This window comes from Alkalibaculum sporogenes (assembly GCF_009362815.1).
GTDB lineage: Bacteria > Bacillota > Clostridia > Eubacteriales > Alkalibacteraceae > Alkalibaculum_A > Alkalibaculum_A sporogenes.
On sequence record NZ_WHNX01000005.1, the window covers coordinates 1 to 115,343 of the forward strand.

125 protein-coding genes, 2 tRNA genes, 3 riboswitches and 1 other annotated feature (1 of these 131 running past the window's edge) are annotated in these 115,343 nt (G+C 33.2%); of the genes, 16 read left to right on the forward strand and 111 right to left on the reverse strand.

Annotation, left to right across the window (positions count from 1 at the left end; genetic code table 11):
- The coding region (locus tag GC105_RS17020; protein WP_207706935.1) for a hypothetical protein at window positions 1-214 on the forward strand (214 nt) is incomplete at its 5' end.
- On the opposite strand, the gene GC105_RS03895 is transcribed toward GC105_RS17020, so the two are convergent.
- The 5 genes from GC105_RS03895 to GC105_RS03915 form a co-directional block, all read right to left on the reverse strand.
- The gene (locus GC105_RS03895; RefSeq protein WP_152801926.1) at window positions 204-608 is read right to left on the reverse strand and encodes a S1 RNA-binding domain-containing protein; all 405 of its coding nucleotides are present in this window, start codon (window positions 606-608) and stop codon (window positions 204-206) included. The genes GC105_RS17020 and GC105_RS03895 overlap by 11 nt on opposite strands.
- A 29-nt stretch (window positions 609-637) precedes the next feature.
- On the reverse strand, window positions 638-937 hold the full coding sequence (locus GC105_RS03900; protein ID WP_152801929.1) for an FtsB family cell division protein: 300 nt from the start codon (window positions 935-937) through the stop codon (window positions 638-640).
- Between the two features lie 66 nt (window positions 938-1,003).
- On the reverse strand, window positions 1,004-1,471 hold the full coding sequence (gene yabQ, locus GC105_RS03905) for a spore cortex biosynthesis protein YabQ (RefSeq protein WP_152801931.1): 468 nt from the start codon (window positions 1,469-1,471) through the stop codon (window positions 1,004-1,006).
- A gap of 16 nt (window positions 1,472-1,487) precedes the next feature.
- Window positions 1,488-1,772: a sporulation protein YabP gene (yabP, locus tag GC105_RS03910; protein ID WP_152801933.1), complete on the reverse strand. Its 285-nt coding sequence runs from the start codon at window positions 1,770-1,772 to the stop codon at window positions 1,488-1,490.
- A gap of 65 nt (window positions 1,773-1,837) precedes the next feature.
- Window positions 1,838-2,662 carry a polysaccharide deacetylase family protein gene (locus tag GC105_RS03915; RefSeq protein WP_152801935.1) on the reverse strand — a complete coding sequence of 275 codons (825 nt, stop codon included), beginning with the start codon at window positions 2,660-2,662 and terminating at the stop codon, window positions 1,838-1,840.
- A gap of 89 nt (window positions 2,663-2,751) precedes the next feature.
- Here GC105_RS03915 and GC105_RS03920 point away from each other — a divergent pair, with 89 nt between their 5' ends.
- The 4 genes from GC105_RS03920 (at window position 2,752) to GC105_RS03935 (ending at window position 6,846) form a co-directional block, all read left to right on the forward strand.
- The gene (locus GC105_RS03920; RefSeq protein ID WP_152801937.1) at window positions 2,752-3,345 is read left to right on the forward strand and encodes a M23 family metallopeptidase; all 594 of its coding nucleotides are present in this window, start codon (window positions 2,752-2,754) and stop codon (window positions 3,343-3,345) included.
- A 265-nt stretch (window positions 3,346-3,610) separates the two neighbouring features.
- Entirely contained in the window at window positions 3,611-5,008 is a 1,398-nt protein-coding gene (locus tag GC105_RS03925) for a sensor histidine kinase (RefSeq protein ID WP_152801939.1), read from the forward strand.
- Window positions 4,998-5,636, forward strand: coding sequence for a response regulator (locus GC105_RS03930; RefSeq protein WP_152801941.1), 639 nt, complete (start codon window positions 4,998-5,000; stop codon window positions 5,634-5,636). Before GC105_RS03925 ends, GC105_RS03930 begins: the two co-directional genes overlap by 11 nt.
- A 157-nt stretch (window positions 5,637-5,793) precedes the next feature.
- Window positions 5,794-6,846 carry a hypothetical protein gene (locus GC105_RS03935; protein ID WP_152801943.1) on the forward strand — a complete coding sequence of 351 codons (1,053 nt, stop codon included), beginning with the start codon at window positions 5,794-5,796 and terminating at the stop codon, window positions 6,844-6,846.
- Between the two features lie 341 nt (window positions 6,847-7,187).
- On the opposite strand, the gene GC105_RS03940 is transcribed toward GC105_RS03935, so the two are convergent.
- From GC105_RS03940 to GC105_RS04000, 13 genes are all read right to left on the reverse strand, one after another.
- Window positions 7,188-9,134 carry a magnesium chelatase subunit D family protein gene (locus GC105_RS03940; RefSeq protein ID WP_152801945.1) on the reverse strand — a complete coding sequence of 649 codons (1,947 nt, stop codon included), beginning with the start codon at window positions 9,132-9,134 and terminating at the stop codon, window positions 7,188-7,190.
- Between the two features lies 1 nt (window position 9,135).
- Window positions 9,136-10,176: a magnesium chelatase ATPase subunit I gene (locus GC105_RS03945; protein WP_152801947.1), complete on the reverse strand. Its 1,041-nt coding sequence runs from the start codon at window positions 10,174-10,176 to the stop codon at window positions 9,136-9,138.
- 22 nt (window positions 10,177-10,198) lie between these two features.
- Entirely contained in the window at window positions 10,199-10,810 is a 612-nt protein-coding gene (locus GC105_RS03950) for an NEAT domain-containing protein (protein ID WP_152801949.1), read from the reverse strand.
- 167 nt (window positions 10,811-10,977) lie between these two features.
- Complete coding sequence (srtB, locus tag GC105_RS03955) at window positions 10,978-11,730, reverse strand: class B sortase (RefSeq protein WP_193708275.1); 753 nt, start codon at window positions 11,728-11,730, stop codon at window positions 10,978-10,980.
- A gap of 18 nt (window positions 11,731-11,748) precedes the next feature.
- A complete protein-coding gene (locus GC105_RS03960) occupies window positions 11,749-12,291 on the reverse strand; it encodes a hypothetical protein (protein ID WP_246169710.1) in 543 nt (180 codons plus the stop codon).
- Window positions 12,288-16,001: a cobaltochelatase subunit CobN gene (locus GC105_RS03965; RefSeq protein ID WP_343029944.1), complete on the reverse strand. Its 3,714-nt coding sequence runs from the start codon at window positions 15,999-16,001 to the stop codon at window positions 12,288-12,290. The genes GC105_RS03960 and GC105_RS03965 overlap by 4 nt, the downstream gene beginning before the upstream one ends.
- The gene (locus GC105_RS03970) at window positions 15,998-16,813 is read right to left on the reverse strand and encodes an ABC transporter ATP-binding protein (protein WP_152801953.1); all 816 of its coding nucleotides are present in this window, start codon (window positions 16,811-16,813) and stop codon (window positions 15,998-16,000) included. Before GC105_RS03970 ends, GC105_RS03965 begins: the two co-directional genes overlap by 4 nt.
- Window positions 16,814-16,818: 5 nt before the next feature.
- The gene (locus tag GC105_RS03975) at window positions 16,819-17,814 is read right to left on the reverse strand and encodes a FecCD family ABC transporter permease (RefSeq protein WP_152801955.1); all 996 of its coding nucleotides are present in this window, start codon (window positions 17,812-17,814) and stop codon (window positions 16,819-16,821) included.
- On the reverse strand, window positions 17,804-18,856 hold the full coding sequence (locus GC105_RS03980) for an ABC transporter substrate-binding protein (RefSeq protein ID WP_193708276.1): 1,053 nt from the start codon (window positions 18,854-18,856) through the stop codon (window positions 17,804-17,806). Before GC105_RS03980 ends, GC105_RS03975 begins: the two co-directional genes overlap by 11 nt.
- 356 nt (window positions 18,857-19,212) lie before the next feature.
- On the reverse strand, window positions 19,213-19,908 hold the full coding sequence (locus tag GC105_RS03985) for an NEAT domain-containing protein (protein WP_193708277.1): 696 nt from the start codon (window positions 19,906-19,908) through the stop codon (window positions 19,213-19,215).
- A 284-nt stretch (window positions 19,909-20,192) separates the two neighbouring features.
- A riboswitch (cobalamin riboswitch) is annotated at window positions 20,193-20,389 on the reverse strand.
- Between the two features lie 28 nt (window positions 20,390-20,417).
- Entirely contained in the window at window positions 20,418-21,215 is a 798-nt protein-coding gene (gene cobK, locus GC105_RS03990; RefSeq protein WP_152801959.1) for a precorrin-6A reductase, read from the reverse strand.
- Between the two features lie 622 nt (window positions 21,216-21,837).
- Window positions 21,838-22,037: riboswitch (cobalamin riboswitch) on the reverse strand.
- 120 nt (window positions 22,038-22,157) lie between these two features.
- Window positions 22,158-22,400, reverse strand: coding sequence for a TIGR03943 family putative permease subunit (locus GC105_RS03995; RefSeq protein ID WP_152801961.1), 243 nt, complete (start codon window positions 22,398-22,400; stop codon window positions 22,158-22,160).
- 83 nt (window positions 22,401-22,483) lie between these two features.
- On the reverse strand, window positions 22,484-22,702 hold the full coding sequence (locus GC105_RS04000; protein ID WP_152801963.1) for a hypothetical protein: 219 nt from the start codon (window positions 22,700-22,702) through the stop codon (window positions 22,484-22,486).
- A gap of 204 nt (window positions 22,703-22,906) precedes the next feature.
- Here GC105_RS04000 and GC105_RS04005 point away from each other — a divergent pair, with 204 nt between their 5' ends.
- From GC105_RS04005 to GC105_RS04025, 5 genes are all read left to right on the forward strand, one after another.
- Entirely contained in the window at window positions 22,907-23,362 is a 456-nt protein-coding gene (locus GC105_RS04005) for a MarR family winged helix-turn-helix transcriptional regulator (RefSeq protein ID WP_152801965.1), read from the forward strand.
- Window positions 23,363-23,369: 7 nt separating this feature from the next.
- Window positions 23,370-23,777, forward strand: a complete 408-nt coding sequence (gene tsaA, locus GC105_RS04010; RefSeq protein ID WP_152801967.1) for a tRNA (N6-threonylcarbamoyladenosine(37)-N6)-methyltransferase TrmO — start codon at window positions 23,370-23,372, stop codon at window positions 23,775-23,777.
- Between the two features lie 12 nt (window positions 23,778-23,789).
- A riboswitch (cobalamin riboswitch) is annotated at window positions 23,790-23,986 on the forward strand.
- Between the two features lie 350 nt (window positions 23,987-24,336).
- On the forward strand, window positions 24,337-25,833 hold the full coding sequence (locus tag GC105_RS04015; RefSeq protein ID WP_152801969.1) for an ABC transporter substrate-binding protein: 1,497 nt from the start codon (window positions 24,337-24,339) through the stop codon (window positions 25,831-25,833).
- A 235-nt stretch (window positions 25,834-26,068) separates the two neighbouring features.
- Window positions 26,069-27,022, forward strand: a complete 954-nt coding sequence (locus GC105_RS04020; protein ID WP_246169711.1) for a FecCD family ABC transporter permease — start codon at window positions 26,069-26,071, stop codon at window positions 27,020-27,022.
- Window positions 27,022-27,807 carry an ABC transporter ATP-binding protein gene (locus tag GC105_RS04025; protein WP_152801973.1) on the forward strand — a complete coding sequence of 262 codons (786 nt, stop codon included), beginning with the start codon at window positions 27,022-27,024 and terminating at the stop codon, window positions 27,805-27,807. The genes GC105_RS04020 and GC105_RS04025 overlap by 1 nt, the downstream gene beginning before the upstream one ends.
- 138 nt (window positions 27,808-27,945) lie before the next feature.
- Here the strand turns inward: GC105_RS04025 and purD are convergent, their stop codons facing one another.
- The 8 genes from purD to GC105_RS04065 all read right to left on the reverse strand — a co-directional run bounded on the left by purD (window position 27,946) and on the right by GC105_RS04065 (window position 39,236).
- Entirely contained in the window at window positions 27,946-29,193 is a 1,248-nt protein-coding gene (gene purD, locus GC105_RS04030; protein ID WP_343029945.1) for a phosphoribosylamine--glycine ligase, read from the reverse strand.
- A gap of 95 nt (window positions 29,194-29,288) precedes the next feature.
- Entirely contained in the window at window positions 29,289-30,821 is a 1,533-nt protein-coding gene (gene purH / locus GC105_RS04035; protein ID WP_152801976.1) for a bifunctional phosphoribosylaminoimidazolecarboxamide formyltransferase/IMP cyclohydrolase, read from the reverse strand.
- Window positions 30,822-30,840: 19 nt separating this feature from the next.
- Window positions 30,841-31,446, reverse strand: coding sequence for a phosphoribosylglycinamide formyltransferase (purN, locus tag GC105_RS04040; RefSeq protein ID WP_152801978.1), 606 nt, complete (start codon window positions 31,444-31,446; stop codon window positions 30,841-30,843).
- Window positions 31,437-32,468 carry a phosphoribosylformylglycinamidine cyclo-ligase gene (gene purM, locus GC105_RS04045; RefSeq protein WP_152801980.1) on the reverse strand — a complete coding sequence of 344 codons (1,032 nt, stop codon included), beginning with the start codon at window positions 32,466-32,468 and terminating at the stop codon, window positions 31,437-31,439. The genes purN and purM overlap by 10 nt, the downstream gene beginning before the upstream one ends.
- 126 nt (window positions 32,469-32,594) lie before the next feature.
- On the reverse strand, window positions 32,595-33,989 hold the full coding sequence (gene purF / locus GC105_RS04050; protein WP_152801983.1) for an amidophosphoribosyltransferase: 1,395 nt from the start codon (window positions 33,987-33,989) through the stop codon (window positions 32,595-32,597).
- A 12-nt stretch (window positions 33,990-34,001) separates the two neighbouring features.
- Entirely contained in the window at window positions 34,002-34,706 is a 705-nt protein-coding gene (purC, locus tag GC105_RS04055) for a phosphoribosylaminoimidazolesuccinocarboxamide synthase (RefSeq protein WP_152801985.1), read from the reverse strand.
- Between the two features lie 70 nt (window positions 34,707-34,776).
- Window positions 34,777-35,271, reverse strand: a complete 495-nt coding sequence (purE, locus tag GC105_RS04060) for a 5-(carboxyamino)imidazole ribonucleotide mutase (RefSeq protein WP_152801987.1) — start codon at window positions 35,269-35,271, stop codon at window positions 34,777-34,779.
- A gap of 230 nt (window positions 35,272-35,501) precedes the next feature.
- The gene (locus GC105_RS04065; RefSeq protein WP_152801989.1) at window positions 35,502-39,236 is read right to left on the reverse strand and encodes a phosphoribosylformylglycinamidine synthase; all 3,735 of its coding nucleotides are present in this window, start codon (window positions 39,234-39,236) and stop codon (window positions 35,502-35,504) included.
- Between the two features lie 206 nt (window positions 39,237-39,442).
- Here GC105_RS04065 and GC105_RS04070 point away from each other — a divergent pair, with 206 nt between their 5' ends.
- Window positions 39,443-40,132: an MBL fold metallo-hydrolase gene (locus GC105_RS04070; RefSeq protein WP_152801991.1), complete on the forward strand. Its 690-nt coding sequence runs from the start codon at window positions 39,443-39,445 to the stop codon at window positions 40,130-40,132.
- 400 nt (window positions 40,133-40,532) lie between these two features.
- Here the strand turns inward: GC105_RS04070 and GC105_RS04075 are convergent, their stop codons facing one another.
- The 14 genes from GC105_RS04075 to purR form a co-directional block, all read right to left on the reverse strand.
- Complete coding sequence (locus tag GC105_RS04075; protein ID WP_152801993.1) at window positions 40,533-40,772, reverse strand: RNA-binding S4 domain-containing protein; 240 nt, start codon at window positions 40,770-40,772, stop codon at window positions 40,533-40,535.
- 92 nt (window positions 40,773-40,864) lie between these two features.
- The gene (locus tag GC105_RS04080; RefSeq protein ID WP_152801995.1) at window positions 40,865-41,140 is read right to left on the reverse strand and encodes an HU family DNA-binding protein; all 276 of its coding nucleotides are present in this window, start codon (window positions 41,138-41,140) and stop codon (window positions 40,865-40,867) included.
- A gap of 65 nt (window positions 41,141-41,205) precedes the next feature.
- Window positions 41,206-42,663 (reverse strand): bifunctional methyltransferase/pyrophosphohydrolase YabN, encoded by a 1,458-nt coding sequence (gene yabN / locus GC105_RS04085; protein WP_152801997.1) that lies wholly within the window; start codon window positions 42,661-42,663, stop codon window positions 41,206-41,208.
- Between the two features lie 44 nt (window positions 42,664-42,707).
- Window positions 42,708-44,285, reverse strand: a complete 1,578-nt coding sequence (locus GC105_RS04090) for a putative polysaccharide biosynthesis protein (protein WP_193708278.1) — start codon at window positions 44,283-44,285, stop codon at window positions 42,708-42,710.
- Between the two features lie 115 nt (window positions 44,286-44,400).
- Window positions 44,401-45,984 carry a putative polysaccharide biosynthesis protein gene (locus tag GC105_RS04095; RefSeq protein ID WP_152802001.1) on the reverse strand — a complete coding sequence of 528 codons (1,584 nt, stop codon included), beginning with the start codon at window positions 45,982-45,984 and terminating at the stop codon, window positions 44,401-44,403.
- Window positions 45,985-46,207: 223 nt separating this feature from the next.
- Entirely contained in the window at window positions 46,208-46,759 is a 552-nt protein-coding gene (spoVT, locus tag GC105_RS04100) for a stage V sporulation protein T (RefSeq protein ID WP_152802003.1), read from the reverse strand.
- Window positions 46,760-46,923: 164 nt separating this feature from the next.
- Window positions 46,924-47,862: a peptidyl-prolyl cis-trans isomerase gene (locus tag GC105_RS04105; protein ID WP_152802005.1), complete on the reverse strand. Its 939-nt coding sequence runs from the start codon at window positions 47,860-47,862 to the stop codon at window positions 46,924-46,926.
- 37 nt (window positions 47,863-47,899) lie between these two features.
- Window positions 47,900-49,366 (reverse strand): peptidylprolyl isomerase, encoded by a 1,467-nt coding sequence (locus GC105_RS04110; RefSeq protein WP_246169718.1) that lies wholly within the window; start codon window positions 49,364-49,366, stop codon window positions 47,900-47,902.
- Window positions 49,367-49,440: 74 nt separating this feature from the next.
- Entirely contained in the window at window positions 49,441-52,917 is a 3,477-nt protein-coding gene (gene mfd, locus GC105_RS04115) for a transcription-repair coupling factor (protein ID WP_152802009.1), read from the reverse strand.
- A gap of 165 nt (window positions 52,918-53,082) precedes the next feature.
- Window positions 53,083-53,652 carry an aminoacyl-tRNA hydrolase gene (gene pth / locus GC105_RS04120; protein WP_152802011.1) on the reverse strand — a complete coding sequence of 190 codons (570 nt, stop codon included), beginning with the start codon at window positions 53,650-53,652 and terminating at the stop codon, window positions 53,083-53,085.
- 85 nt (window positions 53,653-53,737) lie between these two features.
- Window positions 53,738-54,688, reverse strand: coding sequence for a ribose-phosphate diphosphokinase (locus GC105_RS04125; RefSeq protein ID WP_152802014.1), 951 nt, complete (start codon window positions 54,686-54,688; stop codon window positions 53,738-53,740).
- A 29-nt stretch (window positions 54,689-54,717) separates the two neighbouring features.
- A complete protein-coding gene (glmU, locus tag GC105_RS04130; RefSeq protein ID WP_152802016.1) occupies window positions 54,718-56,085 on the reverse strand; it encodes a bifunctional UDP-N-acetylglucosamine diphosphorylase/glucosamine-1-phosphate N-acetyltransferase GlmU in 1,368 nt (455 codons plus the stop codon).
- A gap of 126 nt (window positions 56,086-56,211) precedes the next feature.
- On the reverse strand, window positions 56,212-56,505 hold the full coding sequence (gene spoVG, locus GC105_RS04135; RefSeq protein WP_152802018.1) for a septation regulator SpoVG: 294 nt from the start codon (window positions 56,503-56,505) through the stop codon (window positions 56,212-56,214).
- Window positions 56,506-56,617: 112 nt separating this feature from the next.
- On the reverse strand, window positions 56,618-57,442 hold the full coding sequence (gene purR, locus GC105_RS04140; RefSeq protein ID WP_152802020.1) for a pur operon repressor: 825 nt from the start codon (window positions 57,440-57,442) through the stop codon (window positions 56,618-56,620).
- Between the two features lie 339 nt (window positions 57,443-57,781).
- Between purR and murC (GC105_RS04145) the strand changes: the two genes are divergently transcribed.
- Window positions 57,782-59,233 carry a UDP-N-acetylmuramate--L-alanine ligase gene (gene murC, locus GC105_RS04145; RefSeq protein WP_152802022.1) on the forward strand — a complete coding sequence of 484 codons (1,452 nt, stop codon included), beginning with the start codon at window positions 57,782-57,784 and terminating at the stop codon, window positions 59,231-59,233.
- Between the two features lie 255 nt (window positions 59,234-59,488).
- Window positions 59,489-60,904, forward strand: coding sequence for a UDP-N-acetylmuramate--L-alanine ligase (gene murC, locus GC105_RS04150; RefSeq protein ID WP_152802246.1), 1,416 nt, complete (start codon window positions 59,489-59,491; stop codon window positions 60,902-60,904).
- 17 nt (window positions 60,905-60,921) lie between these two features.
- Here murC (GC105_RS04150) and GC105_RS04155 read toward each other — a convergent pair whose 3' ends face one another.
- Window positions 60,922-61,404, reverse strand: coding sequence for a QueT transporter family protein (locus tag GC105_RS04155; protein ID WP_152802024.1), 483 nt, complete (start codon window positions 61,402-61,404; stop codon window positions 60,922-60,924).
- A 167-nt stretch (window positions 61,405-61,571) separates the two neighbouring features.
- On the opposite strand from GC105_RS04155, the gene GC105_RS04160 reads away from it, so the two are divergent.
- Window positions 61,572-62,891: a patatin-like phospholipase family protein gene (locus GC105_RS04160; protein WP_152802025.1), complete on the forward strand. Its 1,320-nt coding sequence runs from the start codon at window positions 61,572-61,574 to the stop codon at window positions 62,889-62,891.
- A gap of 100 nt (window positions 62,892-62,991) precedes the next feature.
- Here the strand turns inward: GC105_RS04160 and GC105_RS04165 are convergent, their stop codons facing one another.
- Window positions 62,992-63,495: an SEC-C metal-binding domain-containing protein gene (locus tag GC105_RS04165; RefSeq protein WP_152802027.1), complete on the reverse strand. Its 504-nt coding sequence runs from the start codon at window positions 63,493-63,495 to the stop codon at window positions 62,992-62,994.
- Window positions 63,496-63,664: 169 nt separating this feature from the next.
- Between GC105_RS04165 and GC105_RS04170 the strand changes: the two genes are divergently transcribed.
- Window positions 63,665-64,042, forward strand: coding sequence for a class II SORL domain-containing protein (locus tag GC105_RS04170; RefSeq protein WP_152802029.1), 378 nt, complete (start codon window positions 63,665-63,667; stop codon window positions 64,040-64,042).
- Between the two features lie 103 nt (window positions 64,043-64,145).
- Here the strand turns inward: GC105_RS04170 and GC105_RS04175 are convergent, their stop codons facing one another.
- A complete protein-coding gene (locus tag GC105_RS04175) occupies window positions 64,146-64,442 on the reverse strand; it encodes a DUF503 domain-containing protein (RefSeq protein WP_152802031.1) in 297 nt (98 codons plus the stop codon).
- Between the two features lie 269 nt (window positions 64,443-64,711).
- Here GC105_RS04175 and GC105_RS04180 point away from each other — a divergent pair, with 269 nt between their 5' ends.
- Window positions 64,712-65,701: a zinc dependent phospholipase C family protein gene (locus tag GC105_RS04180; RefSeq protein WP_152802033.1), complete on the forward strand. Its 990-nt coding sequence runs from the start codon at window positions 64,712-64,714 to the stop codon at window positions 65,699-65,701.
- 92 nt (window positions 65,702-65,793) lie between these two features.
- On the opposite strand, the gene GC105_RS04185 is transcribed toward GC105_RS04180, so the two are convergent.
- The 68 genes from GC105_RS04185 to hisS form a co-directional block, all read right to left on the reverse strand.
- Window positions 65,794-67,722, reverse strand: coding sequence for an aconitate hydratase (locus tag GC105_RS04185; RefSeq protein ID WP_152802035.1), 1,929 nt, complete (start codon window positions 67,720-67,722; stop codon window positions 65,794-65,796).
- A gap of 112 nt (window positions 67,723-67,834) precedes the next feature.
- Window positions 67,835-68,839, reverse strand: coding sequence for a tryptophan--tRNA ligase (gene trpS, locus GC105_RS04190; RefSeq protein WP_152802037.1), 1,005 nt, complete (start codon window positions 68,837-68,839; stop codon window positions 67,835-67,837).
- A 36-nt stretch (window positions 68,840-68,875) separates the two neighbouring features.
- Window positions 68,876-69,676 carry a glutamate racemase gene (gene murI / locus GC105_RS04195; RefSeq protein ID WP_193708279.1) on the reverse strand — a complete coding sequence of 267 codons (801 nt, stop codon included), beginning with the start codon at window positions 69,674-69,676 and terminating at the stop codon, window positions 68,876-68,878.
- A 113-nt stretch (window positions 69,677-69,789) separates the two neighbouring features.
- Window positions 69,790-70,494 (reverse strand): N-acetylmuramoyl-L-alanine amidase, encoded by a 705-nt coding sequence (locus GC105_RS04200; RefSeq protein ID WP_152802041.1) that lies wholly within the window; start codon window positions 70,492-70,494, stop codon window positions 69,790-69,792.
- A 300-nt stretch (window positions 70,495-70,794) separates the two neighbouring features.
- Window positions 70,795-71,181, reverse strand: coding sequence for a 30S ribosomal protein S9 (gene rpsI / locus GC105_RS04205; RefSeq protein WP_152802043.1), 387 nt, complete (start codon window positions 71,179-71,181; stop codon window positions 70,795-70,797).
- Window positions 71,182-71,201: 20 nt separating this feature from the next.
- On the reverse strand, window positions 71,202-71,645 hold the full coding sequence (rplM, locus tag GC105_RS04210; protein WP_152802045.1) for a 50S ribosomal protein L13: 444 nt from the start codon (window positions 71,643-71,645) through the stop codon (window positions 71,202-71,204).
- A gap of 130 nt (window positions 71,646-71,775) precedes the next feature.
- The gene (truA, locus tag GC105_RS04215) at window positions 71,776-72,510 is read right to left on the reverse strand and encodes a tRNA pseudouridine(38-40) synthase TruA (RefSeq protein WP_152802048.1); all 735 of its coding nucleotides are present in this window, start codon (window positions 72,508-72,510) and stop codon (window positions 71,776-71,778) included.
- 3 nt (window positions 72,511-72,513) lie between these two features.
- Entirely contained in the window at window positions 72,514-73,320 is an 807-nt protein-coding gene (locus GC105_RS04220; RefSeq protein ID WP_152802051.1) for an energy-coupling factor transporter transmembrane component T family protein, read from the reverse strand.
- Window positions 73,313-74,176: an energy-coupling factor transporter ATPase gene (locus tag GC105_RS04225; RefSeq protein ID WP_152802053.1), complete on the reverse strand. Its 864-nt coding sequence runs from the start codon at window positions 74,174-74,176 to the stop codon at window positions 73,313-73,315. The genes GC105_RS04220 and GC105_RS04225 overlap by 8 nt, the downstream gene beginning before the upstream one ends.
- Entirely contained in the window at window positions 74,167-75,000 is an 834-nt protein-coding gene (locus tag GC105_RS04230) for an energy-coupling factor transporter ATPase (RefSeq protein WP_343029954.1), read from the reverse strand. The genes GC105_RS04225 and GC105_RS04230 overlap by 10 nt, the downstream gene beginning before the upstream one ends.
- A 61-nt stretch (window positions 75,001-75,061) precedes the next feature.
- Entirely contained in the window at window positions 75,062-75,403 is a 342-nt protein-coding gene (gene rplQ, locus GC105_RS04235; RefSeq protein WP_152802055.1) for a 50S ribosomal protein L17, read from the reverse strand.
- Between the two features lie 15 nt (window positions 75,404-75,418).
- Window positions 75,419-76,366, reverse strand: a complete 948-nt coding sequence (locus GC105_RS04240) for a DNA-directed RNA polymerase subunit alpha (protein ID WP_152802057.1) — start codon at window positions 76,364-76,366, stop codon at window positions 75,419-75,421.
- A gap of 69 nt (window positions 76,367-76,435) precedes the next feature.
- Window positions 76,436-77,062, reverse strand: a complete 627-nt coding sequence (gene rpsD / locus GC105_RS04245; RefSeq protein ID WP_152802059.1) for a 30S ribosomal protein S4 — start codon at window positions 77,060-77,062, stop codon at window positions 76,436-76,438.
- 24 nt (window positions 77,063-77,086) lie between these two features.
- Window positions 77,087-77,482: a 30S ribosomal protein S11 gene (gene rpsK / locus GC105_RS04250; protein WP_343029946.1), complete on the reverse strand. Its 396-nt coding sequence runs from the start codon at window positions 77,480-77,482 to the stop codon at window positions 77,087-77,089.
- A gap of 19 nt (window positions 77,483-77,501) precedes the next feature.
- Entirely contained in the window at window positions 77,502-77,870 is a 369-nt protein-coding gene (rpsM, locus tag GC105_RS04255; RefSeq protein ID WP_152802061.1) for a 30S ribosomal protein S13, read from the reverse strand.
- A gap of 78 nt (window positions 77,871-77,948) precedes the next feature.
- On the reverse strand, window positions 77,949-78,062 hold the full coding sequence (gene rpmJ / locus GC105_RS04260; protein WP_025434559.1) for a 50S ribosomal protein L36: 114 nt from the start codon (window positions 78,060-78,062) through the stop codon (window positions 77,949-77,951).
- 14 nt (window positions 78,063-78,076) lie between these two features.
- Window positions 78,077-78,307, reverse strand: a complete 231-nt coding sequence (gene infA / locus GC105_RS04265) for a translation initiation factor IF-1 (protein WP_152802063.1) — start codon at window positions 78,305-78,307, stop codon at window positions 78,077-78,079.
- 4 nt (window positions 78,308-78,311) lie between these two features.
- Complete coding sequence (locus tag GC105_RS04270; RefSeq protein WP_152802248.1) at window positions 78,312-78,605, reverse strand: KOW domain-containing RNA-binding protein; 294 nt, start codon at window positions 78,603-78,605, stop codon at window positions 78,312-78,314.
- Between the two features lie 24 nt (window positions 78,606-78,629).
- Entirely contained in the window at window positions 78,630-79,379 is a 750-nt protein-coding gene (gene map / locus GC105_RS04275; protein WP_152802065.1) for a type I methionyl aminopeptidase, read from the reverse strand.
- Window positions 79,379-80,029, reverse strand: a complete 651-nt coding sequence (locus GC105_RS04280; RefSeq protein WP_152802067.1) for an adenylate kinase — start codon at window positions 80,027-80,029, stop codon at window positions 79,379-79,381. Before GC105_RS04280 ends, map begins: the two co-directional genes overlap by 1 nt.
- 27 nt (window positions 80,030-80,056) lie before the next feature.
- The gene (gene secY, locus GC105_RS04285; RefSeq protein WP_152802069.1) at window positions 80,057-81,313 is read right to left on the reverse strand and encodes a preprotein translocase subunit SecY; all 1,257 of its coding nucleotides are present in this window, start codon (window positions 81,311-81,313) and stop codon (window positions 80,057-80,059) included.
- A gap of 1 nt (window position 81,314) precedes the next feature.
- Window positions 81,315-81,758 carry a 50S ribosomal protein L15 gene (gene rplO, locus GC105_RS04290; protein ID WP_152802070.1) on the reverse strand — a complete coding sequence of 148 codons (444 nt, stop codon included), beginning with the start codon at window positions 81,756-81,758 and terminating at the stop codon, window positions 81,315-81,317.
- A gap of 13 nt (window positions 81,759-81,771) precedes the next feature.
- A complete protein-coding gene (gene rpmD, locus GC105_RS04295) occupies window positions 81,772-81,951 on the reverse strand; it encodes a 50S ribosomal protein L30 (protein ID WP_152802072.1) in 180 nt (59 codons plus the stop codon).
- 12 nt (window positions 81,952-81,963) lie between these two features.
- Window positions 81,964-82,470, reverse strand: coding sequence for a 30S ribosomal protein S5 (gene rpsE, locus GC105_RS04300; RefSeq protein WP_152802074.1), 507 nt, complete (start codon window positions 82,468-82,470; stop codon window positions 81,964-81,966).
- A 17-nt stretch (window positions 82,471-82,487) separates the two neighbouring features.
- A complete protein-coding gene (rplR, locus tag GC105_RS04305; protein ID WP_152802076.1) occupies window positions 82,488-82,856 on the reverse strand; it encodes a 50S ribosomal protein L18 in 369 nt (122 codons plus the stop codon).
- 17 nt (window positions 82,857-82,873) lie between these two features.
- A complete protein-coding gene (gene rplF, locus GC105_RS04310) occupies window positions 82,874-83,410 on the reverse strand; it encodes a 50S ribosomal protein L6 (RefSeq protein WP_152802078.1) in 537 nt (178 codons plus the stop codon).
- Between the two features lie 28 nt (window positions 83,411-83,438).
- The gene (gene rpsH / locus GC105_RS04315) at window positions 83,439-83,837 is read right to left on the reverse strand and encodes a 30S ribosomal protein S8 (RefSeq protein ID WP_152802080.1); all 399 of its coding nucleotides are present in this window, start codon (window positions 83,835-83,837) and stop codon (window positions 83,439-83,441) included.
- A 33-nt stretch (window positions 83,838-83,870) separates the two neighbouring features.
- Window positions 83,871-84,056, reverse strand: a complete 186-nt coding sequence (locus tag GC105_RS04320; RefSeq protein WP_152802082.1) for a type Z 30S ribosomal protein S14 — start codon at window positions 84,054-84,056, stop codon at window positions 83,871-83,873.
- 15 nt (window positions 84,057-84,071) lie between these two features.
- A complete protein-coding gene (gene rplE, locus GC105_RS04325; protein WP_152802084.1) occupies window positions 84,072-84,611 on the reverse strand; it encodes a 50S ribosomal protein L5 in 540 nt (179 codons plus the stop codon).
- Between the two features lie 20 nt (window positions 84,612-84,631).
- Window positions 84,632-84,958 (reverse strand): 50S ribosomal protein L24, encoded by a 327-nt coding sequence (rplX, locus tag GC105_RS04330; protein WP_152802086.1) that lies wholly within the window; start codon window positions 84,956-84,958, stop codon window positions 84,632-84,634.
- 15 nt (window positions 84,959-84,973) lie between these two features.
- Entirely contained in the window at window positions 84,974-85,342 is a 369-nt protein-coding gene (gene rplN, locus GC105_RS04335) for a 50S ribosomal protein L14 (protein ID WP_152802088.1), read from the reverse strand.
- Between the two features lie 30 nt (window positions 85,343-85,372).
- Window positions 85,373-85,627 carry a 30S ribosomal protein S17 gene (gene rpsQ / locus GC105_RS04340; RefSeq protein ID WP_425481517.1) on the reverse strand — a complete coding sequence of 85 codons (255 nt, stop codon included), beginning with the start codon at window positions 85,625-85,627 and terminating at the stop codon, window positions 85,373-85,375.
- A gap of 22 nt (window positions 85,628-85,649) precedes the next feature.
- Window positions 85,650-85,853, reverse strand: a complete 204-nt coding sequence (gene rpmC / locus GC105_RS04345) for a 50S ribosomal protein L29 (protein ID WP_152802090.1) — start codon at window positions 85,851-85,853, stop codon at window positions 85,650-85,652.
- A complete protein-coding gene (rplP, locus tag GC105_RS04350) occupies window positions 85,843-86,289 on the reverse strand; it encodes a 50S ribosomal protein L16 (protein WP_152802092.1) in 447 nt (148 codons plus the stop codon). Before rplP ends, rpmC begins: the two co-directional genes overlap by 11 nt.
- A gap of 26 nt (window positions 86,290-86,315) precedes the next feature.
- Window positions 86,316-86,960 (reverse strand): 30S ribosomal protein S3, encoded by a 645-nt coding sequence (gene rpsC / locus GC105_RS04355; RefSeq protein ID WP_343029947.1) that lies wholly within the window; start codon window positions 86,958-86,960, stop codon window positions 86,316-86,318.
- Between the two features lie 14 nt (window positions 86,961-86,974).
- Window positions 86,975-87,310 (reverse strand): 50S ribosomal protein L22, encoded by a 336-nt coding sequence (gene rplV, locus GC105_RS04360; RefSeq protein WP_152802094.1) that lies wholly within the window; start codon window positions 87,308-87,310, stop codon window positions 86,975-86,977.
- A 22-nt stretch (window positions 87,311-87,332) separates the two neighbouring features.
- On the reverse strand, window positions 87,333-87,614 hold the full coding sequence (gene rpsS, locus GC105_RS04365) for a 30S ribosomal protein S19 (RefSeq protein WP_152802096.1): 282 nt from the start codon (window positions 87,612-87,614) through the stop codon (window positions 87,333-87,335).
- A 24-nt stretch (window positions 87,615-87,638) separates the two neighbouring features.
- Window positions 87,639-88,469: a 50S ribosomal protein L2 gene (rplB, locus tag GC105_RS04370; RefSeq protein WP_152802098.1), complete on the reverse strand. Its 831-nt coding sequence runs from the start codon at window positions 88,467-88,469 to the stop codon at window positions 87,639-87,641.
- Between the two features lie 38 nt (window positions 88,470-88,507).
- Window positions 88,508-88,798, reverse strand: coding sequence for a 50S ribosomal protein L23 (rplW, locus tag GC105_RS04375; RefSeq protein ID WP_152802100.1), 291 nt, complete (start codon window positions 88,796-88,798; stop codon window positions 88,508-88,510).
- Window positions 88,798-89,418, reverse strand: a complete 621-nt coding sequence (rplD, locus tag GC105_RS04380) for a 50S ribosomal protein L4 (RefSeq protein ID WP_152802102.1) — start codon at window positions 89,416-89,418, stop codon at window positions 88,798-88,800. The genes rplW and rplD overlap by 1 nt, the downstream gene beginning before the upstream one ends.
- A gap of 21 nt (window positions 89,419-89,439) precedes the next feature.
- Complete coding sequence (gene rplC, locus GC105_RS04385) at window positions 89,440-90,075, reverse strand: 50S ribosomal protein L3 (protein WP_152802104.1); 636 nt, start codon at window positions 90,073-90,075, stop codon at window positions 89,440-89,442.
- A gap of 51 nt (window positions 90,076-90,126) precedes the next feature.
- Window positions 90,127-90,435 carry a 30S ribosomal protein S10 gene (rpsJ, locus tag GC105_RS04390; RefSeq protein WP_152802106.1) on the reverse strand — a complete coding sequence of 103 codons (309 nt, stop codon included), beginning with the start codon at window positions 90,433-90,435 and terminating at the stop codon, window positions 90,127-90,129.
- A gap of 83 nt (window positions 90,436-90,518) precedes the next feature.
- Window positions 90,519-90,650 (reverse strand): hypothetical protein, encoded by a 132-nt coding sequence (locus GC105_RS17430; protein ID WP_281350073.1) that lies wholly within the window; start codon window positions 90,648-90,650, stop codon window positions 90,519-90,521.
- A 98-nt stretch (window positions 90,651-90,748) separates the two neighbouring features.
- Window positions 90,749-91,942: an elongation factor Tu gene (gene tuf, locus GC105_RS04395; protein WP_152802107.1), complete on the reverse strand. Its 1,194-nt coding sequence runs from the start codon at window positions 91,940-91,942 to the stop codon at window positions 90,749-90,751.
- 25 nt (window positions 91,943-91,967) lie between these two features.
- A complete protein-coding gene (fusA, locus tag GC105_RS04400; protein ID WP_343029948.1) occupies window positions 91,968-94,040 on the reverse strand; it encodes an elongation factor G in 2,073 nt (690 codons plus the stop codon).
- Between the two features lie 36 nt (window positions 94,041-94,076).
- Window positions 94,077-94,547, reverse strand: a complete 471-nt coding sequence (gene rpsG, locus GC105_RS04405; RefSeq protein ID WP_343029949.1) for a 30S ribosomal protein S7 — start codon at window positions 94,545-94,547, stop codon at window positions 94,077-94,079.
- Between the two features lie 115 nt (window positions 94,548-94,662).
- Entirely contained in the window at window positions 94,663-95,037 is a 375-nt protein-coding gene (rpsL, locus tag GC105_RS04410) for a 30S ribosomal protein S12 (RefSeq protein WP_152802111.1), read from the reverse strand.
- A gap of 88 nt (window positions 95,038-95,125) precedes the next feature.
- Entirely contained in the window at window positions 95,126-95,371 is a 246-nt protein-coding gene (locus GC105_RS04415) for a L7Ae/L30e/S12e/Gadd45 family ribosomal protein (RefSeq protein WP_152802113.1), read from the reverse strand.
- A 41-nt stretch (window positions 95,372-95,412) separates the two neighbouring features.
- The gene (rpoC, locus tag GC105_RS04420; protein ID WP_425481519.1) at window positions 95,413-98,979 is read right to left on the reverse strand and encodes a DNA-directed RNA polymerase subunit beta'; all 3,567 of its coding nucleotides are present in this window, start codon (window positions 98,977-98,979) and stop codon (window positions 95,413-95,415) included.
- Between the two features lie 144 nt (window positions 98,980-99,123).
- Window positions 99,124-102,792 (reverse strand): DNA-directed RNA polymerase subunit beta, encoded by a 3,669-nt coding sequence (gene rpoB / locus GC105_RS04425; RefSeq protein WP_152802117.1) that lies wholly within the window; start codon window positions 102,790-102,792, stop codon window positions 99,124-99,126.
- 367 nt (window positions 102,793-103,159) lie between these two features.
- A complete protein-coding gene (rplL, locus tag GC105_RS04430) occupies window positions 103,160-103,537 on the reverse strand; it encodes a 50S ribosomal protein L7/L12 (protein ID WP_152802119.1) in 378 nt (125 codons plus the stop codon).
- Between the two features lie 26 nt (window positions 103,538-103,563).
- A complete protein-coding gene (rplJ, locus tag GC105_RS04435) occupies window positions 103,564-104,091 on the reverse strand; it encodes a 50S ribosomal protein L10 (RefSeq protein ID WP_152802121.1) in 528 nt (175 codons plus the stop codon).
- Window positions 104,092-104,215: 124 nt separating this feature from the next.
- Window positions 104,216-104,342, reverse strand: a sequence feature (ribosomal protein L10 leader region).
- Window positions 104,343-104,390: 48 nt separating this feature from the next.
- The gene (gene rplA, locus GC105_RS04440; protein ID WP_152802122.1) at window positions 104,391-105,122 is read right to left on the reverse strand and encodes a 50S ribosomal protein L1; all 732 of its coding nucleotides are present in this window, start codon (window positions 105,120-105,122) and stop codon (window positions 104,391-104,393) included.
- A gap of 7 nt (window positions 105,123-105,129) precedes the next feature.
- Window positions 105,130-105,555, reverse strand: coding sequence for a 50S ribosomal protein L11 (gene rplK, locus GC105_RS04445; protein ID WP_152802124.1), 426 nt, complete (start codon window positions 105,553-105,555; stop codon window positions 105,130-105,132).
- A 65-nt stretch (window positions 105,556-105,620) separates the two neighbouring features.
- A complete protein-coding gene (gene nusG, locus GC105_RS04450; protein ID WP_152802126.1) occupies window positions 105,621-106,145 on the reverse strand; it encodes a transcription termination/antitermination protein NusG in 525 nt (174 codons plus the stop codon).
- Window positions 106,146-106,163: 18 nt separating this feature from the next.
- A complete protein-coding gene (gene secE, locus GC105_RS04455) occupies window positions 106,164-106,412 on the reverse strand; it encodes a preprotein translocase subunit SecE (RefSeq protein ID WP_152802128.1) in 249 nt (82 codons plus the stop codon).
- Window positions 106,413-106,447: 35 nt separating this feature from the next.
- The gene (gene rpmG / locus GC105_RS04460; RefSeq protein ID WP_152802130.1) at window positions 106,448-106,597 is read right to left on the reverse strand and encodes a 50S ribosomal protein L33; all 150 of its coding nucleotides are present in this window, start codon (window positions 106,595-106,597) and stop codon (window positions 106,448-106,450) included.
- A 283-nt stretch (window positions 106,598-106,880) separates the two neighbouring features.
- Entirely contained in the window at window positions 106,881-108,074 is a 1,194-nt protein-coding gene (gene tuf, locus GC105_RS04465) for an elongation factor Tu (protein ID WP_152802107.1), read from the reverse strand.
- 59 nt (window positions 108,075-108,133) lie between these two features.
- Window positions 108,134-108,209 (reverse strand) — tRNA-Thr (locus GC105_RS04470).
- Window positions 108,210-108,402: 193 nt separating this feature from the next.
- A tRNA-Tyr gene (locus tag GC105_RS04475) sits at window positions 108,403-108,487 on the reverse strand.
- A gap of 53 nt (window positions 108,488-108,540) precedes the next feature.
- Window positions 108,541-109,170, reverse strand: coding sequence for an RNA polymerase sporulation sigma factor SigH (gene sigH, locus GC105_RS04480; RefSeq protein ID WP_152802255.1), 630 nt, complete (start codon window positions 109,168-109,170; stop codon window positions 108,541-108,543).
- Between the two features lie 54 nt (window positions 109,171-109,224).
- The gene (locus tag GC105_RS04485) at window positions 109,225-109,737 is read right to left on the reverse strand and encodes an NYN domain-containing protein (protein WP_152802132.1); all 513 of its coding nucleotides are present in this window, start codon (window positions 109,735-109,737) and stop codon (window positions 109,225-109,227) included.
- 223 nt (window positions 109,738-109,960) lie between these two features.
- Entirely contained in the window at window positions 109,961-110,725 is a 765-nt protein-coding gene (gene rlmB, locus GC105_RS04490) for a 23S rRNA (guanosine(2251)-2'-O)-methyltransferase RlmB (protein WP_343029950.1), read from the reverse strand.
- A 4-nt stretch (window positions 110,726-110,729) separates the two neighbouring features.
- Window positions 110,730-111,509, reverse strand: a complete 780-nt coding sequence (thyX, locus tag GC105_RS04495; RefSeq protein ID WP_152802136.1) for an FAD-dependent thymidylate synthase — start codon at window positions 111,507-111,509, stop codon at window positions 110,730-110,732.
- Between the two features lie 156 nt (window positions 111,510-111,665).
- Window positions 111,666-112,358, reverse strand: coding sequence for a stage II sporulation protein R (gene spoIIR, locus GC105_RS04500; protein WP_152802138.1), 693 nt, complete (start codon window positions 112,356-112,358; stop codon window positions 111,666-111,668).
- Window positions 112,359-112,514: 156 nt separating this feature from the next.
- The gene (locus GC105_RS04505; RefSeq protein WP_152802140.1) at window positions 112,515-113,090 is read right to left on the reverse strand and encodes a GNAT family N-acetyltransferase; all 576 of its coding nucleotides are present in this window, start codon (window positions 113,088-113,090) and stop codon (window positions 112,515-112,517) included.
- A gap of 125 nt (window positions 113,091-113,215) precedes the next feature.
- Complete coding sequence (locus tag GC105_RS04510) at window positions 113,216-114,391, reverse strand: THUMP domain-containing class I SAM-dependent RNA methyltransferase (protein WP_152802142.1); 1,176 nt, start codon at window positions 114,389-114,391, stop codon at window positions 113,216-113,218.
- A 98-nt stretch (window positions 114,392-114,489) separates the two neighbouring features.
- Window positions 114,490-115,343, reverse strand: the 3' portion of a protein-coding gene (gene hisS, locus GC105_RS04515) for a histidine--tRNA ligase (RefSeq protein WP_152802144.1). It continues 388 nt past the right edge of the window; only the last 854 of its 1,242 coding nucleotides appear in the window; the start codon falls outside the window, past its right edge; the stop codon is at window positions 114,490-114,492.

Sequence of the window (115,343 nt, forward strand, 5' to 3'; positions counted from 1 at the left end):
TAGCGAAATAGACGAGGGAAGCGAGTATGTTTCGCTACGCGGACATTCGCCAAATGTCTGCAAGCAGACATTTATTCCTCTTCAAAGACAGCCAAACACGCTTCGCCTGTTTCTCTTTCTTTTCATCGTCCTTTCGCGTCTGCTTGCAGACGCTTGGCTCATTGTTTTCGCGATAATAAAAAAGCATCCATTAGGATGCATCATTATCTATTAAAACATCTATTTTTAGTTTTTTTTGCACTTTTTTTTAGAGCTTGCTGTCTTTCGTCACTATCCTTTAGAAACTGAGAAACTCGATCGTCAAAAGTAGGGGCGTGGTTAGTTACATTGCTCTTTTTAAAATTATTATTATTTCTTGGTCTTTGTTGTTCTACTTTTTTAGGTTGGGCTTGTCTTATAGATAAACCTATCTTCCCTTCAGCAACAGATATTATTTTTACTTTTATAGTATCGTTTTCTTTTAAATGATCAGAAACTTCTTTAACATATCCATCTGCGACTTCAGAAATATGGACTAAACCAACTTTTCCTCCTATATCTATAAATGCTCCAAACTTTGTTATGCTCTTTACTACACCTTCTACTATTTGATTAACCTCAAATGGCATTGACAAAAATCCTCCTCGTTAAATTAAACCTATTTTTTTTCTGTATCAACTTCTATAATAACTTTTTCTTGGGGATAAACTAGTCCAAAATATTTTCTTGCTAACATTTCAACGTAATTATCAGAACCTATTTGCTCTAATTCATTGTCAAGTTGTTCCAGTTTGTCCTTTTCTTGGGATAGCTGGATTTCAAGATTATTCTTTTGATTTTCAAGTTTATAGTACTGAATTTCGACTGAGATTATATTGATAAGAAAATAACCTGTTAATACTACTAGTAATAATAGCATCCTTTTGCTTAGTTTTTTCTTCTTCTTTTTCTTTCTCACCGACTGCCTTCCCCTTTATGAATAATAAGTACATTATTTCATAAATCGGTCAAAAATACAAGTAATTCAACTTTTAAAAAGATATGTTTTGTATTTTTGAAAATCATTATATATCTTAGTGTAAATTTTTTTAAGGCATAAATCAACTCTTCTTTTCTTTCCTAATAGTTTTTTGAAAGGAAAAAATATAATGTTTAAAACAGCTACTACTTTTCCAATAACTAGTTTCAATATATTTTTTATGATAATAAAAATCTTTCTAAATAGTTTGCTTAATGTCAGAAAATAAAGAAACCACCCTAGTGCAAATCCAATCAATACATAGCTTCTAAATGTTATATTGTTTACATAAAATAATAATCCAATAACAATAGTAAAGGCAACAGCCCAGAATAATAGATCAGTAATTGATCTTCTTTTAATTATATTTCCACTTATTAATACATCCACTACATCATAAACAATCCCTATTATAATTCCACCATATAGAGTGTACAGGAAAACATATAATTGCAAATAGATATTTTCGTACATATTAGTCACCTATATTCTATTTAAAGAGTTTACTGAAAATACCTTCTCCCTTTGAAAATAGCTTGGATTCATCGTTGTATACAAATGAATTAATGAGCCCTTTAACCTCTAATTCACCTTCTTCTAAATTCAATTTTACTATATGTAGATCCTCCCCACCTATAGTAAGCAAGCCTAAATCTGTCTCTAGTATCACTGCTTCTTCATTGAAACTATGCACATCTTTTACCCCTGTAAGTCGAAGTTCCTCTCTTGACAAAAGCTCTATCTTCCCACTTCCTTCAATTCTCTTTGCATCCATTAGTTGCACCTCCTTAGATATATACTATATATATGTAGTATATATCTAAGATATTCCTTGCTTGTTTAATCATTATTAGGAAATTCATCAAGGGTTTTAAATATATAACCATTAGATTTTAATTCAACTATTACATCTTTTAAAGCTTCCACATTACTTTTAGAAACAGTATGAAGCATAAATATACTACCATCATGATAATATTTCATAATTGTGCTATAAGCAGCATCTCTTCCTGGTTGATTATCTATTTCCCAATCCATATAAGACAAAGACCAGAATACAGATGTATAACCAAGATCATACGCTATTTCTAAAACTTGTTCTGTGTAGATTCCAGAAGCTGGTCTGAAATACTTTTTATCAAAACTTAGTCCAGTGACTTCACTGTAACTATTTTCAAAATCTACGATTTCCTTTTTAATCTCTTGTATCTCTAATTTTGATAAATCAGCATGAGTATTTCCATGATTAGCTACTATATGACCTTCTTCCACCATTCTCTTTATTATTTCTGTATTACTACGCAAATAGCCACCTGTAACAAAAAAAGCTGCTTTAACGTCTTCTTCTTTTAAAATATCTAAGATATCCATAGTATAATTATTATGTTCATATCCACAGTTAAATGTTAGATATATTTCATTATCTTTACCCCCAACTACAAAGATTTTATATTTATCAATATATTGATCAACATAAGTCGGAAAAGTTGGTCTCTCATTGTTTTCTTCTTTTTGTATGAACCAATCCTTCTGTTCATTATCTGAATTGTTTATCTCCACGCTAATTTCTTGACTCGACATTAAGAAATTATTTACTAGAGAAATAACTATCATACAAATAATGAAAATTAGGATAAATGGTAAATAAGTGTACTTAAGTTTCATAGACTCTCCTTTAATATATACTTATATAATTTTATTAAAGATAAGAGCGATTAATTACTAAATTATGAATATTGAACATAGTAATTATAATGAATAATTATAGAAGAAATTTGAAAATAAAAAGAAGATTTAATAACTTTGTGACTTTTAATAAAAAGCTTTTACTACTTATAGCGCTTTTTACCTTGTCTCTATATTTACACTCTCTAGGAACAAAGTCAGAAACCGGTCAGTACAAAGAGTATATAGTAAGCGACACTTTACTCTTCTTATTTCCGACCGAAGGACTTATTACAGCTCTAGATAAACCTGGAACTCATGAAAATAGCAAAGCAGTAGATATCGCAAATGAAGAAGATACTCCGATCTTTGCAGCTATGGATGGTGAGGTGATATTTTCAGGCCCTAAGGATGGATACGGTAATTGCATTATTATAAGCCACGACGACAATTACAGCACTTTATATGCCCATCTAAATAGTTGTTTAATAGAAAAATTCAAGAGAGTAAAAAGAGGAGATAAAATTGGACTAATGGGTAGCACTGGCAATAGCACTGGCCCACATCTTCACTTTGAAATAAGGTTCAATGATAAAAGAGAAGTTATTTTAGAATATTTCCCATTTTTAGAAACAAAATTGTATGTAACACAAAAAACAAGTACGGCTAACATAGTCAAGTAATAAAAATTTCAATGAAATTATAATAAGTGTTAGACAAACTAATAGAGACTTATTAGAAATTTGAGAAATTGAGAAATATGAACTATAATTGCTATGAGAATTTACAATATAACCACTTAAATTTTTTATTACATTTAATCAATGCTTTATTCTGTTATAATCATTGCTAAGTTGGGTAATTACTATGTAATAACTATTTACATTGTAAAAGTTACGCTTTGTTAGGGACTATATGATTTAAAAAGATACAAAAGGAGATTACAAATTGTATACAGGTAACACATATATGTTATTGTTTTTCATTTACGGATTAGCTTTTTTTTGTATGGGTATATCAGCCTTTCAACAAAGGACATTAAAAGACAGTAATCTTCCTTTATTAAGGGCTATTAAACAACTAGGTTATTTCGGTATTATTCACGGGCTAGTTGAGTGGATATTGATGGTACTCATATGGAATGAATATCCTCAATACAGTATTCAATTATTTATAGTCAGTACTTTTTTAAATACCCTTTCCTTTGTCTTCTTATGGATGTTTGGTATTAACCTTTTTGAAGATGAAGTGATTATAAAAAAATATTTTATGAAAATACCACTATTAATATTCACATTTTGGATTGCCGCATTTTTATTATTACTTTCTAGTATGGATAATTACATTGAAACCTTAAAAACTCTTAATGTTACAAGTAGATATTTTATAGCATTACCAGGTTGTGTTATTGCATGTATAGGATTATATAAAAGTGGGAAGACAATTTATGCTCTAAAATTAAAAAGAATATCAATTAAATTTAAAGTTCTCGCAGTTTTATTTGGATTATATGGTATATTTGCTGGACTCATTGTTAGTAAGCATCATTTCTTCCCTGCTAATATAATAAATGAAGAGAGTTTTATTCAACTTTTGGGTTTTCCAGTTGAAATAGCAAGGACAGTAGTCGCAATTGCTATTACTATCTTATTTATTAATGTAATCAATATATTTATGTGGGAAGCAGAGTACAAAATAGAAAAGTTAAGTAAACAGCAATTAATCTGGCAAGAAAGAAGAAACTTAGGGCATGAATTACATGACCGAGTTATTCAAAATATTTTTGCAGCAGGATTAGCTATTGAAAATTTAATAGAAGATAAAGATGATAAAGAGTTAGATAAATTAATAAATATAAAAAATCTTCTTAATCTAGTAATAGACGAAATAAGAGGCTTCATCAGTAAATCCTCAATTGAAAAATTTAATATCAATGAGTTCAAAAATAAATTAATTGAACTGATTGATAAACTAGAAAATGTCAGCAACCTAACTATTGTCTTGGATTATAAGGTTCCTGAAATGACTTTGGGACATATATCCTCGGAGAGATTGGTACAAATATATTACATTATTCAAGAAGCAGTAAGTAACTCGATTAAACATTCTCAGGGCAGTGAAGTTAAAATAGATATTAAGTCCAATCTAAAATCATTAATAGTATCAATTTCTGATAATGGCCAAGGTATATATATGAAAGACATTGATGTCTTTAAACATTATGGTTTAGCTGCTATGAAAGAAAGAGCAATTTCAATTAATGGCGACTTTAATATAAATAGCAGCAGCGCTGGAGTATTAGTAATACTTGTAGTACCTTGGGAGGGGATAAATTATGAAGAATGATATAATTAAAATATTGTTAATAGATGATCATTCTGTTGTCAGGTTAGGCATAAGATCCTTAATCGAAAAAAACTCAGATATGATGGTTTGTGGAGAGTATGGTACATTAACTGCAGCATATGAAAACATTAAAGGACTTGAACCAGATGTTGTTTTATTAGATATTAAATTACCTGATGGAGATGGCGTTACAGGTTGTATGACTATAAAAACCATGTGTCCACAAACTAAAGTAATTATATTAACAGCTTATGGAGAAGACTCTTTAATAGTAGACGTTATTAAAGCTGGTGCAGATGGATATTTACTTAAAAATATTGATAGTAAAACAATTATATCTTCAATTAGAGGTGTAACAAAAGGGGATTCCATACTAGATCCTAATGTTATAAGCAAAGTATTAGGTCTGTTAAAGAACAAAGATACTGATGATGTAAATTTAACACAACAGGAGCAAGAAATATTAAATTTGATAAGCGAAGGTAAAACTAATAAAAAGATATCTAAAGAGATGTTTATAACCGAGAAAACCGTTCGAAACTACGTGAGTATAATATTAAAAAAAATAAATGTTAGTAATCGTACTGAAGCAGCACTCTATTGGATAAGGCAAAAATCCCTTAAATAAAGGACTTTTGTCTTGTATAAAGGACATTTGACAAGTATCAAAATATATACAAGCAATGATAATATATAAGCAAGTTATCAAAAAGTATATTTTCGTTTGTCTACAAATTAACAATTAATTCCAAACAAGTTTAAAAATATAAAATGGAGGTTTTACTATGAAGAAATTATTAGTACTTATGTTGTTAGGGATATTTATATTTGCACTTGCAGCATGTAATAAACCCGATTACTCTGGTGCATATACAGGTTATTCATGGAAAGACGAAGCAAATGGAGTGTCTTTAGAAGATACTACTGAAAAAATCGAAACTACTTTAACACTTGACAGTGATGGTATAATCACAGCTGTGGATATGGACTTTTTAGTTCTTAAAGATGATCAATGGATTAAAAGAAATGATCCAACAGCGGTTGTTTCCTTTGATACTTCTATTGAGCCACAAGCAGTAGTTCTAGGGGATAATGACATTGAGCAAGGGATTTCAATGTTTGATATTAAAGTTAATGACACAATGTCATTATTTGTAGTAGGTGTTGATGATAATGGTACTGTCGCTTATGGTGTTGTAGATCCAATGATTCGTTATATTTTAGAGTCTAAATTTGATTCTAATTATGATTTTAGCACGCCAATCGGAGATTTGACAATCAACAATGGATTTGTACCAACAATTAGAACCTCAAGTGGAGGAGCAATTAAACCAGAAACATGGGAAGATATTGAAAATACATCAATTTTAGATATAAGCGATTATTCTCATGTTTACAGTGTACGCGGTACTTATGAAGGCATTACTAATGATACAACAGTTCAAGAATTACTAGAGTTATCAGGAGTATCTTTTGTAGACGGCACTCCACAACCTATGGCTGCAACTTATGGTTATCATTCAGCAGGTGGTTGGTATGGAAACTATAAAAATATTGAAGAAACACTAATTGGGAAAAACGCTACTGATATGAAAGGACTTGTAAGTTATACAGGCAAAGCATATAATGGCAATGACTATGCTATCAGTGTCAACGAAGAAAATTTCTTTGGTCTTAATAAAGACACAGTAAGTGGTGCGACAAACTCAATTCAGAAATCTTATGACACTATTTCGGGTGCAACCGTTAGAATGTCTCGTGAAAATACTTCCTTCCAAAGAGCATTAGTCGAAGCAGGTATTATAGAAGAAGATGATGTTATTAAAGGAAGATTTTAAGTTTTGTCTCTCGTGATTGTGCAATAATCTTTGTGAATTAGCTTTAAATAGATAATAAATTTTTAAGTAAGGTAGTCCCAAAGGGCTATCTTACCTTTATTTTTATCTTTCAAAAGTTGTCTTTCCTGAAACTGACCCCCCTAATAATAAGTACGATCTAGACTCTATTATATATAACATCTAGTTTAATAATGTTTTATTCCACATTAACAGGCAATAAGACTCCCGTCGTAGTTTGCAGGCTTCTACTGACTGATAAAGTCCAAGGATCGAAGAATTACCATTATCCTTTTTCTTAAAAAAATTATAAAATATCTTTGGTGGTAAATTCTCCTCTCCTATTAGATACTGTACTCTCTGACGGCATCTGCAAGACCGTCTCCTTCTAACTCTTCTACCTTAAAATATTTCGCTCCCATGGCCTGTGCAATCTCTTGGGCAAGCCCCAGTTTAATAAAATCATTTTCTGTATCCACAACTATTGATTGTATCCCTACCTCTTTCAGTTTCTTTGCCATCTTGAGCGCATCCTCAAAAGCATCTTCTTCTTGGAGAGATACATTTGTCCGACCATCGGAAACTAATACTATAATAGGAAGGATATCAGGATTTTTCTTTGTGGCATTTTTAATAATCTCATAACCTTTTAACAAGCCCGCTGCCAAAGGGGTTCTCCCACCTGTAGGCAAGGACTGTAGACACTTCTGTGCTAAATCTACACTTCTAGTTATCTGCAATACGGTTTCTGCTTCATTTTTCCGAAAAGCAATAAGTCCCACTTGGTCTCTCTTTTGATAAGCATCGTTTAGCAATGATACGATAGCTCCTTTTACTGCTGACATTCTTTTTTTTGCTCCCATAGACCCGCTAGCATCTACAATAAATAGAATGGTACTCCCTGTACGTTTTTCTCTTCGTTTTTCACGAAAATCAGTATGTTCTATGGCAATAGATAGACCGTGATTTTCTCTGTACGCTTGAAAAGGGGCTGCTGCTCTTATTGTGGCATCGAAAGCGATATCATGTAATTTCCCTTTTGGTATACCATTTCTTACATACTGACCCTTATTGGAATCCGTCTTTGTTTTGGCTCGTTTTCCTTCTCCTTTTCTTTTTTTTCGGTCCATGGGTTTAATATTAAGATTTCTCACCACAAAAGTTCTACCAATCTCATCTATCTGATCAACACTAGTTTGATCATTCTGTGGATTTTTTTGAGTTTCCTCATTATGCCTATTATTTTCCATGTTATCATCTGGAGGTAAGTCAGGCTGTTCACTTTCTTCTTTCTTTGAACGATTATCTTGCTGTTGTTCTTGCTGTTCCTGTGTTTCTTTTTCTTCCTGTGTCTCTTGTTGTTCCTGTGTCTCTTGTTGTTCCTGTGTTTGTTGATTTTCTTCATCCTGTTCCGCCTCTTGAGGAGCTTGAGTCTCTTTGGGAGGTTCCCTTTTTCTATGGGGAAGTGCGTAATCCGCGGCTTCTTTAATATCTTTTATAATGATGTTTGTTCTTTTTTCTAAAGCTGCCATAGCCCTAGCAGTTTCAATAATAACCAATTCCGCTCTATGACCCGCGCAATTTGAACTTTCTACGATTTGCGCAGTCAAAGCCATTACATTTTCTGACACCTTCACTCTATGTAAAAATTCCATAGCCTCTTGAATCTCTTGTGCTAAATAGTAGGTTTCCATCTCCCAACTTTTGATAAAATCCATTGGAGATTTTTCATATTCCAACCTTCTTGCAATAATTTCTTTCCGCTCCAATAAACTCTTTGAACCTGTTACCTCTACATACAATCCAAAGCGATCTAGAAACTGCGATCTTAATAATCCTTCTTCTTGATTCATAGTACCTACCAAGATAAATTGAGAAGGATGGGAATATGACATCCCTTCCCTTTCAACTTTATTTACTCCAGAAGACGCTGTACCTAAAAGCACATTTACGATATGATCACTTAATAAGTTAACCTCATCTACATATAATATATTCTCATGGGCTCTTTGAAATATTCCTGGTTCGAAACTTCTTCTCCCGTCCGTCAACGCCTTTTCCATGTCTATGGTACCAACCAACCGATCCTCTGTGATATTTAATGGTAAATCAACCACTTGCCTACTCCCTGATACTTCCGCCAACCCTCTCACCAAAGTAGACTTGGCAGTTCCCTTTTCTCCTGCTATGATCACACCTCCGATTTTAGGATTAATTACATTAACTAGGAGTGCTTTCTTTACTTTTTCTTGTCCAATAATAGCAGCAAAAGGAAAGACAGAAATGGACATACTATGCCACCTCAATTTCATTTATGATTTTAGAAACCCGATCTACATTAAATGCTCCTTCTTCAAAGGGCGTTTTTCTCATTCGATGGGGAAGTACTAGCTCAGCTGCTTCTAATAGATCCTCTTTAGACACCATCTTTCTACCCATAAGAGCTGCAATAGTCATGGCTGTTTTAATCATTGCAATATCTGCTCTATGTCCATCTACATTCATTTCAATACTTATTCTTGCAGTCAATTCCAAAATCGATTCCTCATAAGTGACATCCTTAAGTATCTTTTGTGCTATTAAGATTTGTTCCCGCAAACTTTTTTGTTCTGCTTCAAAGGACTCTGAAAATTCCTTATAATCTTTTTCATATTCTAATCTATTTTTAATAACCTCAATCCTAGTCTGTTTATCTCTTTCTCCTAAAACATCCACAACCATACTAAATCGATCTAAAAATTGAGGTCTCAAGTCCCCTTCTTCAGGATTCATGGTACCTACCAATATAAATTTTGAAGGATGTGAATAGGATACCCCCTCTCTTTCTATGGTATTGACACCCATTGCCGCAGAATCTAATAAAACATCTACAATATGGTCTTCCAACAAATTGACTTCATCTACGTAAAGTATATTACGATTTGCTTGCGCCAAAATCCCCGGTTCAAATCTCTTTTGTCCTTTTTTTATGGCATGTTCAATGTCAAGACTTCCTACCACTCTATCTTCAGTAGCACTTATAGGCAAATCAATTACCTTCATATTTCCAAATGTTTCAGGCAAAAGTTCATTATTTTTCAACTTGTCCTTACATTGGCTACACAAACTGCTTGAATCAATAGGATCACATCCAAAAATACAACCATCTACTTGAATCCTTTGAGGGAGTAGTTCTACTAAGGCTCGAACGGCAGTGGATTTCGCGGTACCTTTTTCACCTCTAATTAACACGCCACCCAATAGTGGATTGATTATATTGAGCAGTAATGCTTTTTTCATTTGTTCCTGCCCTACAATGGCAGTAAATGGATAACTTCTATTTGCCTGATTCATTATACTCTCCTTCCTTTGTTAATTATTGTTTCACTTTTTTAACGACACCATATAATGCGATCATACCAAACATTGCACTTAATACTGTTATTAGAATATTAAAATCATCTGCTGTCTTGGGTGATTCCGTTTTGTTAGTATTTTTCTTTGTATCTGAAGTAGCTGATTTATTCGTCGTGGTATCTTTTTTTTCTGTTCCTTGTACTAAATCAGCTGTGTTCCCTTGAAACGAGAGATCAATCGTTTGTGTTGCCCCCATTGCCGGTACCATCACACTAACAGGTACCGTTGCATTTTCATTAGATATAGAAAATTGATAGGTTGTCCATTCACCTGATGTAGAGATAACTTTAGCGGATGATCCTCCCACTTTAACCTCTGTTAAGCTTGTATTTTTGAAAGCTACTTGTGCTTGAATTTTACCTCCTGAAACGACGATTTTGGCTGGGCTTTTCACTGAACCTGCACTTCTAGATTCAGTCGTTTCCCCTGACTTAAATACCTTAACTCCGATGTTATAAGTAGCATCTTGTAAGGATACAGCTGCTTGAACGGAAGACCCAATGGATATCATTAATATGAACCCCACTACTAATGTTAAAATAAAATTTCCTTTTCTCTTTTGAATAGTCATACTACTCTTCCTCCTTTAAATTTGTATTATTGATATCAGCTGTTCTCTTCATTCTGTGAAAAATATTAGAAAAAACAAACTGTAATATCTAATTTTATGATCATACATTTTAAAATATTTATTTGGATCGTATCAGGACTGATTAGACATACCATAAATTTTTGGTTCTAATTGCTTTCAACCATCTTCGCATGAATAGTAAATCTTGCATTTTCAAATTCGTAAGTACAAGTTGATAACGTTAATATCTTATCGTTTTTCGATAAGTGTGCAGTCGTATCGTAGAGCGAACGCGATTGAATATCTTTTAAAAACATTTCGAATTCTTTATCATTTGAGAAATCTGTTTGAATATAATCAAAATCTATAGGGGTAATATATGCTGAAAAAATCTCCCATTGTATTTCTTTATATAAGGTATCGAATTCTATAAAAGGATGTTCCTCATAATATGATTTTTGCTTATAGGCGACTAATCCAGAAAACATAGATTTATCTTTCATATGGTGACCGTAAATGATCGTATTACGATCTAAGCCTTTCCCTTCGTTTCTAAAATCCATAAAGATTGATCCTGCCCGCGTTTGTTCATTTTTAATATTATGATATAAATAATAGTCATTATTATCGGTTTTCAGAACAGGATAATCAATCTTGGTGTCGTTAATTTTCACCCAACCCACTACATCTGAATTTATTACTATGAAAGGTTCCAATTTCGATATTACATGCTTCTCTATATTGCTATTTTCCAGTACTTTAAGTTCTTCCTTCTTCAACTCTTGTAATTCATTATATAGTTGCTCATTTTTGTAACTGTTCCATATATAGCTTCCAACTACATATATCGAATATAGAATGATGAAAATCAATATTAAAGCTATCATTTTTAATCCTGTTTTATTTTTGTTACTCTCCATGGCTACCCCTATCATTTTTTAGTTACTTTTCACAGCCTCTTTGATGGATATGCCATATTTATCTATAAAATAAGCTTCCAGAACTTTTACTTCCATTGAAGTATTTTCTGAGGCACTCTCCCATCTACCTGCATCTTTAGCACTTTGAGTGCTATCTGTATGATCATCCCCTTCTAATCGAACCAATTCTTCTTGTTCTAGATCATAATAGTAGTAAAAGCCTGTACCCATCGCTGATACATAATAATATTTTTCCACTTCGTTATTCGCGTAATCAAATAAATAGTAATCCGCGGTTTCTCTACCTGTTAAATCAGTTTTTACAAATTTCGCATAGGGTTTTTCTCCTTTTTCTATAGAGATGAGTAATCCCGAATCTTCGAAGGGACTGGTCTTTGTATCCGTATAAGATAATACGCCATCTGTTTCTACAAAGGTTTTCGCTAAAGGGTCTTTGGCACACCCCCCAATCATGATAGCAATAGAAATGAATAATAATAGTATTGTTATTTTTTTCATGGATATCTCTCCTCGTTTAGGTATATCGGATTTGTGTTTCATAACTTTTCCTCGATATCTCCTTCTACCTTAAGATAGACTTCTTTTATCTTATCTAATTGTATGGCAGTGGCTTGCCAGTAACCCCTATTATAGTACTCCATCATTTTTGCCAATATGTCCATATAGGCATAGGGATTATTTTCAGCAAGTTTTTTACATAGCTCTTCATCCTGAATATAACGCTGAAATAAATCCTCGTAAATCCATGCCTCTACCTGATTGGTGGTGGCCGCGAGGCCTAAGATATTTTCAAATCTTTTAGAAATATTTTGTACCCCATGATAGTTATGTTCCAACATGCCATCGATCCATTTTGAATTCAGCAATCGTGTGCGAACTCCCCTAGCAATAGATTTTTCTACACTTTCGCTGTAGATTTTTTCTTCTGTTGTATCTGTAATGTACATCTTGACTTTTTGATTTTTCACCATTTCTACCGACTTTGCTAAGCCACCAAAAAATTCATAATAGTGATCTAAATCTGTAATTTGATATTCATGGCTACTCCGCACTTGCGATATGATCTCTACACTTTTTAAATTTTCTTTATGAAGTCCCTCTACTTTTTTCCCTCGGTCACGTCTATTATAGACATACTGCAGCTTATCCAAAAATACGTTGCCAATCTGCTCTTCTTTTTCCCAGTTTTTAGTTTCAAATATGCCTGTGATCCCCGTTCCATATTCTCCTTCTCCTGGGCCGAATATCCTCGCCCTGGCAAGTTCTTTGGCTTCTTCTACTTCATATCCATTTTCTAAGAGCTTCTCATAGTTTTTCAAAGTATTTCCTTTGATATAATTCTCTTCCTCTTTTTCGTCTAATATAACCAATTGATGTAATACATCATCCATACTTTCAATTAAATTCGGAAACATATCTCTGAAAAAACCACAAATATGAATGACTACGTCAATCCTTGGGCGTCGTAATTCTTCCATGGGAATGATCACGAATTTTAAATCCCATTCATTCCTTTTAGATGATATTTTTACTCCCCAATAAGAAAGGATCTGACTAAAGGTTTCCCCTTGGGTTCTTGATGTCTCTAACCCCCATAAAATAACAGCTGTAGAGCGTGGATAATTACCTTCCTCTGTTTTATACATTTCAAGGGTATTTGCACATATTTGATTTCCTCTTTCAAAAGCAGTCTGAGTGGGGATCAATCTTGGATCAAACTGATATAAATTATATCCCGTTGGCAAAATTTCTGGATGCCTGTAAATATCCCCAGCTAATTTTGCAGGATTATACCGCCCTTCCAACACCCTCAACAACCCTTCCATCTCATGGTTTTTTTTGGCGTCTACCATGATTCTTTTTCCAAATTCTAGTACGTAATTAAAATCTTCTTTTTGTTCTTTATGTATATACGGAAATTCTTCCATCAACCCATCATTTAAATAAGCATCAAATAAAATATCTGCTTCTTCTTTTAATTCTTTAATGGCTCCATAATCATCCTCTTGAAATAATTGTTCCAGATTATATCCTTTCACATTAGCAATCAACTTTATAAGAGATGATCTATCTCCATGTCCATAGTCGAGTAAACTTCTTGCATATACTTTTGCTTGTTTACTATCAAATCCTACACCAAATGTATGTAGCCCTTTAGGAATAAGACTTGTCTTCATGCGATACAGCTCACATTCTATTTCTTCAAGATTCTGTGGCATATGTAATTCCTCAGCCATTTTCAATATACTGTCTTTTATATCTTGGCTTGCACTTGGAGATATAGCAATGGACTGATGGTAATTATCCAACATTATCGTAAACTTAGAATACCTCTCTTCTAATTCTCCCTGAACAAATAATGGAGGTTGATACCCAATAAGATTGGCATGGGATCTTCGTTTGGCAATGGTTGCTTCTGAGGGGTTTCCTGCATAATAAAGATATATATGAGGTATATCTCCTAACAACTTATCTGGATAACAATTCCCACTCATTCCACATTCTTTTCCTTTTAAAAATTCTAATGTTCCATGGGTACCTACATGAATGATCACATCTGCCTGGAACTCCTTTTGAATCCATTGATAAACAGCTATGTACTGATGATGAGGGGGTATAGTTTTGTCATGATACACCTTATCCGCTTCTTCATGGATTCCTCTAGATGGCTGTAATCCTAGAAATACATTTCCTTGGAGTATTCCAGGAATGAACAAATCACCTTTATCTGTCATAATGTTCCCTGGAGCTGGCCCCCAAGTTTCTATAACTTCGCCATCATCAAACTTGTCTTGGAGGACTTTCTTATACGTCTTCCCAGGATATCGAATCATCCCCTCCCAATCGTCTCCGTATTTTGCGGAATTCACTGCCTTACCTGCTGTAAATATATCCATGAGCTCTTCTTTTGATAAGGGTTGTACCTCATACCCATCTGTATGGAGCCCTTTTATTATTTGTTCTACGGATGCAAAAGTATCTAAAAAGGCTCCTCCAAACAAATTGCTTTCACCTGGAGGATAGTTATAACACATAATGGCAATTTTCTTCTCCTTGTTCTTCTTTTTCCTCAAGGAAAGATGTTTTTTTACTCTGGAAATCAAATGTTGAAGTCGTTCTTCGATGATTGTTATTTCATGAACTTCCACATCAAATTTTCCGTTATATTCAGTACCACCCATGGCTCCTATTGGATAGGTCTCAATACATCCATCCAATTCGGGAAGCATAATGGATATTAGCACTTCCGATGATGTGCATCCTTGCACAGATTCTTCCCACTCTTGTATGGTTTTTCTTGTCATAAAAAAGGGATGTAAATAGGGAGCATCTACTTCCTGTAATAAATTGATTCCAGCTTGAAAGTTTCCTCCCATTGGTCCTGCTCCAAGACGAAAGGACATAAAGTTTAGAATAAGATCTACTGGGGCACCAATGGATTGCAAAAGGAATTCCTTCAACTTTTCTTCATTCTCTTCAAAAGGCCCTGACACAGCTATAGGAATTGCATTGGAGAATTCTTTCATACTCTCTTGTATCATGCCTACACAACTGGAAGTATCGTTTGGATAGGTATGTCCATAAAAAAGAATGACCACAATCGGCTTTTCTGGATGTAAGGGAAAATCTTTTTGATAACTTTCAAAATCATCATAAAAACTCATGGTTATCGGGTCACTTAGATACACACCATTGACCTCTCTGGGTTCTTTGGGCTGAGGTAACTCCTTTTGACGCCCATATTCTCGTAGTAGGAGATAAAGCATGTTTTGTATATTATGTTTATCTGCTACTCTAAAATACTTCATGATAAGGCCGTAATTTTGCATATCTTTTACTTTTTGTGGTATGATTTTACCCATTTTATCTGCCATGTTTTTCATTTTTTTCATGGTATCCATGTTCATTTTACTGTCAGTTCTTTCAGCAGATTTATCAGCTGTAAATTTTCCAAGTCGAAGATATTCTCTAGCGCTATTTCCATAGGGGATAATATTTCCGGTACATCCCTCTAGGGCTTTATATATCGCTTTAATAATGGTTGGTGTACTTCCCATTAAATCTACGAAAACCATCTGACTATCCATAATATCCTTGGTCATTTTTTTAATCTGTTGTTCACTCATAGGAGAGGCAGTATCGTAAAGCTTTAATTCTAAAGATTGTGGGTAGTTTTCACTTATTTCTTTTTCTGCGTGAATTAATTTATGTATTACCGATGCAGAGACTGTTGCAAATGTAATCTTCACTTTTCATCCCCCTTATGTTCATTCTGTACTTTCGTAGCATAAAAAATGGGTCTATGATTTTCGCGATCCATTATGATTTCTGCCTCTACATGAAAAACTTCTTGTAATACTTCACTTTCTATAATCATCCAAGGATCGCCTTGTCGAACCACTCTTCGATCTTTTAAAACAATTAATTCATCAGAAAATCTAACTGCATGATTGATATCATGTAAAACCATTAGGATAGTAATTCCTTCTTCTTTATTTAATTTTGAAATCAATTCCAAAATCTCAAGCTGATGGGCAATATCCAAGTAGGTGGTGGGCTCATCTAGAAGTAAAATTTCTGGTTTTTGGGCTAGAGCCATTGCTATCCAAGCTCTCTGCCTTTCTCCCCCTGAAAGTGTATTGATCTTCCTATGAGATAAAGCGTCTAACTTCGTCATCTTGATCGCCCAGTTAATGATTTTACTATCCTCTATCTCTGACCCTTTCCACCACGATTTATGAGAAAAGCGACCATACTGCACTAGATTTTTTACAGTTACATCATTACTATTAGTATTATTTTGACTTAATACAGCCATTTTTCTAGCCAAATATTTTATCTTCATTTTAAATATATTTTCACCGTTTAACAGAATCTTTCCTTTATTGGGTTTGATACTTCTACTTATTGTTCTAATAAGGGTTGTTTTCCCGCATCCATTAGGACCCACTACGGCAACTATTTTCCCTTTTGGAATTTGTAAATTTATTTCTTCTATTACATTTTTATCTTTATAACTCACATTAACATCTTCAATGTCTAAAATAAATTCTTTTCCCATCAAGCTTATCTCCTTAGTAAGTATAAAAAGAACGGTGCTCCCAACACTGCCATAACAATTCCAACGGGGATTTCAACTGGACTGAACACAGTCCTTGCAAAGGTATCACTAAATATTACTAACGTTGCACCTAAAAGAGCCGAGGCCGGAAACATATACTTATAATCGTTACCCAACAACAGTCTAACACTATGTGGTACGATCAATCCCACAAATCCCAAAAGACCCACTACGCTGACGGCACTTGCAGCCATAAGAGCAGCTAAAGCTGTAAACCCAATTCGCGTTACTTCTACATTTAACCCTAGACCTCTTGCAACATCATCCCCTAATACTAAAATATTTAGTTTATTAGCAAATATAACAACCAAAATCATACCAATAATCGTATAAGGTAAAATCGTTTGTACTTCCGGCCAACTCCTAGAAGAAAGACTTCCATTCATAAAAGTAAGTGCCCCATGTACCCGATCGCTGAATAGAACTAGGGTACCCGAGATTCCTGCACCAAAAAGAGCCGAAACAGCAACTCCTGCAAGTATAACTCGTGTGGGTTGTATCCCCCCCTTCCACGCTAATATATAAATAATAATTGCTGCAAGCATAGCACCACAAAAAGCCACTAAAGGTACCAAATGTTGATATTGAGGAAAAATCACTAGGATCACAATCGCAAACAGACCTGCTCCACTGCTAATACCAATAATACTTGGGTCAGCCAAGGGATTTTTCATGACTCCTTGTAAAATAGCGCCAGATAAAGCAAGATTACATCCTACCAAAGCGGCTAATATCATTCTAGGCAAACGTATATTCCATATGACCATCCTATCTGAACTACCGTCATCATTCATGATTACCTCAAATATACGCTCCACATTTAATGAGATAGTTCCTTTTGCATTCCCTAATATAAAACCAAATACCAATAGAAGTGCAATAATGACAATAATACTTATTTTATATCCTTTCTTGTCTTTTAGAGACTCTTCATTTTCCATACCAATCACCTAGATTTCCATATATCTCAGGATAGATTGCCCTAGCCATGTATTCGATAGCTTCTCCATAATATGGACCTGCATTATACAGGAAATACTCTTGAGGTAAATAAATCACCCTTCCTTCTGTTATCCCTTGTACGCCTTTCCATACGGGGTTATTTTTGAATTGATCTTCCATTGTTTTTATTGCAACTTCATTGTTGGCAATCATACTCGTTACCAATATGTAATCAGGATTTTTTTCTACAATATATTCAATATCCAAGGGCGTATTTTCAGAGCCTATGGTATCAGGAGGTAACTCGCTGGCTATATTTTTTAGATTTAACATTTTTGAAATGTCCCCTGCAATGCTATTATCTAGTTTTACAGAAAGAGCATTAGATGTCACATAAAGAATTACTACTGTCTTTTCTTCTTGAGGTAACTTTTTAATGATATTATTTTTTTGTTCTTCTAATTTCCTAATGATTTCTTCCGCTTCTTCCTGTGCATCTAATATTTTTCCAAATGCCCTATAAATGGATAATACCTCTTCATAAGTTTTGGTTTGTGTACTGATCACTTGAAATCCCATTTCCCTTAGCTTTTCTGATTGAGTGGTTTGAGGACCATATTGAGAAATGATCAAGTCCGGTTTTTGATCAATAATAGCTTCCATATCAACAGCATAAACTGCTCCAACAGTAGGAAGGCTTCCAATTTCATCCTTATAATTGGATATTAACTTTATATTTTCAGATATATTTGAAGTGCAAATAGACTTTCCGCCTAGACTATACCAAATATTTAAAGGTGTACCTGATAGTACCGCTACCCTTTCTGGTTTTTTATCTAATTGAATTTCCTTACCAAGGAAATCTATTACTCTTAAGGGATAGGTTTCTCCTTCCACAATAATTGGAGAATTTATTTCTTGAGATTTTTCTTTGCTCTCCGTAGCTTTTAAAGCATTAACGCCAGAGAGTTTTGCACAACTGGTAATGCTTATTAATAAAATCAGAATTGCACCCATATAGCTGATCTTCTTTATCCACATTGATATTGTCCTCCCTTCTATATGTCCGATAAAACGAAACATTATTCAGTAGGGGTTTTCTTCATCTCCTACTAAATATTAGTAGAGTCAATCGGGCTTTTACAGACACTTAATCCCCCACTTAGCTTTATAATCATCTTGAAATCTTGAAGTAGGAACAATACCTAATTTATCTAGCCTGAAAGGCAAGAGAAATTGAATGGTATTGACCCTGTCAGGGTTGGCGTGCTTTGTAGTGACTGAATGGAGCTAGAAACCCGGGCAACCTATGTCAGAAGTCTTAAGTCTTAGTACCTGTTAATGCCGGATAAATGGATAGAAAGAGAGCAGACCTGAGATATGCCCTCTCCATGTAATTATTGTTGAATTTTTAATCTTTTTACAACACTGTATAATGCGATCATAGATATCAAAATACTTAAAGGTAATAGGGTATTAAAATCATCAGCCGTTTTGGGAGATATTACTTTTTCAGTACCTTCTGTGTTAGTAGTTTCTTCTACCGGTGTCTCATTTACTGGTTCTTCTCCTACTGGTGTCTCATTTACTGGTTCTTCTTCTACTGGCGTCTCATTTACTGGTTCTTCTTCTATTGGCGTCTCATTTACTGGTTCTTGTATTAAATTAGCTGTACTTCCTTGGAATGCAATGTCAATTACTTGAACCATTCCCATTGCTATCACTCGCACACTTACAGGTACTGTTTCATTTTCATTGGAAATAGTAAATTGATAGGTTGTCCATTCTCCTTCTGTTGAAACAACTGTAGCTAGAGTTCCACCAACTGTAATATCCTGTAGACTTGTATTTTTAAAAGCTACTTGCGCTTGAATATTACCTTCTGAAATAATTAGCTTGGCTTTCTCTGTAACAGAATTTTTACTTAAAGAATCTTCTGTCGTCCCAGTTTTAAATACCTTAACATTAATTTCATAAGTTCCATCTGCCAAAGTTGTTGCTGCTTGAACTGTAGGTATAATGGAGACCATTAATACTAGAGCCATTAATAGTGATAAAATAAAAAATCTTTTTCTTTTAATTAGAATAGACATGCTATTCCCCCCTTTAAATTTGTTTTTTGATATCAGCTGTCCCATTAATATATAAATAGAAACTTAGCTGTAGCATCCCGTTCGTTCGTTTTAGCTAGATAATTACTTTTAGATTCAACTTATATCTTAGCTTAGCTTGTCTTACTCCTTCATGTAACGATAGTTCCATTTCGTTCAGAATGACATTTAAATATAAAAAGCCTCTCAACACATTAGTTGAAAGGTTTTACCCAGATAGATATAATTGATCTATCATAATAGCACCCCTCCATCACTCGTAGAGTTACAGTGTTTCAAAACAGGCAGGTCTTCTGGCTCGAGCATCATCGTCTCCTCTTACCTTACTTATTAAGTGGTATTCTTAGAGGAACTCTTCTCTTACAGCGGCGGGACCGCGTGGGATTTTCACCCATCTTCTCTTTTCACCGATCCATAATTTAATCATAAAATTATGATCGACACCTATTTTCTATATAGTTATTTGCAATACCATATGTAATCTTTCTTCTTTATCCTACTTCTATATTTTCATTTCTATAGGATGATTGAATTGTCTTTACAAAACAAATCATTTCCTCTACAGAAGTCACTTTGTTTTCATATTCTATTTGAGTTCTGTCAATCATAATCACAGGAATATTCAGTACTCTCGCAGCATTGATTTTCTCGATGGTTCCTCCAGTATTCCCACTTTCCTTGGTCACCAAAACAGAAGCATTACAGTATTTTAAGAGTTGAATATTTAATTCTTCAGCAAAAGGACCTTTTATAGCAATTAGGTTTTTTGCGTTAAATCCTAGTTTTTCACATTTTGAAATTACCTTCCCATCAGGTAGTAATCTTAAAAATACTCTTTCTTTGTAATTTGGTATTTTAGTAAAGATATCTATTTTACCACTACCTAGAGTCAACATGATATTTCCTTGAAGTGTAAGCAATCGTTCTAGTGCTTCTTCATGACTTTTTACTCGAATAATATCCTCTCCTTGAATTAGAGTTTCTTCACGTTCAAACCGACTATAGAGTATCTTGTTTTTCTTACATACGCTCACTGCATTTTGGGAAATATCAGTAGCAAAAGGATTCGAAGCATCAATAATACAGATAATATCGTTTTGAATAATTAAATCACTTAAATTTTTTTGGGTCATTCTGCCTTCATATATGTGCAATCTCTTAATATTCTTTAATAAGTCACTTCCCAGTCTCGTTGTAACAGTTGCAATCACACCTACATTTATTTCTAATAATTTATTAATAATATTCGTTGCTTCTGCTGTTCCGGCTATCACTAATATCTGACTCATTTAATCCTCCTACTTTCTAATTCAGTATTGGACACAATCCACAATAATACGTGGTCATTCGCCAAATAACTGCAAGCTATCCCTTTGCTCTTTGTCTTCATCACCACAAGCAACATGCTTCGCGAGTTTCTTGTTACGCGGACAGTCGCCAAATGTCTACGTCTTCGACGTATTATTTTCATATGATTGAAAGTTTGACTTTAGCAAGCTAAGTCTTTGTCTTCACGACCACTAGCAACACGCTTCGCGAGTTTCTTGTTACGCGGATAGTCGCCAAATGTCTACGTCTTTGACGTATTATTTTCATATGATTTATAGTTTGACTTTAGCAAGCTAAGTCTTTGTCTTCACGACCACTAGCAACACGCTTCGCGAGTTTCTTGTTACGCGGATAGTCGCCAAATGAAAACAAGTTTTCATTTACGGCTTATTTACCTACTACAGTCAAATTAGCAAGCTATTTGACTTTCTTAGATAAATAAGCCTACGAAAAGTTCTTTTCGCTTTGCTCGTTGTCTTCACGATAAAAAAGATCCCCATTGATTGGCAACCCAATACAATGAGAATCTATCTAAAAAAAATAGCATGCTTCATTAGTACACCCTCTATCACTCGTAGAGTTGCTCGTGTCTAAAAATAGGCAGTTCTCCTGGCTCAAGCATCATCGTCTCCTTATGCATTCCTAATGGAAGTTGCATTCCTAAAGGGACTCCTCTCTTACAGTGGCGGGACCGCGTGGGCATTTCACCCATCTTTCCTTTTAATCGATTTATAATTTTACTCGTAAAAATCATAACCGACACCTATTTCATTTTTTATATAGTTTTTATGTATTTACTATATCACATTATACAAATCATGTCACGATGAAAGATATATTTCAAGAATTAATTACATGGATGGTTATTTAAACTACTTTTCAATATTACCACCTTCAAACTCTTATATCATGGATAAATAATCCTGTTTTGGCTTCTCGGCAGGTGAAATTTTTGTCACCTTTATCTGTGGTTCATCGTATCCCATGTATTGACCTATATGAATGACTCCCTCTACTGTTACCCAAGTGTCCACTTTCAGCTCTGAAACCTTATCGTATTTACATATAACACCAACTGGTATTAAGTCAGCAACACAACAACACATCATCATACGATCAGGTATAAATTCGTTATCCTTCTTCATGATCTTTAAAAACAAACCCTTTTATCGTAATTTGATAACCATCATACTTCTCCTTATTATTAAAAAGCTCGACAAACCAAGGATTATTTTCCTACATCAAAGAATTCTGCCTGGGAATGGAGAATGAACAGATTAATCTTATCCTTTTGTGACGTCATTGTTTCCATTTCTTCATAGCAACCGCAGCTGCACATAAACCCGGCAAATCTACCTGTTAATACCTTTTGCCGGGAGCGCCAAATTTCAAAGGTTACACCAATCAATATTGCAGATATAATTACAAGTCCTACTCGAGTTACCACGATAGATTGGCTTCCACTGTAAACGCATTTTATTTGTATTTACATTAATTATTAATTTGCGAGAAAAACTAATTTTAGTAAAGTATTGCTCAAAGAGAAATTTTAAATAATTTTATTAGCATAAAAAATACCGTAAAAAAACAGTTGCGATAGCAACCAAGTTCTGCTAACATATGAACATAGGTATGGAAAGAGGATAGAACTATGAAAGAAAAGAAAAAATCTTTAATCAAAGCTATTTCAGCCATATACAGATACAGTCAAACTTATATAGGCGAAAATATAAAAAAATACAATATTGGTAAAGGACAATGGAACTTCTTAACCCAATTATTATTCAATGAAGATGGACTTACTCAGGAGGAATTAAGTGACACCCTACATATTGACAAAGCCAACACTGCGAGAGCTTTAAAATTACTTGAAGATGAAGATTACATATATAGACAATTAGATCCCAAAGATGCTAGAAAGAAACGGATCTACGTAACAAATAAGTCTCGTGTTTTTGAAGAAGAATTTCATTGTGTGTTTAAGGACTTGAATAAAATATTATCTAAAGATTTTACTCCGGAAGAAAAAGAAATGGCAAGGATCCTCCTTTATAGAATGCTAGATAATATTATAGCGTACAGAGAGACTCAAGGGAAAGGAAAGTGATGTTATTATGGATATTTTGATGAAACCTATAGGGTATATACAATCTCCTTTTAAAGAAAAAAAACACATTCCCAAACAAGCAACAATCTCCGAAGGAATAAGTGCAAGCATACAATTGTTGAATGAATATGAAGTGGGAATTGAAGATATTCATGAAGGTTCCTATGGTATAATATTATTCTATTTCCATGAATCCGAAGGTTATTCATTAAAGACTATCTCCCATAAAACCGGTAAGATGAGGGGGATATTCTCCACTCGTTCTCCCAACAGGCCAAATGGGATAGGATTCTCCATTGTAAAATTTACTAAAATTCATGGAACAACAATAGAATTTCAAGGAGTAGACATGATCGACGGTACCCCTGTACTCGATATCAAACCCTATGATGAGGAGCTAAACCCTAAAATATAGTTGAATCTTAAAAACTGAATATATAGAATAGGTATCATTTATTCTTTTGAAGAGAAAAATAATAAATGATTAAAGGGGAAGATGGGTGAAAAACCCACGCGGTCCCGCCGCTGTAATAGAAGAGTCCCTCCATGAATGCCACAATTTAAAAAGGCAGGAGGAGACAATGAAACTTGAGCCAGAAAACCTGCCTGTTCTAGCACACGAAAAGACTCTACGAGTGATAGAGAGGTGTAATAGGACAATCATAGCTTTTTTTCCTATATATTGAATATAAGTTTATTTCAAAACCTCTTAACAATTCGTTGAGAGGTTTTATTTTTATTGCTTTTATCGTGTATCCAATACAGAAATCACCTATTACTATATTAATGGATAATACGTTAAATGAAATTATAGAGCTTTCTTGCAAAGATACTTTACTGCTTATTACGTTTACAACAGGTAATCAACCTGTGTAAATATATACTAAAGTTATAGGGAGGTGCACAAATACAACTTAGAAAAAATTGTGGATGGATTACGAATGTAAAAAAATAAAGACAAGAGAGGAAAAAATATGAAAAAAAGAGTAAAAACAAACATCGCTTTATTTCTAATTATAACAGTGATTATTTTTTTAAGCGGCTGCGGTGCATCTATCGAAGCTGGCAGTTATACAGGCACAGCAACAGGTTATCACGGAGATATTCAGGCAACAACTGAAGTTGATCAAGACGGGAAAATTATTAATATTTCTATAGCTGAGAATACAGAAACTGAAGGAATTGGAACTATAGCTATTGAGAAAATTCCCGAATATATTATTGAAGCTCAGTCGTTGGATGTAGATGTTGTTTCTGGGGCTACTGTCACTAGCAATGCTATAATAGATGCTGTTGCAGACTCGTTGGAGAAGGCTGGAACAGACTTATCAAACTACGGTTATACCGCTGAAGAGGTAAAAAGTGAAGAAGCATCTGCTAAGATCAATAAAGATACAATGCCTGAAAAGAAACAAACAACAGATACCATAACAATAACGGATGTTAAAAACAGAGAAGTAACTATTAATTTACCCATTTCATCCTACGCTATCAGCACCATGGATGTTATCGATTATATCATACCCCTTAAAGGAGAAGATGCTTTTAATATGCTTGTAGGTTCAGGCCAAGACGGTGGCGGAGGTATACAAAAATACGAGGAATTATACGCCCCCATAATAGGTGATTATGCAGAACATCTGGGACAGATATCCGACCACAATTCTCCTTTTGACCTGGAAATGATCTTGAGCATGGATCCAGATGTTATCATCGTAAATTCTGCAATGGCAGCACATAGATATGCATTAGAAGTAGAAGACCTGCTATCAGAAGCAGGAATTGAGATTGTTCTTATAGATGTTCCTGGGGAAAAAATGGATAAATCTGTTCAACAAACAATGAAACTCCTTGGTCAAATATTCCAAGAGGAGGAGAAAGCTACAGAAGTTTCAGACTTTGTTGATAAACAATATGAATTGATTGCTTCAAAAAATCTTGCTCAACGCAAAGACAAGCCTACTGTATATTACGAAAAATCTGGATATTCTGAAATCTATGGGAGTACAGCAACAAGTGACTCTGGATGGGGTTTTCCCATTGCTATCGCCGGTGGCGATAATATTGCAGATGAGATTCTTCTAGATACCGCATCTTCCTCTGGCAGCAGTAATACTCTTGATCCTGAATATGTAATCAAAGCTGATCCAGACTACATATTTCTCAGCGGAATTAATGATGGATGGCTGGATAGTCTTAGAGAAACTTCTCCATATGGATTTGATATTATTAACAGAACCGGTTGGATTAATTTAAAAGCTGTTAATAATGGTAACTTATACGAATTTGCCCACGCAACAAACAGATCCATATACGCATTCTATCCTTGCCTGGAAATGGCAAAAATACTTTATCCTGATGAATTTTCAGATATTGATCCAGAAGAGATCCTCAATGAGTTTTTTGATAAATTTATGCTTCTTGACAGCGATATTACCACATGGTTAATAAATCTTGAAGACATTAAATAATTAGAAATGCATCAAATTAACTCTGTTCATATGTTGCAACACCAAGCATAGCGTTGCATTAGCTGCCAATATACTTTTTTGGCAGCCAGAGTTCTTTTGTTATGTTCACTATTTAGAATTTTCTTATAAGGAGTGATATCAAATTAATCAAGCAGTAAGTGAAAATAGAAAACTATATACCAACCTAATAAAGAAAAGAATTATATTGATTTTCACCCTACTTATAGTAACAGGGTTGCTGGTAATACTGAATATCTCAATCGGTTCATCTCACATATCTGTTCACGAAATATTAAACGTATTATTTACAGGGGCAGGAGATGGACATAATAAAATGATCATTATGGACATACGCCTACCTATGGCCCTTATGGCAGTAGTTGTGGGGGCTTCTTTAGGTGTTGGCGGCTGTGAAATTCAAACGATACTTCGTAATCCTATTGCAAGTCCCTATACTTTAGGTATTTCTGCTGCAGCTTCATTTGGGGCAGCTATGGGATTGATACTAAACGCTAATCTTTTCCATGTTTCAGATACCTTGGTTGTGACAGCTAATTCATTTGCATTTGCATTACTTGTGGCTTTTGCCATATACATATTTTCTCGCCAGAGGCAAATTGGTAAAACTGCTATTATATTATTTGGCGTTGCGTTAAATTTTCTTTTTAGTTCCTTAACAATGATTTTACAGTACATCGCAAATGAAGATGAGCTACAAAGTTTAATTTTCTGGAATTTTGGAAGTCTACTCAAAACAACATGGAGTAAATTTTATATAGTATTAGCTGTATTAATTATATGTTTTGTTATTCTCTTTAAAAATGCGTGGAAGCTAACTGCAATGACTCTTGATGATACAAAAGCGAGGAGTATAGGTGTTGACACTGCAAAAGTTCGAAGAACAGTTATCTTCATCACATCTTTGCTATCTGCCATAGCAGTTTGTTTTGTAGGTACTATTGGATTTATTGGCCTTATTGCACCTCATATTGCCCGACAGCTCGTAGGTGAAGATCAACGATTTTTTATGCCTCTTTCAGCTTTAACAGGCGCTTTTGTAATGTCCCTGGCGTTTGTAGTGAGCAAGCTCATTATAAGAGGTGTTATACTCCCTATAGGTTTAGTAACCTCAGTAATAGGAATTCCTTTTTTCATTACCATAATATTTAGTAAAATGAGGAGTATGTAATGATTACTGTAGATAATTTAAGTTTTTCATATAAAAAAAATAAAGCATCACACCAGGTATTTGACGATTTAAATCTTAGCTTTGCCAAAGGGTTTAATGTCATCTTAGGCCCTAATGGAGCAGGAAAATCTACACTGATTAAATCAATTTTTGGTTTACTGGATTATAAAGGGAATATATCATACAACAAAGTCAGTATTACTTCTATGAATATCGAGGATAAAATCAAGTTAATGTCATATTTACCACAAATGGATATGGAAATATCTACACTTACAGTTTTAGAAATGGTTATATTAGGTAGATTGCCTGAGCTTAGGCACAAGGTGTCTGAAGAAGATTTGAATATTGTCATGGATACACTGGCGTCTTTAAATATTACTTCTCTGGCAACCAGGAATTTTAGTGAATTAAGTGGAGGACAAAAGAAACTTGTATTCATAGCTCAGACATTGGTGAGAAAGCCTAAATTAATTCTACTAGATGAACCTGTAAATTCCCTTGACTTACAAAAGCAATTAGAACTATGTCAACTTCTTCAGAAAATAGTGAATAAACAAAACGTTGATATTATTGTTATTTTACACGATATTAACCTTGCAGCAAGGTATGCGCAGCATATCGTTGTATTAGATGAAAATGGTTCTATATACAACTCAGGCAAACCCTGTGAAGTAATCACTTCAAAAATGCTAGAAGAAGTATATGGTGTCATAGCTAATTTGATTTATGATGATAAAGATATTCCCATAATAGCTCCAGTATCTTCAGTACACAATGTGTAATACTCATACGATTGATATCTGCCCCTTAGACTTTACATATTAAAGGTACGCCCTGCCTTAATAAAGCAAAACTTTATTAAGGCAGGGCGTACCTTCAGCTCATATATATTATACTGTACAATTAGTATCACATATCATCTATCGAGCAATATCAGTCCTATACTGCATACCTTCGAAACTTATTCTTTTAATATCTTCATAAACTTTACCTCTAGCCTCTTCAATAGTATCTCCAATGGCAGTTACTCCTAGGACACGTCCTCCATCAGTTACTATTTTACCATCTCTATTTTGAGTGCCTGCGTGGAATACGATACTACTTTGTATTTGTCCTAGACCTGTAATTTCCATCCCTTTTGGGTAAGTCTCTGGGTAACCTCCTGACGCTAGCACTACACATACTGCACTTTTATTGCTCCACTTTATCTCTTGCTCTGATAAAGTACTATTAATAATACTTTCAAATATATCTATAATATCTGTTTCTAATCTCCTGAGTACTGATTGAGTTTCTGGGTCTCCAAACCTCACATTAAATTCGAGAACTTTTGGCGTGTTGTTTTCGATCATGAGTCCAATAAATAAGATACCTTTATAATCAAGCCCTTCAGCTATAAATCCACTCATAATAGGATCTAATATTTGATCTTTTACAATTTTATTCAATTCATCATTAAACAATCTATTTGGTGAATATGTACCCATACCTCCAGTGTTATTACCACAATCTCCATCGCCGATTCTCTTGTAATCTTGGGCACTTTCCATTGGGACAATAGTTTTACCATCTACAAAACACAGTATAGAAGCTTCTATTCCTGTTAAGAATTCCTCTATCACTACTTTTTTACCTGCATCTCCAAAAGCCAGTGATTCCATCATGTCTTTTAAAGTTTGCCTTGCTTCAACTTTAGTTTGAGCTATAACTACACCTTTTCCTGCTGCTAGTCCATCTGCTTTGATTACTACAGGGATGTCGAATTCTTCTAATCCTTTTAAAGCTTCATTTAGATCTGTATACTCTCTATAAGCTGCTGTAGAGATATTATACTTATCTAAAAACTTTTTGGTAAAGGCTTTGCTACCTTCAAATTCTGCACAAGTAACATTTGGTCCAATTACTTGCAATCCTTCATCATTAAATTTGTCTGTTATACCCATTACTAATGGCACTTCTGGTCCAACTATTGTAATGTCTATACTTTTCTCTTTTGCAAATTTTATAATGTCATCTATGTTTTCTACTGCAACATCAACACATTTAGCGAATTCGGAGATTCCTGGATTTCCCGGAGCACAGTAAATTTCGTTCACCTTTGGACTCTGAGCTATTTTCCATATTAATGAATGTTCTCTACCTCCAGAGCCTATGACTAAAATATTCACGGCAATTTTCCTCCTTTATAGTTTCTAGTTTATTCTTTACTAATGACTGGCATGTACTATTTATTATCGGTTTAGTAATCTATATTTTTATCTTCTTAATGTTTAAAATGTCTCATACCTGTGAAAAGCATTGCTATGTTTTTTTCGTTACATAGTAAAATAGATGCTTCGTCTCGTACAGATCCTCCTGGTTGTATTATAGCGGTAATTCCCGCTTTTGCTGCTGCTTCTACCGAGTCTTCAAATGGAAAGAATGCATCTGATGCCATAACTGCTCCTATGACTTTTTCTTTTCCTTGTCTAATAGCATTTTCTAGGGCCCAAATTCTACTTACTTGCCCTGGACCATTACCTATTAGCATCTTGCCTTTTGCAATGCTAATACCGTTTGATTTCGTATTTTTCACTGCTTTCCATGCAAATAATAAGTCTTCCATTTCTTGCGGAGTAGGTTGTCTTTTTGTTACACATTTTGGTTCACCATCAAGTAATTTCTCATCCCTATCTTGGACCAATATTCCACCAAGCACTCTCTTATATTCCATTCCATAACACTGTTTTTCAATATTTAGCAACGAAAGTATTCTAATGTTCTTTTTTTGTTTTAATATTTGTAATGCTTCTTCTGTATAAGAAGGCGCCACAATTACTTCAATAAACGTCTCATTTATTTTCATTGCAGTCTCTTTATCAATTTCTCTATTTGATGCTATAATTCCACCGTATATTGATACAGGATCACATTCATAAGCTTTTATATATGCATCTAAAATCGTCTGAGAACTTGCTATTCCACAAGGGTTTGCATGTTTTACAGCCACTATAGTTGGTTCCCCATTGTATTCTTTTAGTATCTCTAGCGCACCATTGGTATCATTAATATTATTATACGAAAGTTCTTTTCCGTGGAGTACATTTGCATTGATTAACGTTCCTTCTGACTTCTCTACATCCTTATAAAAAGCAGCAACTTGATGTGGGTTTTCTCCATATCTTAAATCTTGTACTTTTTCAAAGGACAGTGTCAGAGTTGCAGGATATTCTTTTGCGCCTTTTCTTTTTCTAAGATAAGTAGCAATCATAGTATCGTACTGAGATGTATGTTCAAATACTTTTAATGCTAATCCATATTTCGTATCCGCTGATACTTTTCCACTCTGTTGTAATTCATTTGCTACCACGTCATAATCTATTGGATCTGTGATAACTGCTACATCTGTATAATTTTTTGCAGCTGAACGGAGCATAGTAGGCCCGCCAATGTCTATATTTTCTATGGCATCTTCTAGTGTTACATTTTCTTTTTCTATAGTGTTTTTAAAAGGATATAGATTAACCACTACAATGTCTATTGGCGTAATCTCTAGTTCCTCTAACTGTCTTTGATGATCTAAATTTTCTCTCATTGCTAAAATCCCACCGTGAATTTTCGGATGAAGTGTTTTGACTCTACCATCTAGACATTCTGGAAACCCTGTAATGTCACTAATCTTCAATACTTCAATACCCGCTTCTCTAAGAAGTTTAGCAGTTCCACCTGTTGATATGATTTCTATGTTCATCTTAACTAACTTCTTCGCAAAGGGTAGAATACCTTGTTTATCAGATACACTAATTAACGCTCTCATAATTATACCTCCTATTTTACTATAATACTTTTACTTTTCTACCTTTAAGTATGAGTTTATCTTCACACATCTTTTTAACACTTACACATAATATATAATGTTCTATATCTAACACTTTCTTTTGTAAAGTTTCTGCCGTATCTTCATAATCTACACTAACTGTCTTTTGCATAATTATAGGCCCTGTATCGGCTCCTTCGTCTACAAAATGTACTGTAGCACCGCTAATTTTCACCCCATACTCGATGGCTTTTTCATGAACTTTCAGTCCATAATGATTTGCACCACAAAAGCTAGGTATTAAAGATGGATGTATATTTATAATTTTACCTGGGTATTTGTTAACTAATTTTGATGATATTATTTTTAGATATCCTGCTAATACTATAAAATCTACGTGATTTTCTTCTAATATAGCAATTACCTTTTCGTCAAAATCACTTTCTTTTGAATCAAAAACAATAGATTTAATTTCATTATTTTTTCCTCTCATTAATCCATGTGCATTTGAGTTACTAGATAGCACTAATACTATTTCACCATATTTTTGATGTATCTCATCTATTAGAACTTGAAGATTAGAGCCTCCACCTGAAATAAACACAGCAATTTTTTTTAAGGCCATAACACTACTCCCTGTATACCTTCGGTAATTTCTCCTAAAACTACTGGTTCCTCTCTACTAGATCTAATATATGTCATTACCTTGTCAACTTCATCAGGTGAAACTATCATAATCAACCCAATACCCATATTGAAGGTAGAGTACATATCTTCATCCTCTAAATTGCCTAACTTTTGAATTGTTTCAAATATAGGCATTTTGGGGATTCTCTGTTTATATATATTTGCAGTAAGTCCTTTTGGAAGTACTCTTGGAATGTTTTCATAGAAGCCACCACCTGTAATATGTGAGATGCCTTTAATATTACATTGAGCAATAGCACTTAAAGTAGAGTTATAGTATATTTTTGTAGGAGTTAATAAAGTCTGACCAAGAGTACCACTGAATTCTTCAATGTACTGATCTAGATTGTAATTGTTTGATTCGAAATATAACTTTCTCACTAATGAAAAACCGTTGCTATGAATGCCACTAGAAGGAATTCCAATTATAATGTCTCCTTCACTAATTTGTTGTCCTGTAATTATTTTATCTTTCTCAACGATTCCTACAGCAAAACCTGCAATATCGTATTCATCTTGTGTATACATATCTGGCATCTCAGCTGTTTCTCCACCAATTAGAGCTGCACCACTTTCTATGCAACCTTGTGCTACACCTTTAACTATCTCTTCAATCTTCTTAGGTTTATTTTTGCCACAAGCAATATAATCTAAGAAATACAGAGGTTTTGCTCCTTGACAGATAATGTCGTTCACACACATAGCAACACAATCAATTCCAATAGTATCGTGTTTATCCATTAATTGTGAAATAACAAGTTTTGTACCTACACCATCTGTTCCTGAAATCAAAACAGGCTTTACATAGCCAGTAGGCAATTCAAACATGCCTCCAAAACCGCCTAAATCCGAAATCACATTAGAATTAAACGTCTTTTTAACATGTTTTTTAATTCTTTCTACGGATTCGTAACCTGCTTCTATATCTACACCAGCATCTTTATACGTTACTTTTTTCATATAGTTTGATTCTCCAATCTTAATGAAGACGGCCGCTATAGCTTTTGTATTTGATTCAGCCTAAGTCATGCCGCCTATTTAAGTTATTTTACTAGATCCAATAGTTAAACCCTGCAAAGTGATATATCAATCATACATAATAGGTACTTCCATAGGATAATCTCCATCAAAACAGGCTTTACAGTACTTGTCTTCACCACCAACAGACTCTACTAATCCATTAACAGATATAAACCCAAGTGTATCTGCACCTATCATTTTTCTTATTTCCTCTACAGAATGGGTTGCTCCTATTAAGTGTTGCCTATAAGGAGTATCTATGCCAAAATGACAAGTATGGGCAACTGGAGGGCTACTCACTCTAAAATGTACTTCTTTCGCTCCTGCTTCTCTTAGCATTTCAACTAGTCTCTTTGAAGTAGTGCCCCTTACGATTGAATCGTCAATAATAATAACTCTCTTATCTTCAATATTTTCTTTTAAAGCATTTAACTTTATACGAACGCCTTCTTCACGCAGTTTCTGATTTGGTTGGATAAAAGTTCTACCGATGTATTTGTTCTTAATTAAGCCCATGCCGTATGGTATTCCTGATTCTTTGGCATAACCGATAGCTGCTGGTATTCCTGAATCTGGCACTCCTATTACCACGTCACCTTCAACTGGATTTTCTTTTGCAAGGATGATTCCAGCATTATGTCTAGACAAATAAACACTTCTCTCGTCTATTACTGAGTCTGGACGTGCAAAGTATATTAATTCGAATATACAAGATTTTCTCTTTACCCAATTGTTTTGTTGAAAGGATTTAACTCCATCTTTGTCAATAACTACAATCTCACCTGGTTCGATATCCCTGACTAATTCTGCTCCGATTGCGTCTAAAGCACAGCTTTCAGATGCTAAAACATAGCTGGTCTTTGTTTTACCAAGGCATAATGGTCTTAGTCCATGAGGATCTCGTATTCCTACCAATTTATCTTCAGTAGTGATAACTACTGCATATGCACCTTTTATAATCTCTACAACCCTTTTAATCGCGTTGACGAGGCCATCTTTTAAGCTTCTAGCAAAAAGATTTACTATTACTTCTGTGTCAATGTCTGTTTGAAATACTACCCCACTATCTTCTAACATATCTCTTAAAGCTTTAGCATTTACTAAATTTCCATTATGTGCTAATGCAATTTGACTTGTCTTATAGTTAACCATTAAAGGTTGTGCATTTCTAATATCTCCATCACCACATGTAGAATATCTAACATGGCCAATTCCAATATTTCCTTTAAGGCTATCTAGGATTTCATCACCTCTAAAAATATCTGAAACTAATCCATTTTCTTTCCATTTGCTTATTTTACCGCCCTTATTAGTAGCGATTCCAGCACTTTCTTGACCTCTATGTTGAAGAGCGTAAAGACAATAATAAAGTAAACGCGATACTTCTTCATCTTCCTGATTACTAAAGATCCCAGCTACTCCACATTCTTCTTTTATTTTATCATCATCGAAATTTATCATTGAGACCTCCATTTAAATGTTCAGTCTTTGCAGTACTTCTTTATATGCTTCTTCAACATTCCCTAAATCTTTTCTAAACCTATCCTTATCCATTTTTTCGTTTGTTTCAATATCCCATAATCTACAAGTATCTGGTGAAATTTCATCTGATAAAATAATATCACCTTTGTATCTTCCAAATTCTAATTTAAAGTCTACTAATCGAAGGCCTTTATCTTTAAAGAACTCAATAAGCATATCGTTAATTTTAAAAGTATATTCTTTGATTTTAGCAAGTTCTGACTCTGTCGCTAGATTCATGGCTTTTGCATGATATTCATTGATAATTGGATCGTTAAAGTCATCGTTTTTGTAACAGAATTCTAGTACAGGCTCTTTAAAAACTAACCCATCCTCAATACCCAATCTCTTAATAATAGACCCTGTAGCTAAGTTGCGAATAATTACTTCTACAGGTACAATTTCAACTGCTTTCACAAGTTGTTCTCTTTCATTTAAATAAGAAATGAAATGAGTAGGTATCCCTTTTTCCTCTAAAATAGCAAAAATAATGCTGCTAACTTTGTTATTTACGACGCCTTTATCGTGTACTGAACCCTTCTTAAGTCCATTAAATGCAGTAGCATCATCTTTATATTCTACAATATAACGATCATCTTTATCTGTCTTATATACTTTCTTTGCCTTTCCTTCGTATAGCATTTCTAATTTTTCCATGGGAACCTCCAATTATTATACTTTAGCTATTTAAGTTTTGTGTCCAAGTGGGCTATTTATTACACTCTTATTATTCTGCCATCATTTCTTGTACATTTTTATTTTTCTCCACTACTTGGTCAGCTAATTCTGTTTTATATTTTCTATAGGCATCTCTAAGATGAGGATATTTTACTGATAGAACTTGTACTGCTAATAGCCCTGCGTTAACGCTACCGTTAATAGCTACTGTTGCAACGGGCACTCCTACTGGCATCTGTACGATAGAAAGTAGTGAATCTAATCCATCCATTGTAGATGATTTAATAGGCAATCCGATAACTGGCAATGGTGAAATACCAGCTAATACACCTGGTAAGTGTGCTGCTTTTCCTGCTGCGCCAATAATTAGTTCGATACCATCTTTTTCAGCATTCTTTGCGTATTCAAAAGCTAGTTCTGGTGTTCTATGAGCGGAAATTACTCTTACGTCTACTTCTACTTCAAATTTTCGTAATATGGTTATAGTTTCTTTCACAACTTGATAATCTGTATCACTACCCATGACTATTGCTATTCTTGGCATTGATTTTCACCTCATAATATTATTTTGTATTTTTTATAACTTTCTTTACCTATAACTCACATGTACTCTATTTATTTACCTTAGTTTTTAGTTGCTAAAGGCTTCAAAATGTCGATTCTAGTCTTTATGCATCTAATATACGTTTATTAATTTAATTTTATCAGAAATAGTACGTGTTATCAACTATAAAAATTGTTATTTATAATATTTTCAAATTTATTGTTCGTATTTTATTTAAAGTATTCTACACCTGCACAAAATATACCTTGATCTTTATTACCTGGAATATTTTTATAAATATCTTTGCAGATCCTTTCAGAGTGACCCATTTTGCCGAACACTCTACCATCAGGACTTGTAATGCCCTCAACCGCGTATACAGAACCGTTTGGATTATATAAACCATCATAAGTTGCATTTCCATTATAATCTACATATTGCGTAGCAATCTGTCCACTTTTTATTAGTTGATCCAACATGTATTCTCCGGCCACAAATCTCCCTTCTCCATGAGACATAGGAATTGTATGAACATCATCTAAGTTAGTTTTATTTAGCCATGGTGATAAATTAGATACTACTTTAGTATTTGACATTCGTGAAATATGTCTACCAATTTTATTATAAGTTAAGGTAGGTGAGTTTTTATCTAATAGCCTAATTTCTCCATAGGGAACTAAACCAAGTTTAATCAACGCTTGAAAGCCATTACAAATACCTAATATCAATCCATCTCTTTTATTTAGCAATTCCATTACTGACTGTGATATATAAGGATTTCTAAATATGGTGGCAATAAATTTACCTGCCCCATCCGGCTCATCTCCAGCACTAAATCCGCCTGGCATCATAAGAATCTGAGAATTTAAAATCTCTTTAGCCATCAATTTTAGGGATTCTTGAATATCGCTAGCAGACAGATTCTTAAATACTAAAGTAGAAATATCAGCTCCAGCTTTCTCAAAAGCTCTTATAGAATCATACTCACAATTTGTACCTGGAAAAACTGGTATAAACACTTTTGGTTTAGGAGTTTTCACACCCGTATACCGTTTTGAACTTGTGGAAAAGTTTAAGTTTTTTATAACTCCTAAAATATCTTCTTTAATTGGATGAACCTTATTAAGAGTTTTTTTCCACTCTTCAATCATTTCATCAATTTCAAGCTTCTCATTTCCAATTTGCAAAATCGGCTCTGAAGTTGTTACACCTAATCTAATAAAATTTGTTAAATCTACCTTAGAATTTTTATCTACTTCTAAGATTATGCTTCCGATATTTTCACTAAATATTAATTTATCATCTATATTTTTATCAAAGACAAATCCAATCTTATTTCCAAAATTCATTTTACTAATTGCCACTACAACACCGCCTTTTAAAACGGTTTTTGCTGATAGCACTTCGTCTTGATCAATCAATTTCTTTATTTTTTCATATCCTTCTTTCATTTTTGAGAAATCTGGAATGCAATTTTTATCTTTTGGTATATCTAGCAAATAAACTACTGAATTAGTTTTTTTGAACTCTGGTGATAAAATATTCTCTGTTTTATCTACAGCTACGCCAAAGGCGATAATAGTTGGCGGAACAGTTAAGTCTTTAAATGTCCCAGACATACTGTCTTTTCCTCCAATTGCTGCAATACCTAATTTGCTTTGAGCATGATATGCTCCTAACAATGCACTGAATGGTTTCCCCCACTTTTTAGGATCATTACCAAGTCTTTCAAAATACTCTTGCATACTCAATCTAATTTCTTTATAATCTCCACCCATTGCTACTATTTTCGAAACACATTCAACTATTGAGTAGATACCTCCATGATAAGGACTCCATTCACATAACTCTGGATCGTATCCATAAGTCATTAAACTACATGTATTAGTATCACCCTCTAATACTGGTATCTTACCTGCCATCCCTTCAGCTGGTGTTAGTGCATATTTCCCCCCATAAGGCATAGTAACTGTACCTGCTCCTATTGTACTGTCAAACATCTCACCTAATCCCTGTTGTGAGCAGATATTTAAATCTTGTAACATGGCAATAACTTTATCCTTATATGAAAATCGCTTAACTCCTACTTCAGTTTTTAATTTATTAGGCGATGTAATAACTACATTTGCGTATTGTTTGGCTCCATTAGTATCTAAAAAATCTCTGCTTAAATCTAATATTACTTGATTTCTCCATTTCATCACTAATCGACCAGTAGCAGTTACTTTTGCTACTTCCGTTACTTCTAAATTCTCTTCATTTCCATAAGCAATAAACTTCTCAACATCTTTTGATTCTACTACTACAGCTATCCTCTCTTGGGACTCAGAGATAGCTAGTTCTGTACCATCTAGACCTTCATATTTTTTAGGTATGGAGTCAAGGTTAATCTCCAAGCTATCCGCCAACTCACCAATAGCAACAGACACACCTCCTGCACCGAAATCATTACATTTTTTTATGCATTTAGTAACTTCTGGCTTCCTAAACAATCGTTGTATTTTTCTCTCTTCTGGCGGATTACCTTTTTGCACTTCTGCTCCACAAAGGGATAATGAGTCCTCTGTATGAACTTTTGAAGACCCTGTAGCTCCACCGCAACCATCCCTTCCTGTCCTTCCGCCTATAAGCAAAATAACGTCACCTTCTACAGGTACTTTTCTATAGACATTCTCTCTTGGCGTAGCTCCTACTACAGCTCCAACTTCCATTCTTTTAGCTACATATCCTTCATGATAGATCTCTACAACTTGTCCTGTTGCTAAACCTATTTGATTTCCATATGAACTAAACCCTCTTGCAGCCTCTCTAGATATCTTCCTTTGTGATAGTTTGCCTGGCAAAGTATCTTGAATAGATTTTCTTGGATCACCACTTCCAGTTATTCTCATAGCTTGATACACATAGCTTCTCCCCGACAAGGGGTCTCTAATTGCTCCACCTAAACACGTTGCCGCACCACCAAAAGGCTCAATTTCAGTAGGATGATTATGTGTCTCATTTTTAAACATAAGTAACCACTTCTCATTAGTTCCGTTTTTATCCACATCAATTTCTATACTGCAAGCGTTAATCTCATCAGATATATCTAGGTCAGGCAATAACCCCATTTTTCTACACTGTTTACCATTAACTGTTGCTAAATCCATTAAGGTTATTGGCTTTTTTGTTTGTATATATTCACGAGAAGATACGTATTCTTTCAATGTATTTTCTACTACATCTTTATATAATCCATCTTCAACTTGAATATCTTGTATCTCTGTAAAAAAAGTTGTATGCCTACAGTGATCCGACCAGTAAGTGTCTATCACCTTTAATTCTGTAATAGTGGGATCTCTTTCTTCGCTAACTGCAAAATACTCTTTTACAAAACATATATCTTCATAACTCATGGCAAAGCCCATAGTATCTTTAAACTCAGCAAGTTTCGTTTGATTAAAATTTATAAAACCATTTACGATTTTAATTGGTTGAGGATCTTCAAAATCATCTACCAAATTTTGCGGAAGACCTAAATCAGCCTCTCTAGAATCTACTGAATTAATGCAATAGTTTTTTATCTTAGAAAAATCATTTCCACTTATTTTCCCTTTTAATAAAATCACTTTGGCAACTTTTACTTTTAAGTCCTGATTTTCAACAAGAATTTGTATACATTGCTGTGCCGAATCAGCTCTTTGATCGTATTGACCTGGCAAATACTGTATAGCCAAAATCCTTTCATCCGTTTTTTTCGGTAAATCATCGTCGTATACTAAATCCACATTAGGTTCGGATAATATTAAACCTTTTATTTGATCATATATATTGTCCTCAGCCATAAAGTCATATCTATTTATAATTCGTATATTTTCTAACCCGATAATTCCTAAAGTTTCTTTTAGTTCAGTTAGCAATCGTTCGGATTCTACATTAAACTCTAGTTTTTTTTCTACGTAAACTCTTCTAATATGTGAAATCATGCCTATCACCTCTTCTTATTTTATATATTTATATTAAATTATCCGAATAATTTTTTCAAGTTTTTTATTATTATACGTAAAAAAAACGCTATAAATATTAAATTAATATATTAGCGAATAGTTTTCCCATGATTTTATTAAAATAGTTATTATAATAGATTAGTACTTAATCCTATGCTATTATTATAATAAGAGGTGATTAGTCCATGATTATACAACACTTATCTCATAGTGGATTTTTAGTTGAGGATAAAAGTACATTATTAATATTTGATGCAATTTCTGACTTGCCAACAGACAAAGAATATAAAAATATTTATTGTTTCGCAAGCCATTCTCATAAAGATCATTTTAATCCACAGGTAATTAAACATTTTTATGGTAATGAAAATGCCAAATTTATATTTAGCAAAGATATTTCATCAAACTTACCTGATAACAATAAAATATTATTTTTGGATAATTATGAAAAAAGTATATTAGACGATGTGAAAATTAATGCCTATGGTTCAACAGATTTAGGTAATTCCTATTTAGTTTCATTAAATGGAAAAAGTTACTTTCACAGTGGTGATTTAAATTGGTGGCACTGGCAAGATAAGATGAATAATGATAAATTAAAAATAGAAGAGTCTAGCTTTAAAAAAGAAGTTGAACTATTAAAAGATGAGTCTATTGATTTCGCTTTTATCCCTGTTGATCCTAGATTAAAAGAACATGCGTATTTGGCAATCAACTATTTTATCACAGTTGTAAAACCAAAATATGTAATCCCAATGCACTCCTTTGGCGATTATAATTTTTATAAAGGTTTAGAGTATAATATTTCCCTAATAGATTCTGCATTAATCCTGGTTGATAAAGAAAACAAAATAATTTTTAATGATTCTGTATAGTACATCTCTGTGCACATCATTTTGTCTGGGCAACTAATCAAAGTTGCCCTACTAAAAATATTATATCATATTTTGGGTGGTTGTACTTAGAGTCTGCTTTATCCTACGCAGATTACTTCGACCGCTTTGCGGTCTCAGTCGTTGGCACTCGTTCATAGAATTCATTTGTTTTTCTCGTGCAAGCACGGAAAACCATATGATTTCTGCGAACAATCTGCTGGTGCGGATATTATATCATAAATTTTAGTAGCAATATTTATTGACTACTTTATCCTTCGCAGATTTTCCTCAACCCCTTTGGGGTTTCGGTCGTTGGCACTCGTTCATAGAAATCATTTGTTTTTCTCGTGCAAGCACGGAAAACCATATGATTTCTGCGAACAATCTGCTGGTGCGAATATTATATTATCTCATACATCTTCTCTGCATCGTCTTTAGTCACATGATCTAATAAAGCAGTGACTTTAGCTCTTAATAGTTTTTCTCCAAGCTTTATCGATATAGTATCTCCCACCTTAACCTTAGTCCCTGCTTTAGCAACTATTTCATTTATTAATATTCTACCATTGTCACACGCTTCTTTAGCTATAGTTCTTCTTTTAATTAACCTTGAATTTTTGAGAAATTTATCTAATCTCATATTCCCACTCCTCAATTTCAGACCGTAATAGTTTTTCTTAGTGCCCGTTAATACGAGATAAAAAAAAACCGAGAAGTCTCGGCTTAATCTAATTACTCGTTAACTGAATCCTTAAGAGCTTTTCCAGCTTTAAATGCAGGAGCTTTTGAAGCAGGAATCACTAATTCTTCCATAGTCTTAGGATTTCTTCCCATTCTTTCTGCTCTTTCTCTTACTTCAAATGTACCGAAACCTACTAAGGATACTTTTTCACCTTTTTGTAGTTCTTCTGTCACCGTTTCTACAAAAGCATTTAATACTTTCTCACTGTCTTTCTTTGTAAGTCCAGTCTTTTCAGTTAATTCTGATATTAATTCAGCCTTATTCATTTAATTACCTCCTATTTTCCTATATTTATTATAATTCAATGGTTTTTAAAATAACCACTGATTAATTAACCTATTTCTTCTTTTGCTTTATCCCACAACATATTCATAGTATCTAAATCAGCTTTTGCTAATTGAATACCCGACTCATTTAATCGCTCTTCTATAAATTTAAATCTACAAATAAATTTTTCAATAGTTTTATGTAGTGCTTCATCTGGGTCTATCTGACACAACCTAGCTACATTAACTACTGAGAACAATAGATCCCCAAGCTCATTTGTTGTTTCTGAAAGGGAAAGTGTGTTAATGGATTCTTTTAATTCTAAACTTTCTTCTACTATTTTGTCAATACTTGGCAGAGGATTTCCCCAATCAAATCCTACATTTGCAGCCTTTTTTTGAATTTTCTCTGCTAAATATAAGGTAGGCATTGATTTAGGTACGTCTTCCATTGCTTCGTACTGGAATTTATGACCTTTTTCTCTTTTTTTAAGTTCTTCCCACCTTTTATCAGAGTAGGAAACATGAAATTTATCAAAGACATGTGGGTGTCTATAAATTAACTTTTTATTTATACCCTCAACAACATCTTTTAACTCAAATATACCATTTTCTTTAGCAATTTGACAGTGAAATATAATCTGAAGCAACAAATCTCCAAGTTCCTCGATAATATTTTCATTATCTTTGTTGTCAATTGCATGGATAACTTCATAAACTTCCTCAATTAAATATCTCTTTAAAGAGTCATGAGTTTGTTCCTTATCCCAAGGACACCCATCTTTGCTTCTTAGTTTACTCATTATGTCTAACAATCTATTTATATCACTTAACTTGTCCTCTTTTTCAGGAGGAATGTATATAGTGGTTAAATAATCTATCCCATCCATGTGGTCTAGTTTATATAATGGTATTCTTTCTAATCTTTCTTTACCTTTAATGCCACTACTACTAAGTAGAAAAATCTCCTTATCTCCATCATAGAACTCTAATAAACTTAATTTTACTTCAGAAGCTACGAATCTATCGTAAACTTGAGTAATAATATTTCCTACTTTTAAGTTTGGAGGATTCTTTTCAATAGTTAAAGCATTCATGATATTTAGTCCATTTATAGGATCTATTTTCAATGAAGTTACTACAACATCTAAAAAACTCATGCTAGAATGAATTTGCATTTTTACTTTGTCTTGTCCATTATCTAATATTTCTATTAGGATTTCAACTGTTTTTTCAGCGAATAAGGGATGTCCCGGTACTGCAAAGATTATTTGATCTTCTATATTGGCTTTTTGTAGCAATAGTTTAGCTATCTCTTCGTATACAGTCTCAAAATCCTTGGAAGTTTCGTAGATCCAATCAAAGCCCTCTAAAACGATCCCTTCCTCTATCAAATCATCAATTAGCGGGTGTTTAAACGTGCGGACATAGACCAAGTTTGCTTGTTTTAACAACTTATAAACTCCTAGTGTAAGGTGTTCAATGCTTCCAGGCCCTAGCCCTACAACATGAATCGTGCCCATCTATCAAATAACACTCCTTTGGTGTTATCATAATAACACTCAATTTATTTCTTAAACATTCCAATAATTTTCCTACCACCCGGCAAAAGAAGTAATTCTTCTCGCGTTAAGCCTTTTAACAGAATTAATGCTACAAAATATACAACAACACATAAAGTAATTGAAATCAAAACACCTATATTTTCACCTGTAGTAGTACTTACTACATTAAAAATCTTCATACCCACTATAGCCATTATTAAAGAAGCTGTCAAGGGTTTTACTACAGTTTGGTTAATATTAAGTTTTATTTTCAAACATTTCTTAATAGATATATAGTTTAATAACGTCGACACTGCGTATGCTCCAATATTACTAATTACTAACCCGTATATATTTATGCTAGGTATTGCTATGAAAATATAATTTAGAATAAACTTAACTATAAGTCCTATAAATAGATTTTTTACAGGAACCATAAACTTATCTAAGCCCTGCAAAACACTTTGTAAGGTATTTGTAATCATAATAAAAACCGTACTGTATGAAAGGTACTTTAATATCTCTCCACCATATTGAGAGGCAGGAAATAAAAGTTCAAATATTGGATCAGCATATATTGAAAGTCCTACTGCACAAGGCAAAGATATTAGAAGCATTACCCTGATCCCAAGCTCAGTCTTGCGACGGATACTTTTTATATCATTTAATGCAAATGAGGCACTTATAGCAGGCACTAGTGTGATAACCATTGCTGCACTAAATGTTAATGGAACATTGATCATAGTCTGAGCACGACCAAAATCTCCAAACATACTTGTAGCTGTATCAATATTAAATCCAGCTACTTGTAATCTCGGAACATACGTAAATGAATTTATAATCCCAAACAAAGAAACAACAGCAGAAGCAAGTGTAACAGGCACTGCTATTTGAGTAAGTCTTTTAAGTATAGCTCTATTAGATTCCTTCTTAAATATCTTTTTTGATTCATTTATGTTTTTCCTAAAACTCTTCATAAATAAAGATAATGCGAATAATAAGAATAAAGTTGTTAAAATAGCACCAATTGTGGCACCTGCTGAAGCTCCACCTGCACCCATTGCTAGTCCATAACTTTGCGTTAGATATAAACACAAACCTATTCCAAATATTACCCTTACAATGGATTCTATGATCTGTGATATTGCACTTGGAGTCATCATTTGCATTCCTTGAAAGAATCCTCTTATTGCACACATAATAGACACAAAAAAAGGTGCTGCTGAAAGGCCGATAATTGCATAGTATGTATCTGGGTGCCAATTAGCGATATCAATAATCCAATGTGCCCCAAAATATAATACTGCACTAGAAATACCACCTATTAATAATAGTACAGTCATTGACAGTTTAAACACACTATAAAGACCATAATAATTTTTAACCGAGGCCCTCTCTGATATCATCTTAGAAATAGCTACAGGTACTCCTACAATAGATACAGTCAAAAGTAGATTATATATATTATACGAATTATAATACAGTCCAAAACCAAAGTCACCTAAGATTCTGCCTATAGGTACCTTAAAAAACAAACCTAATAGCTTTGCAATAATTCCACCAGTTGCAATAATTCCAGCACCTTTTATATATGAACTCAATGATAATCCTCCAGTCATTACTTGGTATTTATAGTTAATTCCAGCTCTTAATTCTAAATCTTATAATATCATAAATTGAGGATAGTACATAGAATATACTTAACAAACCCAGAATTTATTTATACTTATTATAATATCTTTTAAATTTTTTTCCTATTGTCAACATGTCTAGGTCTTCTTCTTTTATCGTATTGGTTACTATTAATATTCCAAAATAGAATACCATAGCAGTAATTATAATCAGAAATATTGAAATCACATCGTTAAAATAAGTAAGAAGTAAGTTGCTAAATAACGCTAAAAACACCCCCATTACTCCACTTGCAAATAAGGGCTTAATAATAGTGTCGAAGATTTTTATTCTAAATCCCGTTTGAGCTTTTAGTACTCTATAATGTAATAGTGCTATAACTCCAAATGATATAAAATTACTTATTATCATTCCATTAATATTTAATGCTGGTATAGCAATTAAGATGTAATTTAACAGGTATTTAATTAAAACGCCTATAGCAATATTTCTAATAATATATTTGAAAATATCCATTCCTTGAAGTATGCTTTGCATTGTACCTATAAGCATGATAAACAGTATTGAGTAAGAACTATACCTTAATATAGCTCCTCCATAGGGGGAATTATTAAATATCAAACGAAACAACAAGTCGGAAAACATGCTAAGACCAACAATACAGGGGAAACCAACAATAAATATTACTCTTAGTGCAGATGCAGTTTTTCTACGTATCGATTGTATGTCTCGTTTTACATACGACTCTGCTATAGCAGGTATTAAAGCTACTGATACAGCCATACTTATCGTCATTGGTACACTCACTAAGGTATTAGTATTAGAGTAGTCTCCAAACATTTTAGTCGCTTCCTCTAAACCGATTCCTGCAACCTTTAATCTAGGCGCATATGTAAAAGAATTTACTATACCATGTAAAGATAACATTATATAAGTAATCGATACTGGTATTGATATAGAATAAAAACGTTTAATAATCGCCAATGTACTATCTGCTTTACCTGTTTCAGCATATAGTGGCTTATCAGCTTTTTTAACATAACGTGTATAAAATCCAAATATGACTATCAAACCACAAGCTTCACTAATAGTGGTACCAAATGTTGCTCCACCAGCACCTATATTCTGTCCATATCTATGAGCAAAATAGTAACACATAGGAACACCTATTACTAATCTAGATAAAGATTCAGCAATTTGAGATACTGCTGTTGGTTTCATATCGTTTATACCTTGAAAATACCCCCGCATAATACATACATATATGATTAACAATGGTGCAAAACATAAACCCATTAAAGGATAGTATGTATTTTTATCCCAACCAGCAATTAGGATAATATTTTTACCTTGAAAAATAATAATATAGGTAAATAGCAACCCTATCATAGTAAGCATTATTGATACAATTATCATTATTTTATTTAGTCCTTTGTAATCACCTAGTGCTCTTTTTTCTGCAATCATCTTAGATAAAGTAAGTGGTACTGCCGATATAATAAAACTAAGTAAAAAATTCAAAATAAAAAAGGTATTATAATAAAGCCCCATAGCATAACTACCTAATATTTTTGTGATAAATGCCTTAAAAAAAAGCCCTATAAAACGAGACATTAACCCACCAACAACGAGTATGCCTGCGCCCTTAATATATGAATTTCGAGACATATTAGCGCCCTCCGTATCATTTAATATATTATCTATTAAACATACTAGGCTTTTCTATGAAATATGCGTGTAAATATTAAAAGAGCTGCCTTATATTCACTATAAATCTACGTAATATATATTATCTTAAGCTTTTCTACATTAAACATATGTATCAGCATATAACTTAATATACAATAAAAAAGCTCCGATAGGAGCTTTTTTAGTTAACTTAAAATTTCTTCTATTGTTCCATTTGTTTACCTAAAAATGTTGCACCAGTTTCAGCAATTCTCATTTCTGCTTCTCCCATTTTAACTGATTTATCATCTGTCAAAAGAAATAAAGCACCAATGGGATCTCCTTGCGACATAATAGGAGAGATGAGTTGAGCTACAAATTCATCTTCTTTCCCCTCAGACAAAACACTATACTGCTTTCCAGTAGTCCCATCAGATATTACAGTTTTTCTTTCTTCAATTAATTTCTCTACTTGTGGACTTATCTTTTTATTTATAATATCTTTTTTAGGAAGACCAGACACAGCAATGACACTATCTCTATCACATATAAAACTAATAAACTTAGTTGATTGAAATATAGAATCCGTGTATTCCTGTGCAAAATTTCCTAGTTCTCCTATGGGAGAATATTTTTTTAATATTACTTCCCCTTGTTTGTCTGTATATATCTCAAGTGGATCTCCTTCTCTAATACGCAAAGTTCTTCTTATTTCCTTTGGTATTACTATTCTACCTAAATCATCTATTCGTCTAACAATACCAGTTGCTTTCATTTTTTACCTCCTATAGATACTCGTTTATCTAAGATTTAGTATTATATTTAGAGGTATTTTTTATGCAATAATTTCAAAATTTATCTATACAGTCCTATTTAGTATATAAATAACTCTTATGGATTAGTCTACTAGGGTATTTTCATGTATTAAAATATAATTTTCTATAATATTTTTATATCATATGATGATTTTTTTGATTCAAAGTATTCATTATATTGAGTCATCTTCATTTCATTTAATAAATCGCTCTCAACAGTATCCTTTATCTCATCATATGGCATTGCTTCTTGATCCTCTTTATCATAAACATATATAATGAAATAGGCATCTTCACTTGAAAAAGGTTTGCTTATTTCTCCTACATTCGTGTTAAATGCAATGTCTGAGAAGTCTTTCGTCATATCACTATAATACAATATTCCATAATCTATAACACTTATAACTCCCGTTTTAGCCTCATACTCTAACATGGTTTCATCATATTCTTGCTCTTTCCCTAAGATTTCTCGGTGTATGACATTTGCTGTATCTTCGTCTTCAATCTGCATACCTAAAACAGAAGCAGTGCTATAATTATAATACATTATGTTTTCATCGTAGAAGCTTTTTATCTCTGTTGCCTCAACAGAAATGTCTTTTGTAACTTCATCATACAAATCATATATATACTCATTGGTTCTGGCAAGTTCAAAAATATATTCATCAAATTTCTTTCTATTTTGTCCCTTTTCTTTGAGAAAATTCTCGTAATTTTCTTCAGATCCATAAATAGATATTAATCCATCAATCAGAGATTCGCTTTGCTCTACTGCAGCGTCTTCATCAATTTCTATTCCCTTTTCAATCGCTAAATCTACCAGCATGTAGCTCTCTAATACATTATTAAGCATCTCTTGTTCTAAATCTTCTAACTCATTACCTTTTACAGGCATTTCGTACCCATTAATATTATAGCTTACTTCTGTCAAAACCATCTGCATATCCAGTTCTTGTCTGAAGATCTCTTTATCATTGATTGTAGCTATTGCGCTAGAACCTGCTGTACATCCAGCATTTACGAATATTAAAATTAGTATTATTATTAGAAATACTCTTTTCATGAGTCACCGTCCTTGTACATTAATTCTAAATTAATACTCATTTTAGCCTTTTAGGATACGTTTTTACATTGTAATCTTCTTTTAACTCTTCTACAAATATTCCAAACGGATCTTTTATCTCGGCTTTTTCAATCTTTCCTTTAGATATCAAATCAGATTTATATTCAGTAAGTTTAGTACCTACTTTTTGATTCATCAAAGTATTTTTTATTTCCTCTTCTTTTTCTTCTAGTGTTGGTATATCTATATTTTCTTTCTCATATACATAAATAATGTGATAACCGAATTCACTTTGAACTGGTTTACTAACTTCACCTTTTTCTAATCCAAGAGCTGCATCAGCAAAATCAGAAACCATATCTCCATAATTAAACTCACCTAAATCTGATGCCTCTTTTACTTCTTCATGATCTTTATATTTTTCAAAGGCTGCCTCAAAACTTTTTGCATCAGTTATTTCTTTACTTATCTCATTAGCAAATTCTTCAGATTCTGTTAATATGTGCTTAGCAGATACTGTGCTAGTATTATAAGAGGCTTTATTGGCATCATAGGATTCTTGAATTTCCTTTTCTGTGATTGTTGTATCTTTTTCTAAATTTTCTTTTATAGCGTCTTCGTATAATCTAGTTTGTGCATCTATTCCTATTATTTCATCAAACCTTTTATCAGTTAAATAATAATTATCTAGATAGGTACTAAGTTGTTCTTCACCTACTAATTCAACATATTGAGACTTTATGTCTTCCTTACTCTTTTCTATATCCTCATTAGCTATGTTAATTTTTTGCTTATTAGCATCTTGACGAATTAAGTATGCTGTAGCCATTTCATCTTGGATCTGACTGTAAATAGTTTTTACTGACTCTTCATCTGTAGGCATACCTGTACCATAGTTAGCAAAATAGAAAAACTCCATTTGTGATAATCTATAATAAAATTCATCTTTTACTAATTCTTCTTCATCCACTGTCACTACTGTCTGATTGGCCTCAACTCCACTTTCTTGAAGTTCTTTTGAATATTCTTCAATAAATACATTCACGTACTTAACGTCTTCGTGGTATTTCTTTAAAAATCCTTCAAATTCTTCTCTTGTAAGGTTTCTTTCTTCTATAAATGCGGTATACTTCGCTTCATCCCCAAAACCTTCAATAAGCGCTGCAATAGTAGCATCAAATTCTTCTTCTACATCTGAAGTATCTACTTCGTATTTCTTATTTATAGTTTCTAGTTTTAAGATATTAACTTCCACCATACTATTTAAAATATCTTCTTTTAAAGCTTCAAGATCCTCATCAACCGGCATTTCATAATTATTTAGTTTATATACCATTTCATAGTAAGTAAAATAATTAACGAACTCTTTTTTACTTACTTCACCTTCTTTAGTCTTAAATATTATTTGTTGCATATCCCTCTCTGGATCAACTTTAATTAGATTGCAACCACTCATTCCTATTACTAAAGCAATTATAATCAATATGGAAATTATCTTTCTCATCACAATTTTTTCCTCCTTAAATTTAAATAATAGTTGAGCAACCTATAAGCTTGCCTCTACCATTATAACTAATGTCACTTCTTTTTTGTACTCTTAATTTGTTCAAGAAAACCTTTTATATCTAGTAGCATTTTGTGACCCTTATTAAATACCTTTAATATAATTGCAGTTTCTCCTATACTGTCCGTAGTAAATTGTATAGGATAATTCTTAATTAATTCTTTAATTACTTCATGATCTAAGAAATAGTTATTGTCAAAAGTAAATGTGATGCCTCCATCCAGGCCTTTGATCTTATTAATACCTAAATTTGAGGAAAGTTTCTTTATATATGATATATATAGAAGATTTTGCACACTCACCGGTAAATCACCATAACGATCTTCAATCTCTTCCTCTAACTTAAATAATTCCTCTTGATTATCAATTACAATAATTTTTTTGTATAATTCATATTTTTGTTTTTCACTTTGGACATAGTGGTCAGGTATATATCCATCTACATTAACTTCGATAGTCGTATTAATACTTTCTACTACTTCTTCACCTTTTAATTCTTTAACGGCTTCTTCTAGTAACTTACAATACATATCATAACCTACAGTCGCTAGATGACCGTGCTGTTTTGAACCTAATATGTTTCCTGCTCCTCTTATCTCTAAATCTCTCATGGCAATTTTAAATCCTGAACCAAATTCCGTAAAGTCTTTAATAGCCTTTAACCTTTTTTCTGCTATTTCGCTTAATATCTTATCTTTCTTATATGTGATATACGCATATGAAAGCCTATCAGATCGTCCAACTCTCCCTCTAAGTTGGTATAACTGTGAAAGACCCATATGATCTGCTTCTTCAATCACAATAGTATTAGCATTAGAAATATCTAAACCTGACTCTATAATGGTTGTACATATTAAAATGTTATACTCATAATTCATAAAATCTATCATGATATTTTCTAATCTATTCTCAGTCATCTGACCATGGGCAACTGCAATTCTCCCTTGTGGAACCATATTCGAAACTCTAGAAGCTACAGCATCAATGTCATGCACCTTATTATAGACGTAATACACCTGTCCATTTCTACTTAATTCTTTGTTTATTGCATCTCTAATTAAAATTTCGTTATACTCCATAATATATGTCTGTACAGGTGTTCTATTATGAGGTGGTTCATTTAAGATACTCATATCCCTCGCCCCTATTAGAGACATGTGCAAGGTTCTTGGTATTGGAGTTGCACTTAAAGTTAGTACATCTACATTGGTTCGTAATTCTTTGATTTTTTCTTTATGTTTTACGCCGAATCTCTGTTCTTCATCTATTACTAGTAATCCTAAATCGTAATATAAGACATCATTTGATAAAAGCCTATGAGTTCCAATAATAATATCAACTTGATTCTTTTTTAGATCGTTGATAATAGATTCTTGTTGTTTCTTACTTCGAAATCTTGATATCATTTCAATACGCACAGGATAATCTTCAAATCTTTGTAGAAAACTATTGTAATGTTGTTGCGCTAAAATTGTAGTTGGAACAAGTATCGCAACCTGTTTACTATCCATTACACATTTGAAAGCCGCTCTGATAGCTACTTCTGTTTTTCCATACCCAACATCACCGCATATTAATCGATCCATTGGCATGGCACTTTCCATATCTAATTTAACTTCTTTGATTGCTTGTAATTGATCTGATGTTTCTTGGTAAGGAAACTTTTCATCAAATTCCTTTATCCAATGACTATCCTTGGAAAAAGCATATCCTTTTACTTGACTTCTCTTTGCATATATATCTATCAGGTCTTGAGCCATGTCCTTTACTGACTGCTTTGTAGTCTGTTTTGATTTTTTCCACTCAATACTACCTAGTTTATTTATCTTTGGTTGCTTATCTCCAAAACCTATATAAGTTTGAACAGATTCCATTTGATCTACTGGAATATAAAGCTTATCACCTTTTGCATATTTCAAATGTAGGTAATCTTTTTTGATTCCCTCAACTGTAATCTGTTCAATACCCATGTATACGCCTATCCCATGAGTATCGTGGACGATATAATCGCCAATGCTTAATTGAGTAAAGGATTCAATTTTTCTACCTTTTTTTGAAGTGATTTTTTTTTGTTTTGACTTAAAATGAAAAATATCTTTTTCTGATAGAACTACATGCTTTTCATCATGTAATATAAATCCTTTATTGACATTAGCTTCTAATATGTTAATTTTGTTTTTTAGAAACTGATCACTCTGAGAGATGTATGTTGTTAAATTGTAATTCAAAAGCATTTCATTGATGGAACTACACCTTGCCTTATCACTTGCTAGAATTGTTACAGTATACTCTTCCTTCATCCATTGAATTAGTTGATCAATAAACTGTGGTATCTTGCCATAAAACAAATAAGCTTCTTTTGAATTGACATCTACAATGGCATCCGGGTTAATAAAATTAAATTTCTTGTGCAAAGTCTGAAAATCTATAGTTGTTATTTTATGGAAAAACCCTTTCACTTCATCAAAAGTATAAAATCTACTGAAGAAATTTGGTAGTATCTCTCCCTTTTCAAGTAGACTTTGAAAATCTTCCTTTAATTGATTAAAGAAACTTTTATATCTATCTTGAAACTTATCACCATCATCTAATAAATACACACTTTGTTGATTGAAATAATGTAGTAACGAAGATACCTCTCCTTTATAATAAGGAATTAAACCTTCGGATTTACTTATTTGTCCGCTAGTGTATGCTTCTAAAATTACTTCTATGTTTTTTTCTCTATGTTGTTTACTTGCCTTAATATGCTTATTAAGGTCATCACTTAATTCCTTGATTAATATTTCTTTATCTCTTTTAGAAAATAATATTTCCATACCTGGTGATATAAGAACCTTTTGAAGTTTCACAATGGATTTTTGAGAAATTAAATCGAATTCTCGAATAGAATCAATTTCATCGTCAAAGAACTCTATTCTTATAGGATTATCATCTATTATATTAAATAAATCGATAATTCCTCCTCTTACAGAGTACTGACCTCTATTCTCTACCATATCACAACGCTCATATCCGGAATTATTCAGACTATCTATTAGGTATCCCATTTCAAGAGTCATACCTACTTCAATATTTAAATAAAATTTGATATATTCTTGTATGCTTATCATCTTCTTGAACAAATTTTCGAAAGGAGTAACTATTATTTTTCCCCTATTAAAAATAATTTCGTATAATCCCTTGATTCTCTGTTCTGTTATCTCTCTACTATGAGAATCTGCAAAATAAAAATGCGTTGGTTCTGAACTAATAAAAACAGCTGATTCAGAGACTAACTCATTAATTTTATTAGTTATTTTCTGTCCAGTTAACTCATTTTCACATATGAATAAAATATTTTCATCATTTAGTTGGCATAGGGCATAAATATTTTTTAAATCTTCATCGATATTTGATACACCAATATGATTTTTATGTGAATTCCTCTCTTTCATTAACTCCTTATATCCCTTTGTCTCTTTAATTACTTGCAGTAATAAGTTGTTCATATTTCACCTCTAAATGCCATTAGCCTGGTTACTCAACCAGGCACTTTAAATTATTTAATTTTGACTGTAATCAGAACCCATGCTTGACCTCATCATAATTTAGACTTTAGGTAGTAAGCATTTGTTAAACCTTTATATTTTAAAATAGGTATTCTGTTGTTCTAGCTAATCATCTATTATATTAATATTATACTTATTCATACAGAGATTTATCCCATCTTTAATAAAAGATATTACTCCATCCCCTGCTCTAATAACAATTTCTTTTGCTATCGGCATTTCATCTGGAGAAAACCGTTGCAATACATAATTAGCTAAAGGGATATTTTCTTGTTTTCCAATGCCTATACGAAGTCTGGGTATATCTTGGGATTTAAGATTATAAATAATTGAACGCATCCCGTTATGAGTACCTGCACTTCCATGCTTTCTAATTCTCATTTTTCCTAAATCTAAATCAATATCATCATATACAATCAAAACATCCTGTAACTCTATATCGTAATAGCTTGTTACTTCTAACAAACTCTCTCCACTTAGATTCATATAGGTTTGAGGTTTTACAAGCAATACCTTCTCGCTATCTATGTGCAATACACCTATATGTGCTTTTAAATGAGATTTGAAATTAACACTGTATTTTGTTGCCAAATAATCAATAACTTCAAATCCAATATTATGTCTAGTTAATACATATTTATTGCCTGGATTACCCAGCCCGACAATTGCTTTCAAAATATCACCTGTTTCATTTTTCTCATTTTTGTTATGTTTATTAAATTCAAGTGACTCTAGATCTATTTAAACTTTTTATTAAATTCTAATCTTCAAACAACTTACTCAACGACTTACTGTCGTGTACCCTCTCAATAGCTTTTGCAAATAGGGAGCCTACAGACAACACTACCATCTTATCTAATCTCTTTTCCTCAGGCATTTGAATGGTATTTAAAGTTACTACTTGTTTAATATTATCACTACTCAACCTATCAATAGCAGGACCTGATAATACTCCATGGGTACATGCCGTATAAACGCTTTTAGCACCTAATTTCATTAATGCGTCAGAACCATTACAGATGGTGCCAGCAGTATCGATCATATCGTCTAAAAGTATACAGTTTTTATTGACTATATCACCTATTATGTTCATAACTTCAGAAACATTTGCCTTTGGCCTTCTCTTATCTATAATCGCTAATGGTGCATCTAATTTTTCAGCGAGTTTTCTTGATCTTTTTACACTACCTGCATCTGGTGAAACTACTACTAGATCTTTTAATTTAAGATCTCTAAAATAGTTTGCTAGTATATTCATTCCTAACAAATGATCAACTGGCACGTTAAAAAAACCTTGTATTTGTGTAGCATGTAAATCCATAGTAATAACTCTATCTGCTCCAGCTACAGTTATTAAATCGGCAACTAGTTTAGCTGTAATAGGATCTCTTGATTTTGCCTTTCTATCTTGTCTTCCATAACCATAATAAGGTATTACTGCATTAATCCTTCCAGCAGATGCTCTTTTCATGGCATCAATTATTATTAGTAGCTCCATTAAATTGTCATTAACAGGAAATGACGTGGATTGTATTACATAAACATCTGCGCCTCTAACAGTGTCGTAAGTATTAACTGAAATCTCCCCATCACTAAAAGTCTCTATCGTAGCATTTGTCAGTGGAATATCTAATAGACCTGATATTTCTTGTGCAAGTGCTCGATTTGAATTTCCTGCTATTAATTTCATACCTTGAAATTTACCATCCATTTAAATTGTTTCCTCCTTAGATTTTATATCTATAATTCAAATTTCTTATTATAATTTTTCTTGTTAACTTGTCTACAGCGAGCGATCGCTAATGAGTTTTCTTCAACAGATTCAGTAATAGTAGATCCCGCGGCTACATATGATCCTTTTTTGACATTCGCTGGTGCTATTAGATTGACATTACACCCAACAAAACAATCATCTTCTACTATTGTCTCGTGTTTATACTGACCATCGTAATTTACAAATACAACACCACAGCCTAAGTTAACTCTATCTCCAACTTTGGCATCTCCTATATATGTTAAATGTGACGCTTTAGTATCATTGCCAATAGTACTGTTTTTAACCTCTACAAAATCGCCTATCTTAACTCTCTCACCAATGATACAATTTGGTCTCACATAAGCATAGGGTCCTATTTTTGCGTTATTCATCACTTTACTAGCCAATACAGTTGAATTATCAATTTCAACTTCATTATCTATTATACAATCTTTTATTCTACTGTTCGCATGTATTACACAGTTGTTACCAATAGATGTTTTACCCTCTATAATAACTCCAGGATATACTATTGTATCTGTTCCTATGCTAACATCACTACCAATATAAGTATGCTCTGGGTCGATAAAAGTAACTCCTTGGTCCATTAACTTCTCATTTATGCGAGTCTTCATGATTTTCTCTACCCCTGCTAACTCTATCCTAGAATTAACTGCTTTAATGTCCTCCTCGCTAGTAGTAAAAACTCCTACTTTCAATCCAGAGTTTTTCATTATTTCAATAACATCTGTTAGATAGTACTCTCCTTGCACATTATCGTTCTTAATTTCGTCTAAAGCAAGTAATAGATCCCCTCCGTTAAAACAATAAACACCAGAATTTATTTCATCTATTTTAATTTCACGATCACTTGCATCTTTTTGCTCTACAATTTTCAAAAGATTTTCTTCATGGTCTCTTACTATTCTACCATAACCGTGAGGATTTTTTGAAGTCGCAGTTAAAACAGTTGCATTATTTTTTTTTGTATTATGTGCATGAATAATTTTTTTTATTGTAGAAGAGGATATTAATGGTGCATCACCCATTAGAACAATCACATTACTATCTCTATTTTTTTCTAAAACTTCTTTGGCTTGCATCATTGCATGCCCTGTTCCTAATTGCTCTTCTTGAAGTATATATTGGGCTTTTTCTCCTAAACTTCCCTTGACTTCTTCATGTTTATGTCCTACAATAATAAATTTTTGTTCTACAGAAGCCTGTTGACAATTATCCAACACATGATCTATCAAAGTTTTACCACATACTTTATGTAAGACCTTGGGTATATTAGATTTCATTCTTGTACCTTGACCTGCAGCTAAAATTATTGCTATAGTTTCTTTCATATTTCACTCTCCTTAGGGATATTGCAAACACTAGTATTATATATATTATTAAAGCTTTTGTATACCTAAAAGCCGACAAAAAAAAGAGAAACACTTAATTCCCCTTTTTCAAATCACTTACTCTTCTTATTCTACTTCCACTGCTTCAACTTCTACATTATCTTCTAACAAAACTGTATTGTACTTATCTAAAACTGCGTCTTGAATCATAGTTCTAGTATCCATGTTAATTGGATGTGCTATGTCTTTAAAATCACCATCTGGCGTTTTTCTACTTGGCATAGCAATGAAATAACCACTTTGACCCTCTATCACTTTAATATCATGTACTACAAATTGATCATCAAATGTAACAGATACTATGGCTTTCATCTTTCCTTCTTTAGAGATCTTTCTAATTCGTACATCAGTAATTTGCATGGTTATGCTCCCCCTTTAGGATCGAAAAAAATTATGTAATATATATTATATTCGTGATATTTTTCAAATAACCTTCTTTTTATGGAAATATTTTTAAAAAAATAAAAAAAAATTATACATAATCTTTGTGCTCATAAGGAACTATATCTACTATTTCCTTTTGTGCATCTAAATGCTGTAGTACCATTAGTGGATCATAATCCTTAACCAACTTATCTTCAGGAGTTTTAGAAGCAATTAATACTGTAATACCTTCTACCTTAGTATCAAATTCCTTTAAGAGATCGATAATACCTAAGGCAGTACCTCCACCTTTCATAAAGTCATCTACAATAATTACTTTAGAACCATTGGAAATTGATCTTTTAGAGAGGGACATCGTGCTAATCTTACTACTTGTACCAGACATATAGTTTATACTAACTATTGCTCCATCAGTAACCTTGCTATCTCTACGAACAATAATTAAAGGCCTGTTTAAATATCTAGCTGTCATAAGTGCTATGGGAATACCTTTTGTTTCCATAGTGACAACATAATCTATTTCCTTAAATATATACTTCCCTGCAATTATTTTACCTATTTTGTCTACTAATTCTGGGGAGTATATAATATCAGTATAATAAATATAGCCACCAGAGATTATTCTATTTTTATCTCTTAATTTATTACATAATGAATTAATAAAATCTTTTCTTTCCATATCATCCATAATTGGAATGTATCTTACCCCACCTGCAGCACCTGCAATTGTTTCTATTCTACCCATTTTCAAAGTTTCAATAGTCTTCTTTACTACTAATATATCTTCACTTATACTTGACTTAGCAGCTGAAAAAAGCTCACTGAAGTAGTTATAAGTGATAACCTTGCTGGGATTATCTCCTAAAACCTTTATAATTGCCCCTATACGTTCATTTCTTTTGTATTTTTCCATTAGTACACCTCAAAACACGAATATTCTAGTCATATAGTTTAATTTTATTCATATTTCATTCAAATTACAATGTTTTTTTTATAATATAGCTAAATAAAAAATCAATGTGGTATAATATTCTAATATCTACTTAATAATAAGGTATAATTGATTAAGACTTTTATAAGTCTGACTTGTGATTTTTTGTATAAAGTACTTTAGTACGAGCAGTTGTTACATTAGTTAAATTAATTAATTTGACTAGAATTGTTCATTCTAACATAATGGATGTTCTGTTCCTCCGTTGATTATAAAATCACAACTAATACTTTTACCCTTGTTAAATTCTGGAGGTTTGAAATGAAACTATACTTAGAAAAAATGTTAAATAAAAAAATTAATCTTGTGCATTTTATCGGCATTGGAGGAGTTAGTATGAGTGGTATAGCTCTTATACTAATGAATAAAGGCGTGGCTATTGCGGGCTCCGATATGGAAACTTCCTCCTATACACAGAAATTAGTTGAAAAAGGTGCAAAAGTCTACATTGGTCATAATGAAATGAATATTACACAAAACTGTGACTTAGTAATTTACACCGCTGCAATAAATAAAAATAATCCTGAAATGCTGAAGGCTAAAGAGTTAAATATTCCATTAATGGAGCGATCTGATTTTCTTGGAGCCCTAACAAAAGATTTTGAACAAACAATTGCAGTCTCTGGAGTTCATGGAAAGACCACTACATCTTCTATTATAACTTCTCTATTGTATAATGGAAATTTAGATCCTACTGTAACCATCGGAGGAAGCCTTGATCTTATAGGCGGAAATTATAGAATCGGAAATAGCGAGTATTTTGTAACAGAAGCTTGCGAGTATGTGGATAGCTTTCTAAAATCTCATCATAAAATCGGAGTGATCCTTAATATAGAATTAGATCATACCGACTACTTTAAAAATTTAGATCAGATGAAAGAATCATTTCATAACTTTGCTAAAATCTTACCATCTGACGGTTTATTAATCGCTTACGGTGATTCAAAAGTTGTACGTGATATAATTAAGGATTTAAAATGTACAGTTGCAACCTTCGGCTTCAAAAATGAAAATCAATGGCAAGCTTTAAATATTATCTATGATAATTTAGGAAAACCAGAATTTGATGTATACAATTCTGGAAGCTTCTTTGGGCATTTAAAATTAAATATTCCAGGTGAGCACAATATCCTCAATACATTGGCTTCTATTATCTGTGCTAATCACCTAGGAGTATCTAATCATATTATAGACGAAACTTTAACTTCATTTGTTGGCGCTCACAGGCGATTTGAATTTAGAGGAGAGGTTAACGACATTATAGTATTTGAAGACTTTGCTCATCACCCAACTGAGTTAAAGGTTACTATACAAGCTTGTACAAATTATAAATACAATAAACTATGGATTGTATTCCAGCCACATACTTACTCTAGAACCTCCTCGTTTTTTGATGAATTCGTTAATTCATTTAAAGGTGTGGATTTTGTCATCATAAACGATGTTTATTCTGCTAGAGAAATAAATTCCTATAATGTCCACGTAGAAGACTTAGTGAAAGCAGTTCACGATCGCTTGGGCATTCCATCAATATATATTAGTGATTTTAAAGATATAGTAAAATATTTAATAGATAACACAGTAAAAGGAGATTTCGTCTTAGTAGCTGGCGCTGGGAATATTAATAAAGTTGCATTTGACTTTGTTGATGCGTTAAAAGAAAAGTTCAACGATAATGACAGTTGGGACAAATTTATTGCGTTAAATAAATAATAACTAATAATTTTTACAGCTTTTAGGCATAGCCTAGAAGCTTTTTTTATTATCCCCCATAACCAGAATAAGTAATATTTTAGTAAGTTTTTAATAATATATTATAACACTATTAATATTAGATAATATGTCGTCACCTTATCGAATAAAGACTTTTAGTCGTTAGTTGTTACTTTTAGCTATTTTATACATCCTCTTATAGCTAAAACAAAAGGATTTTTCTGAATATAAAATGAGGATGAAATGAGGTCGAAAATGAAACTTTTCTTAGAAAAAATGTTAAACAAAAAGATAAATATTGTGCATTTTATCGGTATCGGCGGCACAAGCATGAGCGGATTAGCGACGATACTATTGAAAAAAAACATTAGTATAACAGGTTCTGATATGAAAAGTTCTTCTTACACTGATAAGCTAATAAGTAATGGTGCTAAAGTCTATATCGGGCATAATGAGAAAAATATCACGAGCAATTGTGATTTAGTTGTATATTCTGCAGCGATTAATAAAAATAATCCTGAAATATGCAAAGCAAAAAAGTTGAATATCCCTGTTATGGAACGATCTGACTTCCTTGGAGCTTTAACTAGGGACTATTCAAATACTATAGCAGTCGCTGGTACTCATGGCAAAACTACAACATCTTCTATGATTTCTTCGATTTTACTTAATGGTGACCTTGACCCTACTATAAGTATTGGTGGGAGTATTGACTTAATCGATGGAAATTGCAGATTAGGTAAAGGATCATATTTTATTACTGAAGCATGTGAATATGTCGATAGTTTTTTAAAATCCATACACAATATAGGTGTTATTCTCAATATTGAAGAAGATCATCTAGATTATTTTAAAAATTTAAAACACATTAAAGAATCTTTCCATAGCTTTTCTAAGATTATTCCTAAAGATGGTATCTTAATTGCTAATGGAGATTCTAAGCATGTACTCGACATTTTAAATAATTTGGAATGTAACATTGCGACATTTGGTCTATCTAACTCTAACAAATGGAACGCTATGAACATAAAATACGACACTTTAGGTAAACCCAGCTTTGATGTTTACAAGGATACAACGCTCTACGGTCATTTTATGCTTAATATTCCTGGCGAACATAATATTCTAAACGCCTTAGCTTCTATTATCTGTGCTAATCATATTGGTATCTCAAAAACAGTAATAGAAAAAACATTAAACTCTTTTGCAGGAGCTCATAGAAGATTTGAATTTAGAGGCCAATTTAACAACATTAGAGTATTTGAGGATTATGCTCACCATCCAACTGAGTTAAAAGTCACTGTACAAGCCTGTACAAATTATAAGTACAATAAACTTTGGGTAGTTTTTCAGGCACATACTTTTTCTAGAGCATACTATTTTTTTGATGAATTTGTCGATTCTTTTAATGGCGCAGACTACGTAATTATAAATGATATTTATTCTGATAGAGAAAGCAATTCTTATAACATTCATGCACAAGATTTTGCTAAAGCTGTAGAAGATCGCCTAGGCATCCCCACATTGCACATCAGTGAATTTAAAGATATTGTCGCCTATCTAGTTGATAAAACCGTTAAAGATGATTTCGTTTTAGTAGCAGGTTCTCAAACTATTAATCAAGTAGCTTTTGATTTAGTAAATGCCTTAAAAGAAAAATACGACGATTAATCGTCGTATTCTTTCTTTTAACTATCTTTTATTGTTTCTCTCAATTTTTTGTTTTTCTCTATAAATAGTAATAGTGGATAACCTAATCCATATACAGCGATTGCTTGTCCTAGTCCTACGTAGAATACGGATACAAAATATGGTATTCCTAATGCTATCCACAGTACATAAGGTATAACTAATGCATTTACTAGTATAGATGGCAGTGGTACTAACAGCTTATTCTTAATCTTAGAAGTTATAAATGCTGCAAGCAACGTACTTAAACTTCCTAGAACTATGTCTATAAGTCCTAATGGGCTACCAAATAAATTTGCTAATAAGCATCCTACAAACAAACCCGGAACAGCTGCACTAGTAAAAAACGGAAGTATAGTAAGAGCTTCTGAAATTCTAACTTGCATGCCTCCGTAACTTAATGGGATAATAAGTAAAGTTATCACAGTATAAAGCGCCGCTATGATTCCAGCCTTAGCTAGAAACAATACTTTGTTATTCATATTTTTCCTCCCTAGTTTTTTTTATCGACAGGATGGTCTCGAACTGTCGTCGATATATTATACAATTGAGTATAAGCAAAGTCAAACGAATAAATGAAAGTATTTTACACATAAAAGTGATATAATGTTATTATCTGGATATATGAAGTGTTAGGAGTTGCTTTAATATGGAGTATGGATTAGTACTAAGTGGCGGTGGAACTAAAGGGTCCTTTGAAATTGGAGTATGGAAAGCTTTACAAGAATTAGATATTAACGTAACAGCAGTCGCTGGGACTTCAGTAGGGGCATTAAATGGAGCAATTATTGCAGGAAATGAATTAGAACATGCTATAGATTTTTGGACTAATTTAAGTATGGATCAAGTTTTTGACATCAATAAACTTGTTACCGATAAATACATAAGTGAATGGTCTAAAAGTGATTTTAAGACCTTTACCAATGCTTTTAAAACTTATTTGTTCGAGGGTGGCATAGATATAACACCTTTACGAACTAATCTTGCAAAATATGTAAATGAAGAAACGGTAAGAAAGTCTTCAATTCGTTTAGGTTTAGTTACTGTATCCCTAACAGATTTCAAACCACTTGAACTTATGATTGATCAAATACCACAAGGATATTTAATAGATTACTTACTTGCAAGCGCAGCATTCCCCGCTTTTAAAAAACACGAAATTGATGGAACAACTTTTATAGATGGTGGATTCTATGACAACCTACCTATTAATCTATTAGCGTCTCAAGGGTATAATAACTTAATAACAGTTGATTTACCTGCACCAGGTATAAAGGCTAAACCGAAATATAAAAATTTAAATATCACTCATATCGACAACTCTGAGCATTTAGGTTTGTTTTTCGATTTTGATCCAAATGTAATGTCTAAAAATATTAAAATGGGATATTTAGACACTTTGAAAAAATTTAACCGTGTAAAAGGCACAAATTATTATTTGAATTTAGACACAGAAGGTCCAGCTTATTCTAAATTTAAACATAAATTAGGTAGTTTTTTAAAAGGTGAAAACGGTATTAAGTTACCATCATTATTAGGTTGTGATACAATCTTGAGTAAATCAGAACTTATTAAAGAGATATCTAGATTCGTAAATTATACACAGTACAAGAATAATGATATATCATTGAGTTTATTAGAAATAACTGCTAGAAATTTAGAAATTAATAGATTAGCCATATATACACCTAGTGAATTAATTAAAAAAATATTTGAAACAGTCAATAGACTCCTACATGATAATATTAAGCTTATTAAAAGCAATGACAATATTATAGATATATTCAAGGCTCCTAATGAGTTCACATTAAACCCATTAACAAATATTAAATTCATGGCATATTATATGTATTTTATAAGCTTAAAAGCTAATTCAATAAATCTACTAAGTAAATTAGTAAACAGATTTTCACCAGAAACCATTTTGTCTATAATTACTTTACTATATTTAACAGATAATGACGATTAGACTTTAGACCTTAGAATAGATATTTTAGTTATCTTAATAGCCTTTTACAACTATGAATTTGCTAGAATCTAGAGTCTAAGGTCTAAAGTGTAAAGTTTCACTATGCTAATGCACAACATTTTTTATATTTTTTACCGCTTCCACAAGGACATTGATCATTTCGTCCAACTTTATTCTCATTCACTACTATTTTTGCTCTATTAAAATCTTTTCGCAATCTCTTTCTTTCGTCGTCTGTAAAAATATTTGACCATTCTTCTAAATTAAATAGCCAATCTGCAGGCACTGCTAACATGTTTTTGTACAACTCTTCAAAGTTTATCTCTAACTTTATTTCTGTTTCTTCTTCTATTATCTCTAATTGTAATGACTCACTAATACTATCATTAATCCCATCTAAAAATCCCATAAAATACTCAACGGATATATCGTATTTTTCTGCTAGTTCTTTTACACTTCCTTGAACTACACTTGATTTTTCTTCGAGTATTTTCTTGTAGATAGCCTTTTCTTGATCACAAAAATTATTCCAAAATTCGTACTGTTTTTCTTCATTAACTGATTCATTTTCTATTATTTTTTTCCACTGTGAATAACAACTCATATAATTTCCTCCTTATTTTACTAAGGAATTATATACGATAATTGCACTTTTTACAATGTATAAAAAACTTTTTTATAAATATAATAGTAAAATACTACAAATATAGTTTAGTGAACGGCACAATAGGGTATCTAAATACTATTAGTCAATAAGAATAGGAGTGATTTAAATGCATCATTTATTATCTGAAAATGTACAAAGTGGCGATTGGAAAAATGAAAAACATGTACCTGTAATACAAGCACCAGCAAATGTAAAAAAAGACGAAACTTTTGAACTTGTTATTAGTATAGGTGAAGAAATCCCTCACCCGAACACATTTGAACATCACATTAAATGGATTAAAGCATTTTTTAAACCTGAAGGTGCAAAGTTTCCTATTGAAATAGCTACTGTATCTTTTGATGCTCATGGTGAGTCTGACATATATTCAGATTACTTTGGTACAGTAAAAACTAAGATTCAAGGATCAGGTACACTTTATGCATTAAGTTATTGCAATATCCATGGATTGTGGGAAAACTCAATTCCTATAGTATGTGAATAGAAATACTTATTTAGCATATATTATTATCATTATAAGGCAACTTTGTTGCCTTATTTTTTTATGAAGTCCAGCTAATTACCATATACAGACGATATACTTTGCTTTAAAGAACTCTACCTGTAACTTCTTCTATATTTGTTTCATATATTTCTATATATGGATTTGATTCAATAGATTTAATAATTCCCTCTAACTTTTTCCGTGCATCTTTTACCTGAATTGAACAAAATGAAAAACTTAATTCAGATTTCTGCCAGTAATCATGAAAATTACTTTCAATGATTGAAATATAATATTTTTTTCTTGTTTTTTCAATTATACTCTTAATGACACTTCTTTTTTCTTTAAGGCTATTTGCTTCATATATTATCATTTCTAGTTGGCATATTATTGCTACCATTTTATCACCTACTAAAATTTAGTCTTAATATTCTCTTTTTTTCTATATTATAACAATACAAATCGTAAATAATATTTGTACGAATGATAAAAATATAGATAGATAATTTATTATAATATATGTTTATATCATTACATGATCTCTTTGAAATTATACTCCTTCTAAGTAGTATAACTGTAATAAAGTGAAATGCTGAAAATTATAATACCTTTTTATCATCTAAATAAGACTTGATGCAAGAAATCTTATAAACGGAGTGGAAGTTCAACATGTCAGATATAATAAATCATTATTTTTGCGGGCTAGAGGCTATTAATAAATTAGAGATAAATATTAAATCTAAAATTGACCCTGCCTTATTTTTTTTAGGTGCCCAAGGACCAGATATATTTCTATATTATAACATATTCCATTTTAACAGTCCTATTTCCTATGGAAAAACTATACATCATACAAAAGTTAATCTATTTTTTTATAATTTATACAAGTATATAGATTCAATAGAAGATGAAGAAATATACAATAAACTTTTTTCTTATTTATGTGGATTCTCTTGTCATCATGCTTTGGACTCTATAACACATCCATATATCATCTATCACTCTGGTATTTATGATAAGAAGGATAGAAGTACTCGTGTTTACAATTATATACACAAAAAATTTGAAGTGTTATTAGATGTTGCTATGCTAAAGTATCAGTACAATTTATTGGCTAATGAATTTAATATTCAACATATCTTTGCATTAGATTTTGAACGAATATTTTTATTAGAAAATTTATACCAAAAGGTACTTATGGAAACTTATCGTATCTGTACTTCTAGTAGAATAGTAAAAAACAGCATAAATAGTCAGAAAGTTATCTTGTCTTTTCTAAATAACCCAGATAGTTTAAAAGGCAAATTCATAGCTACACTAGAAAAAATAGTCTTAAAAAAAGGATTCGCAACTAATGCTATGTACCCAAGAGAAACTAATGTTGATCTAATTCTAAACTTAGATGAACATAATTGGACACATCCTTGTGACGAAAAACAAAACTTCAATTCGTCTTATGTGACCTTGTTTCAAGATGCTGTAAATACAACTATTTATAATATTAATGCTTTGTTTAAATTAAAATATAAGCAACTTTCTAATGTTGACATTGATGACATATTCCATGACATCAGCTATTTAACTGGTAAACCTTGTTCCTCGGGGGGTATTTCTAAACACTTTAATAAGCAATTTGCAGATAAACTAATTACGATGTAACAAAAAACTTCTAGGTTTACAAACCTGGAAGTTTTAGTTATTCATATTATTCTTTAAATCATTTTTATATTTATATTTTACAAGTCTATTTACTAAGCTTTTTCTTTCATATGATTTATGAGTCCACCTGCTAAAATCATTTCTTTTTGCCTATCTGTTATGTCGAGTACCACACGAATTTCTTTTCCATTTGCTGTGTTTTTTATGATCATTTCTTTACTTTCTACTCCTGATAAAAGATTATTTATTTCTAATGTATCGCCGACATTTAATGTGTCGTAATCATTCTCTTCTTTAAATATCAATGGTAAAATGCCATTATTAATTAAGTTGTTTTTATGAATTCTAGCAAATGACTTTGCAACCACTGCTTTAATTCCTAAATATAGAGGAGCTAAAGCTGCATGTTCTCTACTTGAACCTTGACCATAGTTGTGTCCAGTAACAATTATTCCTCCACCTTGCTCTTTTGCTCTAGCTGGAAACTCAGGATCACACGGTGTAAGGCAATAGTCTGAAAGATACGGTATGTTTGATCTATATGGCAAAAGTTTTGCATTAGAAGGCATAATATGATCTGTAGTAATATTATCTTCTACTTTAATTAATACATTTTTATTAATACTATCTTTTAATTTTTCAGTTTTTGGAAATGGTTTTATATTTGGACCTTTTACTACCTCGACTTCCTCACCTTCTGGTGCTGGTGCAACAATTAAGTTATCGTTGATTTTAAATTGCGATGGAACTTCCATATTTTTTATTTTGTCATCTACTCGTCCTATAGGATTAGTAATAACTCCTGTAATAGCTGAAATTGCAGCAACTTCAGGACTTACTAAATATACATCAGCGTCTGTAGTACCTGATCTACCTTTAAAATTTCTATTAAAAGTCCTAAGTGATACACCTTCAGTATTAGGTGATTGTCCCATCCCTATACATGGTCCACATCCACACTCTAAAATTCTTGCTCCAGAGTCTATCATCTTTGCTAAAGATCCATTTTCTGCAAGCATATTCAGTACTTGTTTAGATCCTGGTGAAATTACTAAGGATACTTCTTCAGACACTGTATTTCCCTCTAATATATTTGCTACTTTCATCAAATCGAGTAATGAAGAATTTGTACAACTGCCTATGGCAACTTGGTTGATTTTTTTACCTACAAGGTTTTCTATATTTTCTACATCATCTGGACTATGAGGGCATGCTGCCATAGGTTGTAGGTTATTTAAATCTATTATAATTTCTTGATCGTATATAGCATCTATATCGGCAAATAACTCTACATAATCCTCATCTCTTTTTTGAGCTTTAAGGAATTTAAGAGTCTCTTCATCTGAAGGAAATACCGAAGTAGTGGCACCTAGTTCTGCTCCCATATTCGTTATGGTAGCTCTTTCAGGAACAGTTAAATTTTTAACTCCTTCACCCACATATTCAAATACTCTATTTATTCCGCCTTTAACTGTAAATCTTTTTAGTACTTCTAATATAATATCTTTTGATGTAACTCCAAGCCTCATATTGCCCTTTAATTCAACTTTTATGATTTCTGGCATAGTAATGTAGTATTCTCCGCCGGCCATAGCTACTGCCACATCTAGCCCGCCTGCTCCGATAGCTAACATTCCTAGTCCACCACCTGTTGGCGTATGACTATCTGAACCTAACAAAGTTTCTCCAGGTACTCCAAATCTCTCTATATTTACTTGATGACATATGCCATTGCCTGGTTTTGAAAAGTATATTCCATGTTTCTTTGCAACAGTTTGAATATACAGGTGATCATCCATATTCTCTGGTCCTGTTTGCAACATATTGTGGTCTATATAGGCTACTGATCTTTTCGTCTTTACTCTAGGTATTCCCATAGCTTCAAATTGAAGGTACGCCATAGTTCCCGTCGAATCTTGAGTCAGTGTATGATCTATCTTAATACCAATTTCAGTACCTCTATTCATTTCGCCAACCACTAAGTGATTTTTAATTATTTTTTCTGTAATTGTCAAACCCATATTATTCACCTTTCCCTTAATAAAATTAACATGACATGTGTATGTTTTTAAAAACTATTAATCAGAAGATCAAATCTGCTGTGCATAATTCATAATTTTATCATAACCATCACTAAATAGGTAGTACTAGCCCTACTTTTTTCTTTACCTTTGCCAGGGTCTTATAAGATACTTTCCTTGCAATCTCGGTACTTTCTTTTATGATTTCTTCAATATACCCTTTGTCATCTATTAATTTGCCGTATTCTTTCTGTATAGGTTTTAGGGTGTCTGCAATGACTTCTCCTACAGCTTGTTTGAAATTTCCATATCCCTGTCCATTAAACCTTCTTTCTATTTCATCGTAAGAATCACCAGTCGCACTGCTATAGATCTCCATTAGATTTGATATTCCACTTTTATTTAAAGAGTCATATCTAACTTCCGAACCTGAATCAGTAACAGCTCTTTTAAATTTCTTTATGATTGAATCAGTATCATCTGTCATACAAACAAATGCGTTTTTATTTTCATCTGATTTAGACATCTTTTTTTCTGGTTCCTGAAGGCTCATCACTCTAGCACCTGTACTTGGTATGTAAGGTTCTGGAATAACAAATGTAGGGGAAAAATGATTGTTGAATCTATGAGCAATATCACGTGTAAGTTCTAAATGTTGTTTCTGGTCTTGTCCAACTGGCACTAAGTTTGTTTGAAACAATAAGATATCGGCAGCCATTAACACTGGATAATTATATAAACCTGCTCTTATATTCTCTCCTTGTTTTTGTGATTTATCTTTGAATTGAGTCATTCTACTTAACTCACCCATATTTGTATAGCAATTGAGTATCCATGCTAATTCTGAATGAGCACTGACATGAGATTGGTAGTATAGTGTACTCATCTTTGGATCTATCCCCGCTGCTAATAATAGCGCTAGTGAATTTCTACTGTTTTTCCTCAATTCTTGAGGTGACTGTGGTACTGTAATTGCATGTAAATCTACGATACTAAAGAAACATCTATACTGATCTTGTAAAGATACCCAGTTCTTAATTGCTCCAAAATAGTTGCCGATAGTAAACACCCCTGAAGGCTGTATCCCACTAAACAACACTTTTTTTTCTTGATCCATTTATACATCTCCTTTGCTTTACTCACTGAAATTTTCTCAATCATCTTTAAAGAGCTTAACCTTATCTAAAGAGTAATCTTTAATCTTAAGTCTCTCTAAAGTCAATCTAAATTCATCTATTCCCTCTGTTGAGTATATTTCAACTTTCCTTTTATTTTCATCATTTAGTAATTGATTTTCTTCTAGATATTTTTTTATCATCAACACTTGTTTATTGGCAGGATTTATTAATTTGAGGTTCGGATATAGTTCTTGAATCTCATCTTGTATTATTGGAAAATGGCTACAACCTAATATTAACTCACTCGGAAATCCCTTGTCCATTATAGGATTGATACACTCCCTTATATGTATATCAAGTAAGTTTCTATCCTCTAAATGATCATTTATAATTTTCGGTAGTTTTCTACTATCATTTGATAATATTTTTTTACCTGGTGCTAAATCTTTTAAAATAGATTCGTATATTTTGCTTTTCACAGTAGCTACAGTAGCAATAAGCCCTATTTCTTGACTTTTAGATGTCTCTATAGCAGCTAGACATCCTGCTTCAATAATACCAAATATAGGCACCTTGCTTTGAAGGTTCTGAATCTGTGAGGATACAGTGTTGCATGCTAATAGTATCCCTTTTACGCCTTTATCTTCTAGAAAACTAATTATATTATTTGCTAATATCACTATCTCTTCTTCTGTTTTATTTCCGTATGGCATCCTTTTAGAATCACCAAAATATACGACATTCTCGTTAGGTAGTGAAATGATTAATTCTTTTACTACAGTCAGTCCTCCTACCCCAGAGTCCAAAACTCCAATAGGCAAGTTATTATTACCCAAACAGATCAACTCTTTCCATTTTACTTTAAAACTTTTTATATTATAACATATATTATTAAGTCAAGCTATACATCACTTGTCGTCTTAATTCTTCTATTTATTTTCATGATCAATCACTGTTCATAAAAATACCTAACTATACCTTTTAATATTGCCCAAGCTAACTTTTTTTGATACTCTTCTTCATTTAACATTTGCTCTTCTTCTACATTAGATAGAAAGCCACACTCTATAACTAAAGATGGCATATCGTTGCCTTTTAAAATAAAATATGTATCATTTGCTTTTGCTTCTCTTTTATTAAATTTAAAAGAAATCTCTACTAGTTCTTCTTGAACTAATTTACCTAATTTTTCGCTAGATTCATCACCTTTAAGATAAAATGTTTGTGCCCCAAATATTCTTGAATCAGGATAGCTATTCATATGTATACTCACCATTATATCACCATCACTATCCCTAATGAGTCTTCTTCTCTTAATCATGTCTTCATTTTTATGCCATAATCTGTTTTGAACACTTTCAACATATAAACCTTCATTATCCTCTCTAGTCATTATAACTGTTGCTCCAGCAGATTCTAACAACTCTTTTAACCGACTAGATATTTTAAGATTAATATATTTTTCATCTTCTCCATAAAGACCTACCTTACCAGGATCTATTCCACCATGTCCAGGATCTATCACAATGATTTTATTTGACAATGGATACTGTAAAGTTACATTATAGTTGTTCAATAAGTTGTAATTTATAAATATTGCAATAATGAACACAAGCACTATACTGAATATAATTATAATTTTATTTTTACTCAAAGCCACTATATCTCCCTTTTTAACTAATTTATGCGAGAAGCTTATAGTGTATTACATGTTAGCGTAAGATAATAGTCTTTAGTGGATGGACTACTTTCTCAACAAACTAAAAACGCCAAAGGTTTCCCCCTGGCGTCCATACTCTTTATAGAAGTTATAATTCCAATAATATTTATCTCTTTGTGAACTTGTCTTCGTCGGTCATTTCTTACATTTTAATATATCAAAATGTATAACGAATGCCTCATGAGTGCAAGCATTCTGGGACATTGATATACGTTTTGATTCGCAAGTAACTGCTTATCTCTTTGAAAATTGTGGTGCTTTTCTTGCTTTCTTTAATCCGTATTTCTTTCTTTCTTTCATACGTGAGTCTCTAGTTAAGAATCCTGCTTTTTTAAGCTCTCCTCTAAGATTTTCATCTGCTTTTAATAGCGCTCTAGAGATTCCATGTCTTATGGCACCAGCTTGTCCTGTGAATCCACCGCCATGAACATTTATAAAAATATCGTATTTATCTAATGATTCAGTTAAAGTTAAAGGTTGCTTTGCTATAACTTTTAATGTTTCCATACCAAAGTAATCTTCAATGCTTATACTATTAACTGTAATAGAACCACTACCTGGTAATAATCTAACTCTTGCAATTGACTTTTTTCTTCTACCTGTTCCAATATATTGTACCAATGTATTTCCTCCCTTCACTTTTAGTAATTTATCTCTAATACTTCTGGCATTTGAGCACTATGTGGATGCTCACTTCCACTGTATACTTTTAATTTTGTAATCATTTGTCTACCTAATCTATTATGAGGTATCATACCTTTAATGGCCTTGTGTACCACAAATTCAGGTTTTTCTTCTATTAATTTTCTATAAGTTACTTCTCTTAGTCCACCAGGATAACCAGTATGTCTCCTATATGTTTTTTGGTCTAATTTCTTACCTGTTAATACAATCTTTTCTGCATTTATGATAATTACGTGATCACCAGTGTCTACGTGAGGTGTATATATTGCTTTATGCTTACCTCTTAATATTTTAGCAACTTCGCTGGCTAATCTACCTAATGTTTTTCCATCAGCATCAACAACAAACCATTTTCTTTCAACTTCGTGACCTTTAGCCATAACTGTAGATCTTGCGTTCATGTTTTTCCCTCCTTATAATTCTAATACATCATTGTTTTTTTATTATTTTATATTATAACCGACCCGGGGCTTTGGATCAGATAACATGCCATTAGCTATTGTATTACATTTGTTTATGCGTGTCAATGTTTTAGTACAAAACTTCGCTTAAATATAATCCATAGGCCGGTGCAGTAATCCCTGCTTTTTCTCTATCTTTACTTGCAATGATACTTGGGATGCTTTCAGCTTCTATTCTCCCTTGCCCTACCTCTATTAACGTACCAACTATTACTCTTACCATATTATATAGAAATCCATTTCCATGTATCCTAAACACTAATTCATCACCTTTAACCTCGATTTGAGACTGGAATATAGTCCTCACTTTATTTACTACACTAGTGTTCTCTCTTGAAAATGCAGTAAAGTCATGGGTTCCTATGAAAAGTTCTGCACCACGCTTCATTTTCTCCACATTAAGTTTATGTCTCACATGTAAACATCTATGCCAATCTAATGCTGAACCATATTCATTGTTAATTATTCTATACTGATATATTTTTCCTAATGCACTATATCTACTGTGAAACTCCATACTTTTTTCTATAGCATTGGTTATCCTAATATCTTTTGGTAATAAGCTATTTAACGCAACAGGTATTTTGTTAGTAGGTATTGTAGACAATGTCTTAAAGTTTGCACTTTGCGCTAATGCATGGACTCCTGCATCAGTTCGACCTGATCCTATTAAATTTGCTTCTTGCTTTGTAACTTGTTTTATTGCTCTACAAATCTCTTCTTGTATCGTTACTCCATTTTTTTGAATCTGCCATCCACAGTAATTGGTACCATCGTATTCAATTATAAGTTGTATATTTCTCATAACTCACCATATATAGTAATATCTAGTTATCACAATTGCTACTATCATCCCTAAGGTGATCATATAGGAATAGAAGTCTCTTAAACTATAAGCTAACTCTTTAAGTCTAGTTCTATTCTCTCCACCTCGATAACATCTTGCTTCCATAGCAATTGCTAATTCATCTGCACGTCTAAATGCTCCTATAAATAATGGTACTAATAAAGGAATAAGATTTTTAGCTCGTGCTATCAAATTACCTGTTTCAAAATCTGCACCTCGTGCTTTTTGAGCTTTCATTATCTTATCCGCCTCCTCCATTAGCGTAGGGATAAATCTTAGAGCAATAGTCATCATCATTGCTAATTCATGTGCATATATCTTTACTATAGGAACACGTTTTAATAAGTATTCAATACCATCTGTTAATGCTATAGGTGATGTAGTTAATGTCATTATCGATGTACCAGTCACTAAAAATATTAGCCTCAGTGCCATAAATACAGCTAAGTGTAATCCCTCTTCAGTAATGACAAATATCCAAAACTGATACTTTGGTGTACCAGGAGTAATAAATAAATTAATGAGAACTGTAAGCAGTATTATAAATATTAATCCCTTTATGCCCTTCAAGATGTATTTAATAGGTATCTTTGATAAGAGAATAATACTTATTAAAAATAGAAATGCCACTATATAACCAGTAAAAGTATTTACTAAAAACAGTGCTATTATAAACAAAAATGTGAAATTTATTTTAGTCCTAGGGTCAAGTTTATGAATGATAGAATTTGCAGGATAATATTGCCCTACTGTAACGTCTTTAAACATCTTTACGTCTCCTTATCATATTCATGATTTCAGTCTTTGCTCCCTCAACAGTAAACACATTATCACTTATCAAAGAGTCTTTTTCTTTGAGCTTTATCATTAGTTGTGTAACTTGGGGTACAGCTAATCCGATCTCTTCTAGCCTCTCAGCGGCTTTAAATATATTTTGTGGTGTATCGAAAAGTTCAACTTTACCTTTGTACATTACTATTATTTCATCTGTATATTTCGCAATGTCTTCCATGCTATGTGATACTAAGATAACTGTCATCTTATACTTTGAGTGCATTAACTTTACTTGACTAAGTATTTCATCTCTGCCTCTTGGATCTAAGCCTGCAGTAGGCTCGTCTAAAATAAGTACTTGGGGTCTCATTGCTATTACACCAGCGATAGCTACTCTCCTCATTTGTCCTCCACTTAACTCAAATGGTGACTTCCCCTTAAACTCCTCATAATCGATCCCAACGATATCCATAGCCTCTTTGACTCTAATACTAACCTCATCTTTTTTAAGACCTAAATTTATTGGTCCAAAACCTATATCTTTTTCAACTGTTTCTTCAAACAGTTGATGCTCAGGATATTGAAATACTAATCCGACTCTTTGTCTAACTTCTTTCATCTTTGTACTTTTATCTGATAAATTTAGATTATCAATAATTACTGTACCTCTTGTTGGCTTTAATAGACCATTCATATGTTGAATCAAAGTTGATTTGCCTGAACCTGTATGCCCAATTAGACCAATGAATTTTCCAGATTTTATCGTTAAGTTAATATTATCTAACGCCTTAAATTCAAATGGTGTCCCCTCAGAATAGATGTGTTCTAAATCGATAAACTCTACTGACATAACTTCATCACCATTTCTTCAACACTTAATACATCTCTTTCCATAGGGATTCCTTCTTTATTTAACTCATAGGCCAATTCAGTAATCTGGGGTACATCTAATCTTAATTTCTTTAATTCTTCTATCTGTGAAAAAATTTCTCGAGGAGTTCCCTCCATAACTATTTTTCCTTTTTCCATTACAATAACACGATCTGCATCTATTATTTCATCCATATAATGAGTTATATGAACGATAGTCATCATTTCGTCTTTATTTAAACGCTTTATTGTATTCATTACTTCTCTTCTTCCTGATGGATCTAGCATTGCAGTAGGTTCATCTAATATAATGCACTTTGGTTTCATTGCTAAAATTCCAGCTATAGCGATACGTTGCTTTTGACCGCCAGATAATTGATGTGGCTTTTGATCTTTATATTCACGCATTTCGACTACATCTAGTGCCCAGTCAACTCTCTTGCGAATTTCTTTAGATGGTATGCCTAAATTTTCAGGTCCAAATGCAACATCTTCTTCTACAATTGTTGCAACTAACTGATTATCTGGGTTTTGAAAAACCATACCCGCTTGTTGTCTTATATCCCATATGGCATCTTCATCTTTTGTATTAAGACCCATTACTCGAATATTTCCATCAGTGGGAATTAGTATGCCATTTATTAGTTTTGATAATGTCGATTTTCCTGACCCATTATGTCCAATAATAGCTATAAATTCGCCATGTTTTATATGTAAACTTACTTTGTCTAAAGCAGTATTTTTTTCATTATTATTGTTATAGTAGTAGCTAACTTCTTCAATCGATATAACATCATTCACAATAAAATCCTCCTATGTTATATAATGGAGAAAAGGGATTAAACTCCTGTTTAATCCCGATCTTTTATACTAATTCTATTTGTGCCATTTCAGCACTATCGCCTCTTCGTGGTCCTAATTTGTAGATTCTAGTATATCCACCATTTCTATCAGCATATTTAGGTGCTATTTCACTAAATAATTTTACGACAACTTCTTCACTATTGATATATGAAAGAGCTTGTCTTCTAGAGTGCAGGTCTCCTTTTTTACCTAAAGTAATCATTTTTTCTGCAATCCTTCTTGTTTCTTTTGCTCTAGTCACTGTGGTTTCAATCTTCCCATTACTCAAAAAAGCAGTAACTAAATTTCTTAAGATTGCTCTCCTTTGATCAGTGGGACGTCCCAGTTTTCTATAACCAGCCATTTGTATCCCTCCTTATTACTCATCGCTTTGTCTTAATCCTAGGCCTATTTCAGCCAGTTTATGCTTTATTTCATTTAAAGATTTTTTACCTAGATTTCTAACTTTTATCATATCTTCTTCAGATTTTTGAGTTAGCTCATCTACAGTATTGATGTTTGCTCTTCTTAAACAATTACTAGACCTTACTGAAAGTTCTAGCTCTTCAATTGACATTTCAAGCATTTTTTCTTTTTTGTTTTCTTCTTTTTCAACCATAATCTCAACAGTGCTAGCATGTTCAGTTAAATCTATGAAAAGATTCAAATGTTCATTTAGTATTTTCGCAGCAAGCGACACAGCCTCTTCAGGAGACAGTGTAGCATCAGTCCATACTTCTAGAGATAGTTTGTCAAAATCAATAATCTGTCCAACCCTTGTATCTGACACTTCATAATTAACCTTTTGAACCGGTGTAAATGAAGAGTCTATAGGTATTGTTCCTAATGGTTGTTCTTGTCGTTTATTCTTGTCAGATGAAACATAGCCTCTACCTTTTTCAAAGACTATTTCCATGTTTAGTTCTCCATCTTTACTTAACGTAGCGATATGTAGATCTGGATTTAATATCTCTACGTCAGCATCTCCAATAATATGACCGGCAGTTACCTGTCCTTCACCTTTTTGCTCGATTCGAACTATTTTTGGTTCATCACTGTATAATTTTGCAGCAATCTTTTTTAGATTTAATATGATCTCTACAACATCTTCGGAAACTCCAGTAATAGTTGAAAATTCATGTAATACACCTTCAATTTTCACACTTGTTACTGCTACACCTGGAAGTGAAGATAGCATAATTCTTCTAAGTGAATTACCTAAAGTTACTCCGTAACCTCTTTCTAGAGGTTCTACAGCGAATCTACCATAATTATCATCATCCGATAATTCTAAAATCTCAATTCTTGGTTTTTCAATTTCTATCATATAACAAACCCTCCTAATTTTATTTTAGAGTGTGGAATTCTTTTTTTGAGGGTAACTAATTTAAAAATATTATCTTGAATAAAGCTCTACAATTAAATGTTCTTTTATTTCTAAATCAACATCTTCTCTCTCAGGTAGTGCAATCACTTTTCCTTCAAGTTTTTCAAAATCAACTTCTAACCATTTAGGTACTACTTTACTAGATGTTGAATCGATAACCTCTTTAAATTTAGATGATTTCTTGCTTTTATCTTTTAACTGTATTACATCTCCTACATTTATAAGATAAGAACTAATATTCACTTTTACGCCATTTACGGTAAAATGCTCGTGTAATACTAATTGTCTCGCTTCTTTTCTTGATGTTGCAAAACCAAGTCTGTACACAACATTATCTAAACGCGTTTCTAGTATTTGAAGTAAATTACTACCTGTGACACCTTTTTTCTTTGCAGCCATATCAAAATATTTTCTGAATTGTTTTTCAAGTATGCCATAAATTCTCTTAGCTTTTTGTTTTTCTCTAAGTTGCATACCGTATTCTGTTTGTTTGCTTTTTCTTTGTCCATGTTGACCAGGAGCATAACCTCTTCGATCTATGGCGCACTTATTTGTGTAACACCTGTCACCTTTTAGATATAATTTCATATCTTCTCTTCTACATAGTCTACATGATGCGTCTGTATATCTTGCCATCTATTTAAACACCTCCTAATCTAACTAAACTCTTCTTCTTTTTGGTGGTCTACATCCATTATGTGGTATAGGCGTTACATCTTTAATAGAAGTAATTTCTAAACCTGCAGTTTGAATCGACCTGATTGCAGCTTCTCTACCTGAACCTGGTCCTTTAACGAAAATTTCTACCATTTTCAAACCATGTTCCATTGCTAATTTTGCAGCTTCATCTGCTGCCATTTGTGCAGCAAAGGGAGTACTCTTCCTAGAACCTTTAAAGCCTAGTCCGCCTGAACTTGCCCATGCTATAGTATTACCAGCTACATCAGTGATTGTGACTATTGTATTATTAAACGTTGATTGAATATGTGCCTGACCACGCTCAATATTTTTTTTGATTTTCTTCTTTCTACTTCTAACTACTTTTTTAGCTGCCACTATTTACTTCCCTCCCTTACTATTTTTTCTTCCTGCTAACAGTTCTCTTAGGACCTTTTCTAGTTCTAGCATTAGTTTTTGTTTTTTGTCCTCTTACAGGTAGACCTCTTCTATGTCTTAGACCTCTATAACTACCAATCTCAATCAGTCTCTTTATGTTTAAGTTAACTTCTCTTCTTAAGTCGCCTTCAACAGTAAAATCACTATCTATAGCACCTCTTAATTGATTTACTTCTGCTTCTGTCAAGTCTTTTATTCTAGTATCAGGACTGATTCCAGTTTTTTCTAGTATTCTATCAGCACTGGTTCTTCCTATTCCATAAATATAAGTGAGTCCAATCTCTACTCTTTTTTCCTTTGGTAAGTCAACACCGGCGATTCTAGCCATGTCACACCTCCTATTAGCTTATTTTTTTATATAAAGAATATGATAGTTGTTCGCTCAGCCGCACCATATTCATTTTTATTAACCTTGCTTTTGTTTGTGTTTAGGATTCTCACAAATAACCATAACTCTGCCTTTTCTCTTTATAATCTTGCATTTTTCACAAATTGGCTTTACTGATGGTCTAACTTTCATAATAGATTCCTCCTCTATGCCTTCTTCCCTTTCCCACGCCACACTATACGGCCACGGGTTAAGTCATAAGGTGATAATTCAACAATTACCTTGTCTCCAGGTAATATCCTAATATAATTCATTCTAAGTTTTCCAGATATATGTGCTAATATCTTGTGTCCACTTTCAAGTTCTACTTGGAATACGGTATTTGGCATTGCCTCTAATACCGTTCCTTCTACTTCAATTACATCTTGCTTTGCCATACTATTAGATTCCCCCATTCTTCTTCAAGATTTTATTTCGATAGCCTTCCAGATATCTTCTTATCTCAGCATCAGATACTCTTTGACTTTTCTCTAGCCTTTCCTTCAGTTCAGAGATCACGTGATTAATCTTTGCTAGGTGTTTTTTATTCTTTAACTTCGCATTGTCAACCCTTCTTAAATCTCCGTCACAAACTTTGAAAAAATCATCGTCTACTTTTTGTATTATAAGAAAAAGTATTCCTTTATCCCTACCTGCAGTAGAACGTACTACTTGACCGAGCTTTAAGTCGTTCATTTCCATGATTTCACCTCTAATACTTTATAAGATTGTCAGTATTTCTGGTGGCCCTTCGTAATTTATAGCAATGGTATGCTCATAATGTGCAGACAATTTACCATCAATCGTAACAACAGTCCAATTATCTTGTAATGTGTCAACCTCATATGTTCCTTGATTAACCATGGGTTCAATTGCAAGTACCATTCCCTCTTGAAGTCTGGGTCCTCTCCCAGGTTTCCCAAAATTAGGTATAGGCGGATCTTCGTGCATTTGCCTTCCAATACCATGACCTACATAATCTACTACTATGGAAAAACCTTGGTTCTCTACAGTAGTTTGTATAGCATTAGATATATCAGATAGTCTATTTCCATTAATTGCGTGTTTTATTCCGTTATAAAAGCTATTCTTTGTGACTTCAATGAGCCTCTTTGCTTCATCATCTACTTGCCCAACAGGATAAGTTTTAGCACTATCACCGACGAATCCATCTAAAATGGCGCCAATATCCACACTTACAATATCGCCTTCTTCTAAACTAATACTTGACGGAATACCGTGGACTACTTGGTGGTTGATTGAAGTACAAATAGATGCTGGAAACCCATTATAACCTTTAAATGCTGGTATAGCACCCAATTTAAGGATACACTCTTCTGCTATTCTATCCAATTCTAATGTTGTAATACCAGGTCTTATACTTTTTTTTATTTTATCATGAGTTTGAGCTACAACTTTACCCGCTTTTCTCATAAAATCTATTTCAGTACGTGATTTAATGATGATCATTACTTTCTCTCCTTAAGAGATTCAATGATATCATTAGATACTTTGTCTATTTCACCTTCGCCATCGATATTTACTAGTAAGTTTTTTTCCTTATAGTAATCTATTAGTGGCTGAGTTTGTTCCTCATAAACTTCAAGTCTCTTCTTTACAGTTTCTTCTTTATCATCATCCCTCTGGTACAACTCTCCACCACAGAGATCACACACTTTATCTACCTTAGATGGATTGAAATAAACATGATAGGTAGCTCCACACGATTTGCATATTCTTCGACCTGTAAGTCTTTTAAGTAACAAATCAGCTTTCACTTCAATATTTACTACTACACTTAATTTCATGTCCATCTTAGAAAGTTCTACTTCTAATGCTTCTGCTTGAAATACTGTTCTTGGAAATCCATCTAACATAAATCCAGATTTACAGTCATCCTTTGTTAATCTATCTTTCACTAGGTCAACAACTAATTCATCAGGTACAAGCAATCCCTGATCCATATATTCTTTGGCCTTTTTACCTAGTGGTGTTCCATCTTTTAAGTTCTTTCTAAAAATATCTCCTGTGGAAATATGTGGAACTTTATACGTTTCAATAATATTTGCAGCTTGTGTTCCCTTACCCGCACCTGGAGGCCCTAATAGTACTATTCTCATACTCTCATCTCCAATTTTATTCGTCATCTACTTTAAAAATCCTTGATAATGTCTCATCATCATTTGTGATTCTAATTGCTTTACAGATTCTATAGCTACCCCAACTACTATCAACAAACTAGTTCCTCCAAATTGAAGGTTAACATTCATCATGTTTCCTACAATAATAGGAATTGTGGCAATTAGTGCTAAGAATACTCCACCAAACAAGGTAAGTCTCGTTACAGACTTGTTGAAATAATCCACTGTAGGTTTACCTGGTCTAATTCCCGGTATAAACCCACCTTGTTTTTTCATGTTATTTGCAACTTCGATAGGGTTAAAAGTAATTGCCGTATAAAAGTACGTAAATGCGATAATGAGAATCACGTACATTATTGTAGTAAATGTAGTTCCCCAACCAAATGCGCCTGCAATCCAATTAGCTATGTTAGAATTTGGGAAAAAATTAGCTAGTGTCGCTGGAAACATTGTAATTGAGCTTGCAAATATTACTGGAATAACTCCTGCCATGTTAACCTTTAGAGGAATATGGGTGCTTTGGCCTCCATACATCTTTCTACCTACTACTCTTTTAGAGTATTGCACAGGAATCTTTCTTTGTCCTTCTTGAACAGCAACGACCATGACTATAACTACTATTGCAAACAATAAGAATAAGACTAAACTAAACCAATTCAAAGTTCCTACTCTTACGTATTCTAGTAATGCTGCAATGCCATGAGGCAGTCTTGAGATGATACTTACAAATATGATCAACGAGATACCATTTCCTATTCCGTTTTCAGTAATTTGTTCGCCTAACCACATTAAAAAAGCAGTTCCAGCAGTAATTACCAATACTACAATAGCCACTGTACTCCACGTCTTTTCAGTCATAACTCCCTGAAAAGATAATGTCATTCCTAATGCTTGTATTATAGCTAGCACGATAGTTAAGTATCTAGTGTATTGTGTAATTTTCTTTCTTCCTTCTTCCCCTTCTTTAGCAAGCCTCTCTAATGCAGGTATTGCAAAGGTTAAAAGATTCATAATAATGGATGAATTAATATAAGGAGTAATACTCATTGCAAATATTGTAAAGTTGCTAAAGTTTCCTCCTGACATTATGTCAAATAAACTTAACATCCCACCGTCGTTAATATATTCTGCTAAAACTGCAGTATCTATAAAAGGTACTGGTATAAAAGTACCTAATCTATAAACGAACAGCATAATCAAGGTGAATATAATTTTACCTCTTAGTTCTGGAATCTTCCATGCATCCCTCAAGGTAGAAAGCATATTAAATCACCTCAACCTTTCCTCCTGCTGACAAGATTTTTTCTTCAGCAGATTTGCTTATCTTATTCGCTTTTACTGTAAGTGCTACAGTTAATTCTCCGTCTCCAAGTATCTTAACATTACCTAATGCTTTTTTTATTAACCCTACTTGTTTTAATGTTTCTGGACTAATAATAGCATCTTTTTCAAACACATTTAAGTCCTCAACATTGACTATTTGATATTCTGTTTTAAATCTTGCATTTGAAAAACCTCTTTTAGGAAGTCTTCTAGCAAGTGGCATTTGTCCACCTTCGAACCCGATTCTAACTCCGCCACCGGATCTAGAATTCTGTCCATCTTGACCTCTACCGGCTGTTTTACCAAGACCACTACCAGTACCTCTACCTTTTCTTTTCTTCTTCTTAGTAGATCCTTCTGCAGGTTTCAATTCATGTAATCTCATTATCTACACCTCCTTATACTTCTTCTACATCCAGCATAAAGCATACTTTTTTAATCATACCTCTTATTTGAGGTGTATCTTCTTTAATTACTGTTTGCCCTATTTTTTTTAACCCTAAAGCTTCTATAGTAGCAATTTGACCTACTTTTCTGCCAATCTTACTTTTTGTAAGTTTAATCTTTAAACTTGCCAAGGATAATCCCTCCTATCCTAAAATCTCTTCTACAGTTTTACCTCTTTTTTTGGCAACTTCTTCTACAGTTGTCAATTGAGATAAACCAGCCATTGTTGCATTAACCATATTTCTTGCGTTATTTGTTCCAAGAGATTTTGTTCTTATATCTCTAACTCCAGCTAATTCTAATACTGCACGGACTGGACCTCCAGCAATAACACCTGTTCCTTCTCCTGCTGGTTTTAGTAGTACACTTCCTGCACCAAATTTACCGATTATTTGATGAGGTATAGTAGCTTTTACAAGTGGAACTTTTACAAGGTTCTTTTTAGCATCTTCAATACCTTTTCTAATTGCTTCTGGTATTTCTAAAGCTTTACCTATTCCAGCTCCTACATATCCTTTTTCATCTCCAACTATTACTAGACAGCTAAATCTGAAATTTCTACCACCTTTAACAACTTTTGTTACTCTATTGATAGATACTACTCTTTCCTTTAAATCTAAACCGCTAGCATCAATTAATTGTCGCTGCATGGATTAACCTCCTTTTCTTAAAACTTAAGTCCCGCTTCTCTTGCTCCATCTGCAAGTTCTTTAATTCTTCCATGGTATACATAACCACCACGATCAAAAATAACCGTTTCTATACCTTTAGACAATGCTTTCTCTCCGATAATTTTGCCAACAATTTTAGCAACATCTTTATTGCTTGTTGATTCTATTTTGTCTTTCACATCTTTATCAAGAGATGAAGCAGCTACTATAGTTATGCCTTGCACATCATCTACAACTTGAGCGTAAATGTTTAAGTTGCTTCGAAATACATTTAGTCGTGGTTTTTGGCTTGTGCCATTTATTTTAAAACGCAATCTTTTATGTCTATTTTTTCTTACTTTATTCTTTAATGGCTTTTTAATCATTTTGGATTCACTCCTTCTTACTTGCCTGTTTTACCTTCTTTACGTCTGATAACCTCATCCGCATATTTTATACCTTTACCTTTATATGGCTCAGGTGGTCTCTTGCTTCGGATATTTGCAGCATGTCTTCCTACTTCTTCTTTGCTAATCCCTGAGATCGTAATTTTAGTAGTTCCTTCAACAACAGTATCTATTCCTTCTGGATCAATCATCTCAACAGGGTGAGAGTATCCAAGGGCTAATGTTAGCTTGTTACCTTGTTTTTGTGCTCTATATCCTACACCATTTATTTCAAGTTTCTTTTCAAAGCCACTGTTTACTCCTACAACCATGTTGTTTACTAAGGCTCTAGTTAAACCATGTAATGCTCTGTGTTCTTTCTTATCAGAAGGTCGTGACACTGATAGTATTTCTTCGTTCATTTCTATTTTCATATCAGGATGAAATGTTCTTGTCAATTGACCTTTTGATCCTTTAACAGTAACTTCACTACCTTTAATCTCTACACTTACTCCTGATGGAATTGTTATAGGTAATCTTCCTATTCTAGACATTCGTACACCTCCTAATCAAATAATACTGTTACCAAACGTAACAAAGTACCTCTCCGCCGACTCCTACTTTTCTAGCTACTTTGTCAGTAACAAGGCCTTTAGATGTAGATATTATCGCTATCCCTAGACCATTTAATACTTTAGGTAGTTCAGTGTTTTTAGTGTAAACTCTTAGTCCCGGCTTTGAAATTCTTTTAATACCAGTAATTATCTTTTCTTTATTTTCACCATATTTTAAGGCTATTTTAATAGTTCCTTGCTTGTCATCTTCTATATACTCAACTCTTTTAACATAACCTTCTTCTAATAAAATTTTAGCTATAGCCTTCTTTTCATTAGACGCAGGAATTTCAACATATTCATGCTTAGCATTGCTAGCATTTCTTACTCTTGTAAGCATATCTGCAATTGGATCAGTCATCACCATGATTGTGTACCTCCTTCCACTAAATAAATCGATCTACCAACTCGCTTTTTTAACACCTGGGATTTCGCCCTTATAAGCTAATTCTCTGAAGCATATTCTGCATACACCAAATTTTCTTAAATACGCATGAGGTCTTCCGCAAATACGGCATCTATTATAAGCCCTTGTAGAATATTTGGGTGTTTTTTGTTGTTTTTCTACCATTGCTTTTTTAGCCATTAATTATTCCTCCTATTATCTATTAAAAGGCACTCCAAGCAAACTTAATAGTTCTAGTGCTTCTTCATCAGTATTTGCAGTTGTTACAAAAATGATGTCCATACCTCTTATTTGATCTACTTTATCATACTCTATCTCTGGAAAAATTAATTGTTCTTTAATTCCTAAAGCGTAATTTCCTCTTCCATCAAAAGATTTACTTGATACTCCTCTGAAATCTCTAACTCTTGGTAATGCAATATTGAATAATTTGTCGCCAAATTCATACATTCTATCAGATCTTAATGTTACTTTAGTTCCGATATTCATGCCTTCTCTTAGCTTAAAGTTAGAAACTGATTTTTTAGCTTTTGTAATAATTGGTTTTTGTCCAGCAATTATTTCTAGGTCATTGACAGCAGCTTCAAAGGCTTTAGTATTGTCCTTAGCATCACCTAAACCCATGTTAATAATAATCTTTTCTAATTTAGGTACTTCCATAATGTTTTTATAGTTGAATTTTTCCATCAACGCTGGTACTACCTCGTTTAGATATTTATCCTTTAATCTAGGCATTTATCGTACCTCCTTCCCGACTACTTGTTAAATGTTTCGCCACACTTTTTGCAATATCTTACTTTTGTTCCATCTTCTAAAGCTTTCTTGCCAACACGAACACCTTTTTTACAACTATCACAATATAATAGTACATTAGATGCATGTATCTTACCTTCTTGCTTGATGATTCCGCCTTGCTGTACTTTTTGTGAAGGTTTCATGTGTTTTGTCACAACATTCACACCTTCAACAATCACTCTATTCTCTTTAGGAAAAACTGATAAGACCTTACCTTTAACGCCTTTGCTTTTACCTGAATTAACCATTACCATATCATCTTTTTTTACATGGACCTTATTTCCCAATCCAGTCACCTCCTCTTAAAGTACCTCTGGTGCTAGTGACAATATTTTCATGAACTTTTTTTCTCTAAGTTCTCTAGCTACAGGGCCAAATATACGAGTCCCTCTAGGTTGTTTGTCATCTTTAATAATAACAGCAGCATTTTGATCAAAGGCAATGTAACTACCATCATTTCTTCTATTGGACTTTTTTGTCCTTACTACTACTGCTTTTACTACATCACCTTTTTTAACAACACCGCCTGGCGTTGCACTTTTTACAGAACAAACAATTATATCTCCTGCTCTTGCATATCTTTTACCTGAACCACCAAGAACTCTAATACATAATAATTCTTTAGCGCCAGTATTGTCTGCAACTTTCAATCTGGATTCTTGTTGTATCATTATTGACTACCTCCTTTCAGCACAAATTAATTATTGAGCCTTCTCAAGAATATTTAATAATCTCCATCTTTTATCTTTACTTAAAGGTCTTGTTTCCATTATTTTTACAGTATCGCCGATATTACATTGATTCTGCTCGTCATGGGCTTTTAACTTAGTTGTTTTCTTAACCCTTTTATTGTAAAGAGGATGCTTTACAAAAGTTTCTACAGCAACTACAATAGTTTTGTCCATTTTATCGCTGACGACTTTACCGACTCTTGTCTTTCTAAATGCTCTTTCCACAAGTCAGACCTCCTTCTATTTATTATGCTTCTATAGCTTTTATTTCACGTTCTCTGAGAATAGTTTTCACTCTAGCATAGCTTCTTTTTACTTCTCTTATTCTCATTGGATTATCCAATTGTCCTGTTGCCAATTGAAATCTTAAATTGAATAATTCCTCTTTTAAATCTACTATTTTTTGATTCAACTCTGGAGTTGTAAGTTCTTTTATTTCTCTAGCTTTCATTGGATTCACCACCCACTTCCTCATCAAAATCTTTACGAGTTACAAACTTTGTTTTTATAGGTAGTTTATGCATTGCAAGTCTCATTGCTTCACGTGCCAATTCTTCTGATACCCCAGCAATTTCAAACATTACTCTTCCTGGTTTTACTACGGCCACCCAATATTCGGGAGATCCTTTACCAGAACCCATACGAGTTTCTGCTGGTTTTTTTGTTACGGGTTTGTCTGGGAAAATCTTGATCCAAACTTGCCCACCTCTTTTTATATATCTAGTCATAGCTATACGAGCAGCTTCTATCTGGTTTGAAGTAATCCAACCAGGCTCTAAAGCTTGAATTGCATAATCACCATAAGTTATTTTATTGCCTCGAGTGGCCTTGCCTTTCATACGACCTCTGAACACTCTTCTTCTCTTTACTCTTTTAGGCATTAACATGCGGTATCCTCCTTCCTTAGTTCTTCTTATTTATCTTTTTTTTCAGGAAGAACTTCTCCTTTATTTATCCACACTTTTACTCCAACTTTTCCGAAAGTAGTGTTTGCTTCAGCAAAACCATATTCGATGTCAGCTCGAAGCGTTTGAAGTGGTACTCTTCCTTCACTATAATGTTCGGATCGAGCCATTTCAGCGCCATTCAATCTCCCTGATACGCCTGTTTTGATTCCTATTGCACCAAATCTCATTGCTCTACTCATAGCTTGCTTCATTGCTCTTCTAAAAGATATTCTTCTTTCTAATTGAGAGGCTATGTTTTCTGCTACAAGTTGTGCATCTACGTCTACTTGTTTTACTTCTACGATATTAATAAATACATTCTTTTCTGTCATTTTCGCGATAGTTTGTTTTAACGCTTCAATTCCAGCTCCACCTTTACCAATGATCATACCTGGCTTTGCAGTGAAAATGTGAATTTTAACTCTATTTGCATATCTCTCAATATCTATCTTAGATATACCAGCTTTGAACTGAGATTTTTTGATAAACTTTCTTATCTTGTTATCTTCTATTAATAAATCAGCAAAATCTTTATCCTTGGCATACCATCTAGCACTCCAGTCTCTAATAACTCCAACTCTTAAACCGTGCGGATTGACTTTTTGTCCCACTAATTAACCCCTCCTTACTCTTTTTCTTTTAAGACAACAGCTATATGACTGCTTCTCTTTTTGATTACAGATGCTCTACCCATAGATCCAGCTCTAAATCTCTTTAATGTTGGTCCTTGGTTGGCACAAATTTCTGCTACATAAAGTTTAGCAGGATCCATATCAAAATTATTCTCAGCATTTGCTGCAGCAGACTTTACTAACTTATCTACAACCTTAGCTGCTTTATTTGGCATTAAGGCTAGAATGTTAACTGCTTCGCCTAAATTTTTTCCTCTAATTAAATCTATAACTAATTTTGCTTTTCTAGGGGAAATCCCTACGTATTTAACGATAGCTTTAGCTTCCAATTAGTATACCTCCTTCCAAAGCCTATTTTCTAACACCTGAAGTTTTTTCTCCTGCATGACCTCTAAATGTTCTAGTAGGAGCAAATTCACCTAACTTATGACCTACCATATCTTCAGATATATAAACGGGAACATGTTTTCTTCCATCATAAACTGCAATAGTATGACCTACCATTTGCGGGAATATCGTAGAACTTCTAGACCAAGTTTTCAAAACTTTTTTTTCATTATTTAAGTTCATATCTTCTACTCTCTTTAATAATCGTTCGTCTACAAAAGGTCCTTTTTTTAATGATCTGCTCATGTATTATATACCTCCTCTCAATTACTATTTTTTTCTTCTACGGATTATATATTTATCTGAATTCTTATGTTTCTTTCTTGTCTTGTACCCTAATGCTGGTTTTCCCCAAGGAGTTGACGGTCCTGGTCTACCAATCGGAGCTTTACCTTCACCACCACCGTGAGGGTGATCATTAGGATTCATTACTGATCCTCTAACAGTTGGTCTAATCCCCATGTGTCTTGTTCGTCCAGCTTTACCAATTCTGATATTGCTGTGATCTATATTTCCGACTTGTCCGACAGTAGCTCTACATTCTATCCTTACCATTCTCATTTCACCTGAAGGTAATCTTAGTATAGCATAACTTCCTTCTTTAGCCATAAGTTGCGCGTAAGCTCCAGCAGATCTTACCATCTGGCCACCTTTACCTGTTTTAAGTTCAACATTATGAACAATAGTACCAACTGGTATGCTCATTAAAGGCATTGCATTTCCATTTCTAATGTCTACTTTATCTCCAGATACAACAGTGTCTCCAACTTTCAAGTTTAAAGGTGCAATGATATATCTTTTTTCACCATCAGCATAATGTAATAAGGCAATATTTGATGATCTGTTTGGATCGTATTCTATAGTAGCAACTTTAGCAGGTACACCATCTTTATTTCTTTTAAAATCTATAATTCTGTATTTTCTTTTTTCTCCGCCACCTCTATGTCTGACGGTAATTTTTCCTTGACTATTTCTTCCACCTGAACTTTTTAATGGTTCTAATAAGGATTTTTCAGGAGTGTCTGTAGTTATCTCATCGAAAGTACTAACACTCATGTTCCTTCTACCAGCGGAAGTAGGTTTGTATACTTTAATACCCATCTATTCTTACCTCCTTGTGCTATGGATAAACAATTACTTTAGATACCTTCAAAGAATTGAATTTCTTTGCTGTCTTCAGTAAGCTTAACAATTGCTTTTTTCCAGTCTGCTCTTTTCCCAACATATTTTCCTTGTCTTTTCATTTTACCGTTCATATTCATTGTATACACTTTTTCCACTTTAACTCCAAAAACTGCTTCAACTGCATTCTTAATTTGAACTTTGTTTGCTTTCTTATCTACTTTAAAAGAGTATTTCTTCTGACTCATATCATCCATGCTTTTTTCAGTTACGATTGGCTTTACTATAATATCATGAGGGCTTAACATTACGCGTACACCTCCTCAATTTTTTGAGCAGCTTCTTTTGTTAAGACTAAGTTGTAGTATTTTAACATATCATAAACATTTAAAGTATCCACTGTAGCTACTGCAATACCTTGAATATTACTTGATGATTTGTATACATTGTCATTGTTTTCTGCTAGTACTATTAATGCTTTTTTTGCATTGATATTGTTCAACACTCGTATCATGTCTTTTGTTTTTGGTGAATCGAAGTTTAAACCATCAATTACAGTTAATTCATTTTCTAAAACTTTAGATGAAAATACTGATTTCATAGCTAATCTTCTCATCTTTTTATTTACTTTTTGAGAGTAATCTCTTGGTTTTGGAGCAAAAATTACGCCGCCGCCTTTCCAAATAGGAGATCTGATACTCCCTGCTCTAGCTCGTCCTGTACCTTTTTGTTTCCATGGCTTTCTTCCGCCGCCTCGTACTTCTGCTCTTGTTTTTGCTGATTGTGTCCCTTGCCTTTTGTTAGCGAGTAGTGCTACAACCACTTGATGAACAACAGCTTCATTAGGTTCAATACCAAATATATCATCACTTAGATTGATTTCTTCTATCTTTTCACCTTTAATATTCAAAACATCTACTTTTGCCATTTCAAGTCCTCCTTCCTCAAATTACTTTGAGTTCTTAACTGTATCCTTGATAGTGACTAAGCTTCCTCTTATACCAGGAACTGCACCTTTAACTAATAACAGGTTCCTATCAAGATCTACTTTAACCACTTCTAAATTTTGCACAGTAACTTTTACATTACCCATGTGTCCAGGTAATTTTTTGCCTTTTCTAACTCTTGAAGGGCTAGAAGATCCACCCATCGAACCTGGGCTTCTATGGTATTTAGAACCGTGAGCCATAGGACCTGTAGATTGACCATGTCTTTTAATAACTCCAGCAAAACCTTTACCTTTAGTTGTACCTGTAACGTCAATTTTGTCTCCATCAGCAAATACATCAGCTTTTATTTCTTGACCAACTTCTAAATCAGATGTGTCATCTAATCGAAATTCTCTTAATATCTTCATGTAATCAACGTTGAATTTTTCAAAATGACCTTTGATAGGTTTTGTTATTTTACTTTCTTTTACTTGTTTATAACCAAGCTGAACTGCTTTGTAGCCTTCTACTTCATCATTTTTAATTTGCACTACTTTGCATGGACCAGCTTCTATTACTGTTACAGGTATTAATTGACCTTCTTCATTAAAGATCTGTGTCATACCAAGTTTTCTACCAATAATAGCTTTCTTCAATCGTTACACCTCCTGTATTAGCGGATTGCTTTTGCAATCATAATAGTTAATTTATAGCTTTATTTCAATATCAACACCAGCTGGCAGATCCAGTCTCATAAGAGCATCTACTGTTTTTGGCGTTGGATTCAAAATGTCAACTAGTCTTTTATGAGTTCTCATTTCAAATTGTTCTCTAGAATCTTTGTACTTATGAACTGCTCTAAGGATAGTAATAATTTCTTTGTTCGTCGGAAGTGGCACTGGACCTGACACCTCAGCACCAGTTCTCTTTGCTGTTTCCACTATCTTCATTGCAGATTGATCTAACACCTTATGATCATACGCTTTAAGTCTAATTCTAATTTTTTGTTTTGCCATAACTAAATTCCCCTCCTCAAATATTTATTCTTAGGTGCGAATTATACCACGGGGAACACCCAGCCTGGTGTATCATAATAAAATTATAATAAAATTCCCTTAGTACTGTCGCCCGATTCATGATCTGGACATACTCCATGGAAATTTCCTATCAGATAGCTACCTTCCATTTCATCGCGTAAAGTCACAGCTTCAATATTATATAATATATACATATATAAAACAAGGTATTTGAGATTTTTTTTTTGTTTTTTGGTTATTTATTTTAAAAACGCATGTACAAAGTAAAAGGACCCTTAGGCCCTTTTAAAGATTATGCAATTATTTCTGCTATTACTCCTGATCCTACTGTTCTACCGCCTTCTCTGATGGCAAATCTTAAACCTTCTTCGATTGCTATTGTAGTGATTAGTTCTATTGTCATTGTGATGTCATCTCCTGGCATTACCATTTCTGCTCCGCCTGCTAAGTCGATGATACCTGTTACATCTGTTGTTCTAAAGTAAAACTGTGGTCTGTATCCGTTAAAGAATGGTGTATGTCTTCCACCCTCTTCTTTTGTCAGTACATATACTTGCGCTGTGAATTTTGTATGTGGATTAATTGTTCCTGGCTTTGCAAGTACTTGACCTCTTTCGATGTCTTTTCTCTCAACACCTCTTAGTAATGCTCCTATATTATCTCCTGCTACTGCTGAATCTAATAGTTTTCTGAACATTTCTACTCCTGTTACAGTTACTTTTCTTCTTTCATCTGTTAAGCCAATGATTTCAACTTCTTCTCCAACTTTGATAGTTCCTCTTTCAACTTTTCCTGTCGCTACTGTTCCTCTACCAGTAATTGAGAACACATCCTCAACTGGCATCAAGAAAGGCTTATCTGTTGGTCTTTCTGGTTCTGGTATAAATGAATCTACTTCACTCATTAATTGAAGAATTTTATCTGCCCATTCACCTTCTGGATTTTCTAATGCTTTTAATGCACTTCCTACTACGATTGGTGTATCGTCTCCTGGAAATTCATATTCTGTTAATAATTCTCGTACTTCCATTTCTACTAGTTCTATTAGTTCTTCGTCATCTACCATATCTGCTTTGTTTAAAAATACAACAATATATGGTACGCCTACTTGTCTTGATAATAATATATGCTCTCTAGTTTGTGGCATTGGACCATCTGCTGCACTTACTACTAATATTGCTCCATCCATCTGTGCTGCTCCTGTTATCATGTTCTTTACATAATCTGCATGACCTGGACAATCTACATGGGCATAATGTCTGTTATCTGTTTCATATTCTACGTGAGATGTAGAAATTGTGATTCCTCTTTCTCTTTCTTCTGGCGCTTTGTCGATGTTGTCAAATGATACTGCTGATCCTGTACCATACTTTTTGTTAAGCACTGTCGTAATCGCTGCAGTAAGTGTTGTCTTACCATGATCTACGTGTCCTATTGTTCCGATATTTACGTGAGGTTTATTTCTCTCAAATTTTGCTTTTCCCATTCTTTATTCCTCCTTAATATATAAATTACTTTTTACCTTCAATAATTTTTTCTGAAACACTCTTAGGCACATCTTCATAATGGTGGAATTCCATTGATGAAACTCCTCTTCCTTGTGTTTTGCTTCGTAGGTCTGTCGTATACCCAAACATTTCAGATAATGGTACAAATCCTCTGATTACTTGAACTCCATTTCTTGGTTCCATTCCTTCTATCTTACCTCTTCTGGAATTAATGTCTCCAATAATGTCTCCCATGTACTCTTCAGGAACTGTCACTTCTAATTTAAATATTGGTTCTAATATTGTAGGATTTGCTTTTTTGCAACCATCTTTAAATGCCATAGAGCCAGCTATTTTAAATGCCATTTCAGATGAATCTACATCATGATATGATCCATCTAATAGTGTTACCTTAATGTCAAGCACAGGATATCCTGCTAAAACACCATTGTCTAATGCTTCTCTAATTCCTTGATCAACTGGACCAATAAATTCTTTAGGAATGCTTCCACCAACAATTTTATTTACAAACTCATAACCTTTACCTGCTTCTTGTGGTTCAATTTCAATAACTACATGACCGTATTGTCCTTTACCACCAGATTGTTTTGCATACTTCATTTCAGAACGAACATTTTTCCTTATGGTTTCTTTATAGGCTACTTGTGGTGCCCCTACATTAGCTTCTACCTTGAATTCTCTCATCATTCTGCTTACGATAATATCTAAGTGAAGCTCTCCCATACCTGAAATAATAGTTTGTCCTGTCTCGTCATCAGTAAAAGTCTTAAAAGTTGGGTCTTCTTCGGCTAATTTCTGTAATGCTACACCCATTTTTTCTTGACCAGCTTTTGTTTTAGGTTCAATTGCAACAGAAATTACTGGTTCTGGGAACACCATTTTTTCTAATACAATTGGATGGTTTTCATCACATAAAGTATCACCTGTTGTTGTATCTTTTAGCCCAACTGCTGCGGCTATATCTCCAGTATATACTTTTGTAATTTCTTCTCTATGATTTGCATGCATTTGAAGGATTCGACCAATTCGCTCTCTTTTTTCCTTGGTTGAATTATAAACGTAAGAGCCAGAGTTCAACACTCCTGAGTATACTCTAAAGAAAGCAAGTTTTCCTACAAATGGATCTGTCATAATTTTGAATGCTAGAGCCGAAAAAGGACCATCATCTTCTGGTAATCTCGCTTCTTCTTCATTAGTTTTTAAGCTTATTCCTTTGATAGCAGGAATATCTAATGGAGACGGCATATAATCGATAACAGCATCCAACAGTATCTGTACGCCTTTGTTCTTATAAGAAGAACCACAAGTAACTGGTATGATTTTCACGTCAACAGTACCTTTTCTAAGTGCTTCTTTTAGTTCTTCTTTATTTGGCTCTTCACCTTCTAAATATTTATTCATTAACACATCGTCAAATTCTGCAACAGCTTCAAATAATCCATCTCTATATTCTTTAGCTAATTCTATCATATCTTCAGGTATTTCAGTAATTTCTACGTCATTACCTAAATCATCTTTATACATGTGTGCTTTCATCTCAATTAAATTAATAATTCCCACAAAAGTATCTTCTTTGCCAATAGGTAATTGTATTGGCACTGCATTGGTTTTTAATCTATCTCTCATCATTTCTACTACATTATAAAAATCAGCACCTATTGTGTCCATTTTATTAACGTATGCCATTCTTGGTACGTGGTATTTATCTGCTTGGCGCCATACAGTTTCTGACTGCGGTTCTACACCACCCTTAGCACAGAAAACAGCAACAGAACCATCAAGAACTCTTAAGGATCTTTCTACTTCGACTGTGAAGTCAACGTGTCCTGGTGTGTCTATTATATTTATTCTATGACCATTCCATTGGGCAGTAGTAGCAGCAGAGGTAATTGTTATACCTCTCTCCTGCTCTTGTTCCATCCAATCCATTTGAGAAGCTCCTTCATGAGTTTCTCCAATTTTATGAATTTTTCCGGAATAAAATAATATTCTTTCTGTGGTAGTGGTTTTCCCTGCGTCAATATGAGCCATAATGCCAATATTTCTAGTTTTTTCTAATGGAAATTCTCTAGACACAGTATCCATCCCTTTCGTAATTACAAATTATTTATTTTACCATTTATAATGTGCGAATGCTTTATTAGCATCTGCCATTTTATGAGTATCTTCTTTTTTCTTAACAGCAGCTCCTGAATTATTAATAGCGTCTAATAATTCGCCAGCTAATCTTTCTTGCATTGTTTTCTCATGTCTAAGTCTTGAATATTTAACTAACCATCTTAGTCCTAATGCTTGACGTCTATCAGTTCTAACTTCCATTGGCACTTGGTATGTTGCTCCACCAACTCTTCTAGCTTTAACTTCAAGAACTGGCATGATATTATTTAAAGCCTCTTCAAATACTTCTAAAGCATCTCTATCTGATTTTTCTTTTACTATATCAAATGCTCCATATACGATACCTTGAGACACACCTTTTTTCCCATCTAACATGATATTGTTAACTAATTTAGTAACAACAATACTATTATATAACGGATCAGGCAAAACAGATCTTTTACTTACAGGTCCTTTTCTTGGCACTTTGCTTCCCTCCTTAACTTAAAATTCATGGGTACTCGACATTTATGCTGCCGTTGTGCTTATATTGTTTACTATATTAAATAAAGAGTTTCCTTTATATAGTATCTTCATCGCACTAACTTTTAGGTTTCTTGGCACCATATTTAGATCGAGCTTGTTTTCTATTTTGTACTCCAGCAGTGTCAAGTGCTCCCCTAATAATTCTATATCTTACACCAGGTAAATCCTTAACTCTACCACCTTTAATCAAAACAACACTATGTTCTTGTAGGTTATGACCAATTCCTGGAATGTAACAAGTTACTTCAGTTCCATTTGTAAGTCTTACCCTAGCAATTTTTCTAAGTGCAGAGTTTGGCTTTTTAGGTGTAGTAGTTCTAACAGCTGTACAAACACCTCTCTTTTGAGGATTTGCTTTTAGTGCAGGAGTTTTAGATTTGATTTCTGCTCTTTCTCTCCCATTTTTAACAAGCTGATTTATAGTTGGCATTTTTTCACCTCCTTAGATTTGTTTTATATAGAATGCTGTACTCCTTAAACGACCCCTCATAATAGAGGGGTCAAAAACAGCTAATTCTCTAGTCATTTACTATAGCGGCAGTGGCGGTTTTTCTGTGAATACCACATGCTTTACCCAATTCATCCATATTGTCAACATAGACTAATGGAACTTCATTTTGCTTACAAAGTTTTTCTACTTCAACTACTATATGATGATCAACATCATTAGCAAGATACACTATTTTGGCTTTGCCACTCTTAACCATCTTCAAGGTTTGTTTTGTTCCTACTACATTTCTAACAACCCTAATTTGATCAAGCATGATATATCCTCCTCTTGTACAAACATTCGCTTATGATTTTATCACTTGGATTTTTCTGTGTCAACACTTAAAATTTCACCTTCTAAGGGTTTTTCACTTTCTTCGTCACTATTAATATTCTCTACATTGTCATCTGCTATGTTTTCGTCTTCTAAAATCTCAACATTTCTATAGGATTTTACTCCTGTACCTGCTGGAACTAGTTTTCCAATTATTACATTTTCCTTGAGTCCTACTAGAGGATCACGTTTACCTTTAATTGCGGCATCTGTTAAAACTCTGGTAGTCTCTTGGAATGAAGCAGCTGATAAGAATGAATCAGTAGCAAGTGAAGCTTTGGTAATCCCAAGTAATACCCTGGAAGCCGTAGCAGGTTCTCCACCCATTTCTTTGACTCTTGTATTTTCTTCTTCAAAAGTAAATATATCAATTAGCCCACCTGGTAAAAGGGTTGTATCTCCAGCTTCTTCTATCTTAACTTTCCTAAGCATTTGTCTTACTATTGTTTCAATGTGTTTATCGTTTATATGAACGCCTTGCATACGGTAAACTTTTTGAACCTCTTGAAGTAAATATCGTTGGACACCATGGATTCCTTTAATTGCAAGGATATCATTAGGATTAATTGAACCTTCTGTTATTTCATCTCCAGCTTCAATAATATCTCCTTCATATACTTTTAATCTAGATCCATATGGAATAGGATATACCTTTTCCTCAGTATCACGTGTAACTACAACTTCTTTTCTCTTCTTAGTTTCTCTTAATGATACTGCACCTGCTATCTCTGATATTATAGCTAAACCTTTAGGTTTTCTAGCCTCAAATAGTTCTTCTATTCTTGGAAGACCTTGAGTAATATCCTCAGCAGTCGCTACTCCACCAGTATGGAATGTTCTCATGGTTAACTGAGTACCCGGTTCTCCAATGGATTGAGCAGCAATAATTCCTACAGCCTCTCCAATTTTTACTGGTTTCCAAGTAGTTAAATCAACACCATAGCATTTTGTACATACTCCAATCTTACATTGGCAATTTGTAACTGATCGAATCATTACATGTTTCATTCCTAGTAAATGAATCTTATCAGCTATATCTGTAGTGATAATTTCATTTTTCTTTACTAGCAATTCTCCCGTGTTTTCATCTATGATATCTTCAAATGCATATCTTCCTTTTATTCTATCTCGTAAAGTTTCAATTACTTCACCGCTGTCCTCAATATCATTTGCTTTATATCCTTGTGAAGCTCCACAATCTTCTTCCTTAACTATAACATCCTGGCTGACATCTACCAATCTTCTAGTTAAATATCCTGAATCGGCAGTTCTAAGTGCCGTATCAGCCAAACCTTTTCTAGCGCCATGAGTAGATATAAAGAATTCTAGTACATTAAGCCCTTCACGGAAGTTCGATCTTATAGGCAATTCTATAATTTTACCTGATGGACTAGCCATCAAGCCCCTCATTCCAGCTAACTGTCTAATCTGATTTCTACTACCTCTCGCTCCTGAGTTAGCCATCATATTGATTGGGTTCAGTGGATCTAAGTTGTCCATAAGTGCATCTGTAACATAATTAGTCGTATTAGTCCATATTTCAATTACTTTTTCATATCTCTCATCTTCTGATATAAGTCCTCGTCTAAACATCTTCTGAACTTTATCAACTTCTATATCAGCTTCTTTTAATAATTGAGGTTTTTCTTTTGGCACATTCATATCACTGACCCCGACAGTAACCGCACCCACAGTGGAATAATGGAAACCCATTTTTTTAATATTATCTAATGCTAATGACGTATCTGTAGGTCCATGTACTTCATAGCACTTCTCTACAATATATGATAAATGTTTTTTATCCACTAAAGTATCAACCTCTAATAAAAATAAGTCATCTATAGTTTCTCTTTTTATTATACCAAGGTCTTGAGGTATTATTTCATTAAATAAAAATCTACCTACAGTACTCTCTACTATTCTACTTTGTGTTTTACCATCAATTTCTTTATATAATCTGGTTTTAACTCTACTGTGTAGTGAAACGACCTTGTTTTGATAAGCTCTTTCCATTTCACTAATATCTGAAAATATTTTACCTTCTCCAACTGAACCAGATACCTCTAATGTTAAATAGTATGACCCTAAAATCATATCTTGTGTCGGACTTACTACTGGGCTACCGTCTTGTGGTTTAAGTATATTATTTGATGCAAGCATTAAAAACCTTGCTTCTGCTTGAGCTTCTACAGATAATGGCACGTGAACCGCCATCTGATCTCCATCAAAATCTGCATTATATGCAGTACATACTAAAGGATGAAGTTTTATTGCCTTACCTTCTACTAGTATTGGTTCGAAAGCTTGAATTCCAAGCCTATGCAATGTTGGAGCTCTATTTAACATTACTGGGTGCTCTTTAATTACTTCTTCTAAAACGTCCCAAACTTCTGGTCTTAATCTTTCAACCATCCTCTTAGCACTTTTAATATTTTGCGAGAATTTCTGTTTAACTAGTTCTCTCATTACAAAAGGTTTAAATAATTCTACAGCCATTTCTTTAGGTAAACCACATTGATACATTTTTAGTTCTGGTCCTACAACAATAACAGATCTTCCTGAATAATCTACCCTTTTACCAAGTAGATTCTGCCTAAATCGTCCTTGTTTACCCTTTAACATATCACTAAGTGATTTTAAAGGTCTATTTCCAGGGCCTGTGACTGGTCGCCCTCTTCTACCATTATCAATTAATGCATCTACTGCCTCTTGAAGCATTCTTTTTTCATTTTGAACGATAATATCTGGCGCATCAAGATCTAATAATCTCTTGAGTCTATTGTTTCTATTAATAACTCTTCTATATAAGTCATTTAAATCAGATGTAGCAAACCTACCTCCATCGAGTTGAACCATTGGTCTTAACTCTGGCGGAATAACAGGAATTGCATCCATAATCATCCATTCAGGTTTGTTTCCCGAGGTTCTAAACGCCTCAATAGTTTCAAGTCTTCTGACAGTTCTAATTTTCTTTTGTCCAGAACTATTTTTCAATTCTTCTCTAAGAATTTTTGATTCTTTCTCTAATTCAATTTTGCCTAGTAGCTCTTGAATAGCTTCTGCTCCAATTTTAGCTTGAAACTTATTCCCGTATTTTTCTTTATATTCCCGATATTCTCTCTCAGTCAAAAGTTGTTTATAGGATAACGGAGTGTTCCCTGGCTCAGTTATAATATAAGATGCAAAATAAATGACCTTTTCAAGTGCTCTAGGTGATATTTCTAATACTAATCCCATTCTACTAGGTATGCCTTTAAAATACCAAATATGAGTGACTGGAGCTGCAAGTTCTACGTGTCCCATTCTCTCTCTTCTTACTTTTGATCTTGTTACCTCAACCCCACAATTTTCACAGATAATTCCTTTATATCTTACTCTTTTGTATTTACCACAGTGACATTCCCAATCTTTTTGAGGCCCAAATATTTTCTCACAAAACAACCCTTCCTTTTCAGGTTTAAGTGTTCTGTAATTAATAGTTTCTGGTTTTTTAACCTCTCCTCTAGACCATTCACGTACTTTTTCTGATGAAGCTAACCCAATTTTCATTGATTTAAAATCAAAGAATTCGTTCAAGGAGTCCTCTCCCTTCTAATTTTGTTTTTTACTACACCGAATCTATAATAATATCCAAATGGAAATCCACCTGAATGAATTACGATATTACTAATATCTTATTTAATATTTTTCTTCTTAATACTCTTCCATGTCACCTATAAAATCATCTACATCTATTTCCTCATCCAAAAATTCATCTTCTTCTATACTCATGTTACTTAAATCTTCTTCTATGACTTCTTTACCTGCTAAATCTATTCCTAAACTATCTAATACTTCAGTAGCTTCTGCTAATTCTTCTTCTACTTGTATTACATCCTCATTTTCAGTTAATACTGATACATCTAACCCTAGACTTTGAAGTTCTTTAATCAACACCTTAAATGATTCTGGCACGCCTGGAGTAGGGATGTTTTCTCCTTTTACTATGGCCTCATAAGCCTTAACACGGCCTACTACATCATCGGATTTTACAGTTAATATTTCCTGTAGTGTATGAGCTGCTCCATATGCTTCTAGGGCCCAAACTTCCATCTCTCCGAATCTTTGTCCGCCAAATTGTGCTTTTCCACCTAAAGGTTGTTGTGTAACTAATGAGTATGGTCCTGTAGACCTTGCATGCATCTTATCATCAACTAAATGATGTAGTTTTAAAATATACATATAACCAACAGTTACTCTATTATCAAAAGGCTCACCAGTTCTACCGTCATATAGTTGTACTTTACCATCTCTAGAAAGATTAGCTTGCTCTAAAACATCCATAATGTCATTTTCACTAGCTCCATCAAAGACAGGAGTAGCAATGTTCCAGTTTAATGCTTTTGCTGCGAGCCCCATATGCACTTCTAATACCTGTCCTATATTCATACGAGATGGCACACCTAGTGGGTTTAAAACGATCTCTAATGGAGTTCCATCAGGTAAGAATGGCATATCTTCTTCTGGTAATATTCTAGATATAACACCTTTGTTTCCATGTCTTCCGGCAATCTTGTCACCTACAGATATTTTCCTCTTGCTAGCAATATATACTCTAACTAGTTGATTTACTCCTGGTTTAAGATCTTCATCTTTATTTTCCCTTGAAAAAACTTTAACGTCGACAATTATTCCTGTTTCACCATGAGGTACTCTTAGCGAAGTATCTCTTACTTCTCTAGCTTTCTCTCCAAATATAGCTCGTAGTAATTTTTCTTCTGCTGTAAGCTCTGTTTCACCTTTTGGTGTAACTTTTCCTACGAGAATATCGTCAGAACGTACTTCTGCCCCGATTCGAATAATTCCTCTTTCATCTAAATTCTTTAAGGAATCTTCACCTACATTTGGTATGTCTCTAGTAATTTCTTCAGGACCTAATTTCGTCTCTCTTGCTTCAGATTCAAATTCTTCTATATGAATGGATGTAAATACATCTTCTTTTACTAATTTTTCACTAATTAAAATCGCATCTTCATAGTTATATCCTTCCCATGTCATAAAACCTAACAAGATATTTCTACCAAGTGCTAACTCACCTTGATCTATAGATGGACCATCTGCAATAATTTGGCCTTTTTCGATTTTTTCTCCAATCTTAACAATTGGTCTTTGATTGATACAAGTACCTTGATTTGATCTCTTAAACTTTAGAATTGTATAATTTTCCTTAATGCCACTATCTGTTTTAATGACAATTTCCTTCGACGATACCTTGTCTACCACTCCTGAATTTCTAGCAAGTATACATGCTCCTGAATCTCTCGCAGCTGTATGTTCCATACCTGTACCAATTATAGGTGCTTGAGGTATTAATAAAGGCACTGCTTGTCTTTGCATGTTTGCGCCCATTAACGCTCTATTAGCATCATCATTTTCTAAGAATGGTATTAAAGCTGTTGCCACAGAAACAATTTGCTTAGGTGAAATATCCATGTAATGAACTTTGTCTGGTGAAACTGTAACAAAATCTCTTTTTAAACCTGCTCTACCTGTTACCTTTTCCCTTGCAAACGTCTTATCTTCATTTAGCGGTTCATTAGCTTGAGCTATTGTATAAAAACCTTCTTCATCAGCAGTTACAAAATGAATATCATCATGTACAATTCCATTTTCTACTCTTCTATATGGTGTTTCAATAAACCCATAATCGTTGACTCTGGCGTAGGTACTCAAAGATCCTATCAACCCTATATTTGGGCCTTCAGGCGTCTCTATTGGGCACATTCTTCCATAATGTGAGTGGTGAACATCTCTTACCTCAAAGCCTGCTCTTTCTCTACTGAGTCCGCCAGGTCCTAATGCAGATAATCTTCTTTTGTGTGTCAACTCTGCCAAAGGATTATTTTGATCCATAAATTGCGATAGCTGTGAGCTACCAAAAAACTCTTTAATTGCTGCATTCACAGGTCTAATATTGATCAATCCCTGAGGTTGGATAGCCTCACTATCTTGGATAGTCATTCTTTCTCTGACTACCCGCTCCATCCTTGACAGGCCAATTCTAAATTGGTTTTGTAACAACTCTCCCACAGAACGGAGTCTTCTATTTCCCAAATGATCTATATCATCGATATTTCCAATACCGTAGTTCAATCCTAAATTGTAGTTTACAGATGCAAATATATCTTGAATTAATATGTGTTTTGGAACTAATTCATCCATTCTAGAAATAAATTCTTCTCTTTTTTCGCTACTGCTTTTATCTGTACCAAGAATTTCTTCTAAAATACTATGGTTAACAAATTTATCTATATCTATATCGCTAATATCGAAGGGTAAATCTTGTTCGCTTAACTCTACAAACCCATTACCTAGTATAACAACTGGTTTATCTTCAATTAATATTTCAACTTTATTTATACCAACATTTTGTATCTCCCAAGCTACCTTTACGTCAATGATTTCATTTTTTTCGCAAATAATTTCGCCAGTTTTAGGATTAATTACATTGGCATAAGGTTTTTTACCTATCAATCTAGTTGCTATTGACAGTTTTTTGTTAAACTTATATCTCCCTACCCTAGCTAAATCGTATCTTCTCGGATCAAAAAACATGCTGTTTAAAAGAGATTGAGCACTATCTACAGTAGGAGGTTCACCTGGTCTCAATCGTTTATATATTTCTAGCAAACCTTCTTCCCTATTCTCAGCACTATCTTTTTCTAGTGTTGCTAATAATCTTAGATCTTCACCAAATAAATCTATTATTTGTTGATTGCTGCCTAACCCAAAAGTTCTTAGCATTACAGTAATAGGTAATTTTCTCGTTCTATCTACCCTAACATATAAAATATCATTAGAATCTGTTTCATACTCTAACCAAGCACCCCTATTAGGTATTACTTGTGATGAATACAATCTTTTTCCTGTTTTATCAATTTCTTGAGAGTAATATGAACCTGGAGACCTTACTAATTGACTTACTATAACTCTTTCCGCTCCATTAATAATAAACGTTCCATTTTCAGTCATAATTGGAAAGTCAGCCATAAAAACACTTTGCTCTTTTACTTCATTAGTTTCTTTGTTAATAAGCCTAACTCTAACTTTTAAAGACGTGGAATAAGATGCATCTCTCTCTTTGCATTCTTCAATAGAATACTTTGGTTCTCCATCTAATTTGTAGTCAATAAATTCCAATATGAGGTTTCCAGTATAATCTGTTATTGGACTAATGTCTTCAAACACTTCTTTTAAACCTTTGTTTAAAAACCAATTATAAGAATTAACTTGTAACTCAATTAGGTTAGGAATACCTACTACCTCTTTAATTCTAGAAAAGCTCATTCTCTCTTTATTGCCAACCTTAATAGGATGCGCCATCCTTAATTCACCCCTCGCTTAAAGTAAAATAGCCAAAAGTATAAGTACTTTCAAATATTATATTTTTCATACTTTCTTTTGGTCAATTTTGATGTTACATATGCTTTATGTCCTTTTTTACCATATTTTATTCATAAATAGGCATAAAAATCCTTATTGATGCAATTTACAATGCTATCACAATGTTAGATTCAAGTCAATACTTTTTGATTAATAATTTTAAATTTTTACTATAGCCTTTGTTTATCTACACTCATTTGACAAAAAATCTTTATATGTTCTCTGAAGTCCTTCTCATAGTAAAAAAATAAAGCGAGTTATATTTACTCGCTTTATCTCAATATTAACGTCATTGACTTGTTCGAGACTATTTTACTTCTACAGAACCGCCAACTTCTTCAATTTTAGCTTTAATAGCTTCAGCATCTTCTTTGCTTACGCCATCTTTAATAGTTTTTGGTGCATTGTCAACTAATTCTTTTGCTTCTTTCAGTCCTAATCCAGTAAGCTCTCTAACTACTTTGATTACTTTAATTTTTTGATCTCCAGTTGCAGTTAATACTGCATCAAATTCAGTTTGTTCTTCAGCTTCTGCTGCTGCAGCTGCTGGAGCTGCTGCTACTGCTGCTGGAGCTGCTGCACTAACACCAAACTCTTCTTCTAAAGCTTTTACTAATTCAGATAATTCTAATACTGTAAGGTTTTTTACCTCTTCGATTAATTGTGTTAATTTTTCACTTGCCATTTTTATATTCCTCCATTATTTTTTGATTAAGCCGTAGCTTCCTTTTGTTCTTTAATTTGATTTAAAGCAATTACTAAGCCTCTAATGTTTCCTTGTAGTACATTTACCAATCCACTTATTGGAGCATTCAATCCGCCAAGTACTTGAGCTATTAATACTTCTCGTGATGGTAATTCTGCCAGAGCCATAACCCCTTGTTTGTCTAAAACTTTACCATCTACCATACCAGCTTTTATTTCCATAGCTTTATGTTTCTTAGCAAACTCAGTAATGATTTTAGCAGTAGCAACTGGATCATCATAACCAAAAGCTATTGCAGATGGCCCTACTAAATTTTCTAGTAAACCTTCATAACCCGTTTCTTTAACTGCAAATCTCATCATTGAATTTTTATAAATTTTATAATCTACATTTAATTCTCTAGCAATAGCTCTAAATTCTGTAACTTCTTCAACATTAAGACCTCTATAGTCTACTAGCACTGCTGTTTGTGCTTTGCTAAATTTTTCTGCAATTTCGCTCACTATTGCTTTTTTAGCATCTTGATTTGACATTTTGTTTCCACCTCCTTGTAATTCTACCTTGTTATACTCGTAATCTCTTTCGATGAACTAAGTCATGTACCCATAGTTCCTGCCACTTTGGAATCGCATGGGATTCCGTAGTCGTGGATATTCGTCAGACGAAAGTAAACTCCCTTTGATGCTAGGCATACAAAGGGAGTATATAATATACTTATTGTATAACCTCGATAGGATGTTTAAGCCTAAGCACCTATTGTCTACGGTTCATTGATTATTTATTTTTAAATCACATGAATTGTATCATCACGCAATAAGCTTGTCAAGTTAATTTAAATCTTTGCAGGGTTTATTTTAATTCCTGGTCCCATTGTGCTTGTGATAGTAATACTCTTAAAGTATTGCCCTTTTGATGAAGATGGTTTTGCTTTTTTAATAGCATCTAGTAATACATTTAAGTTTTGTAGAAGCTTGTCTTCTTCAAAAGAAGCTTTTCCAACTGGCACGTGAATTATATTAGTTTTGTCTAATCTATATTCAACTTTACCTGCTTTAATATCACTAACTGCTTTAGAAACTTCAAAAGTTACAGTTCCTGATTTAGGGTTCGGCATTAAACCTTTAGGTCCTAGTACTCTACCTAATCTACCTACAACACCCATCATGTCTGGAGTCGCAACAACTACGTCAAAATCAAACCAGTTTTCTTTAGTTATTTTATCTATAAATTCTTCGGCGCCTACATAATCTGCTCCAGCATCTTTAGCTTCTTGAGCTTTATCACCTTTTGCAAATACTAAAACTTTTATTGTTTTTCCTGTACCATTAGGAAGTACTATAGCACCTCTTACTTGTTGGTCAGCGTGTCTAGAGTCAACACCTAGTCTAATATGTGCTTCTATAGTCTCGTCAAATTTTGCAGTAGCAGTCTTTTGCACTAGTTCTACCGCTTCATTAACATCATATAAACTTGTTCTGTCAATCATTTTATACTTCTCTTTGTAGTTTTTTCCTCTTTTCAACTCTATTCCTCCTCGTGGTATTAGCGGATAATCCTCCCACATATTTCAATTATTCTTCGATAATAATACCCATGCTTCTTGCAGTTCCCGCTATCATCTTCATTGCGGTTTCAACTGTACTCGCATTTAAATCAGGCATTTTAAATTCAGCAATTTCTCTAACTTTATCCATACTAATAGTAGCAACTTTTTGTTTGTTTGGAACACCAGATCCACTTTCAAGTCCAGCTGCTTTCTTTAGCAATACTGCTGCTGGTGGAGTCTTTGTGATAAAAGAAAAACTTCTATCTTGATACACTGTGATAACTACAGGAATAATCATACCAGCATCATCAGCTGTCTTTGCATTAAACTCTTTACAAAAGCCCATTATATTAACACCATGTTGACCTAGTGCAGGACCAACTGGTGGAGCTGGAGTAGCTTTTCCGGCAGTAATTTGTAACTTTATCATACCAATGACTTTTTTAGCCATTTTTACACCTCCTAATTTGATAATAATATATTATATATCACATAACAAAAGACTTTAGTCTTATATTATATTTTAGCAATTTGGGTAAATTCTAATTCTGCAGGTGTTTCTCTACCAAACATAGATATATTGACTTTAACTTTTTGTTTTTCTGAATTAATTTCTTCTACTAATCCATCAAAACCTTTTAACGGACCTTCTTTAACTTCTACACGGTCGCCTATCTCTAAATCAATTCTAGGTAGTTTTTCCTTTATGCCCATATTTTTTAATTCACTTTTTGTCAGTGGAACAGGTTTTGAAGCAGGTCCAACGAATCCGGTTACGCCTCTAGTATTTCTAACTACATACCAAGACTCATCAGTCATTACCATTTTAACCAATATATACCCAGGAAATATCTTCTTTAAATTGAGTTTCTTTTTTCCATTTTTAAATTCCTCAACTTCTTGCATCGGAACATATACTTCATGAATTAATTCACTCATATTTCTATTCTCTACAGCAGCATTTATATTAGCTTTCACCTTATTTTCATAACCTGAATAAGTATGAGCTACATACCACTTAGCTTCATTGCTTTGCTCCATAACTTAAAACCCTCTTTTTTATCTTATAATTAGTTGAAGTATACCACCAAGTCCAAAATCAATTGCTGAAACTATTATTGTCATTATCAGCACAATACCTATGACTACTGAAGTGTGTTGCATCAACTCTGGTCTCGTAGGCCATGTTACTTTTTTTAGTTCAAACCATACACTTTTAAAAAAACCAGTTATTCTTTTTATAATCCCTATTTTACTTGCTTTTTTAGGATCTTTTTTTGTTTCTTTTTTTATTTCTTTCTTGGTCATAAATTCACCCTCTTTATTAGCACTTAATCATAATGCTATTTTGTTTCTTTATGCATTGTGTGAGTTTTGCAGAATTTACAGTATTTGCTTAATTCAATTCTATCGGGATCATTCTTTTTATTTTTCATAGTATGATAATTCCTTTGTTTGCAATCACCACATGCTAAAGTTACTTTAACTCTCATAACGACACCTCCTACTTTCGGATACCACTGTATAATCATTAGCTAAATTAGGCACACTAACCCAATTATAAAGTACTTAATAAAAAATATCACAATTGATTTATTGTGTCAACAACAATTATATACAATATAACACTAATTTTCCTAGCAATAAAAAAAGGCTCTCGCCCCCATTACGCAATTTGATATTTCTATTATAACACATATTTATAAAATATAAAGCAATATTTTCGTATTTTTATCTTGTGTATTCAATAAAAGGACCCTTAGGCCCTTTTAAAGATTATGCAATTATTTCTGCTATTACTCCTGATCCTACTGTTCTACCGCCTTCTCTGATGGCAAATCTTAAACCTTCTTCGATTGCTATTGTAGTGATTAGTTCTATTGTCATTGTGATGTCATCTCCTGGCATTACCATTTCTGCTCCGCCTGCTAAGTCGATGATACCTGTTACATCTGTTGTTCTAAAGTAAAACTGTGGTCTGTATCCGTTAAAGAATGGTGTATGTCTTCCACCCTCTTCTTTTGTCAGTACATATACTTGCGCTGTGAATTTTGTATGTGGATTAATTGTTCCTGGCTTTGCAAGTACTTGACCTCTTTCGATGTCTTTTCTCTCAACACCTCTTAGTAATGCTCCTATATTATCTCCTGCTACTGCTGAATCTAATAGTTTTCTGAACATTTCTACTCCTGTTACAGTTACTTTTCTTCTTTCATCTGTTAAGCCAATGATTTCAACTTCTTCTCCAACTTTGATAGTTCCTCTTTCAACTTTTCCTGTCGCTACTGTTCCTCTACCAGTAATTGAGAACACATCCTCAACTGGCATCAAGAAAGGCTTATCTGTTGGTCTTTCTGGTTCTGGTATAAATGAATCTACTTCACTCATTAATTGAAGAATTTTATCTGCCCATTCACCTTCTGGATTTTCTAATGCTTTTAATGCACTTCCTACTACGATTGGTGTATCGTCTCCTGGAAATTCATATTCTGTTAATAATTCTCGTACTTCCATTTCTACTAGTTCTATTAGTTCTTCGTCATCTACCATATCTGCTTTGTTTAAAAATACAACAATATATGGTACGCCTACTTGTCTTGATAATAATATATGCTCTCTAGTTTGTGGCATTGGACCATCTGCTGCACTTACTACTAATATTGCTCCATCCATCTGTGCTGCTCCTGTTATCATGTTCTTTACATAATCTGCATGACCTGGACAATCTACATGGGCATAATGTCTGTTATCTGTTTCATATTCTACGTGAGATGTAGAAATTGTGATTCCTCTTTCTCTTTCTTCTGGCGCTTTGTCGATGTTGTCAAATGATACTGCTGATCCTGTACCATACTTTTTGTTAAGCACTGTCGTAATCGCTGCAGTAAGTGTTGTCTTACCATGATCTACGTGTCCTATTGTTCCGATATTTACGTGAGGTTTATTTCTCTCAAATTTTGCTTTTCCCATTCTTTATTCCTCCTTATTGCGTATATATATAATCTTTAATAAAACAAGTTAGTTACTCATGGAGCCCAAGACCGGACTCGAACCGGTGACCCCCACCTTACCATGGTGGTGCTCTACCTACTGAGCTACGTGGGCACGTATTTAATACATCCTAACCTTAGAATCTCCTACGTCGATTCTGCGGTCGCGCCATTTGCCAAATGAAATCTTGATTTCATTTATATATATATATGACTCCACAATCAAATTAGCAAGCTATTTGATTATTCTATCATATATATATACTACGAAAGCTTCACTTTCGCTTGGCTCACTAGTTAACGAAAAATGGTGGTGGGAGATGGATTCGAACCATCGAAGGCGGAGCCGACAGATTTACAGTCTGTTCCCTTTAGCCACTCGGGAATCCCACCATGGTTAAGTGCTACTCTATGATGATACTAAAATTAATTTTACGTGTCAATATCTATGTTTCTATATTTGCATTAATATTTAATTGCAAGTAATTCTCTAGCTTTCTCTTCACTCTTTGTAGGGCATTATCTATTGATTTAACTTGTTTGTTGAGGTCTTTCGCAATTTCATAGTATGTTTTTCCACTAATATAACTCATCAATACCTTCCACTCTAATTCGCTAAGTACTTCATAAATTTTTTTTTGCATTTTCCCTAAATCTTCTTGTCCAATGAGGATAGCTTCTGGTTCTGATATTTTAGTACTTGCAATTAAGTCTATAAGTGTTTTATCCGATTCTTCGTCATACATGGGCATATCTAATGATATATATGTATTTAGTGGATTGTGTTTCTGTCTAGTCGCTGTTTTAACAGCAGTAATTATTTGTCTCTGTACACATAGTTCTGCAAATGCTTTAAAGGAAGTTGATTTATCTGGATTATAATCTCTAATTCCTTTAAACAACCCTATCATACCTTCTTGTATAATATCTTCCCTATCTGCACCAACGAGAAAATATGACCGCGCCTTTATCTTTACAAAGCTTCTATACCGATCAAATAATATAGATTCTGCTTTTCTATCTCCATTTTTAGATAGCATAGCTAATTCTTCATCCGATTTACAGTCAATAAGCATACCATTGTCATCTAGGAAATTCGAACTCAACAAATTCTCCCCCTACAAGTATTATTACCCTTGTCCTTTTCGTAGCTTTTCTAACTTATTCATGGTACTTTCGTCTATGAATTTTTCAAGATAATTTTTTTCAAGGCTATATGATTCTTCAGTATTTCTCAAAGATGTCTTTAAAGCAAGTTCTACTTCTCTTTCAAGTTCAGATGCTGAAATTCTAATGGCTCCATGTGCTAATACCATGCGTTGAAGAGTAAAATCTGAAGTTGCTACATGAACTTCATAGACAGAGGGCATATCGTATACTAACTTCTCAATATAACTATCTGCAGTTTGGTTTTTTTGAGTATAAACAATTAAACCATTGTCTATATTTTCCTCTTTTATTGTATCATTTATGTTGTATGCGTCAAATACAATAATAAAATAGTAATTTTTAATCTGCGAGTAACTCTGTACAATAGATATTAATTTAATCCTTGCATCCTCTAGACTATAAGCTGCTATATCTTTCAAAGTAGCCCACTGATTAATAATATTATAAGCGTCGATAATTAAGTAAGTTCTCATAGCATCCCTTTCTTAGCTAACTGGATAACCAAATAGCTTTTGCCTCATATTAGTTCTACTACACTAGCTTTAAGAGATGAGCTATCAAACAATAAAAACAATTGAATATGAAAGGCTTTTAGTTATTCATCAACCTTATGTCATTAAAGCTCTCTTACTTAAGCTAATGTAAGTTACTAATGCCTACTAGTTGTATTAACCTTTGCAAATTTACCAGTAATAGCTAAATGTTACTATTTGTTCGTTGACGGGCCGCTTCACTAAGAATAATTCCAGTAGCTACAGAAGCATTTAAAGATTCTATATTCCCATACATAGGTATTGATATTAGAAAATCACACTCTTCTTTTACTAACCTACTTATACCTTCTCCTTCATTCCCTATGACAATTGCAATAGGACCTTTAAAATCATTATTAAAATATTTCTTTCCTTCAATATCTGCACCTGCAATCCATAACCCAACTTTTTTCAAATCTTTAATTGTTTGTGTTAGATTTGTCACTTTGCAAATAGGTGTGTATTCTATTGCTCCTGCTGATGCTTTTACTGCAACCGGAGATATATCTACAGACCTGTTTTTAGGTATTATAATCCCATGTGCTCCACAAGCATTTACAGTACGAATAATCGCACCAAAATTATGTGGATCTGTAATCTTATCTAGTATGACTAAAAATGGTTTTTCACCTTTCTCAAAGGCCATATCTAAAATATCCGCTAGATCTGTATATTCGTATTCACTAGCTATAGCAATGACACCTTGATGCGTTCCTGTCTTACTCATGAAATCAAGTTTTTTACGGTCAACCATTTGAACCTTTATTTTTTTTTCTTTAGCTAATTCAAATAGTTCTTGGGCTCCACTCTCTCTTCTACCGTTTGCGATCATTATCTTTTCTATATTTACATCTGATTTAAGCGCTTCAACTATAGGATTTTTACCTTCTATTTGTCTAACTTCTTTTCTTTCAATATCTTTATTCACTATCTTAACCATCCTTTAGGTTTTCAAATTTTTTTCTTACTTTAATTATTTCACCGCAGGTCATCGTTCCTTCTGGACATGAGCCTTTAATACAATTTGGTCCAGCTACTTTAAACACAATAGGCGCAACTTCTTTCACCAATAACAACATTTGAGTAGCTAATTCTCTAATCTCCCACTGAGCTCTATTGCAACACCTATGATTAAGAAAATGAAGAAGTTCTCTAGCATTCATTGTTGCTACAATCTTAGTCTCACAAGCATTGGGGAGTACATATCTTGCATCTTCTATTGCTGCTTTCTCTGCCATAGAATATGCTTTCTTTTCATTATTATATACAGAAAGATAATCTTTAAGATGTTTTTCCATTAAAACCTCTACAAGTTTATCATAAACTTTTTGATCATCATTCATAGCTTCAATAAAAAGTGTCTTAGCTTTTTCATTATTTGCAATTTCTGTTGGTATAATGTATCCAAATTCGCCTTCTTTAACATATCTTTGAGATTTCTGACTGTAGCTTGCTACTCTATGTCTTACTAATTGATGAGTTAAGCTTCTAGATACTCCTTCAATTCCAAATGTAAAGCTTACATGTTCAATAGGGGATGCATGTCCCATATCCATCAATAAATTTAAAAAATCATTTACTTTTTCACTTGTAAGTCCATCCATTATATCATCAATTCCTGATTTAGAATAACATAACTTGGCAGCAGCCGAAATAATTTTCTCTGGTTCTGGTGTATAAGATAACAGGATTACCTTTAAATTTTCCTGCATATTAGTTCCTCCATTTTTCTTTAGTATAGAATTATTTTTTTCAAATCTATGTATAGTATAACATAGACTGTATCTTTGAGTTTTATTAATTTTACATAAGAGAACAGTCTCAAAACTTTTAATTTTGAGACTGTTCTCCTAGTTACCTTATTAAAATCATTGGTTTTGTTCATCATAAAATCCAAACATCTCCAATGCCTTCCACCGTATTTGAGGTCTTTCTTCTTCAAAAATGTCACCTGTTTGTTCACTATTATCATCTAACTTTTCTAAATATAGTTCACTCTGATTATCGAGTTCAGTTGTAGTTTTTTCCATTACCATATCTTCTTCTTTAATTACATCTACTAAACATAGTGGTGGAAACAAAACACACCACCAGTTTTTTCCCTCTCCTTCTCCAATAATAATTCTTAATGCTAGATATTCTCCTGCTGGTAAGGAAAAATCATTATAGTACTTTGTCGGAAAGAAAGTTTTATCTAATACTACCGATACATTATTGGACATATTATATCTTCTTAAAGTTTTTTCAGCTATATCTTTTATGTATTCCTTATTTTCGTCTATTATATTAATCGACTCATCTTTAGATTTTGAAATATTTAATTTCGGAATCATTCCTTGCAAAACTGCGTCTTTTACAATCAGTTTTATATTTTGATCAACATCTGTATCACTATTGGCTATTACATGGAATCTCACTAATCTCTCAGATAGTATATCAGAACTTAATAATTTAGTTTGCATTGTAAATTCATCGAGATTTGTTTCTCTCGAATATGTAGTTGCTACAAGACATAAGCTTATAGAGCAAATAATTAGTATAACACCAACTATCTTTTTCATATGTAATTCCCCTACCTTCTTCTTTATGATTTAATTATGAACTGATTTTTAGGGAAATATACATAAATAAAAAAAATATACGGATAGTTTAATTTTTTTTAAAGAATCAATCATCATTAAAAAGTTTTATCCGTAATTTCGTCAAAAAAAAATCATTTAGATATTGTCTAATAAATCTTTATTATTAGACTTTTCTGTAAAAGATAATGTTTCCTCTACAGGTTCGTATGATTCACCATAAAATTTTTTATCCTTATATGTGTGTATCATATTGTAAGTTTTTTTCATGGCTTCATATATCATTTCTTCGGGCTCATTATTTGGTGCCCAATATAAAATTTCCATTTCATTTACCTCATTTGTTGCTTTTGACTTCCGCTGATATCCAATAGAGTTAGCGTGTTCAAAACCTTCGCGTTTGTAGAAATGTAGTCTTTTCTTTGTATCACTGTCTTTATAATTAATTGGCTCTACCTCAAGTATTATAGGTTTATTTTTATTTTTTATTTTTTCTATTAACTTATGTCCAATATTTTGACCTCTAGCTTTCTTTAAAACTAAAAGGTAGTCGATGAATATAAAATCCTCTAGCTCAACATAAATTAGAACATAATTCTCGCTCTCTTCTTTACAGTATATGTCAGAGCGTTCTTCCAATAAAGTTTCCATATGATCCCTTGATTTCATTTCTTCGATTGGGAAATATTGATTTAGTTTCTCATACCAATGCATACAACATACTCCTTTAATATCCTATAATAGAATCTTTTTAAAAATTTAACATTATTATATTAACCAATAAAACTTTCATAATACTTTTTTGTATTTAATAATATATATGAAAAAAGACCTCTATGTTAAAGATCTTTCTTCTCTTTAGCCGAATCTGACACTTCCCAAACTCTTGGTGGAAGTTTTCCATAATATTGGTATAGATAAGTTAATATATTTCCATTATATAGCTTCCTATTTTTGGTTGCTCGTGTTCCAAAGTACCTCTCAAAATCTAGATGACCTGTCAATACAAAGTAAGACCAGTTTTCCAATTTTGTAAATACTTTTCCCATAATTTTATATAAATCTTCTACATCTTCTTTTGTTGATAATCGTTCTCCATATGGGGGATTTGTAATGATGATTCCATATTTTTTACTAGAACTAAACTCAAACACATCTAGTTTTTGAAATGATATTACATCATCAACTTGAGCTATTTTAGCATTAGACATGGCAATTGATACTGCTTTACTATCAATATCTGATCCTAAAATTCTAAACTCCTTCTGATTAATTCCTTCTTTAGCTTCTTGTATCACAGAAGTGTATGCTTTTTTCAATTCAGCACTCCATCCTTGACTATTAAAACTTCTATTTAATCCTGGTGGTATATTTTTGCCCATCATAGCAGCTTCAATAAGTATAGTTCCTGAACCGCAAAATGGATCTGCTAAGATTCTATCCGGAGTCCATCTAGACATCATTACCATAGCTGCTGCTAAGGTTTCTTTTAGTGGAGCTTCATTCCCCTTAGCCCTATATCCACGTTTATGAAGTCCTGTACCTGAAGAATCTATAGACAAGGTAACTTCATCTTTTAAAATGTTTACAAAAATCGGATACTCTTCACCAGTTTCTTCAAACCAATTTATGTTATGCTTCTTTTTTAATTTTTCGACAATAGCTTTTTTTACAATACTTTGACAATCTGATTTGCTAAAAAGTTTTGACTTTACAGACGTAGCTTTTGCTACAGGAAAACGGGCATCCTTAGTAATCCATTTCTCCCAATCACATGCCTTAGTCTTCTCAAAAAGTTCATCAAATGTCGTAGCCTTAAATTTAGCAATTTTAACCAGTACTCTATCAGCAGTTCTCAACCAGATATTTGAAATTGCAATTCCTTTTAAATCTGTTTTAAACTCAACTCTACCATCAGTAGTTATTAGATCTTCGTAACCTAACTTCTTAAGTTCTTCTTTCAATATTCCTTCTAAACCAAAAGTACATGTAGCTATTAACTCAATATTTTTCATTTGCATTCTCCTAGATTTGCCTTAACTGATTAACATAGCTATACAATCTTAGTCATACTTCTCAGCTGTAATTCACTTTTCTTTATATATCTCTCTATCTAGTCCTCTATCTCTTTTAGTACTTCATCTTTGCCAAAAACCATAAAGTACTTGTAGTTAGAATCTTTCAACCCATTAATCTGCTTAGCTAACTTTTTCTTTGCAATAATCATAGATACATTGTATCCACAATTTCGCAGTTCATCTGATTTTTGGACAACTTCTACAATATTTTCTTCATCAAAATACAAAACAGCAGCTTTTTTGTCATTTTCCCGGGAAATATTTTTTTCTTCTAGCAAAATAGTCGCAATTCTTTCAAATCCTATAGAAAACCCGACTGCCGGTATAGATTCTTTTGAGATATTTCCAATCATATTGTCATATCTACCACCTCCAGCAATGGAAAAACCATAAGGTCCATAAGTTATCTCAAATATCTGACCTGTATAATAACCCATTCCACGAACTAAAGTAGGATCAAATATTATTTTGTACCCGCTTTGGCAAAGAGATCTAATACTCGTAATAACAGATATCAACGCCTTTGACACATCTTCTTCAACAGTTAATTGTCCAATATTTTCTTCATTTAGATTGGTAAATCCTTTGATTAATAGATCAATATTAGTCTGATCATAACCTTTCTTTATCAGTTCTTCTTTTACTCCATCTACACCAATCTTATCTAATTTATCTAATACAATACTAATAGATGATACTTCTTCTTCACTAAAACCAGAAGATATAATAACACTACTTAATATCCTCCTATCGTTTATCCTTACAACAAAATCATCAAAGCCTAATTTTTTTAGCGCTTTTGCTGTTGTATAGATTAATTCTATCTCTGCCACCTCAGACTTTTCACCAATAATATCTATGTCACATTGCTTAAAAGATCTAAACCTCC

Excerpts from the sequence above, each read along its gene's own strand:
- GC105_RS04065 (WP_152801989.1), bottom strand. The coding sequence starts at position 39,236 with ATGATTTCACATATTAGAAGAGTTTACGTAGAAAAAAAACTAGAGTTT.
- rpsJ (WP_152802106.1), bottom strand. The coding sequence starts at position 90,435 with ATGGCAAAACAAAAAATTAGAATTAGACTTAAAGCGTATGATCATAAG.
- secE (WP_152802128.1), bottom strand. The coding sequence starts at position 106,412 with ATGACCAAGAAAGAAATAAAAAAAGAAACAAAAAAAGATCCTAAAAAA.
- GC105_RS04155 (WP_152802024.1), bottom strand. The coding sequence starts at position 61,404 with ATGAATAACAAAGTATTGTTTCTAGCTAAGGCTGGAATCATAGCGGCG.
- GC105_RS04105 (WP_152802005.1), bottom strand. The coding sequence starts at position 47,862 with ATGAAAAGAGTATTTCTAATAATAATACTAATTTTAATATTCGTAAAT.
- rplD (WP_152802102.1), bottom strand. The coding sequence starts at position 89,418 with ATGGCAAAAGTAGATGTTTTGAATATTAAAGGTGAAAAGATAGAAGAA.
- GC105_RS03915 (WP_152801935.1), bottom strand. The coding sequence starts at position 2,662 with ATGAAACTTAAGTACACTTATTTACCATTTATCCTAATTTTCATTATT.
- purF (WP_152801983.1), bottom strand. The coding sequence starts at position 33,989 with ATGATAAATTTCGATGATGATAAAATAAAAGAAGAATGTGGAGTAGCT.
- GC105_RS04270 (WP_152802248.1), bottom strand. The coding sequence starts at position 78,605 with ATGAACGACTTAAAGCTCGGTCAAGTAGTACGTTCTACTGCAGGTAGG.
- map (WP_152802065.1), bottom strand. The coding sequence starts at position 79,379 with ATGATCATCATTAAATCACGTACTGAAATAGATTTTATGAGAAAAGCG.
- purR (WP_152802020.1), bottom strand. The coding sequence starts at position 57,442 with ATGGAAAAATACAAAAGAAATGAACGTATAGGGGCAATTATAAAGGTT.
- yabP (WP_152801933.1), bottom strand. The coding sequence starts at position 1,772 with ATGGATGCAAAGAGAATTGAAGGAAGTGGGAAGATAGAGCTTTTGTCA.
- GC105_RS04165 (WP_152802027.1), bottom strand. The coding sequence starts at position 63,495 with ATGAGTTGTTATTCACAGTGGAAAAAAATAATAGAAAATGAATCAGTT.
- GC105_RS04280 (WP_152802067.1), bottom strand. The coding sequence starts at position 80,029 with ATGAGAATAGTACTATTAGGGCCTCCAGGTGCGGGTAAGGGAACACAA.
- GC105_RS04125 (WP_152802014.1), bottom strand. The coding sequence starts at position 54,688 with ATGGATGGTAAATTTCAAGGTATGAAATTAATAGCAGGAAATTCAAAT.
- purC (WP_152801985.1), bottom strand. The coding sequence starts at position 34,706 with ATGGAAAAATTAGAAATGCTATACGAAGGAAAGGCAAAGAAAGTATAT.
- cobK (WP_152801959.1), bottom strand. The coding sequence starts at position 21,215 with ATGAGTCAGATATTAGTGATAGCCGGAACAGCAGAAGCAACGAATATT.
- truA (WP_152802048.1), bottom strand. The coding sequence starts at position 72,510 with ATGAGAAATATACAACTTATAATTGAATACGATGGTACCAATTACTGT.
- spoIIR (WP_152802138.1), bottom strand. The coding sequence starts at position 112,358 with ATGAAAAAGATAGTTGGTGTTATACTAATTATTTGCTCTATAAGCTTA.
- GC105_RS04075 (WP_152801993.1), bottom strand. The coding sequence starts at position 40,772 with ATGAGATTAGATAAATTTCTCAAAAATTCAAGGTTAATTAAAAGAAGA.
- rpsS (WP_152802096.1), bottom strand. The coding sequence starts at position 87,614 with ATGAGCAGATCATTAAAAAAAGGACCTTTTGTAGACGAACGATTATTA.
- glmU (WP_152802016.1), bottom strand. The coding sequence starts at position 56,085 with ATGAAAGAAACTATAGCAATAATTTTAGCTGCAGGTCAAGGTACAAGA.
- yabQ (WP_152801931.1), bottom strand. The coding sequence starts at position 1,471 with ATGTACGAAAATATCTATTTGCAATTATATGTTTTCCTGTACACTCTA.
- rplR (WP_152802076.1), bottom strand. The coding sequence starts at position 82,856 with ATGATTAAAAAGCCATTAAAGAATAAAGTAAGAAAAAATAGACATAAA.
- nusG (WP_152802126.1), bottom strand. The coding sequence starts at position 106,145 with ATGGAGCAAAGCAATGAAGCTAAGTGGTATGTAGCTCATACTTATTCA.
- GC105_RS04095 (WP_152802001.1), bottom strand. The coding sequence starts at position 45,984 with ATGTCTCGAAATTCATATATTAAGGGCGCAGGCATACTCGTTGTTGGT.
- rpsE (WP_152802074.1), bottom strand. The coding sequence starts at position 82,470 with ATGCAGCGACAATTAATTGATGCTAGCGGTTTAGATTTAAAGGAAAGA.
- rplQ (WP_152802055.1), bottom strand. The coding sequence starts at position 75,403 with ATGGCTGGTTATAGAAAACTGGGACGTCCCACTGATCAAAGGAGAGCA.
- rplW (WP_152802100.1), bottom strand. The coding sequence starts at position 88,798 with ATGTTAAGCCCTCATGATATTATAGTAAAGCCAATCGTAACTGAAAAA.
- purE (WP_152801987.1), bottom strand. The coding sequence starts at position 35,271 with ATGCCAAGAATAGCAATAGTCATGGGTAGTGATACAGATTATCAAGTT.
- rpsD (WP_152802059.1), bottom strand. The coding sequence starts at position 77,062 with ATGGCAAGATATACAGACGCATCATGTAGACTATGTAGAAGAGAAGAT.
- infA (WP_152802063.1), bottom strand. The coding sequence starts at position 78,307 with ATGGCAAAGCAAGATGTAATTGAAGTAGAAGGAACGGTATTAGAGGCA.
- rplJ (WP_152802121.1), bottom strand. The coding sequence starts at position 104,091 with ATGTCAAATCAAGATGCTAAAAAAGCAATAGTGAGCGAAATTGCAGAA.
- thyX (WP_152802136.1), bottom strand. The coding sequence starts at position 111,509 with ATGCAGGAAAATTTAAAGGTAATCCTGTTATCTTATACACCAGAACCA.
- GC105_RS04110 (WP_246169718.1), bottom strand. The coding sequence starts at position 49,366 with ATGAGAAAGATAATTTCCATATTGATTATAATTGCTTTAGTAATAGGA.
- rpmC (WP_152802090.1), bottom strand. The coding sequence starts at position 85,853 with ATGAAAGCTAGAGAAATAAAAGAACTTACAACTCCAGAGTTGAATCAA.
- GC105_RS04015 (WP_152801969.1), top strand. The coding sequence starts at position 24,337 with ATGAAAAAAAGAGTAAAAACAAACATCGCTTTATTTCTAATTATAACA.
- rplP (WP_152802092.1), bottom strand. The coding sequence starts at position 86,289 with ATGTTAATGCCTAAAAGAGTAAAGAGAAGAAGAGTGTTCAGAGGTCGT.
- GC105_RS04320 (WP_152802082.1), bottom strand. The coding sequence starts at position 84,056 with ATGGCTAAAAAAGCAATGGTAGAAAAACAACAAAAAACACCCAAATAT.
- GC105_RS04175 (WP_152802031.1), bottom strand. The coding sequence starts at position 64,442 with ATGGTAGCAATAATATGCCAACTAGAAATGATAATATATGAAGCAAAT.
- rpsL (WP_152802111.1), bottom strand. The coding sequence starts at position 95,037 with ATGCCAACTATAAATCAGCTTGTTAAAAATGGGAGAGAAAGAGCAGAA.
- rplB (WP_152802098.1), bottom strand. The coding sequence starts at position 88,469 with ATGGGTATTAAAGTATACAAACCTACTTCCGCTGGTAGAAGGAACATG.
- purM (WP_152801980.1), bottom strand. The coding sequence starts at position 32,468 with ATGAAAAAAGTAACGTATAAAGATGCTGGTGTAGATATAGAAGCAGGT.
- GC105_RS03975 (WP_152801955.1), bottom strand. The coding sequence starts at position 17,814 with ATGGAAAATGAAGAGTCTCTAAAAGACAAGAAAGGATATAAAATAAGT.
- GC105_RS04160 (WP_152802025.1), top strand. The coding sequence starts at position 61,572 with ATGGAGTATGGATTAGTACTAAGTGGCGGTGGAACTAAAGGGTCCTTT.
- rplN (WP_152802088.1), bottom strand. The coding sequence starts at position 85,342 with ATGATACAACAAGAATCCAGATTGAAAGTTGCAGACAATACTGGCGCT.
- srtB (WP_193708275.1), bottom strand. The coding sequence starts at position 11,730 with ATGGAGAGTAACAAAAATAAAACAGGATTAAAAATGATAGCTTTAATA.
- rpsH (WP_152802080.1), bottom strand. The coding sequence starts at position 83,837 with ATGGTGATGACTGATCCAATTGCAGATATGCTTACAAGAGTAAGAAAT.
- rplK (WP_152802124.1), bottom strand. The coding sequence starts at position 105,555 with ATGGCTAAAAAAGTCATTGGTATGATAAAGTTACAAATTACTGCCGGA.
- GC105_RS03960 (WP_246169710.1), bottom strand. The coding sequence starts at position 12,291 with ATGAAACACAAATCCGATATACCTAAACGAGGAGAGATATCCATGAAA.
- rplF (WP_152802078.1), bottom strand. The coding sequence starts at position 83,410 with ATGTCTAGAATAGGAAGATTACCTATAACAATTCCATCAGGAGTAAGT.
- GC105_RS04185 (WP_152802035.1), bottom strand. The coding sequence starts at position 67,722 with ATGGGTTTGACAATTACAGAAAAAATAATTAAAAATCACTTAGTGGTT.
- GC105_RS03945 (WP_152801947.1), bottom strand. The coding sequence starts at position 10,176 with ATGAATCAGGCAAATAGAAGTTATCCATTTACTGCCATTGTAGGGCAG.
- purH (WP_152801976.1), bottom strand. The coding sequence starts at position 30,821 with ATGAGAGCGTTAATTAGTGTATCTGATAAACAAGGTATTCTACCCTTT.
- rplO (WP_152802070.1), bottom strand. The coding sequence starts at position 81,758 with ATGAGATTACATGAATTGAAACCTGCAGAAGGATCTACTAAGAAGAAG.
- rplE (WP_152802084.1), bottom strand. The coding sequence starts at position 84,611 with ATGCCTAGATTAAAGGATAAATATCTAAACGAGGTAGTACCAGCGTTG.
- GC105_RS04025 (WP_152801973.1), top strand. The coding sequence starts at position 27,022 with ATGATTACTGTAGATAATTTAAGTTTTTCATATAAAAAAAATAAAGCA.
- rpoC (WP_425481519.1), bottom strand. The coding sequence starts at position 98,979 with ATGAAAATTGGGTTAGCTTCATCAGAAAAAGTACGTGAATGGTCTAGA.
- sigH (WP_152802255.1), bottom strand. The coding sequence starts at position 109,170 with ATGCTTATTGACTGTAAATCGGATGAAGAATTAGCTATGCTATCTAAA.
- rplM (WP_152802045.1), bottom strand. The coding sequence starts at position 71,645 with ATGAACGCAAGATCTACAGTTATGGCTAAAGGTCACGAAGTTGAAAGA.
- GC105_RS03995 (WP_152801961.1), bottom strand. The coding sequence starts at position 22,400 with ATGAAGAAGGATAACGAATTTATACCTGATCGTATGATGATGTGTTGT.
- rpsM (WP_152802061.1), bottom strand. The coding sequence starts at position 77,870 with ATGGCTAGAATCGCCGGTGTTGACTTACCAAAGGAAAAAAGAGTAGAG.
- GC105_RS04485 (WP_152802132.1), bottom strand. The coding sequence starts at position 109,737 with ATGAGAACTTACTTAATTATCGACGCTTATAATATTATTAATCAGTGG.
- GC105_RS03930 (WP_152801941.1), top strand. The coding sequence starts at position 4,998 with ATGAAGAATGATATAATTAAAATATTGTTAATAGATGATCATTCTGTT.
- GC105_RS04225 (WP_152802053.1), bottom strand. The coding sequence starts at position 74,176 with ATGTCAGTAGAGTTTATCGATTTAGAACACATCTATTCTGAGGGGACA.
- GC105_RS03940 (WP_152801945.1), bottom strand. The coding sequence starts at position 9,134 with ATGTCCATTTCTGTCTTTCCTTTTGCTGCTATTATTGGACAAGAAAAA.
- trpS (WP_152802037.1), bottom strand. The coding sequence starts at position 68,839 with ATGGATCAAGAAAAAAAAGTGTTGTTTAGTGGGATACAGCCTTCAGGG.
- rpoB (WP_152802117.1), bottom strand. The coding sequence starts at position 102,792 with ATGGCGCATCCTATTAAGGTTGGCAATAAAGAGAGAATGAGCTTTTCT.
- GC105_RS04005 (WP_152801965.1), top strand. The coding sequence starts at position 22,907 with ATGAAAGAAAAGAAAAAATCTTTAATCAAAGCTATTTCAGCCATATAC.
- tuf (WP_152802107.1), bottom strand. The coding sequence starts at position 91,942 with ATGGGAAAAGCAAAATTTGAGAGAAATAAACCTCACGTAAATATCGGA.
- GC105_RS03920 (WP_152801937.1), top strand. The coding sequence starts at position 2,752 with ATGAATAATTATAGAAGAAATTTGAAAATAAAAAGAAGATTTAATAAC.
- GC105_RS04170 (WP_152802029.1), top strand. The coding sequence starts at position 63,665 with ATGCATCATTTATTATCTGAAAATGTACAAAGTGGCGATTGGAAAAAT.
- tuf (WP_152802107.1), bottom strand. The coding sequence starts at position 108,074 with ATGGGAAAAGCAAAATTTGAGAGAAATAAACCTCACGTAAATATCGGA.
- GC105_RS17430 (WP_281350073.1), bottom strand. The coding sequence starts at position 90,650 with ATGTATATATTATATAATATTGAAGCTGTGACTTTACGCGATGAAATG.
- spoVT (WP_152802003.1), bottom strand. The coding sequence starts at position 46,759 with ATGAAAGCAACTGGTATTGTTAGACGAATAGATGATTTAGGTAGAATA.
- rplA (WP_152802122.1), bottom strand. The coding sequence starts at position 105,122 with ATGTGGGAGGATTATCCGCTAATACCACGAGGAGGAATAGAGTTGAAA.
- purN (WP_152801978.1), bottom strand. The coding sequence starts at position 31,446 with ATGGCCTTAAAAAAAATTGCTGTGTTTATTTCAGGTGGAGGCTCTAAT.
- rpmJ (WP_025434559.1), bottom strand. The coding sequence starts at position 78,062 with ATGAAAGTTAGACCATCAGTAAAGCCAATTTGTGAAAAATGCAAGATT.
- tsaA (WP_152801967.1), top strand. The coding sequence starts at position 23,370 with ATGGATATTTTGATGAAACCTATAGGGTATATACAATCTCCTTTTAAA.
- GC105_RS04505 (WP_152802140.1), bottom strand. The coding sequence starts at position 113,090 with ATGCATTGGTATGAGAAACTAAATCAATATTTCCCAATCGAAGAAATG.
- rplL (WP_152802119.1), bottom strand. The coding sequence starts at position 103,537 with ATGGCAAGTGAAAAATTAACACAATTAATCGAAGAGGTAAAAAACCTT.
- murC (WP_152802022.1), top strand. The coding sequence starts at position 57,782 with ATGAAACTATACTTAGAAAAAATGTTAAATAAAAAAATTAATCTTGTG.
- GC105_RS04180 (WP_152802033.1), top strand. The coding sequence starts at position 64,712 with ATGTCAGATATAATAAATCATTATTTTTGCGGGCTAGAGGCTATTAAT.
- GC105_RS03950 (WP_152801949.1), bottom strand. The coding sequence starts at position 10,810 with ATGACTATTCAAAAGAGAAAAGGAAATTTTATTTTAACATTAGTAGTG.
- GC105_RS04415 (WP_152802113.1), bottom strand. The coding sequence starts at position 95,371 with ATGCTTGATCAAATTAGGGTTGTTAGAAATGTAGTAGGAACAAAACAA.
- spoVG (WP_152802018.1), bottom strand. The coding sequence starts at position 56,505 with ATGCAAATTACTGATGTACGAATTAGAAAGATCTCTAAAGAAGGAAAG.
- GC105_RS03985 (WP_193708277.1), bottom strand. The coding sequence starts at position 19,908 with ATGTCTATTCTAATTAAAAGAAAAAGATTTTTTATTTTATCACTATTA.
- GC105_RS04070 (WP_152801991.1), top strand. The coding sequence starts at position 39,443 with ATGATTATACAACACTTATCTCATAGTGGATTTTTAGTTGAGGATAAA.
- GC105_RS04510 (WP_152802142.1), bottom strand. The coding sequence starts at position 114,391 with ATGAAAAATATTGAGTTAATAGCTACATGTACTTTTGGTTTAGAAGGA.
- murC (WP_152802246.1), top strand. The coding sequence starts at position 59,489 with ATGAAACTTTTCTTAGAAAAAATGTTAAACAAAAAGATAAATATTGTG.
- GC105_RS03895 (WP_152801926.1), bottom strand. The coding sequence starts at position 608 with ATGCCATTTGAGGTTAATCAAATAGTAGAAGGTGTAGTAAAGAGCATA.
- yabN (WP_152801997.1), bottom strand. The coding sequence starts at position 42,663 with ATGGGCACGATTCATGTTGTAGGGCTAGGGCCTGGAAGCATTGAACAC.
- GC105_RS04240 (WP_152802057.1), bottom strand. The coding sequence starts at position 76,366 with ATGATAGAAATTGAAAAACCAAGAATTGAGATTTTAGAATTATCGGAT.
- GC105_RS04220 (WP_152802051.1), bottom strand. The coding sequence starts at position 73,320 with ATGTTTAAAGACGTTACAGTAGGGCAATATTATCCTGCAAATTCTATC.
- mfd (WP_152802009.1), bottom strand. The coding sequence starts at position 52,917 with ATGAACAACTTATTACTGCAAGTAATTAAAGAGACAAAGGGATATAAG.
- rpmG (WP_152802130.1), bottom strand. The coding sequence starts at position 106,597 with ATGAGAGTTAAAGTAACTTTAGCATGTGGTGATTGCAAACAAAGGAAT.
- GC105_RS04080 (WP_152801995.1), bottom strand. The coding sequence starts at position 41,140 with ATGAATAAGGCTGAATTAATATCAGAATTAACTGAAAAGACTGGACTT.
- GC105_RS03935 (WP_152801943.1), top strand. The coding sequence starts at position 5,794 with ATGAAGAAATTATTAGTACTTATGTTGTTAGGGATATTTATATTTGCA.
- GC105_RS03970 (WP_152801953.1), bottom strand. The coding sequence starts at position 16,813 with ATGGGAAAAGAATTTATTTTAGACATTGAAGATGTTAATGTGAGTTAT.
- secY (WP_152802069.1), bottom strand. The coding sequence starts at position 81,313 with ATGCTTTCTACCTTGAGGGATGCATGGAAGATTCCAGAACTAAGAGGT.
- GC105_RS03980 (WP_193708276.1), bottom strand. The coding sequence starts at position 18,856 with ATGTGGATAAAGAAGATCAGCTATATGGGTGCAATTCTGATTTTATTA.